We start from the raw sequence: 105271 nt of genomic DNA, 5'->3' as shown, positions 1-105271 counted from the left end.
GGCTTTCGTCCGGAATGCCGTAGGTCGCGGCGGTCGATGAGAAGATGAAATGCTTCACCCCGCCGGCCACCGCGCTGCCGATCAGGCTGCGGCTCTTGGCGGTGTTGTTGTGATAATATTTGAGCGGATCGCTCACCGATTCGGGCACCACCACCGATCCGGCGAAGTGCATGATCGCGCCGACATTCTGTTCGGCGATGATCTTCGCCAGCAGCGCCTCGTCGGCGATATCGCCTTCGTAGAACGTCGCACCCTCGGCCACCGCCCAGCGGAAGCCAGTGACGAGATTGTCGATCACCGCGACCTTCCACCCCGCATCGAGCAGGGCCAGAACCGCGTGGCTCCCGATATAGCCGGCCCCGCCGGTGACGAGGACGGTGCAGGGCTTTTCGGTCGCCATCTGAATCCTTTTACTTCTGAGCCTACACCGATCACCGGCTTATTCTTCGGCAGGAGAATGGAATTTAGCGATTAAGGATTGCACCGATCAACGCAAGCACGGATTTGAACATGCAGTTAGCTAGGCTCAGAACCTTTTAAATTGCTTGCGGGGAGCGTGATTGGTTGAACCAATGGCGGCGTAAGGAGGCGTTGCCGTGAGTGATCTGATCTGACTTTCGGAAGCGCAGATGCGCCGGATCGAGCTCATTTTCCGCTTTCGCATGGTGTTCCGAGGGTCGATGATCGGCGGATCGTCAGCGGCATTATCTTTCTTTATCAGGAACGGTCTGCGGTGGCGCAACGCGCCTGCAGAGTATGGACCGCCCAAGGCGATCTACAATCGCTTCATCCGCTGCAGCAGGCTCGGCGTGTTCAGCAAGATCTTCGCGGCGCTCGCGGCGGCAGGCGGGAAACCGGATCAGTTGATGATCGATGCGACGCACCTGAAGGCGCACCGGACGGCCGCAAGTCCGCTCAAAAAGGGGCTGTTCCCCGACGTATCGGACGCACCAAAGGCGGCCTGAATTCCAAGCTCAATGCGATTGTGACGGCAGGGGGCGACCGCTGGTCATGCTGCTTAGCGAGGGGCAGATGAGCGACTACAGAGGTGCCGCTCTTATGCTCGACGCCTTGCCCAAGGCCAAAACTTCGCTCGGCGACCGGGGTTACGAGGATAAGCGCCCCCCGGTCGGACCAAGTCGATGCACGATCGGCGATCGCGGTGGCGCCGACCTGATAGGCGGCATAGGGGCCTTCATACCGTTAAAGACCGCGTAAGCGGCCCGCTGTTCGTCTTCGAAGAGAGGATCAAGCAGCGACTGGGATTGACCGTCGCACCGTCATTCTTCGCCAAATTTGGCCAGTCGCCTGAGTTGCACGAATCCCGCATTGAGCGAGCCGTGCCCGGCGTTATCCGGTGACCGAACCCAAATCTTCCCCGCGATCGCCATGCGCCCGATTCCGCCTTTATTCGGCCGTCAGCGCGCGCACGGTCGCCATTGGCAGGAACATTCGAAGCGGTGCCGTCGACATCGGCGCGAAACGATAGCTCGCATAGAGGCGTTGGCGGCGCTCGGCCAAACCCGGCACGCCGCATCGAGGATATCGAGCAAGACGACGGCGATGCCCAGCGCCTGCGACGCCCGCTTGGCTTTCACCCAGCAGTCGACTAGCAAAGCCCCACCCCCTTTTCTTGAAAGCGCTGATCGATTCCGATCATGGCGATGAAGGCAACCGGGATCTGGCCGTGGCCCGGCCGGATCGGGGCAAAAGACGAAGGCAGATCGCAATAGTCGATAGAATGCGCGTTTGAGCGCCTGAAATCCGATAATTTCACAGCGGGTGCCGACCAGCACGGTGGTTCGCCGATTATCGGCGTTTGTCAGCTTGCTAGCGGTGCGGGTGAAGACATTATCGACGGCCGCCACCCCGGGGCTGAAGCCGGCGCGATCGTGGCGGTCAGGGTCGAAGACTTCGATCCGGCAGCTCGCCCTGTTGGCGTCGGTCACCGCAGGGAGATTGTCTCATGATAGTGCTCGGCCGCGTTGCGCAGGCGATCGTTCGGCTCCGGTGGATTGTCGAGCGCAGCGAGAAAGGCGTCATAGTCTGCCGCCTGCAGTTCGGTGCGCTTGCGCCGCGATTGTCTCGATCGCGGACTGTAGGCCGCGCTGATCGTGAAGACCGTGCCATCGACAACCGCGAGGCGCGCGGCGCGCTGGATCGACCGTTCGATATGCGGCTTAGTACGAAAGTTCATACGCTCGGTGCCGCGCTCGGGCACCTGACCCGCATAGTCGTCGAATGTCAGCATAAGCGCGTCCTTTCGACAGCAACCGCCTCGATCATGTACGTCAGACTGACGTACCTTCACGGAGGTTCAGCCTTGCAATCTGGTGGGGCCGCACCGTCTTCGTGACGCTGATCGGGTTAAGCAATCCGGCTTTTGCTTCGAAATGCGAGGCGGGTTGCGTCTTCAATCTCATCACGAAGGTGCGCAGAACCTGCATCATTCCGATCACAATCGGCGGCGTGAAGTTCGGTAGCGCCAACGCGCTCTGAGACTCGTGAGCAAATCGTTGCGAAGCATAGTAGACGCATTCGGGCTCGAACCAAGGGTTCGCTGATTAAGGGCTCAGAGGCGGACTTCGAGCCCGTCATAGGCGCACAGCACCTCGAGCGGATTGTCCTCGCGCGTCAGCTCCTCATACCGGATGCTTTCGCGGTGCATCCGCTGCAGATCGTCGTCGCTGTAGGTCGGTTCGTGGTGGAACAGGGCCAGCCGCTTCGCCGCCGCCTCATGGCACAGGTCGATCGCGACGATGTTGCTCGAATGGCCCCAATCTTCCTTCATCGATACGCTGTCGGCCAACGAATACATCGTGTCGCACACCACCAGATCGGCATCGCGGAAGAAGAAGGCGACGTCGGCCTCGCCGTCCATCCGCTCGATCTTATGCTCGCTGTCGGTGCTGAACACCGCGACCTTGCCGGCGCTGTCGGTGAAGCGATAGCCGTAGCTGACGTGCGAATGATGCTGCTGCATCAGCTCGACGGTGAAGTCCTCGACCGCATAGGGCACGCCGGGCTCCAGCGTGCTGAACTCGATCTTCGCGCGCAGCCAGTCGAACGGCACAGGGAAGCTGATCTCCTCCTGTTGCCGGCGCAGCGCCTGTTCGGCATCAGGGTGGCCCGAATGGATGATGATCCGCGACGCGGGGTCAAAGGCCGGCCCGAAAAAGGGGAAGCCCATGATATGATCCCAGTGCAGGTGGGACATGAAGAAGTGGAAGACGCGCGGATGCCCCTCCGCCATGCGCCGGAAGGCGTCGATCCCGAACTCGCGCAGCCCCGATCCCATGTCGCAGACGATGAAGGCGCTTTCCTCACCCGCCGGCTCGATCTCGACGCAGGTGGTGGCGCCGCCATAGGTGCCCGATGTCGCGAAATCGAGCTCGGTGTCGATGAAGGCCTTGGCCGCCGCATCGTCGGCGAAGCTGCGCCCGTTAGCGGCAACCAGCGCGCGCGCCATCTTGTCGCGCACCGTCTTCGCGGTCTGCGCCACCGCCAGCGATCCGCGTGTCCCCCAGAATCGCACGATCATCGCAATTCCTCAAATATTTCGGCCTAGTATGAACTTGCCGCGTTACAAAGGCCCATCCTGAGCGATCGCATACCGACGGTCAGGCGAACCAATGGAAGATTGCGCTTGATATCAAGCTGGGCCAAAAAAGAAAAAGTCTCCAACTGGAACCGACATGGCCGATAGCGATCTCATCGATATCACGGCGAGGATTGTCATCGCACACCTCGAACATAATGCCGTACCATCCAGCGCTATTCCTTCATTCATCGAGGACGTGCACCAGTCTGTGATTTCCATGACGGATTCGCATGCCGGTGCGGTCCGCCCAGAGCCCGCTATATCGATCAAGAAGTCTGCGCAGCCTGACCACATCGTCTGCCTCGAATGCGGCGGCAAGCAGAAGGTGCTGAAGACACATCTCATGATGGCGCACAATATGACCGCAGACGAATATCGCGCACGTTGGAACCTGCCAGCGCACTATAAAATGACAGCTGCCGACTACGGAAAGATGCGTCAAGCGATAGCCAAAAAGCATGGTCTGGGAAAACGCAAATGAGGCAATCCAGAGCCTATCAGACTCGATGCATTTGAACCAAGCTAAATCGCTTAAATTATACCTGGACCACTCATCGACCGTTTTGTGTGTGTGATCCGTTCAGCGTCACCAGACGACGTCGGGGAAGGCCGCCCGGCATATGGTCAATGATGAATGCCAACAGCGCCTCACGAACATCGCATCGCAATCGAAAGCAGGCTTGCGTCAGTCGCGGTCATCAGCGCCCACACTTCGATGCTGTCCTCCTTCGCGTCAGTGACCTGCACATTCCAGAGGCGACGATCTCAACGAGGATTGGCTGAAATGATCTCACCGGCCTTCTGGCCAATACGGGCCACGTCGGCCGACCAGTCAAGGCGACTGTGAACAGATCCCATCAGATGCGACGTCGACCGCGTCCAGTTCTGGAAACTCTCTTCCAGAAGGCGCGCGACCGATACGATGAGGCGCCGATCGTCCCAGATTCCCAAGACAATGTAGGTTAGTATGGTTTCTTCGATCCGCCCCCGCTTATCATCCATGATGATGACATCATCAATCCGGATGGGCTCGGTAAATGCCAGCTGTATCACTGCAATCAGGCTCTTAAGCGCCGCGGCGCCGTCCGCCAGGCCAGCAAGCCCGGCCGAACCCATCAAAGTCACGCCGACGTCTCGACTCGGAATCGACGACAGCATCATCGCTAAGGTCGGAAACATGACGGCGAAGATCAGAATGCGGTTCAGGATAGCCACCCGCGTCCGCCTCCGACGCGCCCGCAAATTGTCAGCGACGGAAATGCCGTAGCGGGCCTCGGTAATATCGAACTGGGCTGGATGATTGCGATCGCGATTCAACCGATCAGTCCGGGGGCGAGAAATCCCGCAAGTTGCTGCCAGAGCTTTTCCACCCACAGGTCCAGATCAAGGCCGCGGACTGCAAGCGCTAGAGCGATGCCGGCAACTGTCCAGCGAGATGGCTATGGATCGGCGCGGCTGCGCGGTTCATCCTACGCGGCCTGCGACAAATGGCCTAGTCCCTGCCCGGCTGCGGATATATCCGAAAATCAAAACCGCCGCGATCGATCGTCCTCACATATCCTTGAAAGTTGACGAAAGGACCGCGATCACAAAGCGCACGAACGCCTTATTTAGAGGCCGATCGCGCTGCTGTAGATCTGAAGGCGCATCGCAATTCAGGGATTGAAGCCGCCGGTGCAGGCCTTGAACAATGTCTGCATCAGTTCGATCTGCCCGCGCCACGGCGAAATCTTGGTCGGCACCTTCTCGTTTGCCGGATAGCGGCGCGCGGTCGGCAGCTCGATGCAGCGATAGCCGAGTTTGGGCGCGCGATAATTGAGGTAGGCGAGCAGTTCGTAGGTGCCGAACACATCGCGGAAGATCGAAACGCGCGGATCGAGCAGCATCTTCGCGCTATAGGCGCGGAAACCCTGGGTCGTGTCGGTCCAGTGGAAGCCCGACGCGATGCTGAGCGCGGGCGCGTGGATCAGCTTGATCGCGAGGCGGCGGCTCTTGGGCGTATTCTCCTCGACCCCACCGGGGATGAAGCGCGATGCCTGCGCGAAGTCGTATCCGTCGTCGAGCGCCTTCACGAAGGCGGGGATCGCGTCGGGATCGTCCTTGTCATTGCCGTCGATCGTGACGATGCCCTCATAACCTTCGTCGAGCGCGAAGGCGTAGGCGCAGCGCAACTGTGCGGAAAGCTTGCCCGGCGCGGTCTTGGTGACGAGCGCGCGGACTTCGCCCGCATCGAGCTTGTCGGGATCGAGCGATCCGTCCTTCGATCCGCCGTCGACGATGATGATGTCGGTGATCTTCGAAATGCCCAGCGCGCGCATCTTGGCGAGCTGGCGCGTGATTTGTTCGCCTTCGTTGATGACGGGGATGACGCAGCAGTAGCGCGTCGTCTTGCCCAGCCAGCGGTCGACACGGAAGGAGGGGACGTCGCCGTTCATGCAGGAACACCTTTGGAAAGCCCGATGCAGGCGATGCCGATGAAGAGGAAGCAATAGCCCGCGATGCGCAGCGGGCTCATCTGTTCGTTGAACAGCAGGGTCGCCGACACGCCGACGACCAGGATCGCGCCCGCCGTCGTCACCGGATGCGCGATCGTCAGCGGCATCCGCGACACCGCCGCAGCATAGAGCACGAAGGCCGCCATATAGAGGCCGATCGCGCTGCCGTAGATCAGATTGCCGATCGCGAAGGGTTGCTGGAGGCTGATCGGCTTGCCGACCGCCGCCTTGACCAGCAGGCTGGCCGACGCATTGCTGGCGATGCCGGCGATCAGCAGCAGCCACTGGATCATGCGGCGTCTCCATAAGCGGCGATGGTGCGCCCGATCGAGCGGTCGACGCGGTCGCGCTGCGGCCCGGCGATGGCGGCCATCTCGATCGTGACGATCTTGTCGGGGCGGTGCGCGCGCAAAGCTGAGGCGGCGCGATCATGTTCGGAGCCGCCTTCGCCGATCGCGACGAGCTGCGGCTCGCTGGCGTGGACATGGCCGATAATGTCGGCATTGGCGGCGATCAGATCCTCGGGCGCCTCGCCATTGAGTGCGAGCGCGCCGACGTCGAGCTGCATGCGTACCGCCGGATGATCGATGAGGCGCACCATCGCCGCAGTCTCCGATGTCGTCGTCATGAAGTTGCAGGCGTAGGCGACGGGATTAGGCTCGAGGCATAGCACGACGCCGCTGTCGGCATAGCTGTCGCCCAACGCCCGGAAGAAGGTGGTCGCCTGCGCCTCGACCTCGGCGTCGGAAAGGTCGCCACGGTCGCGATTCTTCGGGCTGCCGAAGGTCAGGAAGCTGATCCCCAGCCGCCCGGCCAGATCGCCGATCCGCTTGAGGCGATCGAGCATCCGCCCGTCGTCGCCGAACAGGTTGAAGCCCTGCGTCCCGAACAGCAGCGACTGCATGCCGTAGAGCGTGACGCCGCGATCGGCCCACGCGCCCCGCACCTCGGCCACCGCCGTGTCGCTCGCCTGCGTCGGATCGGGGAAATATTTGCCCGGCGCGACGTCGATATGCGCAACTCCGTGGGCGCGCAGCACTTCGGCGACGGCCTCGTCCTCCGGCGGATCCCAGGCGATGTTGGAGATCGAGATGCGCATCAGGCGATCGCCGCCGACGTCGGTTCGGACTGCGCATAGGCACGGACCGCCAGCAGCGATTCACGCTTGCTGTAAAGATAGGGGCCGGTGCCGCCGAATGCCGCCGCATGATCGCTGCGCATGTCGTAATTGGCCGGCGTCTTGCCCTCGACCTGATTGTCGAAATCGCGCCCGCACGCCTTGGCCACTTCGGCAAGCGACACCGGTTCGACCGCGAAATTGACGAGCTTGAGCCCGGCGGCCTGCGCGGTTGCAAGATCGGCGCTGAGATTGACCATCGGATAGAATTGCAGGACCGCGCGCGCATCGATCAGGTGCAGCGCATTGTCGTTGCGGAAATCGAAGATCGCATTCTTGCGCAGTCCCGGCCCGACAAGCCCCGGCAGCCGTACGATCAGCGCATCCGGGAAATGCGCGCGCACGCGGTTTTCGAGGTGGAGGCGGTTACGGCCATAGGCGCTGCTGGGCGCCGGCTCGTCGGCCTCGCTCATGCTGGCACTGACGCCGTACACGTCAACCGTGCTGATCAGAATGAAGCGATCGGCCTCGATGCTGGTCACCGCATCGGCGATCCGATCGATATTGGCGAGATCGGCCTCCGGATCGCGCTCGGCGATCCAGCGCTGCGCGGGAGCGGCGGTGCAGATGGCCAGCTCATAGGAGCCGCCCGCCAGATCGGCGATGTTTGTCGACCGGAACAAGGCGTCGAACGGCTGCTGGCCCAGCAATGTGGTGCCGACATAGCCCGAATGACCGATCAGTGCCTTCATGGATGTACATTCTCTGCTGCTTGAAGCGGCTCGTCGTCGAGCCGTTCGAGGATGTCGTAGATATTGTCGACCTTCCCGCCCAGGATCGAGAATATCCGGCCGTGGTTGGGATCGCGTGACAGCAGGATCGGTCGGCCGTCATTGCCCTCGGTGTAGATCGGCACCGTCTTCACCTCGAACAGCGAATCCTTCGCCTGCCTGCCGGCGAGCGCGGGCATATAGCGCGCAGCGTCGCGCACCATACGGTCGCTGCGGCTTTCGCGCCGATAGCGATCGAGCACGTCGTAGGGCAGTTCGGTCCCGTCCTCGCGCCACGACATGTGCGGCGTGTAGCGGACGTGCGATAGCGTGTGCAGCCCTCGATCGGGAAAGGGCATGATCGAAAAGAAGGGGCCGTCCATCACCGTCACGGCGATGCCCTTCAGCGCCGCCGGCGGCTCGATCAGCGCCATTTCGGTGATCTCGTGCTTCAGCCCAAAGGCGTTGCCGGTGCCGAGGCCCGCGCCGTGCTGCAACCCGCTATAGGTGCAGTTGAACAGGAAGGCACCGCTCGCCTCGAACGGCTCGCGATCTGGCCCGCGATAGCCGCGCACGCGCACGCCATCCGGGCCGTTCGTCACCTCGGAAACGTGCGCCGATAGCCGGACGTCGACGGCGGCTTGCGTCAACCCTTCCTCGAGCTGACGCGCGACGACGGCGGTGTTGAACCCATATTCCTGCGTCACATAGACGCTGGCGATCAGCCTGGGATTGAACAGGGCCGCATGGGCCGGCTCGGCGGGTTCGAGGAAGGCGCCGATTTCGTGGCAGAAGCGCTCGAACTGGCGCGATGTGACCTTCGAATTGAGCCGCGCGATCGCGTAGAGCTTCACGAAATCCTTGACGATCGCCGCGCCAAAATCGGTGACGAAGCGCGGCAGATTGATCCGGCTGCGATAGGCGGTCGTGAAGCTGCGCGGATAATGATAGCCGTTATGGACGCGCGCCTGATTGACGTAGGAACTGCGCTGGAGAAGCCTGTCTTCGCGCTCGAACAGGATGACACTAGAAAAGCCGCGCTGCGTCTTCAGATAGGTCGCGATCGAGGCGCCATATATGCCGCCCCCAATGATGAGCGCGGTGCCACCGTCGGTCACTGGTCGTCGGCTCGAGGGGCTTCGACGTTGAGCTTCTGGTGCCGGGTCAGCGTGCTGCTCACGGCCTCGCCGACAATGAAATAGGGCGGCTCGCCCATGCTCCATTGCACCATGCGGACCATATATTCTGTCAGCACGAACAACACGACCGAGATCAGGAAGAACATGCCCGATTGCTGAAGCGACAAGGTGGTCCATCCCTTCGCAACCGAGTCCAGCGAGAAGGCGATGATCACGACGTAGATCGAATAGAGAATGTTCGCGACCGAACCGAGGAGCGCCAACAGCGACACGAAGCGCAACGGCGCGAGCGTGCTGGAAAAGAGCAGATTGATAGCCCGGCGCGCGCGGGTCGCCAGATTATGGTCGATCTTCAATTTGCGACGCGGCGCTCGATAGGTGAGCGTGACCGTCGCGAACCCGGCCCTCGCGGGCAGGACACGATACCAGATTGCTGGTCGTGGCAGCTGGAGCAGGAAGCTGATGACCTTCTTGCTCATCAAACGGTGCTGCGCCGCGCGCTCGGTGAGGCTGACACCGTAGATCGAGCGATAGAGGCCGCGGAAGGCGTGCTCGGCCAAGGCCTCGATACCCTTGACCCGTTCGGGCTCCTGATTTTCGATTAATATAAGGTCGGTCCCGGCCAGGCAGAGCTCGATAGCCTTGGGCAGGCAGGTCAGTTCCTCATTATAGGGATCGAAGGCCAGCACATAATCGCCGATGCTGTTTTCAATCCCCGCCCAATAGGCGGTCTCGGCATCGACCCGGCGCAGCAGATGATAGACCTGCAGATTGGGAATGCCTTCCACCCGAGCCAGCGCGTCATAGGCGGCGCGCGCCTGCGGGTCTGAACCATTGTCGATCAGGACGATTTCAAAATCCTCGACCAGATCACCGAGTGTTTCCACTATCTGGGTCAGAAATTCACGCTGGGTTTCTGGCTGATTGCGGTCGACGATCACCATCGACAGAAAAATGGGGAAACGGGTCGGCGTAACCAGCTGCATATTTTCTGTAGATGCGTTTGCTGGCCCGTCGATCACGTATCGATCCTTTCTCTCACGCGAAACTGCGCATCGCTGCTCTTCTCGCTTTCCAACCATTGCGAGCTAAACCGCGAATTCTCAAACTGACTAGAGGGAAGTTGGTGGGGGCCAAGCCTTCTCTTGGCTTACTAACCCTCATTCGCATCGCGCGCGCGCTCACTCTTCGTGGCAGGAAGGCCGTGTATGCCTTTTGATTCATTGGTAAGCTCGATGCGTAGCGACAAGATCAGTTGCCGCGCCGAAGTCCGAACAGCAGCCCAGTATGCGCCTGCGTGACGGCCCGGCTAGCCCCGATACGGGCATGGTTCGGGCCCCATGATCCACTCGCCGTCGAGGCCCACCACCTGAGATGGAAGCTGATCGTGCTATCTGGGCGTCTGACAGAGACTGACGTCCGCCTGCGGAACCCATCGATACGGGTCACGTTACCGCGACCATGTCCAACCTTGCCAAATTGCCCGGAATCCCGCCCGAAATGTTGGATTGGGTGACGGCAGGCGTCGCGCTTATCCTTGCTCTCGCCGTCGCGGCTGTCACGCATCGCATCGCCTTTTCCTTGCTGCAGCGCGTTGCGCGACATGCGCCTGGCCAAGCTGACGAAATTGTCGTCGCGAGAGTGCGAACGCCATCGCGGTGGATCTTTGTTGGTATTGCAATGGCGTTTGCGATCCGCGGCCTCGACCTCGCGCCTTGGGCCGAAAAGCTATGGCAGCAGATCGCCGGTTTCCTGGTTCCCGGGTTGATCGGATGGTTTGCGATCGCGATCATTCAAGCCTATGCGGACATCGCTGAGGTTCGCTACGACATCAGCGTCGCTGACAATTTGCAGGCACGACGCCGGCGGACTCGCATTGGCATTCTCACTCGTATCCTGATCTTTGCCGTGCTGTTCCTTACAGTGGCGATGATGTTGCTCTCCATCCCCAGCATCCGCAACGTCGGCTTCACGTTGATGGCATCTGCCGGCCTGGCTGGTTTGGCGGTAGGCGCCGCAGCTCAGCCCGCGCTGAAGAACTTTATCGCGGGAGCACAACTCGCTTTCACAGAGCCAATCCGGCTCGATGACGTCATCATCATGGACAACGAATGGGGACGCATCGAAGAAATCAAGCTGACCTACGTTGTCGTCCGGATCTGGGATGATCGCCGGCTTGTCGTGCCGGTCGCGCGTTTCCTCGAGGAAAGCTTCCAGAACTGGACCCGATCGACCTCGCAGTTGATGGGCTCGGTCTTCATCCGTCTCGATTGGTCGGCCGATGTGCCGCGCATTCGTCAGAAAGCCGGCGAGCTGATAGCGGCCAATCCTCGCTGGGACCGGCGCTTCTGGAATGTCCAGGTGACGGACGCGACTGCAGAGGCGATGGAGCTTCGTGTCCTTATGACCGCGGCCGATGCCAGTCTGGCCTTCGACCTGCGCTGCGACATTCGCGAAGGCCTGATATCATTCATCGCCACCGATATGCCTGAAGCGCTCCCCCGCCACCGTCAGCACCTCGGCAAGCTTGACGACATCAGGATGCCATTTGTGGTTGGCGACGAGAGCTGAGCTGGAAGAGGTACGGTCCTGCCCCGATGCTCGCGATGCAGCGGAACCGAAACGTCTTTCTTGCGTCCTTCCCTCATTGGCTCGACCGACGGTCGAGGGGGTATTCCGCCGAATTTGCGATGAGGGAGTAATATGTTGACCCGGCCAGATACGGTGGTGCTGCCATTGCCGCCCGCCGTCTCTCCCGATCGCCACGCTTTGTTTCTCGACTTCGACGGCACTCTCGTTTCGTTGGTGGACGACCCCGCGTCTGTGCACGCTGATCCCGAACTGTGCGATCTGCTGGCCGCTCTGCATGCCCGCTTTGCCGGAAGGCTGGCGGTGGTCAGCGGTCGATCGATCGAGCAACTCGACGCGATGATCGGGCCCCTCGCGCGGGTCATCACGCTGGCGGGAAGCCACGGCGCGGAGATCCGACAGGATGGCCATCTACAGGAGCCGCTGAGGCCGGCGGGGCTCGATGCGGCCATCGCCGAAGCACATGCTCTGGCGGCGCTGCACCCCGGGCTAATCGTCGAGATCAAGACACAGGGCGTGGGTCTGCACTATCGGATGCAGCCCGAACTGGAGGGTCCGGTGCGCGCCCGCGCGCGGGAAATTGGCGCGACGCACAATCTCTATGTCCAGCCCGGCAAGATGATGGTCGAACTGCGCGGCCCCGGTTGCGACAAGGGCGATGCGGTGCGGACCCTGACCGGACGGACGCCGATGGAAGGTAGCCTGCCGGTCGTCCTCGGTGACGATCTTACCGACGAAGCGGCGCTCGCCTGCGCGCAGGCGATGGGCGGCTTCGGTGTGCTCGTCGGCGCGCCGCGCGCGACGGCCGCTGACTATGGGCTGGCGGATGTCGCCGACGTTCGGGCGTGGCTTTGGGACATGGCGAAAGGATAAAAGATGGCCGCCAATCTCGATCTCTGGCCTATCGGCAATTGCCAGGTCTCCGCGCTCGTCGATCGGGCCGGCCGCTTCGTGTGGGCCTGCGTGCCCCGCGTCGACGGCGATCCGGCCTTCTGCTCATTGCTCGACAATGCGCCGCGTGCGGGGGAGGGGGCACGTGGCTTCTGGGAAATCGACCTGGAAGACTGCGTCGAAACCACCCAATGCTACCTGCGCAACACGCCGATCCTGGTCACCAAGCATGTCGACGGCGCCGGCAATGCGATCGAAGTGCTCGATTTCTGCCCACGCCATTTCCGTTCCGGGCGCATGTACCGGCCGGTGGCGTTCGTGCGGATCGTGCGCCCGGTGGCGGGTAGTCCGCGCATCCGCATCCGCCTGCGTCCCGCGCATCGGTGGGGTTCGGCCGATCCGGTGCGGACGCGCGGATCGAACCATATTCGCTATGAACTCGATGAGATGACGTTGCGCCTGTCGACGACGGCGCCTGTCGGCTGGATCGAGGACGAACGGCTGTTCCGCGTCGAACGGACGCTGCATTTCTTCCTGGGCCCGGACGAGAGCTTTTCCACCGACATCGCCGACACGCTCGACGTGATGCTCGAACATACTGCGCATGAATGGCGCAAATGGGTACGCGCGCTCGCGACCCCGGTGGAATGGCAGGAGGCGGTGATCCGCGCCGCCATCACATTGAAGCTTTGCCAGCATGAGGAAACCGGCGCGATCGTCGCCGCGCTCACCACCTCGATCCCCGAACATGCCACCGGCGAGAACGAACTCGGGCGTAACTGGGACTATCGTTACTGCTGGATCCGCGACGCTTATTATACGGTGCAGGCGCTCAACCGGCTCGGCGCGCTCGACGTGCTGGAATCCTATCTCGAATATCTGCGCAACATCGTCGACAATGCGAAGGGCGGGCATATCCAGCCTCTCTACGGCGTCGGCGGCGAGGCGCGGCTGGAGGAGCGGATCGAGAAGGGGCTCAACGGCTATCGCGGCATGGGGCCGGTGCGCGTCGGCAACCAGGCCTACGAGCAGATCCAGCATGACGCCTACGGCCAGATCGTCCTGTCCAACGCGCAGGCCTTTTTCGACAAGCGGCTCTATCGCATGGCGGGCGAGGATGATTTCCGCGCGCTCGAAAAGGTCGGCGAACATGCCTGGGCTGTCCACGACAAGCCCGATGCCGGACTGTGGGAGCTTCGTACCAAAAGCCATATCCACACCTATTCGGTCGCGATGTGTTGGGCCGCGTGCGACCGGCTCTCCAATGCCGCCGAGGAACTGGGGCTCGCCGACCGCGCCGCCTTCTGGCGCGAGCGGGCCGAGGCGATCCGCGCGAAGATCGAGCAGAGCGCCTGGCGCGAAGATACGGGGCGCATCTCGGCGACCTTCGGCGGCGACGATCTCGACGCCAGCCTGATCCAGCTGCTCGATCTGCGTTTCGTCGAGCCGGGCGATGAGAAATTTCAAGGAACGTTGCGCGCGGTGGAGGAAGGATTACGGCGCGGATCGCACATGCTGCGCTATGCGACCGAAGATGATTTCGGTCTGCCGCATACCGCTTTCAATGTGTGCACCTTCTGGCTGATCGAGGCTTTGTGGTTGACGGGGCGTAACGATGATGCGCGCGCCCTGTTCGAGGAGATGTTGTCGAGGCGTACCCGTGCGGGGCTGCTTTCGGAGGATATCGACCCGAATACGGGCGAGCTCTGGGGCAATTATCCGCAGACCTATTCGCTGGTCGGCACCATCAATTGCGCGGTGCTGCTCAGCAAGCCCTGGAGCAGTGTCCGATGAGCCGCCTGATAATCATTTCCAACCGCGTTCAGCCCCCGACGGGCGAAGGCGGCGGGAACCAGGGGGGGCTGGCCGTCGCGCTTTCGGCGGCGCTGCGCGAATCTTCGGGCATCTGGTTCGGTTGGTCGGGCGAGACGGTCGACGAGTTTACCGGCAAGATCGATTTCCAGCGCAATTTCGGCGTCACCACCGCGACGATCGACCTCGAGCCGCAGGACCTCGACGAATATTATAACGGCTATGCGAACCGCACCTTGTGGCCCTTATTCCACTACCGGATCGACCTGGCCGAATTCGAGAGCGGGTTTGCCGAAGGCTATGAGCGCGTCAATCAGCGCTTCGCCGATACGCTGGAGCCGCTGATCGAGGGCGACGACCTCGTCTGGGTCCATGACTATCACCTGTTCCCGCTGGGCGCGCGGTTGCGCGAAAAGGGGATCCGGAACCGCATCGGCTTCTTCCTCCACATTCCCTGGCCGCCTTATCGGCTGCTGCTCTCGCTCCCCAATCATCGTGAACTGGTTGAGACCCTGCTCGCTTATGACGTGGTCGGTTTCCAGACCCGCGATGCGCTCGAATGTTTCCACGATTATGTGCGTAACGAACTGGGCGGCACCATCGACGGCAATCGCGTCACCGTCGGCGATCACAGCGTCACGGCGATCGCGTGCCCGATCGGGATCGATGCGGACAATTTCGTCGAGGCCTCGCAGTCGGCCGCGGCGCGCTACGCCCACTATCGCATGCGTCAGAGCACCAACGGCCGCGACATGATCATCGGTGTCGACCGGCTCGATTACTCGAAGGGGCTCGAGGAGCGGTTCCTGGGTTATGAGCGCTATCTGTCCTCCAATGCGGGGCAGCATGGCGAGGTGTTCCTGCTCCAGATCGCGCCGCCGTCGCGCGGCGATGTCCAGAGCTATCAGGAGATACGCAGCTCGCTCGATGCGCTGTCGGGCCGGATCAACGGGGCCTTCGCCGATGTCGAATGGGTGCCGATCCGTTATGTGAACCGCGGCTATCCGCGCGACAAGCTGGCGGGCATCTATCGTGCGGCGAAGGTCGGGCTGGTGACGCCGCTGCGCGACGGGATGAACCTGGTCGCAAAAGAATATGTGGCGGCGCAGGATCCCGAGGATCCTGGCGTCCTCATCCTCTCGCGGTTCGCGGGCGCGGCCGAGCAACTGACCGACGCGCTGCTGATCAATCCGCATAGCCCGGAGGACATCTGCGATGCCATCGCGCAGGCGCTGGCGATGCCGCTTGAGGAAAGGCAGGCCCGCTGGCGTGCGTGCATGGACAATGTGATGTCGCAAGATGTCGTCTGGTGGCGCAAAAGGTTCACTGATGCGCTGGAAGGGGCGGCGGCAGCGGCCGCGGCCTGAAGATCGTCGTTCACAGCATTCTAAGCGCGCTGCGCTGCGGCCATCCATTGGTGGACGTCGGTCATGACGTCATAGGTCAGTACGGGGCTTTCGGTCAGCCCCGCGGCCGCAAGCGAGGTGAAATGGGCGAGCAGGGGGAGGCCTGGATCGGCGCCGAAGTCGTACGCGCGGCCGCTTAATCGCGCCATCGCATCGTAAATCCTGCGGACCAGCGGATTTTGTTCGCCGAGGGCTGGACTCGCAGTGCTTTCCGCGAGCCTGCGCGCCGACAACAAAGGGGCGGGGATCGTGAGATACCCGTCTGCATTTCCGACAGTGAGCCGATTGGACAGTCGGCGAACAAAGGATGCCTCTAGAACCGAGCGTGACCCATTGTCGTGTCGGATTTCGATCCTGGCTTCGATCGCGACACCGTTGTCGCGAACCAGATCGACATCGCCTACGACCCCGGGGCCGCAGGCCAGGCGGGCAAGCGTTAAAGGGTAAATGGCCCGGTCGAGGACAATTCCAGCATCGGGTGCCATGACCATCTGGCGATCGGCAGCGCGGACCGGATAACCGAAAGATGCTTCCAAGGTCAGCGATCCGCGAGATCGCGTCGATCTCAACATAGCGGCCGCTGCGGGCAGAAACGGCGTTGAGATGGCTTCCACCAGCAGGGTTCGGGATTCTCGCGCGCGCTGGATCATGGCGAGGCTGGTGTCGAGGTCTGGCGTGACGGGCTTTTCGCAGAGGATCGGCTTTTGCGAGGCGAAGGAATCGCTCAGGGCATTGGCATGGTCGCGATTGGCATTGGCGATGTAGATGGCCTCCACGTCCGGATCGCGCAGCAGATCGGACAGCGAGCCGCTCTTGCAGCTGAAATGCTTCGCAAACGCATCGGCGCGCTCGGGTGAGGTGGACGCCACACGAGCAAGGCGCGCGGGGACAGAGCGGGAAATGGTGCCCGCCATTCGGTGCGCCATCTTCCCCGTGCCGATTATCCCGATTCCCAGGCGCGCAGGCCTCATCTTGGCGTCCTCTTATTGCGCCGGCAGCGCGGTTGAGGTTGGCTTGGCACTTGGCGAAACAGGTGACATATCATCTCTTATTGACGTTTAAAGAGTGATATGTCACTTAAAAATGATGCCCCGCGCGTCACGAGCCGCCAGCGGTCTGCCGCCCCAGAGTCTCCGCGCCATTACCCAGCTTGGCGCGGATATCGCGCTTGCGCGCCGTCGCCGCAAGATCCCGCAAAGCCTGATGGCTGAGCGTATGCTTGTCTCCGTCCAGACGCTCCGGCGGCTCGAGGCCGGCGATCCGACTGTAGGTCTGGCTGTACTGGCCAGCGCCCTGCTCGTATTCGGGATGACCAACCGCCTTGCCGACCTCGTCGCTTCGGACAGCGACCGTGCGGGCATGAGCGAGGATCTCGCCCGTCTGCCTAAGCGGACCCGGGTACCCGCCGGCGAAGACCTCGACTTCTGATGACGAGTGTGCGCAGCTACGTCTTCGTCCATCTGGCGGAACGACCGGTGCCGGCGGGCCTGCTCGTCATGACGGACGAGCCGCGTAACCGCTTCGCCACCTTCGCCTATGGACGGCGCTATCTTGAACGGTCCGACCGCGTGCCCGTCGACCCATTCAGCCTCCCGCTACCCGATGTCGGCGTCGAGCGGACCTTTCGGACCGAGGAGGGCTTCGCGGTGTTCGGCGGGATTCGGGACGCGGCCCCGGATGGCTGGGGCCAATATCTGATGTACAAGGCGATGGGCGACCGGCTGCCGACCGACATGGACCTGATCCTGGCTTCTGGCGATAATCGGGTCGGTGCGCTTGCCTTCGGTCCCACCCCTCAAAAGCCCGAACGGATCACCCCTTGGGCCGATGGCGACGCGCCCGGCGAGCATTTCACCTTGGCCGAACTCGCAGAGGCGGCTGAGCGTGCGCAGCAGGTTGACGAACTCGACGACAATCTACGTGCTCTCCTCAATGCCGGTTCTTCACTTGGTGGTGCGCGCCCGAAGGCTGCGACCGAAAAGGGCGATCAGCCCTGGATCGCGAAGTTCCCGGCGAAAAACGACACCTTCCCCGAGTGCCGGGTCGAACTCGCGACGATGCGGCTCGCCGCCGAATGCGGACTCGATGTCCCCGCGCTCGACTTCGAAAGGGTGCTCGGTCGCGACATCTACATGATCGAGCGGTTTGACCGCACGCCCGGTGCCGGTGGCATCATCCGGCGGCCGTTTGCCTCAGGCCTGACCATGCTCGGCGCGCACGAAAGCGAGGTGAGTCGCTATGGCTATGCCGATCTTGCCGCCGCGATCCGCCAGCATGGCGTCAAGGTGCGCACCGACCTCCACGAATTGTTTGCTCGCATGGTCTTCAACATCCTCGTCACGAATGATGACGATCACCTGCGTAATCACGGCTTCCTGATGGAAGGCAGGGGCTGGCGGCTTTCCCCACTCTATGACGTCGTTCCCAAGCCTCAGGTGGGGCTAGAACGCCGACTGGTGCTCGGTGTCGGACCGCAGGGGCGCGCAGCCACCATCGACAATGCGCTGGCAGGTGCCGCCGCTTTCGATCTCTCGGCCGAGGATGCGAACGCGATTGTCGAGCGCATGCGTGCGATCGTTGCCAAACGATGGGCACCGCTCTTTGCCGAGGCTGGACTAAGCAAGGCGGACCAAGCGCGCTTTGCGACCTGCTTCCGGCTCGCGATCGATCAGGACGCATCGTGAAGATGCGATCCGATATGCCGCAGGCCTGTTAGGCTGCCGGATAATCTGGCCGTAGCAATCACGATCGACAGCTAGCTTGTCTGTTGCCCCGCACCATCGGGACGTCCGAACGGATCACAGCGCCGCTCGAGGAAGCAGGTCTCAACGCGGCCCAAGAGAGTAGCTGCGACGGATTGGGCTCGGCACCGATCGGCTCGGCCGGGGTCGACGGTGTACGGGGTCTGGCAAGTCGACGCTGGCTGCGCACGAAGCTTGAACGCGCCACCCGTGGGCGCGCCATCAAGGTTCGGACTGCTCGTCCTCATTGTCATGGCCGTGAGGCTGCGCGTGACCGCCCGCCCGCACAAAGCGACGATCAATATCGGCGATCAGTGCATCGGCCTTTTCACCGCCGCCGAGCCGGATCAGTTCGTCGATCTTGGCTTCGAGCCGGTCATCGTTCTCCTTCGACGAGGGCGAACCCACGTAAAGGAAGTACGCCAGCCCCACGACCTGCCACAGCAGCTGGAGGAACTCCGACTGCCAGTTCTCAAACGTGTCGCGCCCCATCTCGACGAGATAGTCGGCAAAGATCGCCGGTTGGCCATGGTCGGCCGCCTCGTTGACGAAGGCATACCACCCGAAAATCCAATGCCCCGCGATGGAAATGAGAAAGAAGCCGATCGTGATCCAGGCATAAGCATATTTCTTCGCGTTGCTCACCAGTCGTCTCCTTTCCGAAGATCATCGAGCGAAGATAAAGACGCGATCCAATCAGCCAAGTTCCGATTGCAGATCAATGGTTTAACATAGATTAGAAAGTCGACGATCTTCGCGTCCGAGTGCGGTTTGCGGGGGAACCCCCCGGGCGTGCAATGCTTTTTCGGTGCTCCAGGACCGGAGCTAGGAAATGTCTGAACGATCCCGGCTGTGCGAAACGAAAGCGTGGAGGGGCACGTGACGCTCGCCCCGACGCCGTCGATCAGCGAGGCCGAGCGCGAGGCGGGCCTTCGCCGGCTTATATACGAAGCCGGCTTTTCGAGCGCGACCGCCGCGCTGACCAGCGGGGTTATCCTCACCGCTTTCGCAATCTATCTTGGCGCTTCGAACCTCATGGTCGGCATTCTTGCGAGCGCGCCCTTCCTGTCGCAACTTCTCCAGGCGCCGGCAGTGCTGCTGGTCGAACGACTACGTCGGCGCAAAACAATCGCGGTGATCACCAGCATCATCGGCCGATCCATGCTCGCTGTGATGGCCATTGCGGTCTTTCTGCCGCCGGCGCTGGCGATCACCTCGGTCACGCTCGGCCAGTTCATTTTGTGTGCGCTCGGCGCGATCGGCGGCTGCGCGTGGAATGCCTGGCTTCGCGATCTGGCTCCGCAGGATCGGCTTGGTGCCGTCATGGCGAAGCGAGCCGTCTATACGACTTCGGTCAGCCTGGCCGCCGGTCTTGCCGCCGCACTCTTGCTCGATCAGACCCAAGCGGGATCAGCATTGCGCGCCTGGGCCTTTGCGAGCCTCTATCTGGTCGGTTGCGCGACCGGGTTGGTCTCTGCCCTGGTCGTCGCCCGATTGCCCGAACCGCAGATGCCGCCGGCTTCGGGCGAACCGCTCGGCCTGTTTAGCCTGCTGCGTGCGCCGCTCGCCGACGCCAATTTCCGCCGGCTCGTTCACTTCCTCGCCGCCTGGCAATTCGCGATCAACCTCGCGACGCCCTTTTTCACGGTGTTCATCGTCCGCCAGCTCGGCTTCGACATGACGTTTGTGATGGTGCTGAGCGTTGCCAGCCAGATCGCCAATCTGGTTGCGATCCGTAGCTGGGGCGCGCTCAGCGATCGCTTCGCACACAAGTCCGTCCTGCTGGTCGCGGCCCCCCTCTATATCCTCGCCATCGTCGGAATGGTCGTCGCATCGCAGCTCGGCAAGAGCGATGCCGGCATGGCCTATCTTGTGGGTCTGCATTTGCTGATGGGCGCTGCCGTGGCCGGAGTTACGCTCGCCACGGCCAACATCGCGCTCAAACTCAGTCCCAAGGGCGAGGCGACCGCTTATGTCGCCACGAGCGCGCTGGTGAGCTCGCTCGCTGCTGGCGTCGCGCCTATCCTGGGCGGCATTTTCGCCGACTTTTTTGCCGCCCGACGCTTCGAGCTTGTCCTACGCTGGACAAGTCCGAATGGCGTTGCGGTCTTCTCGCCGCTCGGTCTTTCGCAGTGGGATTTCTACTTCCTGATCGCCGGCGCGCTTGGTCTCTACGCGCTGCACCGGCTCTCGCTGGTCCAGGAAGAAGGCCAGATCGACCGGCGTGCGATGATCGAACAGGTTTGGGGCGAAGCCGGCCGGGTTGCGCGCAATCTCGGTACGGTCGCGGGCCTGCGCGCCGTCACCGAATTCAGCGGTTCGCTCCTGCATGATGCCCGCCTGCGCGCACGCTGGCTTCGCCGACACCGTATAATAGCGGCGGAGCGATGATGAAGGCGCATCCCAAGCGTGCCGCCAGGCCGAAGATAGGGTCGACGCGCCCCGTCAGCGCCTATGTCCTCACCCTGCGCGACGAGCTTGCCGGCGGCATGCGCCGGATCGCCGCGTTCGACCACGGGGGTCTCGCGATCGAGATTGCCGAAGGCTGCGACGCCGTCTGGGCGCTCGTTCGACGGCCGGATCGCGGTGGGCTGGCGCTCCGGGTCGCGCAGGCGCAGGGCGGCTGCCGGCACATACGGCGCGTCCGGCGCGGGGCAGGCGAAAAACTGCGCATCGAGCTCGACACCAGCGCCGGACACCAGCTGCTTGTCATGCGGATCGCGGATGGCGAGGTTCCGGTGCTTCGCATCACGACGAGCCTGACGCCCGCGGTCGGCCTGCTTGTTCCCTTCTACCCTCGCGATCTTTATCCGCTGGATGCCAATGACGACCCGACCCGCGCGCAGGGCAAGGTCGAGGCGGCGCAGCGGGGTCTGAACAGCGGCGTGTGTTACCTGCGTCTCGAGAAACCCGCGTTCGGCAGCATCCTCTATTTCCAGAATTTCACGTCGCTCAACGCGCGGTTTCGCGCCACCAATACCAAACCCGATGGTGCGGTGGGCGGCGAATGGCCCGAGCTCGGCTATCTGCCGCCAACCCCGCCGCAGAGCCCGCAGCCGCCGCTCGACCCATTGAGGGCGGGCGAGACCGTGGTCGTCTATGACACCTTCGTCGCTATTCACGACGAGACCGACGCCGACGAGACGGCGATGGCGCAGCGCTATCTGACATTGCTCGGCGCCATATATCGCCAGATCGAATTGCCCGAGGCGGAATGGCACGACTGGCCTGAGCGCGCGCGGCGGACGCTGCGCGATCTCGATCGGGCGCCCGAAGCGACCATCCGCCATTACGGCCATCTTTATCTCCACCCCTATACCGCCGCCGAATATCCCGACTCGATGGTGCAGCTGTCGGTGCTGGCGGCGTTGCGGGACTATGAGGCGTGGCTTGGCGAGGGGGTGCCGCTCAAGGCGGCGCTCGAAGCGGGCCTGCGCAAATTCTACGATCCAAGGCTCAGGACGCTGCGCCGCTATCTCCCCAATGTTGGGGCGGACAAGGACGCGGACGCGGTCGACAGCTGGTATCTCTATCATCCCTTGATGAACCTCGGGCGCCTCGCGCTCGACGGCGACAAGCGCGCCGAACGGCTGTTCCGTCAGTCGATGGAATTTGCGATCAAAGCGGCGCACCACTTCGATTATATCTGGCCGATCCAGTTCAAGGTCACCGACTTCTCGATCATCACCGCGTCGCGTGACGAACAGCATCTGGGACAAACCGACGTCGGTGGTCTTTATGCCTATGTGATGCTGCAGGCGTTTCAGCTCACTGACGAGAAGCGCTTCCTCGACGAAGCCCGCGCCGCGATCCGCAAGGCGCAGGGCATGCGGTTCAAGCTCAACTATCAGGCGAACCTCACCGCCTGGGGCGCCGCTGCGTGCATGCGGCTGTGGCGGATCGACGACGACCCGACATTCCTCGCCCAATCCTACGTCTATCTGGCCAGCTTCTTCCACAACGCAGCGATGTGGGAATCCGAGATCGGCCATGCTCGCCATTACCGGACTTTCCTTGGTGTCACCGCGCTCCACGATGCGCCCTATATGGCGCTCTACGAATGCTTCGACAGTTTTGCAGCCTTCGAGCGCTATCTGAAGGACGGCGGCCCCGATCTCGATGCCAATGTTCGCATGCTGGTCAGCCAATATTGTCGCTATGCGCTCGACCGCGCCTGGTATTATTATCCCGACGCTTTGCCGCCCGACGCCATCGCGCCACAGCAACGCGAGCATAACGGCCATGTCGACCGTTCGCTCTCGCTACCGGTCGAGGATCTGTATGTGGACGGGCAGCCCGCCGGCCAGGTCGGCCAGGAGGTTTACGGCTCTGGCTCGGCCTTCGTCTTTGCCACCCGCGCCTTTCACAATTTCGCCGGCGTGCCATTCACTCTGTATTGCGATCATTTCCTGCTGAGCGCTGATCAACCAGCCGAAAGGACGCTGAGTTTTCAACTGGGCGGTGGGGAAGGCTGCCCGGCCATCTTGCGGATAACCCGCAAGCCTCGCACGACCTTGCCGGAGCTGACCGTCCAGACCGCCGCAGGCGATCGGCTGCGATCGGTGTCAGCGGACGCGGAAGCTGTCCTTTTCCACGTTCCTGCCGATGGGCGGGTGTCGGTACGCTGGACGCCCCGGCCGCGATAATGAGACGCCACGGCGCCATTCCCAGGAGAGGTTCATGTCACAGGCACACCAGGGAGGCGACGGTCGCCGCAGAGTCGTGATCGTCGGCGGCGGTTTCGGCGGCCTGGCTTGTGCCCGGGCGCTGGCGGGTGCGGATGTCGACGTCACCCTGATCGACAAGCGCAATCATCATCTGTTCCAGCCATTGCTCTATCAGGTTGCGACCGCAGCCCTGTCGCCTGCCGACATCGCCGTGCCGCTCCGCGGGGTTCTGGCCAAAGCGAAGAACGTCCGTGTGTTGCTCGGCGAAGTCTGTGGGATAGACCCCGATCGGCGGCAGGTGTCCCTGACTGACGGCACGACCGTGCCGTACGAGCAGCTCGTCCTTGCGACCGGATCGGCGTACAACTACTTTGCGCATCCGGAATGGGCGCAACAGGCGCCCGCGCCGAAGTCGATCGCAGATGCACGCCATATCCGGGCCTCGCTGCTCAAGGCGTTCGAGGATGCGGAGCGTGCGGACGATGCCGCCCACAGGGAGGCGCTGCTCACATTCGTGGTGGTAGGCGGTGGCCCCACCGGCGTTGAAATGGCCGGAACCATCGCCGAACTCGCGCGGCACACGCTCAAAGGGAACTTCCGCAACATCGATCCTGCCTGCGCCAAGATCATTCTGGTGGAGGCTGGTCCGCGTATCCTGTCAGCCTTTCCGGAAGAACTGAGCACCTATGCTGTCGATGCGCTGCGCCGGATGGGAGTCGATGTCCGACTGGGTTGCGCGGTGGAGGGCCTTGACGATCATGGCCTCGATACAAAAGCGGGGCGCATCAACGCCCGGACCATCATCTGGGGCGCAGGCATCAAGGCCGCTCAGGGCGCTGCCTGGCTGGGTGGCACGCACGACCGGAACGGCCGCATACCGGTTGCCGATAATATGGCGGTGGTCGGTCATGAACGCATCTTTGCGATCGGAGACGTCGCGCTTCTCGAGCAGGATGGCGCTGCGTTGCCGGCGCTGGCGCAGGTCGCTCAGCAGCAGGGTACGCATCTGGGGCGTGAGCTGCGGGTGCTCGCGATACCGCGCCCATTTCGCTATCGCAGTCGGGGCGATACGGCGGTCATCGGTCGCCACTCCGCCGTCTACAGCCTCGGCAAATATCAACTGAAGGGTCGCTTCGCCTGGTTTCTCTGGGGGCTCGCTCATGTCTATTTGCTGATCGGTTTCGACCGACGCGCTCTGGTCATGTTCCAGTGGATCTGGCGCTATCTCACTTTCGAGCGCGGTGCGCGGCTCATCGACTAACCACTTGCTGCAGACCGGTCCGCTCCGAACGGCCTCAGGGATGTGCGCGATGAAATAGCGGCGGATTACAGTAAAAATCACCCATCGTTACGATAGCAAAACGCGATGGTACTATATCGCCGAGGACAATAATTGATCCATTTCCGTACGCATTCTTCTCCAGCCGCGATTTCAGAACAATCCACCTTAATGTCACCGGTATCTAATTTAGATTAGGCTCATCTGTTACCCGGGTGCGTTAGGGTCTCGCATCATCGGCAGAATGCGCCAGGCGCTGATGACTGGGAGACAGCATGCTCCCGCCTGGCTGCAGGAGGACATCATGTCGCTCGCCACGCCATCTATCGACCTCTACGTGGCGCGCCTGGCCTCGCGCTCGAACCTGAGCGACGAGGAATTGGACGCTTTGCAAAAATTGCCGACCCGCGCTGTTAGAAAAAAAGCAGGAACAAGCTTCACAATCTGCGGCGAAAAAGTTTCAGGGGTCTGGATCGTAAGTTCGGGTCTCGTATCTGGCTTTCAGCAGCTCAGATCTGGCCTGCGCCAGATAACGGCTTTGCATATCGAAGGCGATATGGCTGATCAGCCGTCTGCTAAGCTCGGCCTTGCAACAACAGGCCTTGAAGCCCTCACAGACGTGACGCTTCTTCATATCTCAAGAACGGCTTTGCAGTCCGTTCAATCATCCTTTCCCGCGGTCGCAGGGGCCATGGCAGTCGATGCTGCAGTGGATGCGGCGATACAGATTCAATGGTCTACCAATGCCGGCCGGAAATGCTCGCGCTCACGCCTGGCTCATTTTTTTTGCGAGATGGCGGCACGCTACGAATATATCGGGCAGGGGGTGGGATTCAGCTTCGATCTTCCCATGACCCAATTCCATCTTGCCGATGCAATGGCGATTACCCCAGTCCATGTAAACCGGGTGCTTATGGCGCTGCGAGCCGAAGGTATCGTCGAGATGCGCCATCGCCGCGTCTTTGTTCTCGACTGGGAAGCCCTCATCCGGCTGGGCGAGTTTAGCCCATTCTATCTTCATCATCGAAAATCCCATCAGGCTCTCAATGCTTGATCCAGTACATCGCCTCGGGGCGTCAAGAGAGCGGCATCGAGATCGCCGATCGGGAGGGCGAACGTCCTCAAGGGGTGCGGTCCGTGCTCCATAATATGAGAGGTAGGCGGCGACATGTGTAAACTGAGCCTGAAAGATCGCATCATAATCGTTGTGGAGGACGAATATTACCTTGCCCAGGACTTGACGTTTGAACTCGTCGGGGAAGGCGCGACGGTCATCGGCCCCGCGGCATCGGTCGAGCAGGCCCTCCATCTGATCGAAGCGACACCGCATATCGATGGAGCGGTCGTCGATATTCGCCTGGGACAGGAGACGGTGTTCGCGGCCGTCGATCAACTTCGCACGCGGGGCGTACCTATCCTCTTCGCGACCGGGTACGAGCGCGTGGCGATCCCCGAAAAATACTGGGATATCCTGCGCTGTCAAAAGCCGGTGGGCTCCAGCGTCGTCGGGCGGATCCTGGCGACCAGGATCGAAGCGGGCCAAACGTCACAGCACTAGCCGGCATGATGATTCGCTACGCGGAGAGGACAGCCGTCTTGCCGCCTGCGCGGGGCGTGACCGAAGGTTCACCCCACGCGGCCAGTCCGATCACGCTGCCATCGTCTCCAACAAGAGGCCAGGCGCGCGCGCTCCACCAACCATTGATTGCGTTTCCAGCTGCATCCAGCACGCAATATGGCATGTCGACAAGCTGAGCGGTGCCCCCGCACTGCGGCAGTGTCCAGAACTTCGCCAATATAGTCTTGAGCGGACCGGCGAGATCGAAAGCATCCAGAACATAAACGTCTCGGACGGCTTCGAGGTCGGTATGACTGTGTAATCTGCCATACTCGTTGATGTCTTTCACGACCAGTTCGGGCGTCAGCAGGATGCAACCTGCATTGGCGCGGGCAAAGATCTGGCGGAAACTGATCAGTGCGGCCTCATCGCGCGCCGGCTCGCGTTGATGGGTCGGTCGCGTCCCACCCGCCCCGCGGCTCACACGTATCTCGGCCGTCGACAGAACGTCCGCGAAAGGAACCTCCATCAGCTGCCGTCCCTTATCGTCGCAGATCAGATAGGCGCACACCATCGGATCCGCGCCGTCGATCAGCAGATCGCGAGCAGTTTCGGGTATTGATCTGCAGGTTTCGATATAGGCTCTGTGCAGGTCGGGGAACACGATACCGATCATATCGGGCTCAACAGAATTTCGGCGACGGAGGTGGATTCTATAGGTCGGCATCAAGCTATCTGAACCCGCTTCCCTCCATATGGCAACGCAGCCGTGCACTTGCACCGGTAATGACCTTTTCGCCGGACGGTCCTCATAATGGCCCGAACTCGCTCATCCATTGCATCAAATATGTATGGAGCGCGTCATCGGGCCCTGTTTGGTTCCAGTCACTGATGTGGTTTGCACCCAGGGTTTGCGAAGTCCCACTCAAACTGCGCGGTCCGCCCGCTTGAGATGCAGATAGCTGGGGTCGAAGGCTGCCACCCGCCGCAGTCCTTGCACGTTGAGGATGTGCAGGTCGCTTCCTCGATCCACCAAGCCCTGTTTGCGCAGTCCCTGGACCGTGCGGTTGACGTGAACCGGCGTAAGGCCGCACGCGTCAGCAATATCTTCTTGTGTGAGTGGCAAGTGCATATTGCCGTCATCGGTCAGGCCCACCAAACGCAATCGAAGGTGAAGCTCACACAACATGTGGGCAATGCGTTGCTTGGCATCCCGCCGACCAAGGCTGACGATCCACTGACGCAAGATGGCCTCATCCACGAGCGTGGCTCGCCAGAACGCGCGTGTCAGAGCCGGCGTGGAGCGAGTCACCTCTTCGATCGCGCTCTTACCAATGAATGCAACTCGGCAATTCGTCAGCGCGATGATTCCATGATCCATCGCAGCCAGAGTTGTCACATGGATGTCGCAAAAATCTCCGGGGATGAGGAAGGCGGTAATCTGACGAGAGCCATCAGGAAGATCGAAGTAGCGTGCTCCCCATCCCTCGAGCATGAGATGAACATAATCGGCATCATCGCCTCGCGAGACAATGTCCGCTCGCCGTGAAATCTCGCGAACGTCGACGCACATCCGCTGCAGGCAGTCGACCTCTGAACTGCTGAGCGTCTCGACGGCTTCGAGCTTCCGAAGAAGAGGGCTTTGGTGCATTTGCACAGCCTTTAGCATAAATAAAAGGATCGGCCCGGACAATCGGATTACCCTATTGTCGACGAGCACTCTCTGATAGCGCAGACCGACGGGATTTGCCCTCGGCAGCGAGACGAAAACTCGCCTCGAGGGTGCCACGCACCCTGTGCTATCTGTCAGGAACACCCATCGCGGGCGACCACAGCGGCGCAATCTGACGCGTCCAGAACGGATGCAGCCATGGCTGCGGTGACGCTGGGCTTCGTCTAACAGCGCCTTGACGGCCATGTTGTGCAGCTAGATGTCATGACCAGTCTGCACGGGGAAATCGACCAGTATGCGCGAGCTTATCGACCCCGCCGTCGGACCACCCCTGCCGTGATGTTGTTCCGCGTCAGATAGCTGCCACCCTTGCCATCGATCTCCCTGGCCTGGATCGATCGCGGCACCGTCGAGGTCGGCTTGGCGACGAGCCGGTAGGAGCTGCGGCGTCGGTATCGGGTCGTCGACGATGACGCGCCGCGTATCGCGCAGTTTGTGGTCGCGTCAATAAGACCGCATCACACTGGTCCATTTCTTATAATCCTTGCAGGGACTTGGCGTCGATGAGCTTGGTCCGGAACCAACCGCCGCGCCGACCGTCTCCCTGTCGGGGACGCTGATGGATCGCCGGAGGCGGATATATGACGGGCAAACCAATCGTCCTGATCACGGGCGCGTCGGGCAATATAGGGCGCTCGCTCGCTAGGGCTTTGGGCGACCGCTACCAGATCGTCGGTCTGGACATGGAAGCCAAGGATGTCGGCTTCCCGATCATCGAAGTCGACCTCACGGATGACAAGAGCATGGCCCAAGCCATGCTCGAGGTACGCGAACGGTATGGCGAGCGGATCGCCACCGTCATCCATCTTGCGGCTTTTTTCGACTTTTCGGGCGACGAAAAACCGCAATATCGCGCCGTCAACGTTGAGGGCAGCCGACGGCTGCTTCGCGAATTACGCGCATTCAAGGTCGAGCAGTTTCTCTATTCGGGGACGATGCTGGTCCATGCTCCGGGGCGGCCGGGTGAACGCATCGATGAGAGCCGGCCGATCGCCCCGGACTGGGCCTATCCCAAATCCAAGGCTGAGACCGAAGATGCGATCCGCGATGAACGCGGCGACATGCCGGTCGTCTTCCTGCACCTTGCCGGGGTCTATGATGAGCGAACGTCGGTGCCGACGTTTGCCAATCAGATCGCCCGCATCTACGAGCGCGATTTCCAGAGCTATCTCTATTCGGGCGATACCGATGCCGGTCAGGCGATGCTTCATCGTGAGGACATGATCGACGCCTTCGTGCGCACCGTCGACCGACGGCGAGACCTGCCGGGCGAGACAGTGATCCTGGTGGGGGAAGAACACACGCTCGGCTATGCCGATCTTCAGGATCGCCTGGGCCGCCTGATCCACGGTGAGGGGGCGTGGCCGACCATCCGGGTGCCGGCGCCGATCGCCGGCGTTGGCGCCTGGGCTCAAGACAAGGCCGAGCCGGTCGTTCCCGACGCCCTCGACCAGGGCGAACGGCCCTTCATCCAGCCGTTCATGACCCGCATGGCGAGCGACCATTATGCAATCGACATCAGCCGGGCGCGCAAGCTGCTGGGCTGGGAGCCGCGCCACCGATTGGCCGACAAACTTCCGGCAATCGTCAAGGCGCTCAAGAAGGATCCGGCCGGCTGGTACGAAATGAACCGCCTGACGGCGCCGGCCTTCGTCGTCGAGGCCGAGGATGCAGGCCACGATGCCGAGGCTTTGCGGCTTGGCTATGAACGCCGCCGCCGCGCTGAGCATCGCGAGACGCGGTGGGCGCATTTTACCAATATCGCGCTTGGGCTCTGGATCCTCGTCCAGCCGGTGATCGTGCAGGTTGAAGAGCCGCTGCTCTTCTGGTCGGAGATCCTGCTCGGCGCCGCGCTGATGCTGTTCGCCGCCTTGTCATTGTCCTGGCAGGCGACCTGGGCGCGCTGGGCTTCGGCCGGTGTGGCGGCCCTGATCATGGCGGTACCCTTCCTGTTCTGGACCGAAAACCCGGCGGCTTTCCTTTCGGATACGCTGGTGGGCGCGTTCGCCTTCGGGCTGGCGGTCGGCGCCAAGCCCGAACCCGGTCCATCGGTTGTCGCCACGATGACGGGCCCGGCTATCCCGCCGGGCTGGTCCTACAATCCCTCGGCTTGGACCCAGCGGCTCCCCATCATTCTCCTCGCGCTGGTCGGCCTGCTTGTCGCCCGCTATCTGACCGCATATCAGCTCGAACAGATCGACGGGGTCTGGGATCCCTTCTTTTCCGGTCTGCCCGATGAGCCGCAGAAGAATGGCACCGAGGCTGTCATCACCTCTTCGGTGTCACGCGCCTTCCCGATCCCCGATGCGGCACTCGGCGGCTATACTTATGCGCTCGAGATCGTGACGGGGATCGTCGGATCGCGAGCGCGCTGGCGGTCGATGCCGTGGCTCGTGTTTTTGTTCGGACTGATGATCGCGCCGCTCGGCGTGGTCTCGATCCTGTTCGTGATCATTCAACCGATCGTTATCGGCACATGGGCGACACTGACGCTCGTTGGCGCCGCGGCGATGCTGATCCAGATTCCCTACTCGCTCGACGAACTGCTCGCGACGCTTCAGTTTATGCGTCGCCGCGCGCAGGCGGGACGGCCGTGGCTTCGTGTCTTCCTGTTCGGTGACACCGACGAGGGCCAGCGCGAAAAGCCCGGCGACGAGTTCGACCGTCGCCCCGGTACGGTTCTGGCGGACATGTGGGGTGGCGGGGTAAGTCTTCCCTGGTCCTTGGGTATCGCGGCGCTGTTGGCAGGCTCGCTGCTGTTCACGAGGCTGAGCTTTGGGGCACAGGGTGCGATGGCCGATGCCGATCATGTGATCGGCTTCCTGGCGCTCACCGCGATCTCACTCGCTGCGGCCGAAGTGGCTCGCCCGCTACGCTATCTGCTCATACCGCTGGGTGCGGCGCTGGTCGTGACCCCGTTCCTGTTTGAAGGTGGTAGCGCACACAGGATCGCCAACATTCTCATAGGGCTGGCGCTCATCGGACTGAGCCTCCCGCGGGGTAATATCCGCGAGCATTATGGCCGTTGGGATCGATTAATCAGATAGAATGATACGCCCCCGCCTGGGCAGGGGCGCCGGCACATACGGCAAGCGATCAGCCGCCGCCTTTGGAGCCGGGCTTTGCCGGCTCGGTCGCGGGTCGGGGCGGCTCGCCCTCCTGTCGCGGTTTCTTGATCATCTCGTCCTCGACCTCGCGATTGTGGGGCCGGTCGTCGGGGTGCGATCGGTCGCGGTTCTGGCGCATCATCGTCTCCTGCTAAAGATTATATCTTCTGCTCATCCTCACGCGCTATGTCGCGAAGGCCGGGCACATGGGGAAGATCGCGCGGCAGGCGTGCCCGCAGATCGCGCAGCACGTCACCGGCTGTTGCCTCGAGTTCCGGATCCGCGAGCTGGTCCTCGATCATAGACGCCAGGTCAGCGTCAGCACGCTCGACATTCTCGCAAGCCGCCCGATCATCACCCTCGATTACCCGATCCACCGTAAGACGGAGCTTGTCGAAAATCGACAATGCGGAGCCGTCCAGTTCTTCGCCATCGAGGAATGCTGAGAACGCGTTGCTCATCTCGCGACGCTGACGGGCGCGCTCGAAAAGATGCTCTCGCAGATCTGCCTTATCTGCGATTTGCGCCGCATTTTCGTACAGTTTGCTCACATCGGTAAGCCGGGAACCAATCGCGCGGAGGGCGTCGTGGTCATTGATAGGCGGTGGCATAAGGCTCTCCTGTCGAGGTCTCTCGCGCCGAACCGCCGGGTACGGATTTCGGGCAGAGCTTCAGGTCAACCGCACCCGCAGGCGAACGTTCCTCCTCATTCAAGCCTTTGGTACGTGAGCAATAATTTGAAACGGACCTGCATCTGCCATGTGACGTTTGACCGTATCTGGCGTGCATCCTTGCCGGACCAGGGAGAGAGCCAATGCCCCTTGCCGATGCCGTGAGCTACCCGCTCTGGATGAATATTGCGATCTTCCTGGTCGGCGCCGCGGTGGTTTGGTGGGGCGGTGGCAATCTGGCGCGCAGCCTCGACGAAATCGCCTCGCGGACCGGCATGAGCCATGCTCTCGTCGGTATGCTCTTTCTCGGCGGCATCACCTCATTGCCCGAAGTCGCCAATGTCGTGACAGCGTCGGCAATGGGCAATCCGCCGCTGGCGATCAATAATCTGCTCGGTAGCGCCGCCATCAACATCGTTCTGTTGGCAGTGGCGGACGCCTTTGTGGGCCGCGACGCCGTCACGTCTGTGGTCGCCAAGCCATCGACGATGATGATGGGCACTTTGTGCATGCTCGTCCTGATCGCTGTCGCACTCGCCGTCATCGTCGGCGATATTCCCGTGGCGGGAACGATCGGGCTGGGCAGCATCCTCATTTGTACGCTCAGCATCGCCTTCTTTGTGCTGGCCGCAGGCCATGATGCCCGCTCCCCCTGGGTTCTGGCAAATGCGGGCGAGAGGCACGATCCGGAGCCCGAGCCAACTGGCTCCGCATCCTTGCTCGGGCTTTCGATGCAGGCGGCGCTGGCGGCGCTAGCCATTTTTGTTGCGGGTTATGCACTGTCGCAGACCGGCGATGCCCTGGCGCAGCAGACTGGTCTCGGCAGCGGGCTGGTCGGCTTTCTGCTGATCGGCTTTGCCACATCGATGCCGGAGCTCAGCTCGATCATCGCATCGCTGAAGTTACGCCGCTACGAGATGGCTTTCGGCCAGGTGCTGGGCACCAATTTCGTCAATCTGTCGCTGCTGCTGCTGGCAGACATCGTCTATAAAGAGGGGGCCGTGATAGCCGAACTCGGCCGTTTCGAAATGATATCGGCTCTCCTGGGCGCCATTCTGACAGGCATCTTCCTGGTGGGCCTGCTCGAGCATCGCAACAGGACAATCTTGCGTATGGGCTATGATTCGGCTGCGGTGCTTCTCGTATTCTGCGGCGGCGTCACACTCCTGTGGCAGACCATGTGACTTCAGTCAGGGGCGAAATTGCGCTTCGACCCACCCGCTTACAGCCATGCCGCTCTCCTTTCGGAACTGTCGTTCAGGCGGCGCAAAGCTGCCACTCGATATTTCGCGGCTGACCGTTTAACATCAGGGCGCAACCTCGCTGCTGCCCGATCGCACGCGATGGCCCGGCTGCGAGCCAAAGCCCAGCGCCTTCGCCACCGCATCGTCCCAACCATAAGGATCGGCTCGGACAATCGGATTACCCCGCTTGTCGACAAGCACCGTCTGGTAGAGCAGTCGGACGGGGATTTGCCGAGGCAACGAGACGAAACTCTCCTTGCCGGTAGCCCGCGCCTTGTTCCACGCGTCGAGAACATTCTCATCGCGGGCGATCATCGCAGCAAATCCCAACGCGTCGAAAACACGGATGCAGCCGTGGCTGCGCTGGCGCTGGGCTTCGTTGAACAGCGCCTTTGCGGGTGTGTCATGCAGGTAGATTGCGTGATCATTCTGCATGTCGAACTTGACCAGGCCGAGCGAGTTTTTCGGCCCCGGCTGCTGGACGACCCAGCCATCCTTCCAGACCATGTTGTTGCGCTTCAGATAGTTGCTGCCCTTGCCCTCGATCTCCTTCGCCTGGATCGATCGCGGCACCGTCCAGGTCGGGTTGGCAACGAGCCGGTAGACCGGCGACTGAAGTTGCGGCGTCTCGGTATCGGGTTCGCCGACGACCACGCGCCGCGTGTCGACCAGCTTGCCGTCGCGCCAATAGGACAGCATCGCCGCGGCAACATTCACATCGATGCGGGTCGCGGGCGGTTGCTGCGCCAGCCAGCGCATCCGCTCCATCGCGACAGCGATCGCACGGGCGCGGTCGGCATCGCTCAGGTTCAGGATCGCAAGCGCCTCGCCACCGATGATGCCATCGGGCCTGATCCCGTAATCGGCCTGCACGCGGCGGACCGCAGCGACGACCCTCGGCGCATAGACATTTTCGCTCGCGCCGCCTTCGGGCAGGTAGCCCGTCGTGCCAAGCTGGCGGACGATTGCCGGAATACGCGTATCAGTCGCACCCGGCTCGATCGCCTTGCCCTGATCGGGAATTGCGGCGGTGACCTTCTGCCCGGTCTGCACGAGCGCGACATAGGCCTTGGACAATTGCGCATAATGCGCATCCTCGGGCGCGAGACTGTCGAGCCATTCGCCAAGCTTGCCATCGTTCAGCGCCTTGGCGAGCCCGGCGCGCAGGTCGACTTCGGGCCGTGCCAGCGTAAAGACTTTGTGCAGCTTCTTGGGATCGCTCGCGCCGGTGGCGAGCATGCCCGCGTAGCGCAGCGCGATCTTGGTCAGGGCGGCGTCGCGGCTCGCACCGTCTGCCGTCGTCTCGACCGACAGTACCATGCGATCGAGGCCATGTTCGGCGCGTCGACCGATACGGTCCTGTAGGTCGCGAACGGCGGTGTCGCTCCAGTGCGCGCTTTCGAGCGATGCTGCGGTCAGGTTGTTCGATGGTTGTGACGAATTGCAGGCGGGAAGAAAGGTCAGAACGGAAACGGACAGAACCAAGGCAACCGAACGCACATTCTTCTCCTCGCAATTCGATCAGGTTAACGCGAGCGTTCGAGAATGGGTCCGCTGAACAACAGCCGGTTCGGCGCCTCGGCAGCGCCGCTTCAGCCGAACGCGCTGGTGGAATGTCGGTTGGCGGTGATCCGAGGGTTTCGGCCGAGCCTTGGCCTTGAACGGAGACGCAAAGCCGACGCTATAGCGAAATATCAGGTTGGTCCCGCCTGCCGCTGGTTGCCCAGTTCGCTGTCATAGGTGATCGTTGTTCGGACGACCTTGCGCATCAAGTCCATGCGTTCGGGCAATGGGCGGCTGGTGCGGCCGATCATGACGGCGATGGCATAGGATCGGCCCTCGGGCGAGGTGAGGATGCCGACGTCGTTATAGCCCGCCTGTTCGCCTTGGAGGATCTGGCCGGTACCGGTCTTGTGCGACAGCGTCCAGCCGGGGCGCAGGCCGCTCTTGAGGCGGAGGGCGCCGGTGCGCGTCTGGCCCATGATGTCGAGCATCTGTGCGGTCGACGCGTCCGACAATAATTGACCGTTCTTCAGCCGGGCGAGGGCGTCGACCATCGCCAGGGGGCGGGCGCCGTCGATCGGATCGGCGACATAGGCTTCGAACGCGGCGCGGCGGCGCGCGATCGGCACCGCCTCACGCGCTGCATAGAAGCCGTCGCCCTTCGAAAAGGCGGGCTGCCAGTCGAGCCCGGCGATCCGGCTCTGCAATCCCTTTTCGCCGGGGCCGAAGCGGATGCCGGAGATCGATTTGGCGGCAAGCGTCGCGCGCACGGCATCGGGCCCGCCGACCTCGCGCAGCATCTTGTCATTGGCGCTGTTGTCGCTCTGGGTGAGCGCACGAGTCAGCAGATCTTCGCGATCGGTCTGGAAGCCGCCGGGGCGCGTCGCGAGCGACTTGATCGGCTGGTGGAACAGGGTGAGGTCGTCCGCGCGGATGCTCAGCTTGCCGTGAAGGTCGATCTTGCCGCGATCGGCCATGTCGAACGCGCTGATCGCGACCCAGAGTTTGCTGACGCTCTGCTGCGGGAAATAATCGAGCCCGCGATAATGCGAGGTCCAGCCGGTCTGGATATCGCGGACGGCAAGCCCGACATCGCCCCGGAAGGCAGCGCCCAAAGCCTCGATACGGCGGTCGAGTGCGGCAGCGGCGCTGGGAATAGCAGGCGGTGCGATAGCGACCGACTTAGGCTTGGGAGCCTGCGTCGAAGGCGCGCGAACCGGCTTCGGCGATGCGAGTTGCGGCGTGGTCCGGGGCGCTTGCGGATCGGGGGCGGCGGGCTGGCAGGCGGCGAGCAGGAGGAGGGGCGCCAGCAGGAGCGCGCCAGACGCAAGACGAATCGGGAAACCCACCGCGTTCAGCAATCGACCTTCACTCCTCCATCAATCGGATAGGGCATCCATAGCATCCCAACACTTGCCATATACTGAACCCGCATCGGACGTGGATGGGTTCACAGCAGCGAGAGATAGCCATCGGCCACGGCGTCGAGGCAATGGTCCCAACGGAACATCTCGGCCCGCGCGGCCGCCGCCTGCGCCAGATCGCGCCGGACCGACGGGCGATCGAGCAGATGATCGAGCATGTTCGCAAAGGCCCGGGGATCGCCCGGCGGCACGAGCATCCCGTCGCGTCCGTGGGTGATGAGTGCCTGCGCGCTGGGAACGTCGGAGCTGATGACGGGCACGCCCGCGGCCATCGCTTCCAGCACGACATTGCCGAAGGCCTCGGTCGTGCTCGCGCTCAGCATCACGTCGGCGCTGGCGATCGCGCGGCCCAGATCGCGCCCGGCAAGGTGGCCTACGAAGCGCGCATTGGGGAGCCGTGCGCCGAGCCAGCCGCGCGCCGGGCCGTTGCCGACGATCAGCGGCTGCAGCACGCGGCCCCGCTTGCGAACGGCCTCGATCGTCTCGACGAAGGTCGCCAGACCCTTTTCGCGCACGATCCGCCCGAACAGCAGGACGACGGGATCGTCCGGTCGATAGCCCTGCGCCTGGCGCCATGCCTCGTCGCGATGGCCGGGCGCGAAGATGGCGGGATCGACCCCGCGCGACCATATCCGCACCTCGGGGACATCCAGCCCGGCGATGTCGTCCGCAATGGCACGATTGGGCGCCAGCACGAGATCGCAGCGACGGTAGAAACCGTCGAGATAGCGTTCGATCCGGCTGCGCAGCCATCCCAGCCGATAGAAATCGAGATAGGTCTCGAAACGAGTGTGAAGGCTCGCGACCAGCGGGATGCCGCGGCTCCTCGCATGATCCTGCGCCTTGCGGCCTAGCAGGTCGGGGGCCGAGACATGGATAATGTCGGGCACGAAGGCATCGAGATCGCGCCGGATCGACGCGGGCAGGCCCATCGCCAGCCGGTATTCGGCCCGCCCCGGAATGGCGAGCGAAGGCACCGAGACCAGCTGTCCGGCGGGTTCGAAGGCGGCGACCTTCGCGGTCGGCGAATAGACGCGCACGTCGGCGCCGCGATCGATCAGATGGCCGACAAGGCGGTTGAGCGCCTGGTTCGCGCCGTCGCGCACGCAATTATAGTTGCCCGAGAAAAGGGCGACGCGCAGCGCGCGGCCGCGATGGAGCAGCGCGGGCCGCGCATTAGCGAAGCGATCGTGGCGCAGCGCAGCCGTCATCGCGCCGCCCGTTCGCGCTTGCGGCGTCGCCGCTGGCGCAGCGCGGTAAAGCCCACCACGGCGGGTATGGCCATGCCGACGATCGCGACCCCGCCGACCATGACCATCAGTTCGGCAATCGCGCGATCGTCGACATCGCGCTGCCCGCCCGACGACAGGATGCCGGGCGCGAGCATCAGCGAGACCCAGAGCAGCGCCGAGATCAGGTTCGCCGCCTGAAAGGCGCGGGCGGACATCGACATCGCGCCGGCAACGATCGGAATGGTCGCGCGGATCGGGCCGAAGAAGCGGCCGAGGATGATCGCCCAGAAGCCATAATGGCGGAAGAAGATTCGCGCCCGCGCCATCGCCGCCCGTTCGCGGTTGAGCGGCCAGCGCCGGAAGGCCGATCGGCCGACCAGTTGCCCAAGCCAGTAGGAGATCGCATCGCCCGCGACCGATCCGACGATCGACCAGAAGAAGATCGACCAGAAGGGCAGCACGCCCAGCCCGATCAGCCCGCCGACCATCAGCATGATCGCGATCGCCGGTACGAACATGCCGACGAGCGCGAGCGATTCGACCAAGCAGAGCAGCCCTGCGATCGGGCCGGCCCAATCGGCATGGGCGCGCAGCAGATCGATCGTGGCGCCGACGAAATCAGCCATCGCAGCACAGATCGACGGGGGCGAGGTGGGGATTGTCGGCAAATCGCGACACGGCCAGCGCGTGCGCCGCCTTCACCGCCGCGGCGTGGAAGGTCTTGCGGACCTCGGTATCCGCACTTTCGGCATCGAGGCGATCGAAAAGTTCGCCAAGCTGCCGGTCGATCAGGGCCTCGATCACCCCGGATAGGCTGTAGGCCACCGTCATGCCGCGCCGGTTAGGGGCGAGGGCCGATCCTATCCATGCATATAAAAACTATAATGATCGGGCCGGTGATCTGATTGACGGTCGCTGTCAGCGGGGTGCGACGAGGCGGTATCCGACACCCGGTTCGGTCAGCAGCAGGCGGGGTTCGGACGGATCCGCCTCGATCTTCTGGCGCAGCAGGCCGATATAGACGCGCAGATATTGGGTGTCGGTCGCCTCCGGCCCCCAGCCGACGCCCAGCAGCCTTTTGTGCGTCACCACCTGCCCGGCATTGGAGGCGAGCAGCTGGAGCAGATCATATTCCTTGGGCGACATCCGCACCGCTTCGCCGCCCAGCATCACCCGGCGCGCGACGAAGTCGATCTCCAGCTCGCCCGCCATATAGCTGGTCGGGTTGGCGAAGGCGCGGTTGCGGCGGCGTTCGGCCGCGCGGATCCGGGCGAGCAGTTCGCCGATCTCGAACGGTTTGTTGACATAGTCGTCGGCGCCCTCGTCGAGCGCGGCGATCTTCTCGCCTTCCTGATGGCGCGCGGAAATGACGATGATCGGCACGTCGCTGCGGGCGCGGATCTGCTGGATGACGTCCTTGCCGTCGAGATCGGGTAGGCCGAGATCGAGCAGGACGACATCGGGTTCGATATCGCGCGCCAGCCGCAGTGCGCCGCGCCCGTCTGCCGCTGCCGTCACGCGATAGCCTGCGGCCGTCAGCACCGGCTGAAGCGCCGCGCTCAATGCCGGCTCGTCATCGACCAGCAGCACATGGATCGTCATTCGATCTCCTTCATCGTCGCCGGCGGCAGCCAGATGCGGATGCGCGTGCCGATCCCGTTCGGGCCGGGGCTTTCGGCGCGGATCGTCCCGCCGAAGGCCTCGACGAAGCCGCGCGCGATCGCGAGGCCAAGCCCGCTGCCCTTGGGCGCGCCTGATCGCGTGACGCGGTAGAAGCGGTCGAACACGCGCTCCAGATCGTCGGGCGGGATGCCGCATCCCTGATCGGCCACCACGATCTCGCATCCCCCGTCGCACATCTGCGCGCCGACGCTGATCTCCCCGTCGTCGGGGCTGTAGGCCACCGCATTTTCGAGGATGTTGACCAGCACCAGTTCGAACAGTGCCGGATCGCATCGGATCACAGGCAGGCTGTCGACCGGCTCGCGCTTCAGCCGTCGTGCGCCGGCGCGCGGGCGCGCTCGATCGATCGCGCCCTGCACGACCTCGATCGCGTCGAGCGTCTGGCTGCGATCGGTCACCGATCCCGCCTCGATCCGGCTCATTTCCAGCAGGTTGGCGGTGTAGCGGTTGAGCCGGTCGCACTCGTCGACGATACCCTGCAGCAGGTTACGCGACGTATCGGCGTCGAGCTTGTCCTGATAGCTGATCAGACCCGAAGCCGAGGCCGCGATCGTGGTCAGCGGCGTGCGGAAATCGTGGCTCACGGAGGACAGGAGCGCCGTCTTCAATTCCTCGGTGCGGGCCAGCGCGCTCGTTTCGGCGATCTTCGCCGACAATATCGCGCGCTCGAGCGCGAGCGCGATCGATCCCGCCAGCCCGATGACGAACGCGCCGCCATCCCTCGGCGCCGCGGCTCCTTCGTGGACTAGCACGCCCAGCATGGTCGAACTGCCCATGATCGGATAGGCGGTGAAGCCGCCGTCCGCCATCGGGCCGTCATCGCCGTCCCCATCGCGCAGCCGCTCGGCGATCCGGCGCCAGGCGTCGCCGGGATCGGCGGGATAGATCGGATCGAGCGCGCCGTCTTTCAGCCCGAACAGCGCGATCCGTCCCGCCAGCGTCGGGCGGATGCCGCGATCGAGCGCCTCGGCGATATCCTCGACCCGCACCGCCGACTGGAGCGCGCGGCTGGCGTCGAGCAGCGCGGTCAATTGCTCCGCGCTGCGCGCCGCGATCTGCTGGCGGTCCTTGAGCAGGCCGGCGAGGATGCCGGCCACCAGCGCGCACAGATTGAACACGACCAGCGGCGCCACATCGCTGCCGGTCGCCAAGCGGAAGGTCAGCACCGGTTCGGTCAGGTAGAAATTGTAGAGCAGGAAGGCGACGATTGCCGCGACCAGCGCCGCCGCAAGCCCGCTAAGCGCGCCCGCAATGGTGATGCCCAGCACGAAGAGCAGCGCCGAGGCGACCTCGCCGAATTCGGGCTTGGCCTCGAATGCCGCGAAGGCGGTGACGCCGATGATCAGCGCAGTCGCCGTCAGATCGCGCCAATCGAGGTGAAGCCGCAGCGCCTGTCCGATCGCAAGTCCGCTGCTCTTGTCCGCGGTCTGCATCCAGTCGCCCCGTCCGTTGGCGGCGTCGGCTAAGCGCGTGCTGTTCGTCGGTCCATACATATAAATCCTATAGTAACACGGGCGCGCGCCGCCCGCGTAAGACCCCGATTATCGTTGGGGGGATTATCATGCGACATCAGGCCATCATCCTGTTGCTGGCGGCATCGGCGCTGGCCGGCTGCACCAAGAAGACACCGCCTCCGCCCCCGTCGGCCAGCATGCCGACGAGCGAGGCCGTCGATACGCCGTCGTCGAACGCGGGCGCCGTGGGGGCGCTGGGCCAGGCCGATCTGATCGCGGCGGCGGGGGCGGATCGCGTCCTCTTCGCGCTGGATTCGTACAGCCTGTCGGGCGAGGCGCAGGCCATATTGGCGCGCCAGGCCGAATGGCTGCGCCAGCATCCGCAGGTGACGCTGACGATCGAAGGCCATTGCGACGAGCGCGGCACACGCGAGTATAACCTTGCGCTGGGCGATCGGCGTGCGGCTTCGGTCGTCACCTATCTGACGGGTCAGGGCATCGCTGCGGCGCGCCTGAATCCGATTTCCTATGGCAAGGAACGGCCCGAAGCGACCGGATCCGACGACACTGCCTATTCCCGCAACCGCCGAGCCGTGTCCGTCGTCATCGACGGCGGCCGATAAGGCGGGGAGGGCGGGCCCGTCGATGTATCCGTAGCGGCGCCGGTTCGCCCTCCATCCTTGTTCGATCGCGTTCGATGACCATGCCGACACCGTCCGTCCGACGGCCCGAACTCGATTGGATTCGGATCGCGGCCTTCGCGCTGCTGATCATCTACCATATCGCCTTGTTCTTCGGCCCGTGGGACTGGCACGTGAACAGCCGCAATCCGCAGCGCTGGATCGCCAGCGCGCTGGTCGCGACCAATCCGTGGCGGCTGGGCCTCCTGTTCTTCGTATCGGGCGCGGCGATGGGATTGCTTGGGCGGCGGTTGCCGCCGGGTCGCCTGATCGTGGACAGGACGCGCCGCCTGCTGATTCCGATGATCTTCGGCGCGATCGTGCTGGTTCCGCCGCAGGCCTGGGTCGAGGCGATCACCAAGTTCGGCGAGACGCGCGACTTCGCCGCCTATCTGCGCGATTATTTCGTCGAGGATGGGCGCCCGTGGGCCGGGCTGCCGCTCAACCATCTCTGGTTCATCGGCTACATCTGGGCCTACACCTTCGCGGTCGTCGCGATCGCGCCGTTCGCACCCTGGCTGCGCTGGGCGACGGAGCGGCGGCTGCGCGGCGTGGCGCTCCTGTTGCTGCCCGCTCTCTATCTCGTCACCGTGCGGATCGCCTTGTTCCCGGTCTTCGGGATCACCAACCGCCTGTCGTGGGACTGGTATAATCACGCCAGTTCGCTCGCGCTGTTCCTGCTCGGCTATCTGATCGTCGACAGCGAGCCCGTCTGGCGCGAACTGGCGCGTCGCCGCTGGCAGGCGCTGCTGATCGCGATCGTCAGCGTGGTGCCGCTGATGATCGATGCCGCCGCTCCGTTGCCGCAGCATCCGCGATCGATCGGGATGATGACCTGCTTCGGGATCAACCAGTGGGTGTCGATCGCGGCGATACTGGGTTTCGGCTACCAGCATCTGCGTGCCAGCGACGGGCCGTTGCTCGCTTATCTGCGCAACGGCATCTTCCCATTCTACCTGGTTCATCAGACCGCGATCGTCCTGATCGCATGGCGGATTGATCCGCTGAAACTGCCGCCGTTGGTCGAGGCCGAATTGCTGACCGCCGCGACGCTTGCGAGCTGCTTTCTCGTCTATGAAATCGCCCGTCGCCTCGGGCCGTTCGGCGAGCTGGTGGGTTTGCGTTATCGTCGGCGCGCGGCGGAGCAGCGCCGCCCCGCCTTGTCGTCATAGTCCGGAGACGAGTTTTGGAGACAGTTTCGATCGTGCTCTTCCTGCTGCTGGCGGTCGTCGTCAGCGGCGCATTGTCACGGATGTTGCCGATCCCGGCGCCGGTGCCGCTGGTGCAGATCGGGCTGGGCGCGATCATCGGCCTGTCGACCTCGCACCGGGTCGAACTCGATCCCGAACTGTTCCTGCTCCTCTTCCTGCCACCGCTCCTGTTTCTCGATGGCTGGCGCATTCCCAAGGATGAACTGTTCAAGGATTTGTCGACGATCTTCGAACTCGCGCTCGGCCTCGTCCTCATCACGGTGGTGGGGATGGGTCTGTTCATCCACTGGATGATCCCGGCGATGCCGCTGGCCGTCGCCTTCGCGCTCGCCGCCGTCGTCTCCCCCACCGATCCGATCGCGGTGTCGGCGATCGCGGCGCGCGTGCCGATCCCGAAGCGGATGATGCACATCCTCGAAGGCGAATCACTGCTCAATGATGCGTCGGGCCTCGTCTGCCTGCGCTTCGCGATTGCGGCGGCGATGACCGGGGTCTTCTCGGCCGGGGAAGCTGCGCTCAACTTCCTATGGGTCGCGGGCGCGGGCCTCGTCATCGGCGTGCTGGTGACGCTGGCCGTCACGCGCGCCAAGGCGTGGGTTACGAGCCGCTGGGGCGAGGATACCGGTTCGCAGATCCTGGTGAGCCTGCTCATCCCCTTCGGTTCCTATCTGGCGGCCGAACATGTCCACGCCTCGGGCATCCTTGCCGCGGTCGGCGCGGGCGTGACGATGACCTTCGCCGAGATCTCGCGTCAGGCGCTGGCGGTCACGCGGATGCGCCGCAATTCGGTGTGGGACACTATCCAGTTCTCGCTCAACGGCATCATCTTCGTGCTCCTGGGCGAACAGCTTCCTGCGATCCTGTCCAGCGCGAAGCGGACGGTGGCGATGACCGGGCATGGCGAGCCGTGGTGGCTAGCCATCTACATCGTCGCGATCGTCGCGGGCCTCGCCGCGCTTCGCTTCCTGTGGGTGTGGGCGTCGCTGCGCCTCACAATCCTGCGCAACCGGAACAAGAACGGGGTCGAGGTGCGCAGCCCCGAATGGCGGCTGGTCGCGGCGATGTCGCTCGCGGGTGTGCGCGGGGCGATCACGCTGGCGGGCGTGCTGACCCTGCCGCTGGCGCTCAGCGACGGCACGCCCTTCCCCGCGCGCGATCTGGCGATCTTCCTCGCGGCGGGGGTGATCATCGCCTCGCTGCTGATCGCCAGTGTCGGTCTCCCCGTGCTGCTGCGCGGCCTCACCATGCCGGCGGAGCCGTCAAAGCAGGCCGATGAGGATGCCGCGCGCGTCGCTGCCGCCGAAGCTGCTATCCAGGCGATCGAGCGCCACCAGCACGAATTGTCCGAAAAGCTCGGCGACGCCGACCGCTACGCCGCCGCCGGTGCGCGCGTGATGGACCTCTATCGCGAACGCATCGAAGGGTTGGGTACCGATCGTGGCGAGGATATCCGGCTGCAGGAGCGGCGCTTCAAGGAATTCCGCCTCGTCGGCCTCAAGGCCGAACGCGCCGCTCTGACCGAACTTATCCGCACCCGCCGCCTGGGCAGCGCGACCATGCAGAAGCTGACCCGCGAACTCGATCTGTCGGAAGCGAGATATCGATTCTAAAAGTCATCTCGCGCATGCGCGGCACCTATGTGAATATCTTTCAGCTATGATCCTCTTTCAAGTATCAGCCGTTGTGACGACACAGGTCGCTGCAACTGGGGAGATCCGTTGGATTTCAGGAGTCGTACATTCATCGACGATGTCGTCTACCTCGATGGCAACACTTTCACGAACTGCACTTTTGATGGGTGCGTTATTCGCTACGACGGCGGAGCCGTCGCCTTCAGCGGCACCACAACTTTTAACGTCGAAAACATCTTTGAGTGGGGGCCTGGTGTGAATATGGGCCACCCTTTCTCCCGTTGGATGTATGCATGCCTGAAAAGGGCTACCGAACATCAAACCCAGCAATTAGCGCCGGATTCTGGCGCTCACGATTCTGGATCTCGCCCCAATTAAGCGAACGCTCCGCTTCGGAAGCCGCGAACGGCGCAACCCATTCCCTCATGCTTCGAGGAGGCGACACTTCGTTTTGCGCAAACTTCCCCCACGTGCCGCTCGTCTTGAGTGGCTTGCGGGCGTCGGCTGCAACCGCAATGCAGGTCCGACTTTCGCCTCCGGCGGCAGTCGCGACCTGCTCAATTGACGGTTCTGACGGTTTTGCAGCTTCGAGGGAATGCTTTCCAGCGGCGAGGTGATGCGCGATTTCTGGTGACAATCGGACGCGCGGTTACGTTAGGTCGGCTCACCATTCCATTGGCCGCCAGTCTAGCGAGACTGCGGCACGTCCGGGGATTATCCCTGACACGCTCGCGCCATTTGATCGAGAGAATGTTTATCTTTGCCGCGGCAGTGATTGCTGGCAGACGCCCAGCACGAAGCGAAGAGATTGGGCGAAATATCATCGATCCGCGCTGACCGGGGAGTGAAGCACCGATGATCCTGCCGTTCGATACCACCCCGACCTTGTCGTCGGCCTCGAAATCCTCGTGATGATCGTGAGCGCATTGAGCTTCGCCGCCATATTGATGAGTGACGACGAGTGGTGGCCGACCGGGCGCAACTAGGATCGCCGTGCCGGCTCAACACCCATCTTATCTTCAAGGCAACTCGCCGACAGGGGCAGGAACGGCGAAAGATCGCTGCGGTTCAAGCGGCATGCTGATGAAAGTCGCCTTGTTCTTCGTACCCGTCGTTTTCGCGATCATCTTGCTCCTGCCGGCTATGGTTCGCCAGAAGGTGGTCGACAGCATCAATGAGCGGCCCCGCCTCCCGCTTCGGCATCGTCGACCGCGCCGCGAGAAACCGACGCGCGCTGCCAAGCCTGACTAAAGGAGCGTGGCTGGTGCCAGGGCGCCGGCAATCTGCTGAAGGGGTGAGACGCATTCGACGGCGAACTCGCAACGCCTCGCGAACTCACCGTCGTGGAAATCGCTAGGCGTGCGCGAAGTGATCACGGTGCGTGTTCGCGGTCGACGCTGGGCGTGGCCGTACGCCGTCGAACGTGAATCTGGCCAAGCCGGAAAGCTGCACGTGCCAGAGCGTGATTGACACAATGCCCCTCCTATCGATCACAAAAAGCGGGTTCCATGATTGATAGAGGCGTGCGCCATCGATCATAGTCGCCGCAGGAAGACAGCGAACGGGCTGCACGTTGAAATTGCGGATGGCCAACGCTGCCCTTCTGGCACCAGAGTTGGGACTATGGTCGCCCAATCGCGCTCGCCATAACAAGCACCTGGCGCGGAGCCCGCCCCATGCCGCTGGACCGGTCCTGCGTGGGCATCCGGCGCATTCTCTCAAATCGGACGGCAAGACTAGCGTTGCCTCGGGAGCCCGGCCTGCCTCGTCGTTGTAGCGCGCTCGCGGCACCGCCGACTGGACGTGCTCCCACATTCCGCAAGAAGCTTACGTCCTCGGCTCATCAGGCTCGGAGGCATCAAAGATGATGGCAGACGCCATTGAGCGACCTGAATGAGGAGGTTGCTGCCGTCCGATCTTTCAGGCCCAGAAGCGCTTTGTGTCGACAACGTCTTCGTAGGCATCGGCAGCTGCGAGGATCAGGTCCGATCGGATAGGCGGGTTCTTATCGACGCCGGCCGCCCCCGAAAGGCCCAGCCGGTCTAACACGACAGGAATGGTGGCGGCGTCATTCAGCGCACCCAGCTGATCCTGCAGCGTTTCAAGTGCAGCCACAAATTTCTTGTAACGACGACGCTCGCGCTCGCCATCGAACAGACCGACAAAGAACTCACAGGCATAGCGGAGCTTCTTGGCATCCTTGCGCACGTCGTGACGCGTCTCGTCGTCGACCCGCACGAGATCGCGACCGCCTTTCTTCACTTTACGCCGAAATCGCGCCAGCGCGCGCTCCGCAAAGAGACGCGCCGGTATGCTGCGAGCCTCGCGGTTCTTTTTGCGATCGAGCCAGGCGCCGTCGTCGATCCACTGGACGAGATCGAGCAACAGGCGACGCGCGCGGGCCGAAGCGAGCACCGCCTCGACCCTGTCATATTGCGCCTCGCGTGCTCGAGCGACATCGTCGCGCATCGGGCCTGCATCGATCGCGGCCAATAGCACATCGAGATTGCGCGCCTCACCAAGCTCGTAGGCCAGCCAGCGCAACTCCTCACGCAGTCGGTCGCTTTGGTCCCCGACGGCCAGCGCTTTGAAAATAGCGAAGGCCGATCGCAGCCGCCGTAGCGCCACCCGCGCCTGATGGAGCGCGTCTGCGTGCCGGTTCGCTTTGAGCAGATCCTCATTCAAGCGGAAATGGCGCACGCAAGCCTTGACGATAGCGCGGAATGCGTCGGCTGCGGTCATATCGGCGGTCAGCGTAATGCTTTGGGCCTTTACCGCATTCGGCGCGGCATCCGACAGGCGATAACCGCGTTCGGCCTTGCTCGCGATCCCAGGCCGGACAGGGCCGATCTCGTGCAGGCGGCGGGCAAAGTCGAACAATGCCGCGCGGCTGCCGGTCTGGAGTTCCAGTTCCAGTTCGCTGATCCGTGCCGAACGTTCCCCCGCCACAACTTCGCCACGGTCGATGGCAACCTCGATCGAAGCCCCCTTCCAATCGACCAGCCAGAGACGGCGCTCTACCTGTATCTCGAACTGCTTCGCCACCTGGTCGACCTTGTCGCCGATGAGGCCGACGATAGGGGTGGCGTCGTCCAGAACGGGTCGACCGTCAGGCACCTCGCGCTCCCATTCCGGTCGGGCAAACAATCCGGCGGCGCGATCATCGTCGGCTTTAATCGTCTGCGTCCAGACGCCATCGGCCTCGCGCACGCGCAATGAAAGACCTGCCGCCTTCAGCGCGCGATCGGGGGTGTCAAAATAGGTCGATCGCTGGTTGATCGACCTTGGAGCACCGCCCAACCAGGGCGACTGCTCGATCGCATTTGCTGCGTCGGCATCGACATCAAGCTTGAGTTCGACTTCGCTGACCATGCAATCCTCGACGTTTCGTTCAACATACTTGTTCCAACGTGATGACATCGCGACGACACAGCGCGCGGTGCGAAGGCGCCGCGGCGGCCTTGCCCCCGCGCAGATGCGCGTGCGAACGCACGGTACGCCGCGGGCGCATTATAATCTGGATCAGTGCGTGGCGGGTCGCCCCTGCTATCCTGTCCGTGAGGCTTCGCGCTCCCCGATTCCCCAATCGTCCGTGTGGATTGCGCCCACGGTGTACGAAGTCTCAACCGGACTTCGCGCCCTGCTTCTCAAGCTGCGGAGCGCTGTGGTCGAAGGTGGCCAGCCAGCATCAGCCGATTATCGCCGTCACAGCTCGCGCGACCGGCAGGAACGCAAACCGGGCGAGCGTTGTTTCTTCATGCGAGGAGATCGCATGTCGAAACATATCCTGATCACCGGCGCGAGCATTGCTGGGAACGCCGCCGCTGCCGCGCTGCTGCATGAAGGTTTCGACGTCACGGTGGTCGAACGCGAGCCTGCGTTTCGCGATGGTGGCCAGAATATCGATGTGCGCGGGGTTGGTCGCGAGGTGCTGCGACTAATGGGGCTGGACGCCATCGCGCTGGCGCAGGGCACAGGCGAAGAGGGCACTGTGTGGGTCAATGCCGATGGAAGCGAGGCGGCGCGCTTCCTCGCGAGCGAGATCGAAGGCGACGGCCCGACCGCGGAAATGGAAATCCTCCGCGGCGACCTGGCGCGGCTGCTCTATGATGCCGTGAGCGACGAGAAACGGTTCCGCTTCGGCGATCATATTGTCGGTGTCGAGGAGAAGCGCGACGCGGTAGCCGTGACCTTCGCGAGCGGCGTGACGGCGGATTATGATGCGCTGATCGTCGCCGAGGGCGTCGGCTCGAGCACCCGCGAACTCGTGTTCGCGGGCGAGAATGACCCGCGCTGGATGGATCTCACCATCGCCTACTTCACTATCCCGACGACCCCCAACGATGATCGGATGTGGCGGTGGTACAATGCGCCCGGCAAGCGCAGCGTGTCGTTGCGACCTGATCGGCATGGTACGGCGCGAGCGATGCTGTCGATTGCCAGGGAGGCGGGCGGCGCCGAGCACTGGGATGTCGATCAACAAAAGGCGTTCCTGCGCGCATGTTTCGCCGACGCGGGATGGGAAACCCCGCGCATTCTCGCGGCTATGGACGATGCCGACGATTTCTATTTCGATGCGCTGCGACAGGTGCGGATGCCGCGCTGGTCGCACGGAAGGGTCGTGCTCACAGGGGACGCGGCATGGTGCGCCACGCCCCTGGCCGGGATCGGCGCCACGCTCGCAGTCACGGGCGCTTATGTGCTCGCGCAGGAACTGGCCGGGACCCACGACGTCGAAGACGCTTTCAAAGCCTATGAAGATCAGATGCGTCCCATGGTGGAAGACGGGCAGGGCGTTCCCAAGATTGCGCCACGGCTGATGCATCCCAAAAGCCGGCTGGGCATTCGCCTGCTTCACGGTGTGCTCGGCCTGGCCAGCCTCGAACCCGTTCGCGACCTTACCGCCAGGCTGGTCGGAGCGCCCGACAAGGAGGTCGATCTGTCCCGGTACGACCGCGCACCTTATGCTGTGCACGGTGATCGCTCGAACGCTCAAGGCCGGTCAAGTCAGCGAAGGCGCGGGGCAACCGGACCACGTTGACAACAGGCGCAGCAACTGATTGCGCGAGCGGCAGGGTCGCGCCGGGATGGTGGCGGATTGCAGCGGTTTTCAAACACATCGCGATACCCTCGGCACCGTCGGGCCATCGCTTCCAGTCCCGCTGGCGGGATCTACAGTTGAAGGCGCACGGGGCAGGGAGGGGCTTGCCAGACGCGCCGTGGCAACAAATGCTGTCGTCAGTCGGGCGGTCGTGAAGCACTGCCCCATATGCGTGGACGGAGATCGGTTCTCGCCCGCTGCGCCTCGTCTTGCGCAATCCTCTGCTTTCTCTCAAGGTGAAGCGGGCTTTGGGAAAAGGACTTGGCTATGCAGAATGTCACCTTTCAGTTCACTCTCCCCGACCATCGAAGTCTTTCAGCCCAGATTAGAGAGCGTGAGCTGGTGAAGGTCTTCGGAAGCCGCGGCGACCTGTCCCCCGACGACTTTTTCAATGTGCATCGCAGGACGGTTGAGGCAGCGGCCCGCCGGAAAGCCACCCACATGACCAAGCGACCGCGCGAAACGGTTTCGCTGACGGCGGTCGACTTTCGACACTGCGCTCGGCTTTAGCTGCTGGTCGTCGGGGGTAAAGCTGCGAGCCCGAAACCCTCTGTGACTCCCGAGGTTGAAAAGCCTCAGCCGGTCAGGCCGCCACTGGACCAGCGCAGCCCCGCTTCTATGTCGATCATCGTTGAATGAGCTTCAGTCGTTCTGGCCTGCCGCGCGGAAGAGGTCCAATATCTTGCAAACGACCAAGAGCGACGAAGCTATGCCTTGGCACCGTCGAGACCAGAGGGGTGCGCGCCGTTTTTGCGGGCGCGACGTAGACGCCTCACCTAAAAGCCGCGCTGCCCATCGCTCAAATCGCTCTGCGGTCGCCATATGGAGCGGTGCCATCCACTTGCCGCGCGCGTGGCCAGATCGCGCTCACGTTGCGCTCGAGCGCGGTAATATTCGGCGCTGATTTTGCGCATCGACACCTCCTGTTGCCCGCGGTCAGAACGGCGGTCCGCGCGCGTTGATCCCAAAGCGTATCATTTTGAGTTCGATTGCGGCGCACGCCGCTTTCCCCCGTCAAGCCAGACTGCAATCACCATGACGTCCGGGCGGCGCTCGCGCCGCGCGCGAAAGCCGCGCAATCAGCCGGACAAAGCTACGCTCGACGTGCGATCAGCAACTGGCAGAAGGCTGTGTCCGGGCCAGCCGGACACCGGCGCAATACGCGCGGTCCGTCGACCTATGAGCGTTTCAGCCACGGTGACTGGCAGCGAGTGCTGCCCACGAGCGCGAGACTTGGTCGGGTCGTCGACGGTTTCAGCTCGGGAGAAGCAAAGTCGTGCGCATGGTCGGCCGGCGGCACGAACCTGGACATGCCCAACTTGACTGGACCCCTATGCCGGCCCTGTCCGTTATTCCGCCGCGGTTATGTTGGCGCAGCCGATGATCAGGAAGTCAGGTTAGCATATGGACATCGTTCTTCGCTCTGCTTGCGCGTTGTTGGTGTTGGCGGTCTGCGGATGCGGCGGTGCTAAGAATGACGATCCAGACAACACGCGAACATCGCGGAGCGTTGTGAGCGCGAGCGACGTGGAAGACGCGCGCGCCTATATCGCCCAGTTCATCTCTGACAATCCTGATCGCTGCTTCGCCGAAGTCGGGCTGGATCGGCCCGAACTGCAACGTCAGGGCGGCGATGATATCGGCCCTCATGTCCAGCCGGCGCGCGTCGTGATAGCGATTGACGGCTCTGGCTCGATGGCGGGCCGGATCGGCGGACAGACCAAGGTTGAGCTCGCGCGCAAAGCCGCCGCCCGGTTTGTCGACGGATTGCCATCGACGGTCGAAACCTCGTTGCTGGTGTTCGGACAGCAAGGTGACAATAAGGCGGCGAATAAGGCCAGATCCTGCGCGGGGGTCGACCTGCTTGCCCCGATGTCGAGCGATCGGGGGCGCCTCGTTGCCGCGATATCCCAGGTCCAGGCGGTGGGCTGGACGCCGCTCGCGCTCGGCCTGACGAAGGCACGGGCGCTGCTCGCCCCCTCGTCCACGCCGGGCGAGCAGATCATCTACGTGGTCTCGGATGGCGAAGAGACATGCGGAGGCGATCCAGTGGCAGTCGCGCGGCAGATCAACGGCGGCACGACCCGCGCGATCGTCAACATCATCGGCTTTGGCCTGCCCCCGGGCGAAATCGCCGCGCTAAAGGCTGTGTCCGACGCGGGCGGCGGCCATTTCGTCAACCTCAACAGCCGCTCCGATTATGAACGAACATTCGACCGGATCCGCGAGTCAAACCGCCAGGCGTCGAACGCCATCCGTCAGAGTAACGCCGTCGCAGGCAACGCCGTGCAGACGTCAAACGCCATCAGCAGCGCCTCGGTCTGCGTCAGCAACATCATCAGCAGCGAGAATGTCCGACTGAGCAATGACCTGTCCGCCCGGGCGGTTCGGGGCGAGCCGGTGTCCTTCGCCCGGACCTCGCAGGCGATATTGAAGCGGCGGCATGATCAGATGGAGGCGCGGCTGAAGGACTATCGCGCGCAATTGCAAGATGGAGAGATTCGAGCGCGCAGAACGATCGATGCCGCGGCGGCCGCAGCCCGTTAGGCCGATCCTGGAAAAGAGCGGGCGCGCCTCAGCGCTGCGGACCTGTTTCGCCGACTGGTCGATGCGATCCTTCGGCCGACGGTCATGGGAACCCGTATCTCGGTGAAAGTTCGCTTCCATAAGGACGCCGATAAGCTTCCATGACCGGTGCGGCCGAAACATGCCGCCGTTGCCTGCCGTCATCATTTCGGTTTCAGGTCACCGCCATGGCGGGCGTCGGACGCGGATCGATGCGATCCGCAATCGCGCGCCAGTCCAAACACCATCCGCCTGGGGCTTGCCGCTTCGCCACGAGCGACCACGACAGCCAAGGGGGCAGGCGAGGCGGTCAGGCACCACCCGAACCGCCTGCAGTCGACGTTTTTCAATAGGTAAGACGACTTGCGCGAACCATTTCCTCGATCCACCCGGTCAGCAGCGTTGAATATGTCCGCTGATGCTGCGGGTCGCGCATTGCGTGGGTTGCCCCGTGAATGATCCGGTGGCTCAGCGAATTCGCCTTACCGAACGCCGCCTGGATCGCGACGATCGTCTGATGCGGAATACGATCATCATTTTCGGATTCAACGATGAGCGCATCGCCCTTAAACCGCGCGCAGGCCGCGAGAGCGCGATCCTCCTCGATCGGGCAGGGCTGCTCGCGGTACGCGCGAACCTTGTCCTTATCGAGCCTGGCCTTGGGGATGTCCCACTGCGCGTCAGGATAGAGCGCTGGAACCCGCATCGCCAGCCAGCGCACGGGACGATGTGCGGTCAGAAGCATGGCGAGATATCCGCCATAGCTCGTGCCCACAACGCCGATCGCGTCGCGATCGATGAGCGGCTGCAAGGCTAAATAGTCATAGGCCGCCAGAACATCTTCCAAGCCGTCCTTGCGGGTCACCGCATCTTGCCGGGCGTCGCTCCCCGCATGGCCGCGCAAGTCGAAGGTGAAGCAGATGCACCCCAGACGGGCGAGCTCTTCGGCATGACCAAGATCCTCCGCCTGATCGCCGCCCCAACCGTGGATGAACAGGAAACCCGGCACAGGAGCTTCAGGCTTGAGCAGCGTTCCCACGATCTTGTCATCGCCGACCGAAAGCCTGACCCGATTTTCGTCTAATGCGCTCAGATCATTCACATGAGCCTCATCGTATATTTGGTCATGGCGCCGACCTGCGGGTCGACACTCTGATAATATAGGGTCGCGCCCAGCGGCGGCTCAACAACATCATAGATCTCGACCGTAGAGCAACGGACCGCCTCGGTGGCGGGCTCGGCGGCCAGAGCCTTGAACGCGGCGATCTCGGCGCCGCTGGCGCCGCCAATCCGCCACGACTGCTCCAATATTGCTATGCGGCGCAGACCTTGGCTATCGGTGCCTTCGATGACGTCATAATTTCGTCGGCTAAAGCGAATGTCGGGGTAGGCCGCTTGAGCGGCCTCATCAAATAAGGTCGCGCATGCAACGGCCTTCGCCAGAGACACGGGAAGTTGCAGTCCCGCCAGAACGTCGAAGCCGCCTCTGACCGCGTAGAGGTCTGACCCACCATAGACCTCGCGGCCCTGGTGATCCGTAGTGAGGTTCTGGCTGCCCCAGTAGCTGATCTGATGCGCGCCGAGCGATACGCTTCCCACACTATAGGTCACGACGTCGCTTAAATTGGCTTCGAGGACGATCCCGCAATTCGCGATCATTCTCGCATCCTCCTGCGCCAGACAGCGATCAAGATCCGTTTCAGTCCGGACGACATACTGGCCCAACCCGGCTTTTCCACATACATCCTTGACGCGCACCGGCCCCCTTTCAAGCAAAAGCCGCCCCGCACGCCGCGCGTCCTCGATCGAAAACGCTGTGAACCCCTCCAGCGCAGCATCGCCGAGCCGCCTGGCCATCTCCGTCGACCATTCGAGAGGCCGGGTCGCCTCCTCGTCGACCAGGCCATGCGTGATAGCCTTGGTCGCGACAAAGGCTGCCGGGACCATGCCGCCAAGGATCATCAGCTCGCTGTGCGCGGCCGTGCTGGCCGACGCAACGATCGTATCGCCGGGCACAAGCAGGATCCGGCCTTCCAAGGCTTCGGCACGTTGCGCCGGACCGCGGACCGGTATGCCCAGAAACTGCGCGATTTCGCTGAGCAGTTTGCTGCGTGATGCCTGGTCATGGACGTTGCCGGTCCGTCCCTCGTCGGCCAACGCCGCCACGGCGCTGGGAAGGGGAGGATGGCACCGGGCATGCGATGCGTCGGATATATGCCACCTCAAGTCGATCATGCTGAGAGACCTTTCGACCACGTCGTCTTACAACGTGGCGGCTCTCGGGTAGTTCAGCGGTCCTTAACCCATAGCAGGTCGATTTCCGGCCTCGCGTTGAACGGCTCTAGACCGCATCACCGACGCACGGCGGCCGTGGCGTGATCTGGCGATCATGCCAGCTGCCATCTGCTATCGGCGCAATTCAGGGCGTTGCGGGTGCCGCAGCCTTCAACTGTTGTGTCGCGGAGCCGGTGGGCCGAACACCGACCAGCCGGTGTGATGCACCAGCATCTCCAGAGCACGCACGCCCAATATTGAATTGCCATGCTGGTCGAGATTGGGCGACCATACGGCGATCGAAGCGACTTCAGGCACCACCGCCAGAATCCCACCGCCGACACCGCTCTTGGCCGGCAATCCCACACGTAACGCAAAATCGCCCGATCCGTCATAATGACCACATGTCATCATCAGCGCGAGGAGCTTGCGCATTCGCATCGCCCTTTGGCAATCTTCAGTCCCGCCATCCCTTCGCGTCCTGGCGAGGAACAGGCTTGCCTGCGACAGCTCGGCAACGTCGAGCGATATCGCGCATTGCCGCACATAGGCCGACATCACGTCGTCCGGCTTCGACCGCAGATTGTCGTGGTGCCTCATGAAGCTCAGCATCGCGCGGTTGAGGTCGCCGCCTTCGTCCTCACTCGCCAGTACCGCACGATCCAGCGACACGTTGCGCCCCAGCTCGCGTTTCACGAGATCTGTGACCGCACCGCGCGCGCAACCCGCCTCGATCATCGCGTCAACCGTCACCAGCGCCCCGGCATTCACGAACGGATTGCGGGGAATGCCCCGCGTGCGCTCGAGATCGATGATCGAGTTGAACGGGTCGCCCGACGGCTCGCGACCGACCCGCTTGAAGATCTGCTCGCCCATCGCGCAGAGCACGATCTCGAGCGTAAACACCTTGGCGATGCTCTGCAGGGGGAAGGGTGTGTCCGCCCTACCGCCACAAAAGGTCTCACCGTCGATCGTCGTGACCGCTATGCCAAAGGGGCCGGGCTCCAATCCGCTCTCTTTGGCATCGGCGCTCGCTTCGATCTCCGCCGCATGCGCCGAGATCTCTGCTGCGATTTCCTCGAGGATCGAGCCAAGATCGCTCGTGCCACTGCTGCTCATGCCACCCCGACCTGGACCCGATCGGGGAAATTTCTCGCCTCACTCATGCAATGTCCTTCCGATCTCGATGCCAGCTGAACGAATGACAGCTTGGATGGCTCATAGTCGGCTATTGGAAATCGCCGCCGACATGCTTTGAGCAAGTCGCTCGCAAACCTTGTGTCTTGCTTGTCGGGTGTCAAAGGCGCTCGACCTTCTCCCGACGCTCGAGCGCGCGACCGCGGTGTCGGGGTCTGCTGAAGAGCCTGATCGCAACGGCCCCGGCCGCCACGGGAAGCAGCAGCAGCGCCATCGCAAGCGGCACGATCGTTTCGATGCTGGCTCCCCAGGTTGCAACCCTCGACCCGGCAAAATAACCGGGCGCCATGAGCGCCGGCACCCACAACAAGGCGGACAGGATGTTGGCGGCCTGAAACCTGCTCTGCGGCATAAGCAGGACGCCTGCCACGACCGGGACCGTCGAGCGGACCGGGCCCAGAAAACGCCCTAAGAGCACCGAGGCGAAGCCATAGCGACGGAAGAATAGCCGAGCGCGGGCAAAGGCAATGCGGTGGTTTCTCAGCCAGCGTTGACGGTAGATGGCCGGTCCCATGCGGCGACCCACGGCATAGGACACCCAGTCACCCAGGATGGCGCCCATGATGGCGAATGCGATGATGGGGGCCGGATCGAGTATCCCAGCGCCCATCAAGCCACCGACCGCCACCATCAAAGCGATCGCCGGTACGAAAAGCCCCACGATCAGCAGCGATTCCAGAAAGGCAAGCAGGCCGATGATCGGACCACTCCAGCCCGCGTGGCGCGCGATGACATCGAGAAGCCATGACGAGAGATCTGCCATTATGCGTTATCTTAGCCTTCAATTGCGCATGGCTCGAACCCTGGCGGGCCGATTGGGAGACCGAGGGAGCCACAGGGCCGATTGACCTCGCTGGGGGGTCCTGCGCCCGACGTCTTCGCCCGCTGCTGGCTTGCAGCCGCCCGCGTTCAGCTCCTGGGGTCCCGAGACCGTGTGGCCGTAGCGACCAGCACTGCGCTCGCAAGAAGGATCGCGGCAACGAGGCCGCCGATCGCCAGCAAGCCGCCGCTGGTGATTTCCGTCATCACGCGCAGCGAGCTCTTACCTATTTGAAGGTCGATGCCGGCACGTTGTACCGGTACCTCTATATTGGAGTTCATCGTGTCCCAACGCGCATGACGTAAGCGAGTTCAGTCGGCCTGGCGCGCGGCTGAAGATCCAGCCGATCCGCTCCGTCGCTATCGAGAGCGGGGGCGCTCGCCGCGTTGCGATGTACCCGGCACATCAAGGTGAGAGACCCTTACGAAACGCTGTCCTGGTGGCTATTCGTTTCCGAATTGTCTCGTCAGAGCCGGGTAAAGAAGGGCTTGTTCGAGGCTGATACGCTCCTTCATCCACGCCCTCATCGATTGCGATGCCGCGCAATAGGCGGCCCAGTTGGCTTCGATCTCGCGCGTGGTCCAGTGACTGATATGATCGGAAGAAACCGCCTGACGACCACGGCCCGTCTGACGCAATTCGACGATCGCGGGGTCGGGCTCTACGGCAAGCAAAGCGGGATATACCTTACCTTCCAGATGCGCCGTCCTCGCGCTGCTGGCGCGCGTCAACGCCAGTCGAGCGGCATTGACCATCGGCATGTCAGGACGCGGTCGACGCGTCTCCACTCCAAGCGCCTCGATGCGAAGGAGCAATTCCGCGTGGAGCTGTTGGAGGACGACAAGCATTTGACGCGCTTAACGGGCGAATTTTATCTCTGTTCAATGACCGGCGCCTTTTTCCGGCTCGGTTAAGGCGGCCAGACCAGCCTTCGTCTGCTTTTCAGATGCGCTCGGCGTTTGAGGGCGTGACGACCGGCTTGTCGTCTTTGATCAGGCCATCCCCGCCCAGCGGTCGCCCCTTGTCGTCGACCACCGGCTCGCCATCGCCCTCTGGCGCGGGTGCAGTGCGACCGTTCTGGCCCTCATCGCGCTCCAGCGTATCCTTCGGCCGCGCATCGCTGCCTTCAACATGATCGCCGGTCGATTTTTCGGTCTCGGAGCGGTCCATAGCTACCTCGCAGATTGGCACAGCGTCAGAACAGGCGAAGGCTGGCTTGCGTTCCCCGGCCGGCGCGCGACGCCCGATGCCGTAAAGCTATGGTCGGCTGTTCCGGCAGGCATTGGACCCCACCGAGTACATGGCCCCCGCGCGAGGCGACTCAGCGGTGCGTCTCGCATCGGACGCTCGGCCAGGGCGACGCGCCGTCGGCTGGCGCGAATGACCGCAAGTGCAGAGCGCTGTAATCCGCCTGATCGGTCTTCACAGTTCGGCCAGCGCCCGCGGCTCGTGGATAGGGCATCCATTGAATCGCGAACGATAGGCGGTCGAGAACTGATAGGGCCGCCTGCGCGCGCGATTTACTCCACCCAGTGGCTGATGGGCGGCCAGGCCGTGCCACGGACTAAAGGACAATTTGTCTTCGAGCGCTTCGCTTTCGCCGGGAATCCACGCCTGCTGCGGGTCGACTATGAGCGTCGCGACGGAGCGATAGGGGCTCGCCTCCTCGTCCCATATGATCGAAGGGTCCTCGATCGGCATCGTCTCGAGATCGGTGCACAATTGAACGCGCAACTCCCAGCGCGCCCCCTGCGCGATCAGTTCGCGGTTCATATCTTGACGGATCGCGTCCGGACGATCGGTCGCGTCGATCACGACATCGGCGAGATCGGAAAGGGGGGCGAGCGGCGCCAGCTGGAATTTCGCTATATAGTCGCCGTACCGATAAGGCGTCTGGCTGAAGTATGTGGCGCCCAGCGGATGGACCGGCTTGGCACCGCCCAGACTGTTGAGCAGCGTCGAGCTCCCACCCAATGCTTCCGCCCCCGCCTCAAAGGCGCGCAATATCGATGACAGCGCCTTCTTGGCGCCTTCGGCCTTGTCGGTCGTAGCCGCCAGCATCTTGAGGTTGCCGAGAAACTGTTTTGGATCGGACGCTGCGAAAGCCGGTCCGTTCACCATGATGAAGTCCTGGGTCGCATCACCTTCGGACCCGGCAAGCCGGTCACCCTCAACGTTGAGGATTTTCACCGCGACGCCGCGCGGGAGGCGGACGGCGTCATCGAGAATGTCGCCTGCATTGGTCGAAAAGCGCAGGATCGCGTCATAGCGTCCAGCGCGTGCAAATAGGCCCTGCGCCAGCTCGGGTGGGAGCCCATCGGCAATCTCCAGCGTGCCACGCGCAAGGCCATGACCCTTGGCGTGAACCGATCGAACAGCATGGCCATAATCGGCGGAGGTCGTATCGAGTATCTTGCCGAACTGCTCTTCGAGCGACGCGATCGTCTGCGCCTCGTCAGGCTCGATCTGCTCGACGTCGGATGTGAAGCGCACGGGCTCGCTCATGCTCGGTCTCGCCTGAAGTGTTGAGATCGCTGAACCAATCGATCGTCGAACCGTTCCGCTTGGGCCACTTAACCACAGTGTGGCAGCCAGATCGCGGGGGCAAATGAGCAAGCAATCTCCGGACAAGCCGCGGATCAGCCCTTTCAAAGGCCCTGCAGGCGGATGGGGCTCGGTCCGTTCGCTTGCCGAGATCCTGCCCCGCGAGCGCGTCGCCCCCGAGACATTTGTCGAACTCGCGCGGCAGAACAAGCCGGATGGTTTCGCGTGCGTCAGCTGCGCCTGGCCAAAACCCGCCGATCATCATCCGGCCGAGTTCTGCGAAGAAGGGGCGAAGGCGACGGCGTGGGAATTGACCACGCTGCGCACCACGCCGGACTTCTTTCAGAAGCACACGCTGACCGCGCTGCGCGGCTGGCGCGACTATGATCTCGAGCAGCATGGCCGGCTCACCCACCCGCTGCGCTACGACGCGGCCACCGACAAATATGTCGCCTGCGACTGGGCCGAGGCGTTCGACGCGATCGGTGCGGCCCTTCGGCCGCTCGACCCGAAGTCGGTCGTCTTTTATTCGTCGGGACGGACCAGCCTGGAGGCCTCGTACATGTACGGGCTGATGGCCCGGATGTATGGCAACCAGAACCTCCCCGACAGTTCCAACATGTGCCACGAGTCGACCTCGGTCGGCCTGAAGGCGGCAATCGGGGTTCCCGTGGGCACCACCCGGCAGGAGGATTTCGCCATATGTGACGCGATCCTCTTCTTCGGGCAGAATGTCGGATCGAATGCGCCGCGGATGCTCCATGATCTGCGTAAGGCGCGCAAGCGCGGGGTGGAGATCATCACCTTCAATCCGCTCCGGGAGCGGGGGCTTGAGCGCTTCACCGATCCGCAAAACCCGATCGAGATGGCGACGCTGGATGAGACGATCATCTCGACCCAATATCATCAGGTTAAGGCCGGTGGTGACATTGCGGTGATGACCGGCATCGCCAAATATCTGATCGCATGGGACGATGCGAAGGCGCCGGGCGAGGCCGGTGTGCTCGATCACGACTTCATATCCGAACACACGAACGACTTTAGCGCGTTCGCCGCCAGGGTCCGCGCGACCGAATGGAGCGATATCGAGCGCGAATCCGGTCTTGATCTGGCCGCAATCGAAAATGCCGCGCGCGTCTACGCCCGGTCGAAGGCGGTTCTCGCTATTTACGGCATGGGGCTTACGCAGCATGTCAAAGGCGTTGAAAACGTCCGCATGGTCGTCAACCTGCTGCTGATGCGCGGTAATATCGGCAAGCCGGGTGCGGGGCCTATGCCCGTGCGGGGTCATTCCAACGTCCAGGGCCAGCGCACCGTCGGCATCACCGAAAAGACCGAGCTGGCGCCGGTCGACAAGCTCAGGGAACTGTACGGCTTCGATCCGCCTGCCGAAAAGGGCCTCGATACGGTGGCGACCTGTCGCGGTGTCATCGACGGAAGCGTGAAGGCGGTCGTTGGGCTCGGAGGGAACTTCCTGCGCGCCGTGCCCGAGACGGTGGCCATGGAAAACGCATGGCCTCGCCTGGAGCTGTCGGTCCAGATCGCAACAAAGCTCAACCGCAACCACCTCTTTGCCGGTCGTCAGACCTATCTTCTGCCCTGTCTCGGACGGATCGAAGAAGATGTTCAGGCGACCGGTCCGCAAGCCGTGTCGGTCGAGGACTCCACCAGCTGCATCCACGGCTCGCGCGGCAAGGTGAAGCCCGCCAGTCCGCACCTCCTGTCGGAACCTCGGATCGTCGCCGAAATCGCAAAGCGGATCGTGCCGTCCAATCCGCGCGTCGACTGGGATATCTGGGTCGCGGACTATGCGCGCATCCGGGACGCAATCGAAGCGACCTATCCCGAGATCTTCGAGGATTTTAATGCGCGCCTGTTCACCCCCGGTGGATTCTGGAAGGGTAATAAGGCGGCCGACCGCATCTGGCTGACGCCCAGCGGCAAGGCCGAGTTTTTCGTACCCACCGGATTAAGCGCCACGGGATTCGCAGATGCCGAGGGGCGTTACCGGCTTATCACGCTACGATCGAACGACCAGTTCAACACGACAATCTACGGCTATTACGATCGCTTTCGTGGAGTGAAAGGAACGCGCGATGCTCTGTTCATCAACGTCGAGGACATGGCGGCCGCGAACCTGTGCGAGGGGCAGATCGTCGCGCTCGAATCCGATGCCGGCGATGGGATGCGTCGACGGCGCGACGGGCTCATTGTGACGCCGTACGACATTCCGCGCGGCTGTCTGGGCGCTTATTATCCCGAGGCCAATATCCTTTTGCCCTTGGAGCATCACGCCGCAGAGAGCCATGTTCCGGCGGCGAAGTCGGTGCCCGTTCGCATCGTTATCTGAGAGGATTACGCGCGTCCCGGTCAAAGCGGGTCGGATCGAGACTGCGTGCCCTACGGCGATTTTGTATGGGCTCGCCGAAATGCTGGGCCCGAATATCTTTCCAGTCCGTTGGGAGGATAAGGAGAACAGCTATGGCATCACAGCCTCCCTCACCCGTTGAGTTTCCCGCCGATACGCCGATCGATGATCCCATCCCGTCGCCCGTCGATCCGGACCCCGGCGCACCGGCCGATCCTACGCTGCCCGAAATCCCGGCACAGGTCACCGCTTCATGAGATTAGAGCAAGAGAAACAGGTGCACTTGTCGACCGAGGAAGCCCGGGCCGGTGCATCAACCCACACGACCCGCTATGTCCTCACATGGGGGCTAGCGCTGGTGATCCTGGCTTTCATTGCAATCGTCGGGTTTTACGCACTGAGAACATAGCACCACCTTGGGCGGGTCTCGGCGAAGGCCACTCGCGCAAGGGGACGCCCGGACTATCGGGAGAGCAACTTTAACCCGATGTGCCACGTCCCGATGAAAAGCGTCCAGCGCATGTCACGGTGATGACATCAGAGCGGCGTTCGATCGACGTGAAATGCAGGCTCACGCTCGCATTGCATCGCAATGGTCGCAGGCGGCGAGGGCGGCGGGGACATCCCGGCGCGACCACGCCGCACGCCTTCAAAGATCACACAAAACAGCGCGCGGCGCAGCTCAGGCGAAGTTGCCGCCAAACGGCTCGCCGGTTTCCTTGATCTCTTCGACCGCATCATCGACGTCGGGGAGTTCGTCGCCGACCGTGTCCGTCAGCGGCGTCTCCGAAGCGTCATCTTCTGTGGTTTTGATCATCATGCCGGGCTCCGATGCTTTAGTCAGGGTGTCACGGCGCTCGTGGCGGAAACCGATGCGCCCGCCGGGCCGGTTCCGCAGCCGTGAAGGCCGTACATTGTCTCGATCACCTTCTGCGCCTGCCGATAGCTCAGCCGGTGCGACGCCAGCCGGCGGCCGATGTCGTCCATCGCGGTCTTCCTTGCAGCATCATTGCTTATCGTCTCGGGACAAACAAAGGATGCGTTGATCGCCTGCAGGTCGGCGGCGAGGTCGGCCTGCGCAGAGGCAGGACCAGGCAGGGCGATCAATGTCAGGCCGAGCAACGGGATAGTCAACGCACACTTCGTCATAGTCGCACCGTTTGCTTGTGAGGGTAGGACCGTCTGCGCGGAAAATTGTTCCCTGGCCTAAAGAGTAGGGCCCTAGCCTGGCTATGATCGGCGCGCTGCAGTGGCGCACCTACCCGCCCAAGACGCGCTCAGGTCTACCCGGACCGTCTGAGGCATAAAAATCGCTGCGGGTCAGCTATAAGGCTGCAACGACTTTGCTGATCCCTGCGGATGGCGGGACGCTAGCCGCCCATGGCTTTGCGTTTTGTGATCTCTACAGGAGCTGAGCCCGCCAGCCGGGCTGCATCGGCCTCGCGCTGCCGCACCGCCTTGCGATTACGGATCATCGTGAGCAACATCCACGCGCCGAACAGAAACGGACCCAGGCTGGCGGCGACCTCTGAAGCAAAAGTTGCGCTCATATGATGTGTCATCCTCGCCCCTTTTGAACAACGAACATCACGGCGGTCTTCGGGTTCCCGACGCTCAACAAAGTGATAGCCAGTGCTCGGATCCGGATGGGAGCAGCCATCTCGCATTCTGAGCGCCTATGGGGGGGGCGCGGCGAAAGGGGTCCATCGAACCTACGTGATTGCGCTGGGCCACCCGTCGTCATCGCTCGCCAAGATGGCGGCAGCCAAGCCCGCGCCGCCCTCGGTTCCCCTCCCGACGTCACCGTCTCGGCAGGTCAAGGCTGACGCTCAAGACGTTCGGCCGCGCCATCGGCACCCTCGGCCCGGGCAGATTCAATTTTCATTTCGCGGGTCGCGCGTTCGGAAAGTTCTTCCTGCGCACGGGTCATCCGACGGTTGCGGATGAGCGCGAAAGCTAGCGCCGCGCCGAGCACCAGCGGGCCCAGAATGGTAATGACGCTCCACAGCGCGCCACCATCGCCGAAAAGGTTCATGATACTCTCCTATTTTCCTGCCCAACGGAGGCGTGTTGGCCGAGTTCCCCTCGTTACGGCCCCATTGCCGACAAGTTGACATCTGATTTTGCCCATTAGTCTCGCGGAGATTGATGGTTTGCGTTTGCGTCATGCCGCAATCGCGATGGCCCGCTCGGGGTCACCGTCACAGCTATTGGCCTACAGACTGGCACAGTGTGATTGGCGGCTCACGCTTCGCCAAGCTATCCCGAGATCGTCCAACCCTTGCGACCGTGATGCGCGGATAGGCTGATCACGCAGTAGTCGGCGCCACTTGCCGACCGCCCGAGCTTTCTGATTGATCCGCCTGAATAGCCGCCGTGGCCGCGCCCCGGACATTTTCACGAAACGGCATGGAGCCGCTTGACCAATCCCGCGCGTTCGAGCGTCATGCGCCTCACTGTCACCCATCGCACCGTCTACCGCTATCATCGTCCGGTGCGGCTCCAACCCCATCGCCTGCTTGTCACGCCCCGTTCCGGGGCGGAACTTCGTCTGTTGGACCTCTCGATCGATACGGGCGGGACCGCGACTGTAAACTGGACCGACGACGTGTTCGCCAACCGCATTGCCACCCTCAGTTTCACCTCTCCAACCGACATGCTTGCCATTGTCGTCGCCGCTACGATCGAACACGACGCGCCGCCTTATCCGGTTTTCCCCATCGCCGTCGGTGCGCATCATTATCCGTTCGCTTATTCGCCCGACGATCAGGCGGATCTCGGAGCGCTTACCATGCCACAGAGTGGTGACGGCGCCGCGAAGGTTCTGGCCTGGGCGCGCGGTTTCATCGCTGGCGAGCCCACGGATACGCTTGCCCTTCTCAAGGATCTCAACGCGGGGCTACGTTCTGCGATCACCTATCGGGTCCGTGAAGAGGAAGGTACCCAGGCGCCAGCTCAGACCCTCGCGCTCGCAAGCGGCTCGTGCCGCGACATCGCAGCGCTTTTCATCGACGCCGCGCGGCACCTGGGGTTCGGGGCCCGTGCGGTTTCGGGTTATTTCTACGATCCGGACCAGGCCGCTGCCGATCCCGGCTCTACCCACGCCTGGGCCGAGATTTACCTGCCTGGCGCTGGCTGGATCACGTTTGATCCGACCCACAATCGCGTGGGAGATGCGCAGCTGATTCCGGTCGCGGTTGCCCGGCATAATCGCCAGATCCTGCCTGTCACCGGCGGTTATACCGGGTCGCCCGAGGACGCCGCGGGCATTGCGGTATCGGTTCGCGTGTCTCGCGGCTGATCGAGTTCGCTCGCGCCATCGTCGTCCGACGCACGTTCGCATTTCTCCGGCGCCGCTGCCCATCGCACGGGCGCGAGCGCCACCTACATGCGCCATTCCATCGGGCGCCCAACCGCCGGAATCGGCTGGTCGTCGATGCGAGTCCAAAACGCCCTCGCTACGAACCATGGCAGGTAGACCGGGTCGGACCGCCAGATATCCACATCTCTGGAAAAATGATCGGCGCGACGCCACGCCGGACACAATCTGCCCCAGCATTCCTCTACGCAAGGAGTCAAAAACTGATGGGTGTATTACTGGAGGGTCGGTTTGCGCTGGTGACAGGGGGTGGCCAGGGCGTCGGGCAGGGCGTGGTGCGCGCCTTTGCCGATGCGGGCGTGAGCGGCGTCGTCATAGCGCAGCGCAACCGCGATCAGGGCGAAGCGGAAGCGCAGCATCTGCGCGACAGCTTCGGCATCGACGCGCACTATATCGCCACCGACGTCACCCGGCGCGCCGATGTCGAGGCGATGATCGCCGCGACGATCGATCGGTTCGGTCGGCTCGACATCCTCGTCAACAATGCCGGCGGCAGCTTCGCCAAGCGGATCGAACAGCATAGCGACGAGGACATGGCCGCCGCGCTCGACCTCAATTACTGGTCGACCTTCTGGGCGATGCGCGCCGCCTTTCCGGCGATGAAGGCGCAGGGCTATGGCCGGATCATCAACATGGGCTCGCTCAACGGCGTCAACGCGCACATGTTCACCGTCGCCTATAATGTCAGCAAGGAGGCGGTGCGGGCGCTCAGCCGCACCGCGGCGGTCGAGTGGGGCGGGCACGGCATCACCGTCAACGTGATCTGTCCATCGTCGATGAGCCCCGCCGCGATCGCCTATTTCGATGCCAATCCCGAAATGAAGACGCGCCTGCTCGAACAGGTGCCGATCGGCCGCTTCGGCGATGCCGAACAGGATATTGGCCCGGCCGCCGTCTTCCTCGCCAGCGAAGGCGGGCGGTTCACCAACGGCAACACATTGTTCCTGGGTGGCGGCACCCATATCAACGGTGTGTCGTGGCGCCCGCAGGTCGACGACTGATGACCTAGACCATTTGGATGATGAATTGGCGCTTTCATACGGGCAGGCCGATGCGGGGCAGCGTATGAAGGTGGGAGAGAATATGGGCTCGTCCAGGCCAGATCGTGCATCGGGAACGCAGAAGGCGCGCGCGGGCGTGAAATCCTGCCTGCGCACCGTGGAGGTCATCAACTTCTTCATGGGGGTTTCGGCCCCGGTGCGCACCACCAAGGTCAGCGAGGCGCTGGGCATTCCCAATTCGAGCGCGGACGAGATTTTGCGGACGCTCTCGGTCAGCGGCTTCCTGAGCTACAATGCGGTCTCGAAGCTCTATTCGCCGTCGTACAAGCTGGTCGCGAACGTGCGGACGATCGAGCGCAACTTCTTCGGCGAGGATGCGATTGCCGGGCTGATGGCCGATCTGCGCGCCGAGACCGGCGCCACCGTGATCGTCACCCAGCAGAATGATTGCTGGGTCGATCCGGTCGCGCTCGTCACCGGCGATTGGGTCGAGCAGGACGAGCGCTATCCGGCCGAGATGGTCTGCCATGTCGGCAATATGTGGCGCCCGAGCACCAATTTCGCCGCCGCGATGCTGACGCGGCACAGCAATGTCCAGCTTGCTGACCTGACGATGCGGACCCAGCAGATGGGCATCGGCCCCGACGGCCCGTCGATGTTCGAAGCATTGGTCGACAAGGTCGAGCGCACCCGCGCGCGCGGCTATGCGGTCCATCGCCGCAATGGCGCCAGCCCGGTGGATTCGATCGCGATCCCGCTGATCGTCACCCACGCGGCCTCCCCGCACGCGATCGGCGTGGTCGGTCCGCGGTTGTTTTCTTGCGAAGCCGATGAAAAGCGGATCGCTCGCACGGTGCAGCAAGTGACGAGCCGCCATCTCGATCGCCTCAACGGCGTGAGCGCGACGGCGCACTAATCGGCATCAAGGCCGGCGATGCTCGACCTGAGCAGATAGACGAGCTGCGACTGGCGGCGGGTGCCGGTCTTTTCGAAGATCGCGCGCAGATGCGATCGCGCGGTGTTGTAGGCGATGCCGAGCTGCTGTGCGGACTCGGCAAGGCTGCTTCCGGCCGCAAGCGCGGTGGCGAGCAAAGCTTCGGCCGGCGTCAGGCGGAACAGGTCGCGCAGCACGCCGGGGCTCAATTGCCCGGCGAGCGACGGATCGGCGATGAACAAGGCGAGCGCCGCCCCGCTTGCCGCGAGATAGTCAGGCGCGGGCACCGCACGCGCAATCGCGCCCAATTCGGGCGCCCCGGACGGGCGCGATATGCGGATGCGCGCGGCGCGATCGAGCGGAGGCGGCGCGGCGAGCAGCCGATCGAGCTGCGTTGCCGCTACGCGATCGGCGATGCGCAGCCGCCCCTGGAAGGTGGAGAGCCCGTCACCCTGCGCCAGCAGAGCCTCCGCGCCGCGATTGGCGCGGACGACATGGCCGTGGCGATCGAGGATGAACATGGCGAGCGCGAGTTGCTCGATCGCGTCGCGATACAACCCTTCCTCAGCCGCCTTCGCCTGGCTCTGCGCGAACAGGCGGATCGCGATCCGCAAATGAGGTACAAGGCCCTGCAAGAGTGTGCGCCGATCGGGTTCGAAGGCGGGTCGCGGATCGTCGCGCGTGATCCGCAGGCGCGCCTCGAACCCCGCGCCCTCGCGCAGATCGACGCCCAATATGCTGCCGCTGTGACCCCGATCGAGATAGGCGCGGAACTCGGCATTGATCGTGCCGGCGGTGACGAAGTCCGAAAAGGCGGTCACTTCGCCTTCGGGCAGGCCGACGAACGGATCGCTGCGAAACATCTGCTCGGCATAGAGTTGCGCCGATTCCGGCAGCGTCGGGGGGCTGGCGATCAGACCCGGCCCGCGATAGCCGGGCGCGGTCAGGATCAGCGCGGCGAAATCGGCGCCGGTCGCCGAAGCGAGCGCGCGTAGAAAAGCCTCCCACGGCTGCTTGTCGGCAAGGCTAGCGTAAAGCGCCTCGACGAGCGCGAGAAGGCGATCGGCGTCGGGCATCGCCGCGCGATCATGCCTCCATCGGGGGATAATCGGTATAGCCGACCCGATCGTCGCCCATGCCGGTGTAGAATGTCTTGCGGTTTGCGCGCGCCAGCGGTGCCCCGGCTTTAAAACGCGCCACGAGATCGGGATTGCCGATGAAGGCATAGCCGAACGACGTGGCATCAACCGTGCCCGCCGCGATCAGATCGCGCGCCTTGTCCAGCGTCAGCCCGTTATTCTCGATGACGGGGCCGGACCAGTTCGCCTTGACCAGATCGAGCGCGTCGAAGCCTTCGTTCGGCAGATGGATCAGGTGGCAATAAGCCAGCCCGATGTCGTCGATCGCGCGGAGCAACGTCGCATAAGTGTCTGCCGGATCGGCGTCGGCCATGCCGTTGAGGGTGATGCCGGGGCAGATGCGGAAGCCCACCCGGCCCGGCCCGATCGCGTCGGCCAGCGCGCGCAAAGTCTCGACCACGAAGCGCACCCTTTTAGCGGCGTTGCCGCCATATTCGTCGGTGCGCTGGTTGCTGTTGGACGACAGGAACTGCATCGGCAGATAGCCGCTCGCGCAGTGCAGCTCGACCCCGTCGATCCCCGCCGCGCGGGCATTGCGCGCGGCCGCGACATAATCGGCGATCACGCCTGCGATCTCGTGAGTCTCCAGCGCATCGGGCACCTCGGTCGGCTGCGGCGTGCCGTCGGGGCCGGGGATTGGATCGGGGCAGGGGATCGCCGACGGTGCGACGGTGCGTGCTTCGGGGGCCTTGTTCGCGCGCACGCTGGCCCGGCCGCAATGCATGAGCTGGATGACGATCCGCCCGCCTGCGCCATGCACGGCATCCGCCACGCGACGCCAGCCTTCGACCTGTTCGGGCGAATGAATGCCGGGCGTGCGCCAATAGCCCTTGCCGTCGGGTGAAGGCTGGGTGCCTTCGCTGACGATCAGCCCCGCGGTCGCGCGCTGGCGATAATAGTCGACCATGATCTCGGTCGGCTCGTCAGCCGGGCCGGCACGGTCGCGCGTCATCGGCGCCATCACGATCCGATTGGCGAGTTCCAGATCCCCCAGCCGGACGGGCGAAAAGATGTCGGTCATGCGATCCTCCTGCGCCGATACCAAGACCGTATGGCCAGCGCGTGCCAGCGACGGGCGGCAGCTTTCCACATCCTTGCAAAAGCTTTCGTGCTCTCAGCGTCGGACGTCATCTGATCCAAATGGATGATGTGCGGAAACACCCCGTTACGCATTTTCCGAAGCATCGAAGAACATAGGCCGGGAGAGAAAGTTCGTGGTTTCAGAAACGTCGATCGGCGGAGGCGAGCCGATCCAGACCGAAGTGCTGGTGATCGGTGCGGGCATCGGCGGCATCTATGCCGTCCACCGCTGCCTGGAGGAAGGGCTGGGTGTGGTCTGCCTCGAGGCCGCGTCGCATGTCGGGGGCGTGTGGCATCACAACCGCTATCCAGGCGCGCGGGTGGATATCGAGAGCTTCGATTATTGCTTCCACTTCTCGCCCGAAATCTATCGCGACTGGCAATGGTCCGAACGCTATGCCGCGCAGCCCGAACTGTTCCGCTACCTCGAATATGTCGCCGATCGCACCGGTGCGATCGATCATATCCGCTTCAATGCGCGCGTCGTCGCGGCGAATTGGAAGCCGGCCGATGCCGAATGGCATGTGCGCACCGATACGGGGACCAGTTATCGCGCCCGCTTCGTCCTGATGGCGACGGGCAACCTTTCCGCGCCGCGCCCGCCTGCCTTCGAGGGTATGGAGAGCTTCCGCGGACAGATCATCGAAACCTCGTCCTGGCCCGGAGCGGGCGTCGACTGGCGCGGCAAAAGGGTCGGCATCATCGGCACCGGATCGTCGGGCGTACAGGCGATCCCGGTGATCGCAAAGGATGCGGCGAAGCTTACCGTCTTCCAGCGGACCGCCAATTATTCGGTCCCGGCACAGAACGGCCCGATGCAGGCCGACCGGCATCAGGCCGTGATCGACGACGTCTTGGCCGAACGCGCGCGGATGATGGACAGCTATGCCGGCATCAATGCCCTGATCCGCGAGGTGCGCCCGTCGACCGACTATTCGCCCGAAGAACAGCAGGCGGCGCTCGAACGCCAGTGGCAGGAAGGCGGGCAGGGCATGATGGCGGTCTTCGCCGACCAGCAGACCAATCCCGTTGCGGCCGAGTTGGTGTCGGAGTTCGTCCGTTCCAAGATCCGCCAGATCGTGCGCGATCCGATCACCGCCGAGACGTTGTGCCCCAAGGGTTTTCCGATCGGCGTGCGCCGGCTGGGCGTCGACACCGACTATTACGACACGTTCAACCGCGACAATGTCGAACTGGTGGATGTGAAGGCGGATCCGATCGTCCGCATCACCCCCAACGGGGTCGAAACCGCATCGGGCGAACATCCGGTCGACATCCTCATCTTCGCGCTCGGCTTCGACGCCTTCACCGGCGCGATCGATCGGGCGGGCATCCGCAACGAGAAGGGCGAGGCGCCGACCGATCGATGGAGACGCGGCCCGCGAACCCTGCTGGGCCTGATGATCGCCGGTTTCCCCAATCTGTTCATGGTGTCGGGGCCGGGCAGTCCTTCGGTGCTGGTGAACCTGATGCTGATGAACGAATATTCGATCGACTGGATCGTCGACTGCATCAAGTGGCTCGATGCGAAGGGTGCCCGCACGATCGAAGCGACGGTCGAGGCTGAGGATGCTTGGGTCGAGGAGGTCGCCAAGACCGCCAGCCATCGTCTCGCCGCGCGCATCCCCAACTGGATGACCCACCAAGGCGAGGACGGCAGCCGCGCCTTCATCCCCTATGCCGCCGGCCTCAAAGCCTACCGCGTCCACGCGGAAGGCTGCGTGAACGCTGGTTATGCGGGATTCCGAACGTCCCGCTGAACAGACCGTTGGCATGGGCTCGTCGCATGTTTCGCGTGGTCCTGATGCACCATAGCCTCGCCCTTAGGCTTGGGGGCCGGCACGAGGAGAGCTGTCACATGACCACCTTCGAGGGGCCTGCCCGGTCATCGGTGAAACAGCGATGATTTGTGGGACATTGTCGCGCGTCCGGCACCAGCTGCTGTGCTGACGCGTTTGGTTGCACAGCATGAGGAGATAAGAATGTCGCTGCTGTCGCCCGCTGAGGACGCTGTGGATATGAACGGCAAGCTGATCGTGCCCGACGATGTCCAGGACGCGATCCGCACGCTGATCCGGTGGTCGGGCGATGATCCCTCCCGCGAAGGCCTGGTCGACACACCTGCCCGCGTCGCGCGCGCCTGGCGGGAATATTGCCAGGGGACAAAGGAAGATCCGTCCCGCCACCTCAGCCGCACCTTCGAGGAGGTGGGCGGCTATGATGACATCATCCTTTTGAGGGCGATCCCGTTCCAGTCGCACTGCGAGCATCACATGGCTCCGATCATCGGCCACGCGCACATCGCTTACCTGCCTCGCAATCGCGTGGTTGGCATATCGAAGCTGGCCCGCGTCCTGCAGGGTTATGCCCGCAGACTGCAGATCCAGGAACGCCTGACGGCCGAGATTGCCGATTGCATCTGGAATCATCTCGAGCCGGTCGGCGTTGCCGTCGTGATCGAGGCCAGCCACGCCTGCATGACCGCGCGAGGCGTCCGCACGCCCGGGGTGTCGATGACCACCAGCCGAATGATGGGGGTGTTTCGCGACGACGAGCGCAGCCGCAAGGAAGTGCTTAGTCTGATGGGATTTGAATAAGGCTGACCCGAACAATAACCGGATCAGCCTTATTCTTTCACCGATCCCGCGCCCCCGCCACCGGCGATGGCGTTGTAGCGCCTTGAAGGAGAATGATGATGGCCAGCACGCCCCCCGATGACCCGGGACTGTCTCAATTGGACGTCGACGGCCTGCCCGAGGAGTCGCAGCCTCTACCGGAGGAGAATGAGGAGAATCCGCTCCGCGAGAACGAGAACCCCGATGATCTCGGCGAAGCGGAGGAACAGGCCGCCGAAGAACGCAAGGACGGCGGTTATCACTGAGCAGAGGCCGGGTGAGTCTCACCCATCGGCTATGTTGCGCACTCCCTTTAGGAGATTTGCCCTGCAGCACGCCCACCGTCGCGCCGCGCGCCGGTACACACGGTGGCTTTACCTGGCCCAAGAGTGACCCTCAGGACCGTGACCCACGCGCCCATCATTGTGTCAGCCCTGTTTGACGCAGAAGATTTCCAGTGGCTGGACGGTCTGCGCCGAGCGCATTTTCCGGCCGAGAGAAACCATATCGGCGCTCATCTCACCCTCTTTCATCATCTCCCGCCCTCGGTCGAAGGTGAGTTGAAGCAGCGACTGGCTGCATTAACCCGGCGTGGCCGGCCGCGCGCCACGGCGACCGGCCTGCTTAATCTGGGGAAGGGGGTGGCCGTGCGGATCGAGTCCCCGGACCTCAGCGAGATCCGCGATGAACTCGCCGATGCCTTCTCGTTCTTGCTCACTCCGCAGGACGCTGTCCGATGGCGACCGCATGTCACGATCCAGAACAAGGTCCAGCCGTTGGTCGCGAGAAGACTTTATGAAGGGCTTGGCGCGACCTTTACGTCCAGAGCGGTCAAAATCAGCGGACTTGCCGCATGGTGGTATCGCGACGGGCCCTGGGAGGTCTTGGCAAGCTATTCATTCCGCTGATGGTATCCAATCGCTGTAAGGTCGCCGCGACGAGCCAAGCCGGGTGACGGCCCCATATGCTTGTTGGGAAGCTGGGGCCGTCTGGGGGATGCGAACGTCCGCCCTCTGTCGGGTCGGCAGGCTCGCAGGGCGCATGTACAGCATCAGGCAGATCGCGCAGTGCATTTGGTCACATTGGGTGGCGGACCAACGCCGCCCGTGCCGATCTCCATATCGTCGCCAGCGCGCGCTTAATGGCGCACCACGGGGGCCGGCTCCGTGGGCGTCGCAGCGGCGCCTGCCGCCGACATAGCGACCGCCGTGCCCGATGCTGGCCGGACATGAAAGCCATCGACGCGGTTGACGATCATGATCGCCACCAGGACGAAAATCGCGAAGGTAGCGAGAAAAAGCGTGTGTTTGACCGAGGACATTGAAGCTCCGTTCTCAAACCGCAAGCGCGGCGGCGAGGATGACGCGCAAGCGGCGCGCCGGTTCCTGGAGCAGAATTATGTCAGCCTGCGGAAACGCATGAGCAATGTCCTCCACGTGGGGCGCCATGACTAGGATTATCGGCGCGCAAGATCACCCTGTTCGTGATCGCGACGGTCAGGAGCGGTGCCCGCTTTGTCTGAAAAGCGGCTGGCGAGCGGGCGGCAGAAATATGATGAGGCCGACTTTAGCGGGCGCGAGGTCGGGCTTGCCCGCCGCGATAGTCTCTCAATCTTCCCTCGACACCTGCCTGCGCCGGCATCGCGAACCGCTGGTGATGCAGGGAGCAGGCGCGAAGGCTGAAGGCCCGCTCCGCCACAGGATCGCGAAGGAGTACGGAGCGGGCCAGAGGTCGTCGGATGCGCTACGACCTCCGCGGATCAACTGTCATCTGTCTCCCCGGTTACGAGCGTGACAGCGAAACTGATCTGCATCAGCGCATTAGCGCTGCGGGCGGCTTGCTATTGCGATAGGATGGCTCCGAGGCTCTCCCCACCACACCCCGGTGGTTTTCCCCAATCTAGGAGAGCCTCAACTCGCCCTCTCCAACCTCGTGACGAGGGAAATACCCTCTGATAGTCTTAAGGAAACGCCGTCGATGGACACGACGACGGATCAGAACAGGCGACGAGCCAGCTCGGCCAGCGCGCCGACCAGGCCGGCCGCCATTACGCACCCAATGATCGCGACCTCGATGGTTGACGTCCAACCCGGTTTGTCTGGCTCAGGCATGCTGATCAGCTAGCGCGCGAGCTTGATGGCGTGAACAGCCTTGTTTTATGGCATCGATAAAGATCGTCGCACTTTCCACGCAAGGAAAATGACGAACAGCGACAAACTGGTCCTGATGTGTGCCCAGGGCACCCCGATAAATGTAACCGGCCGCCCAGCAGCCCCGCCTGTTTAGCGCTGGCTCGATCTTCCAGTCCTGATCAGCTTCGGATTGAACCAGCACGACGCCGATCGCCTACACGCTCGCGGCGACGGACCGGCACTCGTCCAGTTGGGCGCTGCGCGACGTGCGAGGAACGCCATTATCCCGCTCGCCCTGGCGTACCGTTTGAGCATTCTGCATTTTAGGGCGCGGCGCAGCATTACCCGATTTTTCAAGATCTGCGATCGACGCAGCCCCATCATCGAGCGCGAAGCGGCCAAGACACGCCCCGATCCTTTCTGCGAAGGCTGTCGCTGTCGTCCTATCTCGCAGTGGGTGAAGCTCATTCATCGTCGCTGGAATCCTCACGCGTTGTCGATGCATCCCAGGCTTCAGCTGTCATCCCCATCATGACTTCGAACAGCGATGGGCTTTCGCATGGCTGCATGACGGCTAAAGCAGCAGACCGAGCATCCGGAACATGCAGGAAGATCGCCTCGCCCTGCTCATAGGTTACAGGCACAAACTCGGTGGGATGAAAGTCGGGCAGCGGATCAAGACCGCCACCCCGCATATCGTGCCAGACATCGTCGACAGCCACCCCGAAGATCCAGCGCAAGGGAGAGCGGACGAGGGCGGGAGATCCGCCATCCCAAGCTGTGATCGGACGCCAGCCATGCGCCTCGATGAAGGGCTGCCAGGTCGACAAATCATGCCGATAGGCGTCAACGACGCTCCAGGGAATGCCGGCCGCGCTGGTCGGGTTATGGCCAGGGCAAAGAGGATCGTGGCGCATTTTCGCCTCCATTCTTGATGAGAACAAAAATGGAACAATACTTGCGAGTCGGTCAAGCGAAGATCTGGCCCATGCCGCGCTGAACTTGGGGCCGGATGCGATAAGCCCCGCCAGCACGTTGGGGCAGCTGGCGGGGCGGTATCGCAGAGACCGGAGCGGGGGGGGGGCAAGCAAACGGTCTCTGTGGGCTGAACATTTGTGGACCCGCCCGGTTCCGGCCACCGTGTTTTAATGCCTCGGCCAGTCTCACAGTCACCGCGTCGCCCGTGTGATCTAATTCTGACGATATTTGTCAGGATTTCAGTTTTGCCAGCTGCCTCGCCTCTTGGGGGTTAAGTCTCGCTTTCGTCACGGTCACGCCGGACCCATTCTTCTTCCGGCATGCGACGCATCTGCAGAGCGGCAGCCCCGAAAATGAAGGCACCGATCGCGAGAGGGGCAAACATGGCGGCGACGCCCCACATCGTGCCCCCGGTGGCGATGAGAGCGGCCATCTATCGCGCCGATGGGACGGCGTGCACCGTTCGCGACGCCGAAGCCCGGTCCTTATGCGCGCTCCATTCGCGTCTTTTCTGACGGGCGCGCACAAATCGGTAATTACGGAGCAGAGCCCACACCACCGCAATGCTGAGCATCATCAACGTGACCATAATAATGCCCCAGATATTCATGGCATGATCAACTTGCGACATCTGTCTCTCCTGTTGATTTGCTCAACGGAGCCGTGACTGATGTGTTCCTGTCGTTAAGGGTGCGGCACCAAATGCGGGGCGGGAGTTCGACGTCTGATGCCGATTATCGGCTCGACCGATGAGACCGGTTGAGGCGGTCTCGCCCGGACAATTGCCCTGGTCGAAGTGCTCGTCCTCGCCATTGCGCTTTTGTGACCGTTATGAGGAGCGTAGCCTGTTCATTAGCGTCTGGAGCGGCTTCTGCAGGTCGGCAATATTCTAGGTTCGCGCTGCCGCCGCGATCAGTTCGACCGAATGTTTGCGCGCATCATGATGATATATATCCGTTACGATCATAAGTTCGTCAGCGCCCGTCTCGGCGATGAGTGCCGCAATCCCGTCGCGAACCTTTTGCGGCCCGCCGACGATCGAGCGCGCCAGCATCTGCATCGTCTCTGCCTTTTCGGTCGGGGTCCAATAGGTCTCGATATCATCGATCGGCGGCTTACCCAGCGAGCGCGTTCCACGGAAAATATCGGCGAATGACATGCGTTGGGTGGTCGCAAGCCGAAGCGCCTCGGCGTCGCAATCCGCCGCTATGATATTGACCCCCACCATCGCGTGCGAGGTCGCGAGTTGCTCCGAAGGCCGGAAATGTTCGCGATAGACCCGAAGCGCCGGCAGCAGCAGGTCCGGCGCGAAATGGGATGCGAACGCATAAGGTAATCCGAGCTGCGCTGCGAGTTGGGCTCCAAACAGGCTCGAACCGAGGATCCAGATCGGAACGTTCGTCCCGGCGGCGGGGACGGCTTCGACCCGTTGATCGGGCAGGGTGTCGCGAAAATAGGCCTGGAGCTCGAGGACGTCCTGCGGAAAATGGTGGGCTCCCTCGGGGGCCCGGCGCAGTGCGCGCACGGTGATCTGATCGGTGCCAGGCGCTCGCCCCAACCCCAGATCGATCCGTCCGGGAAAAAGACTGGCCAGCGTGCCGAATTGCTCGGCGATCACAAGCGGGGAATGGTTGGGCAACATGATGCCGCCAGCTCCCACGCGGATCCGGCTGGTGCCAGCCGCAATGTGCTGGACGACCAGCGATGTCGCCGCGCTCGCTATGCCTCGCATATTGTGATGCTCGGCCACCCAGTAACGCTCGTAACCGAGTGTCTCGGCCAACGCCGCCATGTCCCGGGCATTGTCCAGGGCTGCTCGAGCGTCGGTCGCCTGGGTAACTCGGACCGGATCGAGGATGGATAGAGACGTCATCTGGGCTCTCGGATATTTACAGATCGGCTCTCACTAGATCGGATGCGCCGAAGTCGATTGCTAGAGCCTATACCAAACAGGTCCGTCGATCCCTGCGATCGACCTTTGCGGGCCGCATCGCTTCCGTATCGGGGGAGATGCGCACCGATTTGCTGACCCTTTGCGTCATCGATGCCAGAACAGGACTTTCAGGGGGCCGGGCAAGCGCGGCTGTGGCGCGGTTTCAGATCGAGAGGCTGTGATGAAGTTCTCCACGACCTTGCCCTTTCTCAGAGACCTGTCCTCCCCGGACCCCTATCGTGACACCTTCGAACTGGCCCAGGTCGCCGAAGACGCCGGCTTCGATACGATCACGATCGGACAGCACCATTTCCGCCAGGGCGACCCGTCCGATCCGCTGACAGTGCTCGGCAGCGTTGCCACGCGGACAAGTCGCATCAGGGTGGCAACCGGTATCCTCATCCTCCCGATGCACAATCCGTTGCTGATCGCAGAGCAGGTCGCGACCATTGACCAGCTGTCCGGCGGGCGCATCTCGCTGGGCGTGGGAACAGGCTGGAACCCATTCGAATATGAAGTGCTGGGCGTCCCCTTCAAGGAACGCGGCGCGAGAATGGAGGAGGCGCTCAGGGTACTTCGCCTCCTGTGGGAAAAGGAAAAGGTGAGCTTCGACGGCGCGTTCTACCAATTCCCCGAACTGACCATGTTCCCCCGGCCGATCCAGCGGCCTGGACCTCCGCTCATCGTAGCCGGCGACGTTCCGGTGGCGGTCGACCGCGCCGCGCGCCTGGGCGATATCTGGATGTGCGGCCCGGTCGTCGACCTATCCTATGCCAAGGTGCTGGCGGCGCAATATCGCCAGACGTGCGCGACCCTCAATCGCAAACCGGACTGGATCCTGCGGCGTTATGGGTGGATCAAACCGACCCGAAAGGCGGTCGAGGACGGCGCGCTCCAGCACTATGTCGACGGCGTTCTTGTCCATTGGCGGGAATCATCGAAGGACAAGGATTTTCGTAAGCTTCTCGATCGCCTCGACCAGGGCGAGACCGTTTCTGCAACCGAGATTGCGCATAACCGTCTGGTCTGGGGGTCGCCCGACGATGCGATCGCGCAGATCGAAGGCTTTCGCGATGAGCTGGGGGCAGACCATATCCATATTTCGTTCGGCGCCGGGCTCCATTCTGTTGGACAGGCGAACACGCAATTCGGGAGCGCTGCAGAACTGGCGGAGATGTTTCGCCTGTTCGGGCGAGAGGTTATCTCGGCTTTTCAATAGCGCTTCAGGCGCTGTTCGTCGGCCGGGGTGACGACAGTCCAGCAAGGCCAAAGCGCAGAAAGGAACGGCTTTGCCAATAGGTTTCGCGCATCCGCACATTCGTATCGCCGACATCGCGCGGTCGCTCGACTTCTATTGCAAGCGGCTCGGTCTGGTCGAGATAGCCCGCCTCGTGGAGGCGCATTACACGCTCATCTATCTCGCAGCGCCAGGGGACATCGCCAAGGCGCCGAACGCGCCTGCTCCCATGCTTGAGCTCTCTTATGTGCACGATGGCCCACCGATCACCGATGGAACACGTTTCGGACACATCGCCTTTCATGTCGACGACCTGGGTGAAACGTGCGCGCAACTCGCAAAGGATGGCGTGACGGTGAGCGTTGCGCCGCAACCACAAGGGTTCGCTTATATCGTAACTCCCGACGGCATGACGATCGAGTTGCTGCAGCGCCGACCCGACGCGACTGGCGATCCTTCGCCATCGGTCTTGGGGTAGCGGGCAGGCCCGGGATATCGACCTCAGGCGCTACGAAACGGCTGCCCCAAGGCGCCGGGGATATGCCGCGGCGTTCGACATACTCGCGAGACAGGGCTGTCGAGGCTGCGCAATCACGCTCGGCTTCGCGGCAGTCCGAGCCGGCGTTCGCTCACCATGCTGCGAAGCACTTCGCTCGTTCCGGCATAGATCGTCGTCGCCGTCGAATGCCGGTAGCCTTCCTCGATCACGCCAAGACCGGCGCGACCGCGCACCAGCGAGGCGGGCGCAGTGAGGTCCATGAGGTCGGCGGCGTCGGTGATGTAGGTCTCGGTGATGAAGATCTTGGCCGCCGGGCCATAGGCCAGGTCCGGAAGCTTCTGCGCCGCAACCCAGGCGGTGCGTGCGCCGAGCGCCTCGCCAATGCGCGCATGGGCGTGGGTGCGCGCGATCCGGGCGAGAAGCCGGTCGTCGTCCAGCGCCGGCTTGCCGCCCCGCGTCGCGCTACGCGCCCAGGCGATCGCCTTGCGCGCCATGTCGCGTTGATTGTGATAATAGGACGTCCCGCCCTGTTCCATTTGCAACGCAGCCGCGAGCACCTTCACCCCGCCATTGACCTCGCCCAGCCGATAATGGTCGGGGATGCGAACCTCGCTGTAGAAGGTGGCATTGGTCCGCTCGTCCATGAAGGTGAAGATCGGATGGATTTCAACCCCCGGGGCGTCGAGCGGAACAAGGAACAGCGTCGTGCCCTTATGCTTGGGCAGATCGGGATCGGTGCGCGTGATCAGCAGCGCATAGGATGCCCATTCGGCGCCGCTTGTGAACATCTTCTGCCCGTTGATGATCCAGCCGTCGCCATCGCGCTCGGCCCTGGTCCTGGCCCCGAACACGTCGGAGCCGCCTGATGGTTCGGTATAGCCGAGCGCCGCGGTAATCTCGCCGCGCCCAAGGCGGGGCAGAACCTCATTCTTGAGCTGATCGGTGCCGAACGCCTGGATGATCTGGCCGACCAGATTGCTCGTCCCTTGCGGATTGATCGTCCACGGCATGGTTTCCCACACGTCGAGCGCTGCGCGCGCCGCTTCCGCCGAGGCGTCGCGACCGCCCCAGCGTCTCGGCCAGGCGGGAAACAGCAACCCCGCTTCGCCCATCGCCCTGCTGACACCCCAGTCATGTCCTTCAAAACTGTGATGCGCTTTAGAGCGTAGCTCCGGCGTCAATATATCCTCGAACTTGGCGCGTGTTTCATCGGCAAGCGCCTGCGCATCCGCGGACGGCGCGAAATCCAGGGTCACCGCACCCGGCTCTGGCAGGTGGGCCGGTTCGCCGAGATACAGGCGACGCCCCGCGCGCTCGAGCGCCAGTTCGGGATCGCCCAGCATCAGACCCAGCAACTTGGCGCGGCGATGATAGAGCTGGATGTCATATTCGTTCGACAGGCCGTAGCCCCCGAACACGTGGAGCGAATGCGCGACCGTGCGCGTCGCCGCCTTGTTCACGAACCACCAGAGCTGATCGATGCTCGCGCCCGCCTCGGCGGGATCACCGCCACGAAGGGCGGTCAGGATCCAGCGCAGGAACATGCGCGCTCCGTCTATCTCGACGACGCAGTCGGCCAGTGGATGCGACAGCCCCTGGAAGGTTCCGATGATCTGGCCGAACTGCGTGCGCTCCGACGCATATTCGGCCGCCATCGTCAGCGCCTGGTCCGACAGGCCGATCAGAGCGGCGGACGACAGAAGCTTCCATTCCTCGACCGCGGCGTGAAATGCCGCGACCGCGTCATCGCCTTCGAGCAGGATCACGCGCTCACCATCCGGCTCGAACCAGCCCACAGCACCTGGAGCGATCATCGCAAGCGGCTGCCGCCTGCCCGATTGCACGAACAGGGTGAGGCGCTCATCCTCAAGCGCCACAATCGCGTCGGCGACCGATGCCGCCATGACCATCTGTTCCGTACCGCGTTCAACTGGGGTCAATGCGATTGAGACGAGCTTTTCGCCACGGCCGATGGCCTCGAGCCACCCGGCGGCTTCGGGCGCGCCGCTCCGGGCGATCAGCGCGGTTGCAACGATGATCTCCGCGAGCGGCACAGGCGCCAGACGCCGTCCAGCCTCTTCCAGCAGGATCGTCGCATCGAGCAGGCTCAGTCCGCTGCCGCCGTCCGGCGCACAGACCCGCATCAGCGGGACGCCCAGCTCCGCCAGCATGCGCCACAGATTGGCATCGAAACCATCATGATCCGCCTCGGCCGCGCGCACCCGCGCCGCCGACGACTCGGTTTCGAAGAGCCGCCTGAACATGTCACCAAGCGCGACGCTCTCTTCTGGCAAGCCTAAGTCCATGGCGGGTCCTGTCTCCACTGCGCCGCGCGCGACGGGCGCGCGGCATGAACCAGTCGAGGAGACTGGGCCATTAATCCAGCGGGGTCTCGCTGCACTTCTGCGTGGATGGAGATGCGCGCGAGCGGTGACGGATGCTGCCCGACCGTGCGGCGTTCGTCGATCGCCCCTTCCGGTGAGGGCCGCCTTCGACCAATGATATGGGCGCCGATTACAAGGCTCATCGCTGCCATCGGACGGGACCAAAGCGCGCTGAAATCTTCAGGCGAACAGATCGGTGACCTCGGCTTCGGGGAGGGCCGCTTCGACGAGAAGCGAGCGGTGACAGCCGGCGGGATTTCGCTCGAAGCACAACAGGGCGACAACGCGCTCCGATGCCAGCGAGCGAAGCTGCGCGATCTGCGCCAGCGCCTCGGGTAGCGCAAGCTGTCCCGCATAGATGGTGGCAAGCCGGGCGTGATCATGTTTGCGCGCAGCCTCGCGGCCTTCGGGAGGTGTTCCCAAGGCCTTGAGCCCGAGATAGTCAATTCCCGCTTCCCGTAATCCGGACGCCAGCACATTTTTGGAAAAGCCGGGGCGGCGCGAGAGTGGCACGGCGCGCACGTCCACCAGAAGCTCAACATCTGCCGACCGCAGCGCAGCGATCAGATCTGCCTGGCTCACGCCCTCATAACCGATCGTGAATATGCGCATGGGCATCATATAGGGACAGTTCAGCGCATTGACATGGGGCCGACGAAACCAAGGTTCTGCATCGCAGGGCTGGCTCGGAAACGCCCCGCCTTTCGCTGTTGGGTGTCGATCTTCAAGACAAAGGCATCCTGATCGTAATGCCGCCTGGTTCGCGCCGCCTGATTGGTAGCGGATAAAGACGCGCGGGCTTGTCGATAAGGCGACCTTCGGCGAGCGGCGCGCGACCGGGACAGGCATCCCACCTGCTCTCCTGGCCGAAGTCGACGCCGACGGCGGAGCTCTAATAGGCTTCTTACCCCTGAAGATCCGGGCGAGGCTGGCGCAAGCCAAACCGTCGCAACGTGCGGCCAGGCGATGCGCGATGTCCATTTCGGCGATCCGCGCGTTGGGCGGGCAAAGGAGATGGATCTTGCCCGACTGGTCCGCGATGTTTGTCCCTCAACGCGGGGTTGCGGAGGTCATTTTACGCGGCACCATCATGTATCTGATCTTGTTTCTGGTGATGCGCTTCCTGCTCAAGCGGCAGGGGGCGAGGTGATATCGCCGATCTGATCGTCGTGGTGGCGATCGTTGATGGGGCGCAGCCAGCCTTTAGTGGCGATGCGAAGTCGATCACCGAGAGTACGATCTTTGTGCTGACGATCTTGTTCTGGTCGTGGTTCCTCAACTGGGTGAGCTTCAGATTTGAAAGCCTTAAATGGCTCACCGCCAGCCCGCCGATGACGCTGGTGGAAGACGGCAGACTGTGCAGGGCCAATCTGCGCAAGGCGCTCATGACACGCGAAGAGCTCACGCAGCAGCTGCGCGAGGAGGGGATCGAGAGCCTCGATCGGGTCCATCATGTGATCATGGAAGGCGATGGTCGGATCAGCGTGATCAAGAAAGAGGATGCCTAGCGGGATCGCCTGGCCAGCCGATCCCGCAAGAATGCGCCGGCAATGCCTTCGAAAGCATAGCTCGCGTCGGCCTGCCTCAATCACCTGGCAGCATCCGGGTGTCAGATGGTGCCTGTCGGCCACCGCTCGAACGTCTGGAAAATGGCTGACGTCCGGGATCGTTGGCGCATGATCGCAAGGTCGGGTCCGGTCAGCCAGATCGAACCCAACATGTGGCGCCGCCCCGACACGGATCGGTATGGAGTTGCCAAAGCGTGCGCCCAGACCACCTCGCCCGTGGCGCCGACATAGCGCTTAACGATAGCAAAGCTCACATCCCCTTTCGATCGTACAAAATCTGCAGCGGTGTCGGCTTTGTCGTCCGGGTGGGTGATGGCAAGGATAGACTTGCTGATGAGGCTTTCCCGAGACCTGCCCAGCAAGCCGCAGAAGGCCGGGTCAATGTCGGCGAAGCGTCCATCAAGATCGACCAGTGTCCAGAAAGGCTGTGGCACCGCTCACCTCCTGACACAATCGATCCCAATTTGCCTGTGCGGTCAATATCTATTGGGCGCAGGCGCGCGACCCGCTGGTAGCAAAAAGGGGGTGGCGTCGGCGTGCAGCCTCGCGCCGTGTCGCCGACAGGGCATAGTCGCGGGTGAGCGGATCGACACAATGAAGTGACAGCCCAGGCTTGGCCTTCTCACGAAGCGACCGTCCACGCGCGCGCCCATCGGGGCCGATTTTCGATCGGCAAGCTCGATCTAATGCGGCAGGCCAGGACGCAAAATCTGACCCGGCAGACCGCAATCGGCGACAAGTTCGCCGTCGAGCACGATCGGCACGCCGTTGACGATGGTCGCCTTGATACCCTTCGGTCGGCTCGACCAGCGGGGATCGCCGCCTGGAAAATCATCGGTTATCGCCTTGCGATCGGGGCCGATCGTCTCGGGATCGAAGATCATCAGGTCGGCGGCATATCCTTCCGCGATCAGGCCGCGATCGCGAAAGCCGAGCAGCCTTGCCGGAAACATGGTCAGCTCGCGGATCGCTTCCTCCAGCGTCCACTTGCCCCATTCGCGCACCCACTTCTGGAAGAAATAGGATGAAAACTCGGCATTGTCGTCGCGACCGAGATGCGCGCCCCCGTCGGACGTGCCGATGATCATCTGCGGGTGGCGCGACGCCAGCAATGTTCCGTCGCGCCATTCGTCGGTTTCAGTGTTCCAGACGAACTCGGTCGCGAGATGGTCTGAAAGGGCAAGATCAACCATCACGTCCATTGGCGCACGACCGCGCTCCACCGCGAGGTCGTCGAGCCTGCGGCCCATCGCCCGTGCATCTGCGCTTTGGCTGACGGATACGAGCGAAAAAGCGGGCGGCGGTGTGTTCGATCCCATCGCGGGATCGCGGTTCGGATTTTCCACCGCGTAGCGGATCTCGTCGCGATAGGCGGGGTCGCGCAGCATCGCGATCCGGTCGGCGATGTCGGCGGTCCTGAACAGCCGGTGAAAGGCCGGCACCCCTTCGTACAAGCTCGTCGTGCCGGAAAGGGTGAAGGGTCGATTGAACGGGCGCGAGATCAGCAGCGAGTAGACCGCGGCGCCGCGGTCGCGGCAATGGTCAAGATATTTTCGCGATTCCGGCCAGGTCGCCGTCGGCGCCTCGATCTTGCTGCGCGCGCCAAGCCCCTGGATGATGATCGGCCGCCGGCTTTCCAGCGACAGATCGATCAGCAGTTCGCCATCCGCCTTGGTAAGCCCGCCGATTGCGCTCAAGGGAAGATAGGCAAAGGTGCCTCTGTTCGCCCGGCCAAGCTCGCCGGCCAGCGCGAGCAGTTCGGCGCGCGAGGAAAGGCGGCTGGGAACGGGCCTGTCCTCCATGTCGAGATCGGTTGGCGAGTGCGATGACGATATACCCGCCGCCCCCGCCGCCATCGCGTCGCGCACGAGAGCGCACATCGCCTCGATTTCCGCTTCGGTCGCCTCGCGCTCGGTGCACGCCGACCCCATCACCCAGCGGCGAATGTTGGAATGGCCGATGTAAAAACCTGCATTGACCCCGAGCCTGTTCGTTCGCGCGGCCAGAAAATCGGGGAAGGTCTCGAAATCCCAGTCGATCGCCGCGATCGTCTTTGCGCCAATCTCCTCAACGCGCGTGAAGATCGATCCGATATATGCGCGATCGGAGGCTCTTGTGGGCGCCATCGCAAAGCCGCAATTGCCAGCAACCACGCTCGTCACCCCGTGGAAACAGGATGAGGTCGCGTAGGGCTCGAAGGTGAGCTGGGGATCATAATGGGTGTGTGGATCGACGATGCCCGGGGCGACGACATGCCCGTCGGCATCGATCACGCGCCGCCCTTCGCTCGTGCCGAAGCGCCCGATGCCGACGATACGACCATCATGAATGGCGAGGTCTGCGCGCTGCCGCGACAGGCCCGATCCGTCGATCACCGTGCCGTTCAGGATGACGAGATCGTACATATCCACTCCACCACATCAGCTGCGGCGCGATCGGGGCCCTCAAGGTTGATGCGGTCAAGAGAGCGGCCACTTTTTCCGTTGCGCCGGATCGAAAGCAGCATTGCCCGTGAGGACGAAGACCGGCGTGCCGACGCGATCTTGCGCCCGCGCGCCCTGGCGACGACCAGATACGGTCGTCCTCGACATCAAGCGCCGCATGCCGCCTAGTTCGCTGGCGGGCGGTCCGTCGGGCTGCCAAGCGTGTCGCGGATCTTCTCAGCCAGCGCCTCGACCGCGAATGGCTTGGTCATCATGTCCATGCCCTCGTCGAGAAATCCGGTCCGGACGGTCGCATTTTCGGCGTAGCCCGTAACGAAAAGCACCTTGAGTTCAGGTCTGGTCTGCCGTGCAATCTCGGCCAACTGCCGACCGTTCAGTCCGGGCAGACCGACATCGGTGACGAGCAAATCGATCTGGCGACCGGACTCGAGGATGGGAATAGCGCTCGCAGCATCGACCGCCTCGATCACGCCATAGCCGATCTCGGTGAGGACTTCGGTCACGATCAGCCGAACTGACGGATCGTCCTCCACCACCATGACAAATTCGCCAGCGCCAAGCGGGGTTTGCGATAGCCTGTCGGACCCGACCGGCCTTTCGCCGTGGAAGCGCTGGACAAATAGCTTCACCGTCGTGCCCCGCCCGAGCTCGCTGTCGATCTGCACATGACCGCCGGATTGTTGCGCGAAGCCGTAGATCATCGAAAGGCCCAGGCCCGTGCCCTGGCCGACCGGCTTTGTGGTAAAGAAAGGCTCGAAGACCTTTTCGAGCGTGGATGGCGACATGCCGGATCCGGAATCGGTAACGCTCAGGACAACATAGTCGCCGGCGTCGAGCCCGCCGTGGTCGCGCCCGTCATCGCGTTCGAAATTGGCCGTCTCGACGATCAGCTTGCCGCCTTGTGGCATCGCATCCCGGGCGTTGATGCACAGATTGAGAAGCGCGCTTTCCAGTTGATGCGCGTCGGTCGAAGCCGTCCAGAGATCCGACGCAAGCCGGGTCTCGAACTCGACCTGCTCGCCGAGCGTACGGCGAAGCAGTTCCTCGAGGCCTTCGACCAGCGCGTTGACGTCGATGGCCGTGAGATCAAGCGATTGACGACGGCCGAAAGCAAGGAGCCGCGAGGTGAGCGCAGCGGCCCGCTGCGCCGATGTCATGGCGGCCTCGATATAGCGATCGACCCGATCCATCCTCCCTGTCGCGATGTTTCGCTGTATGAGGTCGAGGCTGCCGATAATCCCGGTCAGCATATTATTGAAGTCGTGCGCGATTCCGCCCGTCAGTTGTCCAACGGCATCCATCTTCTGGCTTTGCCGAAGCGCTTCGTGTGCCGCTTCGAGCTCGGCCTGTCGGGCCTTGGCGTCACTCAGGTCGCGCCCGACCGCCACAAAGTTTGCGCCGTCGGGTTCGGGAGCAACGGTCCATTCAACGCTTTTCCAGCCGCCATCCCTGGTCGCGATGCGGTTCTCAAACCGTGCGGGTTGGCGCGTTTCGGCCATGCGCGCGATCGCGGACAGGGTAGGGGCCTCGTCCTCGGGATGCATGAAGCTGGCATAACCGCGGGTGAGAAGTTCGTTTTCGCTCCAGCCGAGAACCCGCGTCCAGGCAGGGCTGACCGCCGACATCATCCCGCGATAATCGGCCCGCGCCAGCATGTCCTGGGTGAGATCCCAGAGGCGATCGCGCTCGGCACGAGCGCGCTCGACGGCGCCCCTGACCCGCTCCCCGACGTCATGGATCAGCGTCTCTTCGGCTTTGGACCAGATGCGGGGCGTGTCGTTCTGCACCGCCAGCAGACCGACCCATTGCGTTTCTTCGAACAGCACCACGTCCACGAAAGCGCCGACCTCGCGGGAAGCCAGCCCCGCCTTGGCGTCCAGGCTCAGCCGGGCATCCAACTGGACGTCCTGAACGGTTACGGGTGTGCCAATTCTGTAGGCTGCAAGCAGATCGGGCCCGAACGCCTCGAGAGAATGTTCGCCAACGATCGAGCCCACGCGACGCGCATAGTCGCGCTCGACGGTCATGCGCCCGCTGGCGATCTCGGCATAAAAGACGCGGCTGGCATCGAGCCAGTTTCCCAGGCGTTCCGCAGCCAGGCTCATGATCTCGGCCGGGGTGGACAGCGCCCGGAGATCTTCCGACAGCGTGAACAGGAAATCCGATTTCCGCTCGGCCGCGACACGCTCGGTGGTTTCCGCAAGAAAGCATATGACCCCGGCGGGTATGCCCGTCTCGGCGAGCACCGGCGAATAATCGAGGTCCATCCAGACCTGTTCGGGGGCTCCGTTTCGCAACAGGGTCAGTTCCTGGTCGCGATAGTGCAACGTTCCGCCGGCCAGGACGACGTTCATCACATTGTCGTTGAAATCGGCGACCTCGCCCCAGCCTTCGCGGACGTTCGAGCCGAGCAGGTCGGGATGACGTGCGCCTGCAAAACCCGAATAAGCGTCATTGTACAGCATGACGCCCTCACGCCCCCACAACATCACGATGGGAATACGCGAACGCAGCATGAGCGAGGTCGCGTTGGTGAGGCAGGTCGACCACGCTGCTATCGGTCCAAGCGGCGTATTGGCCCAGTTCTTCGCGGCGATCAGGTCGGCACACCGTCCGCCACCTGCGAGAAACATCGGCCGATCTGAACGGGATGGGGCTGAAGCGGCGAGCGCCGTGGACATCGTGGGCGATCCATCGGGAAATCTGAGCCGACCGCCACCATGGCCTCGTTCGCTCATCGTGATGACACCGTAGCGCAAGAGGGGCGCCCCCGAAACCGACAAACGATTGCATCGCGAACGGCCTGCAACGTCTCGTCGCTAGCATCGCGTGGGGAGCGTCGTGCAAAGCAGGTCGGGCTTGAACCCTGTCGCGATCAAAGCCGCTTTTGCGCGAAGCCGGATATATTGCCCTCAGACGATCGCTGCGCGCTTAGGACGCCCGCGGATCCGGGTGGAGTTCTCGGTGGTGGTCCTGAATCAGGCGCTCTCGCCAGAGAAAACGCACCCCCTAGAGCGACGCGAGCACGACCCACGCGCGAGGCAACCTCCCGCCAAAAACACGCCGCCAGGACCAGACTAGCGGATGGCCGCGCACCGACCACCGGCCTGCTTCGTCCTTGCGCATCGGAGCTCCGCAATCGGCGCAGCGGCTCAGTGCTGGTCCTGCGACGGCGGCGGAAAAGGCGGCCTTCGGCCAATGCCGCCCACCAAGACACGAAAGGGATGTCTTCACCACGATCGCTCAAGCTCAGGCGAGCTTGAAGCCTTCCTTATTGGCAAGAGCGGTGATCGTCTTGTTCTTCTCTTCTCCGAAAGCGGCATGAAGCGGCGGGAAGATCGACTCTTCCTCCTCGCGAATATGCGCCTCCAGGTCAGCGCGGAATGCAGCAATTTTACCAAGGAACCGGCTCGACTTCGGATCGATCGCGTCGAGCTCGTAGAGATGCTGCTTCACATAACCATGATCATGGTTGAGCTTGTCGGCATCAGCCTTATCACCCCACTCGCGCAAGGCGGGGTAAATGACATTTTCCTCGGTGAATGCGTGTTTGGCGAGCGCGTGCTGGAGCTGTGTCAGAAGCATGTTGCGCTTTGCGGGCTCGTTGACCTCGGTCGCCTCGATCGCATCAAAAAGCGATAGCGCCGCCTGATGCTCCAGCTTCACCGCCTCGAACCAGTCGCCCGCCATCACGCTTGGCGCCTGCACCGCGACTTTGCGCCCGAGATTTACCACCAGCCCCGTCACAAGGCCCGCAGCGGCAGCGCCTACCACCACGGCCGTTCGCCCCGTAGCGGCCTTTTTTGTCGCGTCATAGGCTTGGTTCGCCCGGCGTCCGGCCTTGGCAGGGGCCTCAGCAATCCGGCGAAGCGTGGGTGCGGTTCGACGGCTTACATCTTCGCCCAGGGACTTCGCGCTCTCGCTCACAGTCCGAGCGGCCCTCCGCGTCGTCTTCGACGCACGAGCCACGCCCTTTACGACCTTATTGTTCGCGCTCGCCGGCTCAGTCTTCGTAACCGACGAAGTGTCCGCCTTCCGCCGTGTCGCGGCACGTGGCCGCTTTTGCACAGCTGCGTTCGTAGCGGCACCCGTGTGCTGAACATCGTCGGCCATTGTGGATACTCCTCGGTGCGACCTGAATGCGATGATGTCCCGAAACTCGTCGGCCTGCGTGCCGTTCCGGAGGGTAATGCCGCCAGAGGCTATAATCGCCCTAATTTGGATCAAGCGAGCGTAGCCGGGGCGCCGGCGATGCGATCACGTCTAGGCGGCACAACGTCCGCCCCAGTTCCTCTAAGCCCATCGTTATTGAGGGCCCACACGGCCGCGTTCGAAACTGGAACCGCTTATTTGCAAAAGTTCCGGAACCAATTCCACGACAAAGCATTTCGCGCGAGGTGTTCCCTAAAACACGCCAGAACTCGGACCCCGCCGCACCCCAGGCGGGGTCTTTTTCGGGCAGACGGGGAAGGTGCCCAGATCGCCTCGTTTGTCAGCGGCCTGCGGTTACTCGGTTATGCCGTTGCGGGTCGCGGGCGGGCTCGACGGAAGCTTTCGCCGCCAGGGCAATGGAGCGATCAGTCTTCATGTCAGCCAGCGCACTGGGCGCGTCGCGGTCAGACGCGTCGTGCTGATATTCATCATCGGCCAGATCGGCAGCCGTGATCTTGAGAGGTTCGTCCGGTCGCACACGCATCTTGCCCGCAATCCGCCGTACACAGCGTTCGATTGCGGTGCGATGCTCCATGAACAGGCCTGCTGAGTTTTTCTGCTCAGGATTGGGAAAGGCGGCTTCGAGATCGTGGATCGAGATCGTTGCAGATAGCGGCTCGATCCACATCCACAGCGGCACGCGACCCATATCGTCGGTTGCGACAACCCGAAAAACCACTGAGCCCAATCTGCGCGCCTGTCATCGATCGTCGCGACGCCTGCCGCCGCCTCGGCTTAACCGACAGACTGTGAAACCCGATCCATCGCAACGGCGAAAATGTCGAATTTTTCCCAGATAGCGATCCGAACCTGATCACGAACATCGATCCGCCGGGACAGCTATGCTCCGACACACGTAGCCGGCCGAGCATGTATCGGGCGCTATGCCGGTGCGCCGCCAATCGATCGTCTCATCCAGATGAGACTATGATCGCCCGCTCTCATCTCGCGCTACTGCGCCACAATGCTAACAGGGGTGGCAATGGACGCTCAATTCGGCGCGGTCACTTCATCGATGATCAGCGGGCCGAGCGATACCACAAGAGATCGGGTTCCTCGTTTGGTTTGCCAGCGGCCATGCCTAGCCAAGGCTTCGAGAGCTCTCACGGCGCCGAGAATATCGGGGTGACGATCGCGCAGAACCGTCCATGCGACCAGGTCAATGTCAACGAGCAGCGACCCTAGAGCATTCACGGCCTCAAAGCGCATAACATCCCCCACGACCATCCTTATCTGACCGCTGTCGCTGATCTGTACCGGCTCGACCATGTCCGGCATGTGGCTCGGGAGTCGCGCGCCGCACATCCATATAGATCAGTTCCGTGGTGCCGCCGGGACAACACGACGCCAAGGAGCGGCGGAAGGCGCGAACCATGCGAGGCGCCATGATTTGAGGGTGCCAGCCCGGCGATGCTCTGGGCTGCCAGCCTTGCGGCCGCATAGGGTCGTTCTGGACGCGGCTATCAGGTGGTCGAGAGCCCCGAGGACGCTGCGGGCCGGGCTCGCTGGCTGCGATTTTCCTTAGCCGTGAGCCTGGAGATCGTTGCGGTGATGACCACGCGGTGCGCTCGCCAGAGCTAAGCGCAGTCCCTTTCGCGACCGAGTGTCCGACAAAATCTTTGCTCCTGATTTGCGATCGCAGACATTCACTGCGTCGTTCTTTAGATCAAAGCGGCGAGGTCGGTTGTATCGATGGCATCGTCCCGCGCGATAGGCCCATTGCAGAATAGAGCTGGTATGCCGAGACGAAAATCAGAACGGCTTGACCGATTGAGGCGGAAGCTGGGTTTGCCTAGCCCTGGGGCCGCCGACACGGTGCGACCGGAGCTCGCCACCTCCTGGCAAGATCGGCGCGCGTCGGGGGACGACACCCCGGTCCATGTCTTGTCGCCCAATTCCACCGGGCGAATGCGGCGCTTGCGGGCTCAGTCCCGGTCGAAAGGATTTCCTAGGTAGAAGCGAAAGGTCGGCGCCGCGGTCCCGCCGGCCGAGCTGGCACCCGCGTCAAACCGCTGGCATCAAAATGCTTAGCTGCGCGATTCTTCTGATCGCCTCGAACGTGCGACCGAACCTGCATCGCGGCGGCCTTCATCCTGCCGGCGATAACGAGCCGGCAATCCCTAGGTCAACTAACCCAGGTGGCGGCGAATGCGGGTGAGGCGATGAAGCTCGCCGGTTGTGGCGATACGGGCGGCGGATCGCAGACCCCCTCCTCGATATATCGCATAGCGGACATGAGCCCGTTGCGAGAGAAGGGCTTCGGTATCACGCCGTGCGCACCGCAATAGTCCTCGGGGATCTTCTTGGGATTGGCGGTGACGAAAACAATGAATGTGCCGGGCCAGCTGGCCTGGATATGGCGACAGACATCGAGCCCGTTCGTGCCGTGGGCCAGCTGGATGTCAACGAAAGCAAGATCCGGCGCCAGATCGCGCGGCAATTCCTCGACATCAAACAGGGATGCCGCCTCGGCCACAACGCGGTGGCCGCTATCTTCGATCATCGCCTCGATGTCCATCGCAAGGAGCGCTTCATCCTCGACGATCAAAACGTGAAGCGGTGCGAGCGGGCGCTTCATGCGTCTGCCATGGGAAAAGTGACGGTTACAACGGTGCCCGCGCCGCTTGACGCCCATGCGACCTCGGCGGTGGCCTGCTTTGCCAGCCGTTTGACCAGGAGGGTACCCAGCCCTTGAACAGGCGGCATGTCCGCATCAAATCCCGGCCCGTCATCGGCAATGGTGATCCGAGCCCTGTCGTTATCCCGCTTTGCCGACACGGTCAGCGTTCCACCTTGATGCGCATAGGCATGCTTGAGTGCGTTTGTCAGGATTTCGTTGATCATCAGGCCCAATGCCGCAGCGATCGACGACGGCACATTGATCCGGTCGACATCGACGCGCGCTTCAATTTCGACGCGCCCGGCCGCACCCACCACGTCGGCGACAAGATTTTCGGTGAAGGCCCCAATATCGAAAAGATTGACGTCATCGGATTCGTAAAGGCGCCTGTGCACAGTGGCCAGGGCATCGATACGCTCCAGCATTGCCTCGAGCTTGGCGCTGATCTCGGCATTTCCGATCGTGCGGGCCTGAAGCCTGAGCAGCGATCCGATCATCGTCAGATTGTTTTTTACCCGGTGATCGACTTCGTGGAGAAGAACGGTCTTGGCCTCCAGCGCGGCGCTCAGCTGCGCCGTGCGCCGCTCGACCTCCTCTTCCACGATCATCTTCTGCTCGGCGATCACACGTTGCGCTTCGACGCGATCCGTGACGTCGAGCTGCGAGGCGAAAAAGAACTGGATATCATTTGCCTCGCCGCGCACGGGACTGAGGTAAAGAGCGTTCCAGAAGGTCGACCCGTCCTTGCGATAATTGAGCAAGTCGACATCGACATCCCGGCCCGCCTCGATCGCCTCACGCACCTTGCGAACGTCGTTCCGGTCGGTGTCCGGCCCCTGTAGGAAACGACAGTTTCGCCCGATGATCTCGCTGCGCTCATATCCCGTCAGCTGCTGAAAAGCCTTGTTGCAGAAGACGATCGGATTGTCGGGCCGATTTGGATCGGTGATCACCATAGGCATACGCGTCGCGCGAACGGCTGCAGCGAAGGGATCTCCGCGTCCGCGTTCATGCTCGATGTCGTCGGTGAGATGCCAGTCTTTACGCTCGTCCATCCGCATCCCTTTGCCGGTGGCGGAGAAAGCCCTGGCTTGGCTCTATAATGCTAAAGACCGCGGGTCGTTCCGCCGACCCTAATAAAGCCGTGGCGCGCTGCGGCTCTCCGCGCGATCGCGCTGTACATGCCGTCCGGGACCGGGGCGTCGCGGCCTGAAACGGGCGTTGCCCGGACGATATGGGGACAAAAGACGCGTCGTTAAGGCAGGTCCGCCGGCGAGTCCTCAGATGGCCGCCGATCCGATGGCGCGGACCGCTCGCTTTACAGCCTGCTCCCCTTTGGGCGTGATCGCGACACATCGGGACCGACCATCGTGCGGGTCGCGTGCCCGACAAATAAGGCCATCATTTTCAAACTGCTCGAGGCGCCGGAGCATCGCGGTTGCCGACGCCCGGGCACCGTGGGTGAGTTCGCGAACATGAATTTTGCGCCCTGCTTCATGCGCGGTCACGAGACGCGAGATGATCACCGCGCCCAAAGGGTCCGCGATAAATGTCAGCGCATCTGCGTTAAGGAGCCGGGCGAAGGCGTGGAGCGGATCGCTCGCTTGAGTGACGCCAATATCGCCCACGCTGTTCTGCTCAATTTTCATCACACCCGGCCCCCCCCTGCGGCGGGTCTGTCATAACACTGCCATCAAGCGGCACCAGTCCCGGAACCATCCCCAAGCAGTTTGCGCGTCACGACCCTGATTGACATTTCAGTGCGGCAGCGGGCGGGTCTTTGGCAGCCGCGGAAAAAGCGCGCCGGTACGGCGATCAACGTGATACTGGACGATCGTTGACAGCAAAGAGTGACCGATGAGCGCTATACCGTGGCATATTCCCGCAAGACTGCTCGTTGCGGGGCAGGCCCGTTCCGGTCTGACGTTTCTCGATGCGGTCCTCGCCTTTTCAGCCCTCGCACAGGATGATCGCGCGCGCGCCGAACTTCGCTTCGAGGATGAACGTCTGACGGGATCGCTCCGCCATGCCGCGATCGAGGGTTATATCAAACATCTTCCACGATGATGCGGCAGTCCTTCGTCCTGGAGGCGACAAGGGAGCCGGCCGGCATGAACACGGTAGCCCTGACGCCGTGTTTGCTGTAACATCGGGCTTTCGCAGGAACATATGACGTCCCCGATATTGTCTGGCTGCGCGATTGCGCTCGTTACCGTCCTTTTCATGGAGGCGGTGGCCTATGGAGTGCATCGCTATGTCATGCACGGGATCGGCTGGCCGCTTCATCGCTCGCATCATGTCCCCCGTACCGGATTGTTTGAAGCCAATGACCTCTATGGTCTGCTCTTCGCAGGCATGAGCCTTGTTCTGATCCTTGGATCGTCCTGGAGGGAGATGGCATACTGGATCGGGATTGGCATGGCGCTTTACGGTCTGCTCTATGCTCTGCTCCACGATGGACTTGTCCATCGCCGCATCCCCTTTATACGCGCGCCACGGCGCGGCTATCTGCTCCGCCTGATCAAAGCCCACCATATCCATCACGCGGTAAAGACGCGTAAGGGTGCCGTTTCTTTTGGCTTCCTGTACGCCCCGCCTGTCGAGACGCTTGCAAGGCGGGTCCGCAAGCTCCCGCAAAACTAACATGGCCGGGCGCCAGACCCTGACCGGCCTCCTTCTCGCCAGCGCGATCTTCGCGTCCTGGCTGGCGTTGACGCTTTACGGCTTTTACGGGGTCGAGCCTGATGCACTTGATCCCCTGTTGGCGCTTGGCCTTGTCGCCAGCTTATGCTGGCTTGACGTTGGCCTGTTCATCGTGGCGCATGACGCCATGCACGGTTCGCTGGCGCCGCAGCGTCCCCGCCTCAACCGCTTGATCGGCACGATCACGCTCATGGCCTATGCCGGTTTCTCGTTCGATCGGCTCACGCCAAAGCATATGCAACACCACCGGACGCCGGGCACCGCCACCGACCCCGACTTTCACGCGCCCGCGCCTGCGAAAGCCCTTGCCTGGTATGTCGCCTTCTTTCGTCAATATTTCGGTGTGCGTGAGCTCGGCGTACTCGCTCTGGTGGTCATGATCCTCACATTTGTTCTGCGCGTTCCGTACGCCAACCTGCTGATGTTCTGGGCGCTGCCGGCGATACTGTCTTCGATCCAGCTGTTCTGGTTCGGCACCTATTTGCCGCATTCGCATCAGGATGATCGCTTCACCGATGATCATCGTGCGCGCAGTTCAGGCTATCCGTGGCTCCTGTCGCTGCTCACCTGCTATCATTTCGGCTATCACCACGAACATCACCGCCATCCGCACATCCCCTGGTGGCAGTTGCCCGCGACGCGCGAGGCCGCCCGCTAGCGCGGCCGCGTCCATAGTCCCGTCCGGAGGCGGGGCGGGGGGCTTGCAAAGGTGCTGGTGCAAAGCGCCCTGAGCGCGAGGATCGCCTTTTGGCCGCCGGGAACGCGCACCCGCTTATCCCACGCGTGACATCCCAGACGAACCACCGCGCGGCCGATCGCGCCATAGATGCCGGCTGCAGCCAGGACCGCCCATCGGCTTCGGAAGCGCAGTCGCATCGCCCCGATCGTGGCCGCATCCTCATGGGCGCTGGCAATGTCCACCAGCCGGGCCGCGAGAGCCGCGCGCTGCGACGCAGACTCCGTGCTACCAATTTTATCGTCGGTCAGACCCGTCGCGGCGAGCCAGTCGGCCGGGATATAGCAGCGGCCATTCTCGGCGTCCTCGACGATATCGCGGGCAATGTTCGCCAGCTGGAAGGCGATGCCAAGATCGCACGCCCGGTCGAGCGTGTCTTCATCGCGCGGATCGACTCCCATCACGACCGCCATCATACAGCCCACGACGCCGGCGACCTGGTAGCAATAGTATAGAAGGTCATCGACATTTTGCGGCCGCCATCCCCGTGAATCAGCCTCGAAGCCAGCAAGATGATCAAGGATGAGGCGGCGTGGCATGGCGACCTCATCGACAAGAAGCGCCAGGCCTCGAAACGCTGGTTCCTCGCCAGGGCGGCCGTCGAGCGCTGCGATAGTCTGACGGTACGCGCTTTCGAACCGACCTCGGGGGTCGGTCGTCGTTGACATGCGACCGCCCATTTCCTGGCCATCGACGATATCGTCGCAGCGTCGGCACCAGGCGTAGAGCAACCAGGCCCGCTCCCGCGTTACCCGATCGAACAGCCGGCTCGCCATCGCGAAAGATTGCGAACCTTGCGCGATCGCTGCTTGCGCCTGGGCGACGAGGGTGGCGCGATCAGCTCGCGAGATCATCGATCATCAGACCAGCGGTAGCCTGCGCGCTGCCGACGACGCCGGGAATCCCCGCGCCGGGGTGGGTACCGGCCCCCACAAAATAGAGATTCGACAGCACATCGTCGCGATTATGGACGCGGAACCACGCGCTTTGCGTGAGGCGAGGCTCGAGACTGAAGGCTGATCCGAGATGCGCACCCAGGTCGGACGCGAAATCGACAGGCGTATAGTGAAAGCTCGTGACCAGTCTTTGGCGCAAATCCGGAATCAGCCGGGCTTGGACGATGTCGATGATGCGCTCCTGATAGTGCGGACCCTGCTCGGTCCAGTCGGGGCTATGCTGGCCCAGATGCGGCACGGGCGCGAGCGCATAGAAGGTCGAACAGCCCTTTGGCGCCATCGTGCGATCGGTCGCGCTGGGATGGTGCAGATAGAGCGCCGGGTCGGGCGCGAGCCGATCGGCGCCATAGATGTCGTCGAGCAGTCCTTTATAGCGCGGACCGAACAGGATGTTGTGGTGCGGGATATCCGCGAAGGTGCCGCGCAGGCCAAAGTGTACGACGAACAGCGAAGGCGAAAAGCGTTTACGCTTCAGGCGGCGCGCTGCGGTTTGTCCGCGTTTGTGATCGCGCACCATCTCGTAGCTGCGGACAATGTCAGCATTTGAGGCGACCGCGTCGAAGGTTTGCGACCCGCCCCGGGCTGTCGTCACCGCTGTCACCCGATCGCCGGCGGTGCTGATCGATGTGACGGGATCCCCCAGAATGATCCGCCCGCCGATCCGCTCGAAATGCCGCGCCAGCCCGGCAACGAGCGCATTCGTCCCGCCCCTTGCAAACCATACTCCGCCGTCGCGCTCGAGCTTGTGAATGAGCGCATAGATCGAACTTGTGGTCATCGGATTACCGCCGACCAGCAACGTGTGAAACGACAGCGCCTGGCGCAATTTCTCCGAGCGCACGAAGCCCGACACGATCGAATAGACCGATCGCCATGCCTGATAACGCGCGAGTGCCGGCGCCGCCCGCAGCATCGAACGAAAGTCGAGGAACGGCACTGCCCCGAGCTTCTCATAGCCTTCGACATAGACCCCCGCCGAATAAGCGAGAAAGCGACGGTAGCCATCGACGTCGCGTGGATCGAGACGTGCGATCTGCCGGGTCAGAAGCGCGTCATCATTGGTGTAATCGAACGTATCGCCGTCAGGCCAGGAGAGCCGGTAAAACGGTGATACCGGCACCAGGTCAACGTCTGCTCTTATGTCATGACCGCTCAACGACCACAGCGCCGACAGGCATGCCGGATCGGTGATGACGGTCGGTCCCGCGTCGAAGGTGAACCCGTCGCGTTTCCACACATAGGCGCGCCCCCCCACCTTGTCGCGCGCCTCGATGATGGTCGTGTCGATGCCGGCCGCCTGAAGCCGGATTGCCAGCGCCAGTCCACCAAATCCGGCCCCGATCACCGCCGCTCGCTTCATGCCGCACGCCCTTCTGTTCGATAAAACATTGCCGCCGCGGCACGCCCCAGCGGCACCGGCGGACGACCGCTCAGAATCCGCGCCTTGTCGAGTAAGGTCGAGCGGCCGGCGTAGAAGCGACCGATCAGCGCCTCGTCGAGCCGATAGAAATGTTCGAGCACGCGATATCGCCCCTCGGGCTCCGCAGCGCGAAACAGCATGCGATTGAGCAGGCGGTAAAAGGCGCGGTCCCGCCAGCGTTGTTCTGCTTCCTTGCGGAAAAGAGCGCGCAGGCTCGCGCTCGTCATGTCCGTCTGTTGGGTGAGCAGCACGGCGTTACGCGCTGCGTCGGGTAATGAATAGCCGGTGGTTGGATGGAAGAACCCCCCCCGCAACCCCAAAAGTGCGACCTCGGCCCCTTTCCACAGGCAACCGACATCTCCACCCATGGCAACCGGCAAAATCCCGCGCTCTTCGGCGATTGCCGCATGCTCGGGCCAGTTTTGGGCCGCCATATAGGCGCTGATCCTCGCACCGATCCCACCCTCGTCGAGCTCCGGGTCATCGGCATAATAGGTATCCTCCACCAGCATCTCGGTGGCCGAGAAGGGCAGGCAATATACGAAGCGATAGCCATCCCGCTGATCCACCGTGGCATCCATGATCATTGGGAGAGGCACCCCATGCGGGTGGGCGAAGCGATAGGTGCGCCCGACGAACTTTTGCCAGCCCAGATCCAGACCTGCCATGTCGGCGGCTCCGCGCGCATCGATCACGCCTGGGGCGTGGAATGACGTTCCATCCGCGAGAGAAACGGTGTTCGCGCCGACGCTGGTGACGGGCACGCCGAGCCGCAGCGACGAGCGCGGTAGGATCTGGCGTACAAGGTCATCGAGGCGCGCCGAGCGCACACTATTGTAGCCGCAGGCCAATGTGCGTCGTCGCTTCGGGAATGCCACACGGTGACCACGCCACGAGGCCACGACGAGCTCGGCGACAAGCGCGTGCTCCTCGGGACCAAGATCGCTGTCGAAGAACGACCAGACATGATCGCCGCCCAGGCGGATATCCGCTTCGATCAGCAGGAGGTCGACATCCGGGCGCGCCCGGCGCAGCGCCAGAGCGGCCAGGCAGCCCGCCAGGCCGCCGCCCACGATGATCACTGAGGATTTGGTCATGCGGCACTATGGCAGGAGCATCGCCTCACGCCAATTGATGCTATATGCCCAGACTTGTGGAAAATGCGCACGCCATCCTGGTAACAATCCTGTCGATGACCGCGATCATCGCGGGGCGCTATGTCGTGACGAGCGGGGGCTTTGCGTGGCTGTCGGCGCGACGGCATCCGGGAATCCTTGTCGGGCGTGGCGATCAGATCCGCCGCGAGATTGGCTGGTCGCTCGCCAGTGCGGCGATATACGGCCTGCCCGCTGGGCTCATCGCCTGGGGCTGGCAGGCGCACGGGTGGACGCGCATCTACGATGACATCGAGGCTTATCCGTTGTGGTGGATTCCTGTCTCGATATTCGCCTTCCTGATTGTGCACGACGCCTGGTTCTACTGGACCCACCGCTGGATGCACCGGCCTGGGCCGTTCCGGATCGCCCATGCCGTCCATCATGCGAGCCGTCCGCCCACGGCGTGGGCGGCGATGAGCTTCCACCCGGTCGAGGCGTGGACGGGTGCTATCGTCATCCCTGCGCTCGTTTTTGCGATTCCGATCCACTGGGGGGCGCTGCTTGTGGTTCTCGCCGTGATGACCCTCATGGGTGTGACGAACCACATGGGGTGGGAGATGTTCCCGGATCGGCTCGTGCGCGGCCCGATCGGACGTTGGCTGATCACGGCGAGTCATCATCAGCAGCATCACCGTCAGTACAGGTGCAATTATGGCCTTTATTTCCGTTTGTGGGACCGGATCTGCCGGACCGATCAGGGTCTTGGCCGTTTTAATCATGATGACCGCCCTGGCATTGGCAAGATCTCGCCCCTCAGCCGCAGCCGAGATGAGCGATGCGCAGCTCGAAGTCGCGCCGACAGGTCTGCGCAACGGCAAGGGCCTGATCCGGCTTTGCCTGACGCAGGACAGCCGTCACTTTCCCAACTGCGCGGGGGACCCGAAGGCGATCAGGCGATCAGCGCCGGTCGGTAACGCGCCGCTTATCCTGGCGGGCCTCGTGCCGGGGCGGTACGCGATGTCGCTGATCCATGACGAAAATGGCAATGGCAAGCTCGACACGGTGCTTGGCATGCCTCGCGAAGGGTTTGGCTTCTCGCGCGACCCTGCCATTGGCTTTGCCCCCCCGAAGTTCGACGCCGTATTGTTCGACGTCTCGCCCGGACACAGCCGAAGACAGGTCCGAATCCGATATCTTTTTTGACAGGGAGTGGACGGCAGCGCGCCTCATCGTTAGCCTCTGATCCGGTGGGGGCCAAAAGCAGGTTGTGATTATGCCATCCCCCTCCGCATCCGCTATCGCCAATGCCGCCCCGGCTCACTCGTCCAGGCTCCGAGCAGTGCGCATTGTGCTCGCGGCGCCGCGCGGCTTTTGTGCGGGTGTCACGCGGGCCATCGATGCGGTTGAGGGCGCTCTTCGCCGCTTTGGCGCCCCCGTCTATGTTCGCCGGCCAATCGTCCACAACCGCGTCGTCATGCGCCGCCTCGAGGCGCTCGGCGCTGTCTTTGTCGAAGAGGTCGACGACGTCCCGGAAGGGGCGGTGCTCATCCTGTCGGCACATGGCGTGTCGCGCGACGTCGCTTTTGCGGCACATGAGCGCAAGCTGCGCGTTTTCGACGCCATCTGCCCCCTGGTCGACAAGGTCCATCGCGAGGTGAACCGCCATCACAAAGAGGGCCGGCATATCATCCTGATCGGGCATAGCGGGCATCCCGAAATCGACGGCACGCTGGGACAGCTCCCATCGGGGGCAGCGGAGGTGATCGCAACGGCGAACGAGGTCGATCATCTTTGCGATCGGGTGATCCGCCCGCTTGCCTACGCCGTTCAGACCACGTTCGCTGTGGAGGAGGCGCGGCAGATCGTCGATGCCCTCAAAGCGCGCTTCCCGCACATCGTCGGCCCCCAGGGCAGCGACATCTGTTACGCGACCACCAATCGCCAGTCCGCGGTTCGCGCGATCGCGCGCGACGTCGACGCTTTCATCATCGTGGGGGAAAGCTTCTCGTCGAACGCGCGGCGTCTCGCCGAAGTCGCCGAAGCCGAAGGCTGCACCAACATCCAGCTCATCGCCGGCCTGTCGGACCTTGATTTTGCGCGCCTTGATGCGAGCGAAGCGATCGGAATTACGGCAGCGGCCTCCACCCCGGCCCAATCGGTCAGCGAGGTGATCGAAGGGCTGGGCCGCGTGTTCGACATCTCGATGCAACAGGTCGGCGATCAGGAAGAAGGTGTCTCATTTCGACAGGTGGCACTATGTTGATCGAGATGCCATCGCACGCCGATATCGGACTGCTTCCCGGGGCACTGGCGGCGATAGCGCGCACGGTCGATGCCGGCCTCGATCACATCCTCCAGCCGCCCGGCGACGCCCGCGATCAGCTTTACGCCGCGATGCGACACGCAGCGATCGGGGGTGGCAAGAGGCTGCGTCCGCTGCTGGTCAAGACGACGGCCGATCTGTTCAATGTGCCCGAGGATCATTCACGGCGTGCCGGCCTTGCGATCGAATGCCTCCACGTCCATTCGCTGATCCACGATGATCTGCCGTGCATGGACGACGATGACACGCGCCGCGGCAAGCCGACCGTGCACCGGGCTTTTGACGAGGCAACCGCCGTACTTGCGGGCGACGCGCTTCACGCACTTGCCTTCGAACTGCTTGCGCAGCCCGCCACGCACCCAAGATCGGATGTTCGCGCGAACCTAGTGATGGAACTTGCGCGTTGCGCGGGCGCCGCCGGCATGGCGGGAGGCCAGATGCTCGACCTGCTGCCCAGCCATGACACGGGCAACCTCGAGGGCATCACCCGCCTTCAGGAGTGGAAGACGGGCGCATTGATTGAGTGGAGCGTCGATGCGGGCGCTCTGCTGGGGGAGGCATCGAACGTCGAGCGACTGGCGCTACGCGGCTATGCGCGCAGGCTCGGCCTCGCTTTCCAGATTGCCGATGATCTGCTCGACGTCGAGGGCAGCGAGGCGGTGGTGGGCAAGCGGCTCAAGAAGGATCAGGCACAGGGCAAAAGCAACTTCGTGAGCGTGCTTGGCATCCGTCAGGCCAAGGAGATGGCGCGACGGCTCGTCGATGAGGCCGTTGATGCGCTGGCCCCCATTGCGGCGCCTACTGAGCTGCTCATTGAGCTTGCGGTCTTTGCGATCGAGCGCGACCGATAACTGGCTTCGGACATTCCTCTTATCCTGGAGACCAGGGCGCCTGCCAAAGAGAGCCCAGAATAGCATCCGGACTGGCGGGTTACGTTACGCCGCTAGCGTGAGATCATCATCTCGAGCATCTGGCGTGCAGACCGCCCGGCGTGCAGCTCGGTCCTCGAACATAAGCGCTTCCCGGAGCAGGTGCTGACCGATCCACGGCGGGAGCGTCACCGCGAGCTCACGGGCCCGTTCGGCGCGTTTGCGATAATATTCCTCAGTCGGCTTGAACATCACCAGCATCCCCTTTGATCTCGCCAAAATGCATTATCTGTCAGAGTGTTCCATCCTAGCCGAAAGGGCTCAAATCCATCGACAAATATACCCGTGCACCGGACGTTGCCAAAGCAATCGTCGCGGATCCATGGTTCAGCAACGGGTTTCCGCAGCACCCATCGCTGCAACCAGCTCTTCAAAGCCCGTGTTAGCGCCCATGGGGATCGAAGAGCGCAGAAGGATGCCAAGTCTGTCCAGCTCGCGTTGCATTCGAGAGTCAAAAGCCGCAACATTTCGACGCCAGGCAACACGACGTTTTCGGTACTCGCTCAAAGTGGATTCTCCGCGTCCCGCGCCGTTCAAGTCTGACGAGGATTTCGTCGGCACAGTCAGGACCGGTCTGGCTGAATGAATGAGGATCGTGAGACTGGCGCGGATCTGCGATCTTGATGTCGCCTCACGGTAGAGACGGTGGGTCGCCACAGCGGCTCGCGTCGGGAGCCGGCGCACGCGCCGGCTCCGTCTGAGCGATCGCTTAGTGCGCGGCCCCCGCGAGGCCGGCGGGCAACAGCTGCTTGGCGTGGGTCAGATGCCGCTCGATGACAGGGACTGCGGTCGAAGCGACCTGCTTGAGCGCAGGGTCGGTCCCGTCGGTCGCATAGCCTTTGTGAAGAGCCCAAGCCTCCTGATGCGCTTCCGCCTGCTGCTGGAGATAAAGATTGTCGAACTGGTCGCGCGGTGCCTTGCGCAGGAGTGTCAGCTTGGCGGCCTTGTCGGCCGACAAGGAGGTCGAAGGCCGGGTGATGCTGCGATCATCGTTACGCAGCGCGGCCATGAGCGATTTGCTCGTCGCGCTGTGGTCGGAAATCACTTCCTTCGCGAAGTCCTTGACGTCCTTGCGTTGCGCCTTGGTCGCCGCCAAACGACTGGACTGGATTTCGTACAGATCGGAATCGGCTGCAAGCTTGACATAGTCGGTGGCCGAAACACCCGCACGCGGCGCCACGCCAGCATCGGCCGCAGTGAGCGATCCGGTGGTCGCGGTGCTGACCTGAGCGAAAGCGGGAACCGTCGCCAGGCCCAACAGCGAGGCTGCAACAAGAAGCTTCATCGATGATCCTTTCTGCGAAAATCTGTGAGAATTCGCGATAACGGCGACCATCCCCGCCGGTTCCACCAACAAACAAGGACGGCTCCCGCGCGTCTCCTTGGGCGCAAGAACGTCTGCGCCGATCAATGTGACGTCCGCCAGCTGGTCCGGATCGGCGCGTCCGACCCGGTGGTTTTTACAAAGGCAGCGACCGGCCTCTGCGTTCGTCGCGAGCCCGTGTGACTGCTGCGGGAGAATATCGCCACCCGCGAAAGCGAGCGCGACTTAAATGGCTGCGACGCGTTCTACTCCCGACCTTTGCATCCGCAGGCGGTCGTCCAGTGAGGAGCCTAGCATGCCAGACGCCAGCCATGACATCGCCGTGTTGAACAGCCTTATCGCGACCACGATCGACAGCGTTAACGGCTATACCGAAGCGGCTGAAAATAGCGAAAGCCGCTTCAGCGCTCTCTTCACAAGTCGCGCAGGGGAACGACAGCAGGTTGCCGCGCGATTGCAGCAGCAGGTCGCAGCCCTGGGGGGCGCGCCAGAGGATGGTGGCACCCTGCTGGCCGGAGCGCATCGCGCCTTCCTCAAACTCAAGGCGGCTGTCACCGGCCAGAATGAAAAGGCTATCATCGACGAGGTCGAAGCCGGCGAGGATCACATCAAGGCAAAGTTCGAGGACGCTGTTCGCGATAGCGGTCTGTCGCCTTCGGTCCGTACCGCCATTGAGGAAGCCTACAGCTCGGTGAAGGAAGGTCACGACGAGATGCGTGACCTCAAGCATTCGCTCGAACGTTGATGCCTGCGCGGGGGCATGACCCCCGCGCCCTTTCGAAGGATTTCCGATGCGGACAAACCCCATCTGTCGATTGATGCTCGTCCCGGTAGCGCTGGCCGGCCTGGCAAGCTGTGATGGGCCCAACGAAAAGGCCGGGAGAAAGGCCGATCAGGCCGCCGCCGCGCAATCGGGGTCCAACTACACCGGAGAGGGCGTTAACGAACGTCTCGGCGAGGCGAAAGACAAGGTCGAGCGTGCAAACGCCGACGCGGCGGATGCCGCCGCCGACGCCCTGGAGAAACGCGCGGACGAGATCCGTGCGCAGGCCGATCTCGCAGCAGACAGGCTCGAGGAACAGGCGAAAGCGGTGCGCAAGAACCAGGCTCAGCCCTGATCAACCCGGCGATCTGCGGCCTGCGCGGCATATCTCAATTGCGGTGCGCGCCCGCGAGAAGGGGGACACGTCGTCCCTTAAAGCGGGCCCATCGCCCCTGCGGTCACAAGGCCGCTTCAGCGCCCGCGCGTGCCACCTCGGCAGGCCGCTCGAAGCCTAAAGCCGTCAGGATTGTCGTTGCCTGTTCGAAGTCTCGCGCGCAGTAGACGGGCAAGCCAATGCTCCTGATAGCGGTCAGCTGCTCGGCAACCGCCCCCTTATCGCATACTCCGAAAACATCCCGGATCAGAACCGCCCCGATACGCTCAGGATAATCGCGGACCACCTGCGCGTAAATCTCGACATCTTTTTGTCCATTGTCTCCCATCAACAAGAAGCGATGATCGGGATAGAACGCTAGGATCTTGCGGATAGCGCCGAGCTTGTGTGCGACATGTCCGGTGGTGATGAATTTGGATGTGTCGACCCCGATATCCTTCAGGAACATGGGGCCGTGAGGAATCGCGTTCCGCATCATGAAGTCGGCGAGGAAACCGTACAAGTTCCAGGGGCTCGACGACACGTAGAAAAAGGGGCGGGTAGGTGACCGATGCTGACCGGCGATCAGCCCGTACAGGCTAGCGGCCCCCGGTACCGCCAGCCGATCTTGCGGGCGGTCGACGAGCACACGTCGCCAGTTCCTGAAGAAATTGGTCGCGCCGGTTTCGATGATGGTATCGTCAATATCCGAGATTACGCCCCAATGGTCGTCCGTCCCTGGCGCCAGGACCGGGACATCTACGCTCGGCGCCTGCATCACATGGTCCGGCGTTGTCAGCGTCACCGCCTCCCATCGCGTCACGGCGGGCAGGGCCTCGTTGATCGGGATCGAGAAATGGAAATAGCCCTCATCGTCGGATAAGGTGTCGTATCGACCAGCAGAATGGTCGAGACGCACCGGCACGTCGGCGAGCTCGTGACTGATATAAATAGCGAGCATCGCGCGAAGACGCGCGAGGAAACCCTCGTCGGGGTCGAGCGGTTCGGCGAAGCGGACAATCCGCCCGGAAACGCTCAGCTCGCGCGCATTCCTGAACCCGGCATAAGCCAGCATCCGTACTCTTGGCTCGGCGCGAACCGGAAGCCGCCTGGTCACCCCGTCGATAATCCCTTCAAGCGAGAGCGCGGCGGCGTGGAGGAGGCCCGAAACGATCGACATAGGCGTCAGACGCGTGAGCAGGCCGGTTGTTGCCGACCCCAATGATCTTGGTGGACGTAACGCCTTTGATTGTTTCTCCCGCCCGCTGCGCGACAGGTCGATCACCACGCTCGCCGATCCGGTCAGCTCATGACCCTGTCCTGAGCGGCGAAAGCCGGTGCCGCAGGCCCCCCACGGCCTGTCGAGGAATATGATCTGCACCGGCTCACAAACACGCAACTTCTTTGCGGCTGCCGAGTTCTGCCGGCCAGATCGAGGGGCCTATGAAACACGTTAAAGTCGAGCGTCCGGCGTCGCCGCGGCGGTTGCCGCCACGCTGGTTGATATCGCCACATTATTGGCCGGTTATCGAACTTGAGGAACGTCAGGCTGCCTATCAGGTCACCCGGAAGGTGAGCGACATGACTGGTCCTGCTACAGTGCCCGACGTCGCAGGCTCGCGACCGTCCACTGATGCCGAAAATAGCTGACGGATCGCGCGCCTGGATGGGGTTCGAAAGTCCCGCCGGCAGAGGGGGGAAGGCCGGCGGGACCGATCATGCGAGCCGCTGAGCGGGGGGGGGGGCACAGTATAGCGGTCTCGACAATCTGAACCGCTGGAGCTTTAAGAGGTTCCAAACCCTTCCGGTTCTGAATTTCCTCGAGCAAATCCCCGGCTCACTACCGTGTTGTCCGATCGGGGGCGATCGTCCGCGGGTGCAGCTCAGGTCGGACGGCTCAGCAGATCCCTTGCCTCCAGTTGCACGAGCGGCACGGGGCCTTTCTGCCGCACCTTAGCGCATACGGCGTCGTTGAGGCGGGGTCGA

Annotated in this window: 101 protein-coding genes and 2 pseudogenes; 43 read left to right on the top strand and 60 right to left on the bottom strand. The window is 62.9% G+C overall.

The window, feature by feature from the left end; translation table 11 throughout:
- Window positions 1-400 (bottom strand): NAD-dependent epimerase/dehydratase family protein (locus tag EOD43_RS20025; RefSeq protein ID WP_164857372.1); only part of this gene is annotated, 400 nt, incomplete at its 3' end.
- A gap of 229 nt (window positions 401-629) precedes the next feature.
- Here EOD43_RS20025 and EOD43_RS20020 point away from each other — a divergent pair.
- Window positions 630-1113, top strand: a pseudogene (locus EOD43_RS20020) (IS5 family transposase); the annotation flags it as partial.
- Between the two features lie 305 nt (window positions 1114-1418).
- On the opposite strand, the gene EOD43_RS20015 reads toward EOD43_RS20020, so the two are convergent.
- The 3 genes from EOD43_RS20015 to EOD43_RS20005 all read right to left on the bottom strand — a co-directional run bounded on the left by EOD43_RS20015 (window position 1419) and on the right by EOD43_RS20005 (window position 3541).
- The gene (locus EOD43_RS20015) at window positions 1419-1949 is read right to left on the bottom strand and encodes a hypothetical protein (protein WP_240653399.1); all 531 of its coding nucleotides are present in this window, start codon (window positions 1947-1949) and stop codon (window positions 1419-1421) included.
- Complete coding sequence (locus tag EOD43_RS20010) at window positions 1946-2251, bottom strand: type II toxin-antitoxin system TacA family antitoxin (protein ID WP_127745783.1); 306 nt, start codon at window positions 2249-2251, stop codon at window positions 1946-1948. Before EOD43_RS20010 ends, EOD43_RS20015 begins: the two co-directional genes overlap by 4 nt.
- A 321-nt stretch (window positions 2252-2572) precedes the next feature.
- Entirely contained in the window at window positions 2573-3541 is a 969-nt protein-coding gene (locus EOD43_RS20005; protein WP_127745782.1) for an MBL fold metallo-hydrolase, read from the bottom strand.
- 154 nt (window positions 3542-3695) lie between these two features.
- On the opposite strand from EOD43_RS20005, the gene EOD43_RS20000 reads away from it, so the two are divergent.
- Window positions 3696-4082, top strand: coding sequence for a Ros/MucR family transcriptional regulator (locus EOD43_RS20000; protein WP_127745781.1), 387 nt, complete (start codon window positions 3696-3698; stop codon window positions 4080-4082).
- 284 nt (window positions 4083-4366) lie between these two features.
- Here EOD43_RS20000 and EOD43_RS19995 read toward each other — a convergent pair whose 3' ends face one another.
- The 7 genes from EOD43_RS19995 to EOD43_RS19965 form a co-directional block, all read right to left on the bottom strand.
- Window positions 4367-4918 (bottom strand): mechanosensitive ion channel domain-containing protein, encoded by a 552-nt coding sequence (locus EOD43_RS19995; protein WP_127745780.1) that lies wholly within the window; start codon window positions 4916-4918, stop codon window positions 4367-4369.
- Window positions 4919-5256: 338 nt separating this feature from the next.
- A complete protein-coding gene (locus EOD43_RS19990) occupies window positions 5257-6036 on the bottom strand; it encodes a glycosyltransferase family 2 protein (protein WP_127745779.1) in 780 nt (259 codons plus the stop codon).
- Window positions 6033-6389 (bottom strand): DMT family transporter, encoded by a 357-nt coding sequence (locus tag EOD43_RS19985; RefSeq protein WP_127745778.1) that lies wholly within the window; start codon window positions 6387-6389, stop codon window positions 6033-6035. Before EOD43_RS19985 ends, EOD43_RS19990 begins: the two co-directional genes overlap by 4 nt.
- Entirely contained in the window at window positions 6386-7195 is an 810-nt protein-coding gene (locus EOD43_RS19980) for a sugar phosphate isomerase/epimerase family protein (protein ID WP_127745777.1), read from the bottom strand. Before EOD43_RS19980 ends, EOD43_RS19985 begins: the two co-directional genes overlap by 4 nt.
- On the bottom strand, window positions 7195-7965 hold the full coding sequence (locus tag EOD43_RS19975; protein ID WP_127745776.1) for an NAD-dependent epimerase/dehydratase family protein: 771 nt from the start codon (window positions 7963-7965) through the stop codon (window positions 7195-7197). Before EOD43_RS19975 ends, EOD43_RS19980 begins: the two co-directional genes overlap by 1 nt.
- Window positions 7962-9101, bottom strand: coding sequence for an FAD-dependent oxidoreductase (locus tag EOD43_RS19970; protein WP_206363604.1), 1140 nt, complete (start codon window positions 9099-9101; stop codon window positions 7962-7964). Before EOD43_RS19970 ends, EOD43_RS19975 begins: the two co-directional genes overlap by 4 nt.
- On the bottom strand, window positions 9098-10108 hold the full coding sequence (locus tag EOD43_RS19965) for a glycosyltransferase (protein WP_164857371.1): 1011 nt from the start codon (window positions 10106-10108) through the stop codon (window positions 9098-9100). The genes EOD43_RS19970 and EOD43_RS19965 overlap by 4 nt, the downstream gene beginning before the upstream one ends.
- Before the next feature lie 475 nt (window positions 10109-10583).
- On the opposite strand from EOD43_RS19965, the gene EOD43_RS19960 reads away from it, so the two are divergent.
- From EOD43_RS19960 to EOD43_RS19945, 4 genes are all read left to right on the top strand, one after another.
- Window positions 10584-11693, top strand: coding sequence for a mechanosensitive ion channel family protein (locus EOD43_RS19960; RefSeq protein WP_240653397.1), 1110 nt, complete (start codon window positions 10584-10586; stop codon window positions 11691-11693).
- Window positions 11694-11825: 132 nt separating this feature from the next.
- A complete protein-coding gene (gene otsB / locus EOD43_RS19955; protein ID WP_127745773.1) occupies window positions 11826-12584 on the top strand; it encodes a trehalose-phosphatase in 759 nt (252 codons plus the stop codon).
- Between the two features lie 3 nt (window positions 12585-12587).
- The gene (locus EOD43_RS19950; protein ID WP_127745772.1) at window positions 12588-14396 is read left to right on the top strand and encodes a glycoside hydrolase family 15 protein; all 1809 of its coding nucleotides are present in this window, start codon (window positions 12588-12590) and stop codon (window positions 14394-14396) included.
- Window positions 14393-15781 carry an alpha,alpha-trehalose-phosphate synthase (UDP-forming) gene (locus tag EOD43_RS19945; protein WP_206363603.1) on the top strand — a complete coding sequence of 463 codons (1389 nt, stop codon included), beginning with the start codon at window positions 14393-14395 and terminating at the stop codon, window positions 15779-15781. The genes EOD43_RS19950 and EOD43_RS19945 overlap by 4 nt, the downstream gene beginning before the upstream one ends.
- Before the next feature lie 20 nt (window positions 15782-15801).
- Here EOD43_RS19945 and EOD43_RS19940 read toward each other — a convergent pair whose 3' ends face one another.
- Entirely contained in the window at window positions 15802-16791 is a 990-nt protein-coding gene (locus EOD43_RS19940; protein ID WP_127745771.1) for a Gfo/Idh/MocA family protein, read from the bottom strand.
- 112 nt (window positions 16792-16903) lie between these two features.
- On the opposite strand from EOD43_RS19940, the gene EOD43_RS19935 reads away from it, so the two are divergent.
- The gene (locus tag EOD43_RS19935) at window positions 16904-17248 is read left to right on the top strand and encodes a helix-turn-helix domain-containing protein (RefSeq protein ID WP_240653396.1); all 345 of its coding nucleotides are present in this window, start codon (window positions 16904-16906) and stop codon (window positions 17246-17248) included.
- Window positions 17248-18504 carry a type II toxin-antitoxin system HipA family toxin gene (locus EOD43_RS19930; RefSeq protein ID WP_127745769.1) on the top strand — a complete coding sequence of 419 codons (1257 nt, stop codon included), beginning with the start codon at window positions 17248-17250 and terminating at the stop codon, window positions 18502-18504. The genes EOD43_RS19935 and EOD43_RS19930 overlap by 1 nt, the downstream gene beginning before the upstream one ends.
- A gap of 279 nt (window positions 18505-18783) precedes the next feature.
- Here the strand turns inward: EOD43_RS19930 and EOD43_RS19925 are convergent, their stop codons facing one another.
- The gene (locus EOD43_RS19925) at window positions 18784-19206 is read right to left on the bottom strand and encodes a DUF6766 family protein (protein ID WP_127745768.1); all 423 of its coding nucleotides are present in this window, start codon (window positions 19204-19206) and stop codon (window positions 18784-18786) included.
- A gap of 234 nt (window positions 19207-19440) precedes the next feature.
- Between EOD43_RS19925 and EOD43_RS19920 the strand changes: the two genes are divergently transcribed.
- The 5 genes from EOD43_RS19920 (at window position 19441) to EOD43_RS19900 (ending at window position 26065) form a co-directional block, all read left to right on the top strand.
- Window positions 19441-20952 carry an MFS transporter gene (locus EOD43_RS19920; RefSeq protein WP_164857369.1) on the top strand — a complete coding sequence of 504 codons (1512 nt, stop codon included), beginning with the start codon at window positions 19441-19443 and terminating at the stop codon, window positions 20950-20952.
- The gene (locus tag EOD43_RS19915; RefSeq protein WP_240653395.1) at window positions 20949-23207 is read left to right on the top strand and encodes a hypothetical protein; all 2259 of its coding nucleotides are present in this window, start codon (window positions 20949-20951) and stop codon (window positions 23205-23207) included. The genes EOD43_RS19920 and EOD43_RS19915 overlap by 4 nt, the downstream gene beginning before the upstream one ends.
- A gap of 34 nt (window positions 23208-23241) precedes the next feature.
- Entirely contained in the window at window positions 23242-24489 is a 1248-nt protein-coding gene (locus tag EOD43_RS19910) for an NAD(P)/FAD-dependent oxidoreductase (protein ID WP_127745766.1), read from the top strand.
- Window positions 24490-24811: 322 nt separating this feature from the next.
- Window positions 24812-25561 (top strand): Crp/Fnr family transcriptional regulator, encoded by a 750-nt coding sequence (locus EOD43_RS19905; RefSeq protein WP_164857368.1) that lies wholly within the window; start codon window positions 24812-24814, stop codon window positions 25559-25561.
- 114 nt (window positions 25562-25675) lie between these two features.
- Window positions 25676-26065 (top strand): response regulator, encoded by a 390-nt coding sequence (locus EOD43_RS19900; RefSeq protein ID WP_127745764.1) that lies wholly within the window; start codon window positions 25676-25678, stop codon window positions 26063-26065.
- Between the two features lie 16 nt (window positions 26066-26081).
- Here the strand turns inward: EOD43_RS19900 and EOD43_RS19895 are convergent, their stop codons facing one another.
- Window positions 26082-26792 (bottom strand): DUF6894 family protein, encoded by a 711-nt coding sequence (locus EOD43_RS19895; RefSeq protein WP_420822465.1) that lies wholly within the window; start codon window positions 26790-26792, stop codon window positions 26082-26084.
- A gap of 198 nt (window positions 26793-26990) precedes the next feature.
- Window positions 26991-27716, bottom strand: coding sequence for a Crp/Fnr family transcriptional regulator (locus EOD43_RS19890; protein ID WP_164857367.1), 726 nt, complete (start codon window positions 27714-27716; stop codon window positions 26991-26993).
- 662 nt (window positions 27717-28378) lie between these two features.
- On the opposite strand from EOD43_RS19890, the gene EOD43_RS19885 reads away from it, so the two are divergent.
- Complete coding sequence (locus EOD43_RS19885) at window positions 28379-30844, top strand: NAD-dependent epimerase/dehydratase family protein (RefSeq protein WP_127745761.1); 2466 nt, start codon at window positions 28379-28381, stop codon at window positions 30842-30844.
- A 49-nt stretch (window positions 30845-30893) separates the two neighbouring features.
- Here EOD43_RS19885 and EOD43_RS23830 read toward each other — a convergent pair whose 3' ends face one another.
- Window positions 30894-31046 (bottom strand): hypothetical protein, encoded by a 153-nt coding sequence (locus EOD43_RS23830; protein WP_164857299.1) that lies wholly within the window; start codon window positions 31044-31046, stop codon window positions 30894-30896.
- A 16-nt stretch (window positions 31047-31062) separates the two neighbouring features.
- The gene (locus EOD43_RS19880) at window positions 31063-31515 is read right to left on the bottom strand and encodes a hypothetical protein (RefSeq protein WP_127745760.1); all 453 of its coding nucleotides are present in this window, start codon (window positions 31513-31515) and stop codon (window positions 31063-31065) included.
- Window positions 31516-31718: 203 nt separating this feature from the next.
- Between EOD43_RS19880 and EOD43_RS19875 the strand changes: the two genes are divergently transcribed.
- Window positions 31719-32759, top strand: a complete 1041-nt coding sequence (locus tag EOD43_RS19875) for a sodium:calcium antiporter (RefSeq protein ID WP_127745759.1) — start codon at window positions 31719-31721, stop codon at window positions 32757-32759.
- A 123-nt stretch (window positions 32760-32882) separates the two neighbouring features.
- Here the strand turns inward: EOD43_RS19875 and EOD43_RS19870 are convergent, their stop codons facing one another.
- From EOD43_RS19870 to EOD43_RS19840, 7 genes are all read right to left on the bottom strand, one after another.
- Window positions 32883-34319 (bottom strand): L,D-transpeptidase family protein, encoded by a 1437-nt coding sequence (locus EOD43_RS19870; protein ID WP_240653393.1) that lies wholly within the window; start codon window positions 34317-34319, stop codon window positions 32883-32885.
- A gap of 194 nt (window positions 34320-34513) precedes the next feature.
- Window positions 34514-35683 (bottom strand): serine hydrolase, encoded by a 1170-nt coding sequence (locus EOD43_RS19865; protein WP_127745758.1) that lies wholly within the window; start codon window positions 35681-35683, stop codon window positions 34514-34516.
- An 89-nt stretch (window positions 35684-35772) separates the two neighbouring features.
- A complete protein-coding gene (locus EOD43_RS19860) occupies window positions 35773-36957 on the bottom strand; it encodes a glycosyltransferase family 4 protein (RefSeq protein WP_127745757.1) in 1185 nt (394 codons plus the stop codon).
- Complete coding sequence (locus EOD43_RS19855; RefSeq protein ID WP_127745756.1) at window positions 36954-37604, bottom strand: DedA family protein; 651 nt, start codon at window positions 37602-37604, stop codon at window positions 36954-36956. Before EOD43_RS19855 ends, EOD43_RS19860 begins: the two co-directional genes overlap by 4 nt.
- On the bottom strand, window positions 37597-37809 hold the full coding sequence (locus tag EOD43_RS19850; protein ID WP_127745755.1) for a hypothetical protein: 213 nt from the start codon (window positions 37807-37809) through the stop codon (window positions 37597-37599). Before EOD43_RS19850 ends, EOD43_RS19855 begins: the two co-directional genes overlap by 8 nt.
- Before the next feature lie 87 nt (window positions 37810-37896).
- Complete coding sequence (locus EOD43_RS19845) at window positions 37897-38580, bottom strand: response regulator (protein WP_127745754.1); 684 nt, start codon at window positions 38578-38580, stop codon at window positions 37897-37899.
- Window positions 38577-40154 carry a sensor histidine kinase gene (locus EOD43_RS19840; protein ID WP_127745753.1) on the bottom strand — a complete coding sequence of 526 codons (1578 nt, stop codon included), beginning with the start codon at window positions 40152-40154 and terminating at the stop codon, window positions 38577-38579. The genes EOD43_RS19845 and EOD43_RS19840 overlap by 4 nt, the downstream gene beginning before the upstream one ends.
- A gap of 68 nt (window positions 40155-40222) precedes the next feature.
- Between EOD43_RS19840 and pal the strand changes: the two genes are divergently transcribed.
- From pal to EOD43_RS19825, 3 genes are all read left to right on the top strand, one after another.
- Complete coding sequence (gene pal, locus EOD43_RS19835) at window positions 40223-40738, top strand: peptidoglycan-associated lipoprotein Pal (RefSeq protein ID WP_127745752.1); 516 nt, start codon at window positions 40223-40225, stop codon at window positions 40736-40738.
- Between the two features lie 74 nt (window positions 40739-40812).
- A complete protein-coding gene (locus EOD43_RS19830; protein WP_127745751.1) occupies window positions 40813-41967 on the top strand; it encodes an acyltransferase family protein in 1155 nt (384 codons plus the stop codon).
- A 14-nt stretch (window positions 41968-41981) separates the two neighbouring features.
- Window positions 41982-43616 carry a Na+/H+ antiporter gene (locus EOD43_RS19825; protein ID WP_127745750.1) on the top strand — a complete coding sequence of 545 codons (1635 nt, stop codon included), beginning with the start codon at window positions 41982-41984 and terminating at the stop codon, window positions 43614-43616.
- 1040 nt (window positions 43617-44656) lie between these two features.
- On the opposite strand, the gene EOD43_RS23825 is transcribed toward EOD43_RS19825, so the two are convergent.
- Window positions 44657-44809 (bottom strand): hypothetical protein, encoded by a 153-nt coding sequence (locus tag EOD43_RS23825; RefSeq protein ID WP_164857366.1) that lies wholly within the window; start codon window positions 44807-44809, stop codon window positions 44657-44659.
- Between the two features lie 748 nt (window positions 44810-45557).
- Window positions 45558-47009, bottom strand: a complete 1452-nt coding sequence (locus EOD43_RS19820; RefSeq protein WP_127745749.1) for a CYTH and CHAD domain-containing protein — start codon at window positions 47007-47009, stop codon at window positions 45558-45560.
- A gap of 400 nt (window positions 47010-47409) precedes the next feature.
- Here EOD43_RS19820 and EOD43_RS19815 point away from each other — a divergent pair, with 400 nt between their 5' ends.
- The 3 genes from EOD43_RS19815 (at window position 47410) to EOD43_RS19805 (ending at window position 51285) form a co-directional block, all read left to right on the top strand.
- On the top strand, window positions 47410-48678 hold the full coding sequence (locus EOD43_RS19815) for an FAD-dependent monooxygenase (RefSeq protein WP_127745827.1): 1269 nt from the start codon (window positions 47410-47412) through the stop codon (window positions 48676-48678).
- A gap of 327 nt (window positions 48679-49005) precedes the next feature.
- The gene (locus tag EOD43_RS19810; RefSeq protein ID WP_127745748.1) at window positions 49006-49248 is read left to right on the top strand and encodes a hypothetical protein; all 243 of its coding nucleotides are present in this window, start codon (window positions 49006-49008) and stop codon (window positions 49246-49248) included.
- Window positions 49249-50142: 894 nt separating this feature from the next.
- On the top strand, window positions 50143-51285 hold the full coding sequence (locus EOD43_RS19805) for a vWA domain-containing protein (RefSeq protein WP_127745747.1): 1143 nt from the start codon (window positions 50143-50145) through the stop codon (window positions 51283-51285).
- A gap of 364 nt (window positions 51286-51649) precedes the next feature.
- Here the strand turns inward: EOD43_RS19805 and EOD43_RS19800 are convergent, their stop codons facing one another.
- The 7 genes from EOD43_RS19800 to EOD43_RS19770 form a co-directional block, all read right to left on the bottom strand.
- Window positions 51650-52405, bottom strand: coding sequence for an alpha/beta hydrolase family protein (locus tag EOD43_RS19800; protein ID WP_240653391.1), 756 nt, complete (start codon window positions 52403-52405; stop codon window positions 51650-51652).
- Complete coding sequence (locus EOD43_RS19795) at window positions 52402-53460, bottom strand: DUF3182 family protein (protein ID WP_164857365.1); 1059 nt, start codon at window positions 53458-53460, stop codon at window positions 52402-52404. Before EOD43_RS19795 ends, EOD43_RS19800 begins: the two co-directional genes overlap by 4 nt.
- A gap of 288 nt (window positions 53461-53748) precedes the next feature.
- Complete coding sequence (glsA, locus tag EOD43_RS19790; RefSeq protein ID WP_127745745.1) at window positions 53749-54696, bottom strand: glutaminase A; 948 nt, start codon at window positions 54694-54696, stop codon at window positions 53749-53751.
- A 178-nt stretch (window positions 54697-54874) separates the two neighbouring features.
- Complete coding sequence (locus EOD43_RS19785; protein WP_127745744.1) at window positions 54875-55537, bottom strand: DedA family protein; 663 nt, start codon at window positions 55535-55537, stop codon at window positions 54875-54877.
- A 500-nt stretch (window positions 55538-56037) separates the two neighbouring features.
- A complete protein-coding gene (locus EOD43_RS19780; protein WP_127745743.1) occupies window positions 56038-56442 on the bottom strand; it encodes a hypothetical protein in 405 nt (134 codons plus the stop codon).
- 94 nt (window positions 56443-56536) lie between these two features.
- Window positions 56537-56764, bottom strand: coding sequence for a hypothetical protein (locus EOD43_RS19775; RefSeq protein ID WP_127745742.1), 228 nt, complete (start codon window positions 56762-56764; stop codon window positions 56537-56539).
- Window positions 56765-57016: 252 nt separating this feature from the next.
- On the bottom strand, window positions 57017-58099 hold the full coding sequence (locus tag EOD43_RS19770; RefSeq protein WP_127745741.1) for a catalase family protein: 1083 nt from the start codon (window positions 58097-58099) through the stop codon (window positions 57017-57019).
- Window positions 58100-58202: 103 nt separating this feature from the next.
- Between EOD43_RS19770 and EOD43_RS19765 the strand changes: the two genes are divergently transcribed.
- Together EOD43_RS19765 and EOD43_RS23820 are read left to right on the top strand one after the other, a co-directional pair.
- Window positions 58203-60488 carry an FdhF/YdeP family oxidoreductase gene (locus tag EOD43_RS19765; RefSeq protein ID WP_127745740.1) on the top strand — a complete coding sequence of 762 codons (2286 nt, stop codon included), beginning with the start codon at window positions 58203-58205 and terminating at the stop codon, window positions 60486-60488.
- Window positions 60489-60619: 131 nt separating this feature from the next.
- Window positions 60620-60763 (top strand): hypothetical protein, encoded by a 144-nt coding sequence (locus EOD43_RS23820; protein WP_164857364.1) that lies wholly within the window; start codon window positions 60620-60622, stop codon window positions 60761-60763.
- A 425-nt stretch (window positions 60764-61188) separates the two neighbouring features.
- Here the strand turns inward: EOD43_RS23820 and EOD43_RS23815 are convergent, their stop codons facing one another.
- From EOD43_RS23815 to EOD43_RS19750, 4 genes are all read right to left on the bottom strand, one after another.
- On the bottom strand, window positions 61189-61326 hold the full coding sequence (locus tag EOD43_RS23815; protein ID WP_164857363.1) for a hypothetical protein: 138 nt from the start codon (window positions 61324-61326) through the stop codon (window positions 61189-61191).
- A gap of 20 nt (window positions 61327-61346) precedes the next feature.
- Window positions 61347-61640, bottom strand: a complete 294-nt coding sequence (locus tag EOD43_RS19760) for a hypothetical protein (protein ID WP_164857362.1) — start codon at window positions 61638-61640, stop codon at window positions 61347-61349.
- A gap of 236 nt (window positions 61641-61876) precedes the next feature.
- Complete coding sequence (locus EOD43_RS19755) at window positions 61877-62056, bottom strand: hypothetical protein (protein ID WP_127745738.1); 180 nt, start codon at window positions 62054-62056, stop codon at window positions 61877-61879.
- 266 nt (window positions 62057-62322) lie between these two features.
- Window positions 62323-62541 (bottom strand): hypothetical protein, encoded by a 219-nt coding sequence (locus EOD43_RS19750; protein WP_127745737.1) that lies wholly within the window; start codon window positions 62539-62541, stop codon window positions 62323-62325.
- A 384-nt stretch (window positions 62542-62925) separates the two neighbouring features.
- On the opposite strand from EOD43_RS19750, the gene EOD43_RS19745 reads away from it, so the two are divergent.
- The 3 genes from EOD43_RS19745 to EOD43_RS19735 all read left to right on the top strand — a co-directional run bounded on the left by EOD43_RS19745 (window position 62926) and on the right by EOD43_RS19735 (window position 65802).
- The gene (locus EOD43_RS19745; protein ID WP_240653389.1) at window positions 62926-63807 is read left to right on the top strand and encodes a transglutaminase family protein; all 882 of its coding nucleotides are present in this window, start codon (window positions 62926-62928) and stop codon (window positions 63805-63807) included.
- A gap of 284 nt (window positions 63808-64091) precedes the next feature.
- Complete coding sequence (locus EOD43_RS19740) at window positions 64092-64886, top strand: SDR family NAD(P)-dependent oxidoreductase (protein ID WP_127745736.1); 795 nt, start codon at window positions 64092-64094, stop codon at window positions 64884-64886.
- A 25-nt stretch (window positions 64887-64911) separates the two neighbouring features.
- Window positions 64912-65802 carry a helix-turn-helix domain-containing protein gene (locus EOD43_RS19735; RefSeq protein WP_127745735.1) on the top strand — a complete coding sequence of 297 codons (891 nt, stop codon included), beginning with the start codon at window positions 64912-64914 and terminating at the stop codon, window positions 65800-65802.
- Here EOD43_RS19735 and EOD43_RS19730 read toward each other — a convergent pair.
- Both EOD43_RS19730 and EOD43_RS19725 read right to left on the bottom strand, forming a co-directional pair.
- Window positions 65799-66896 carry a helix-turn-helix transcriptional regulator gene (locus EOD43_RS19730; protein WP_127745734.1) on the bottom strand — a complete coding sequence of 366 codons (1098 nt, stop codon included), beginning with the start codon at window positions 66894-66896 and terminating at the stop codon, window positions 65799-65801. The genes EOD43_RS19735 and EOD43_RS19730 overlap by 4 nt on opposite strands.
- A gap of 10 nt (window positions 66897-66906) precedes the next feature.
- Window positions 66907-67980 (bottom strand): alkene reductase, encoded by a 1074-nt coding sequence (locus tag EOD43_RS19725; protein ID WP_127745733.1) that lies wholly within the window; start codon window positions 67978-67980, stop codon window positions 66907-66909.
- 193 nt (window positions 67981-68173) lie between these two features.
- Here EOD43_RS19725 and EOD43_RS19720 point away from each other — a divergent pair, with 193 nt between their 5' ends.
- From EOD43_RS19720 to EOD43_RS19705, 4 genes are all read left to right on the top strand, one after another.
- Window positions 68174-69799 carry a flavin-containing monooxygenase gene (locus tag EOD43_RS19720; RefSeq protein WP_164857361.1) on the top strand — a complete coding sequence of 542 codons (1626 nt, stop codon included), beginning with the start codon at window positions 68174-68176 and terminating at the stop codon, window positions 69797-69799.
- Window positions 69800-70021: 222 nt separating this feature from the next.
- Window positions 70022-70636 carry a GTP cyclohydrolase I FolE gene (gene folE, locus EOD43_RS19715; protein ID WP_127745731.1) on the top strand — a complete coding sequence of 205 codons (615 nt, stop codon included), beginning with the start codon at window positions 70022-70024 and terminating at the stop codon, window positions 70634-70636.
- A gap of 98 nt (window positions 70637-70734) precedes the next feature.
- Entirely contained in the window at window positions 70735-70920 is a 186-nt protein-coding gene (locus tag EOD43_RS19710) for a hypothetical protein (RefSeq protein ID WP_127745730.1), read from the top strand.
- Between the two features lie 138 nt (window positions 70921-71058).
- Window positions 71059-71562, top strand: a complete 504-nt coding sequence (locus tag EOD43_RS19705; RefSeq protein WP_240653388.1) for a 2'-5' RNA ligase family protein — start codon at window positions 71059-71061, stop codon at window positions 71560-71562.
- Window positions 71563-71792: 230 nt separating this feature from the next.
- Here EOD43_RS19705 and EOD43_RS23810 read toward each other — a convergent pair whose 3' ends face one another.
- The 4 genes from EOD43_RS23810 to EOD43_RS19690 all read right to left on the bottom strand — a co-directional run bounded on the left by EOD43_RS23810 (window position 71793) and on the right by EOD43_RS19690 (window position 75637).
- A complete protein-coding gene (locus tag EOD43_RS23810) occupies window positions 71793-71975 on the bottom strand; it encodes a hypothetical protein (protein WP_164857360.1) in 183 nt (60 codons plus the stop codon).
- Between the two features lie 1275 nt (window positions 71976-73250).
- Entirely contained in the window at window positions 73251-73703 is a 453-nt protein-coding gene (locus tag EOD43_RS19695) for a hypothetical protein (RefSeq protein WP_127745727.1), read from the bottom strand.
- A 332-nt stretch (window positions 73704-74035) separates the two neighbouring features.
- Window positions 74036-74197, bottom strand: a complete 162-nt coding sequence (locus EOD43_RS23805; protein WP_164857359.1) for a hypothetical protein — start codon at window positions 74195-74197, stop codon at window positions 74036-74038.
- A gap of 456 nt (window positions 74198-74653) precedes the next feature.
- A complete protein-coding gene (locus tag EOD43_RS19690) occupies window positions 74654-75637 on the bottom strand; it encodes an LLM class flavin-dependent oxidoreductase (RefSeq protein ID WP_127745726.1) in 984 nt (327 codons plus the stop codon).
- A gap of 241 nt (window positions 75638-75878) precedes the next feature.
- Here EOD43_RS19690 and EOD43_RS19685 point away from each other — a divergent pair, with 241 nt between their 5' ends.
- Both EOD43_RS19685 and EOD43_RS19680 read left to right on the top strand, forming a co-directional pair.
- On the top strand, window positions 75879-76916 hold the full coding sequence (locus EOD43_RS19685) for an LLM class flavin-dependent oxidoreductase (RefSeq protein ID WP_127745725.1): 1038 nt from the start codon (window positions 75879-75881) through the stop codon (window positions 76914-76916).
- A 70-nt stretch (window positions 76917-76986) separates the two neighbouring features.
- Entirely contained in the window at window positions 76987-77412 is a 426-nt protein-coding gene (locus EOD43_RS19680) for a VOC family protein (protein WP_127745724.1), read from the top strand.
- Window positions 77413-77525: 113 nt separating this feature from the next.
- Here EOD43_RS19680 and EOD43_RS19675 read toward each other — a convergent pair whose 3' ends face one another.
- Both EOD43_RS19675 and EOD43_RS19670 read right to left on the bottom strand, forming a co-directional pair.
- Window positions 77526-79727: an acyl-CoA dehydrogenase family protein gene (locus tag EOD43_RS19675; protein WP_164857358.1), complete on the bottom strand. Its 2202-nt coding sequence runs from the start codon at window positions 79725-79727 to the stop codon at window positions 77526-77528.
- A gap of 270 nt (window positions 79728-79997) precedes the next feature.
- Window positions 79998-80429, bottom strand: coding sequence for a DUF488 domain-containing protein (locus EOD43_RS19670; protein ID WP_127745824.1), 432 nt, complete (start codon window positions 80427-80429; stop codon window positions 79998-80000).
- A gap of 409 nt (window positions 80430-80838) precedes the next feature.
- On the opposite strand from EOD43_RS19670, the gene EOD43_RS24085 reads away from it, so the two are divergent.
- Together EOD43_RS24085 and EOD43_RS19665 are read left to right on the top strand one after the other, a co-directional pair.
- Complete coding sequence (locus tag EOD43_RS24085; protein ID WP_276318211.1) at window positions 80839-80967, top strand: hypothetical protein; 129 nt, start codon at window positions 80839-80841, stop codon at window positions 80965-80967.
- Between the two features lie 22 nt (window positions 80968-80989).
- Entirely contained in the window at window positions 80990-81325 is a 336-nt protein-coding gene (locus EOD43_RS19665) for a DUF421 domain-containing protein (RefSeq protein ID WP_127745722.1), read from the top strand.
- Between the two features lie 101 nt (window positions 81326-81426).
- Here the strand turns inward: EOD43_RS19665 and EOD43_RS19660 are convergent, their stop codons facing one another.
- From EOD43_RS19660 to EOD43_RS19620, 9 genes are all read right to left on the bottom strand, one after another.
- Entirely contained in the window at window positions 81427-81819 is a 393-nt protein-coding gene (locus EOD43_RS19660; protein ID WP_127745721.1) for a PAS domain-containing protein, read from the bottom strand.
- Between the two features lie 249 nt (window positions 81820-82068).
- Complete coding sequence (locus EOD43_RS19655) at window positions 82069-83790, bottom strand: N-acyl-D-amino-acid deacylase family protein (protein WP_127745720.1); 1722 nt, start codon at window positions 83788-83790, stop codon at window positions 82069-82071.
- Between the two features lie 203 nt (window positions 83791-83993).
- Complete coding sequence (locus EOD43_RS19650; protein ID WP_240653387.1) at window positions 83994-86510, bottom strand: ATP-binding protein; 2517 nt, start codon at window positions 86508-86510, stop codon at window positions 83994-83996.
- 568 nt (window positions 86511-87078) lie between these two features.
- On the bottom strand, window positions 87079-87942 hold the full coding sequence (locus EOD43_RS19645; RefSeq protein ID WP_127745719.1) for a hemerythrin domain-containing protein: 864 nt from the start codon (window positions 87940-87942) through the stop codon (window positions 87079-87081).
- Window positions 87943-88321: 379 nt separating this feature from the next.
- Window positions 88322-88681: a hypothetical protein gene (locus tag EOD43_RS19640; protein WP_164857357.1), complete on the bottom strand. Its 360-nt coding sequence runs from the start codon at window positions 88679-88681 to the stop codon at window positions 88322-88324.
- Between the two features lie 350 nt (window positions 88682-89031).
- A complete protein-coding gene (locus EOD43_RS19635; protein WP_127745717.1) occupies window positions 89032-89319 on the bottom strand; it encodes a hypothetical protein in 288 nt (95 codons plus the stop codon).
- Between the two features lie 847 nt (window positions 89320-90166).
- Window positions 90167-90619, bottom strand: coding sequence for a response regulator (locus tag EOD43_RS19630; protein ID WP_127745716.1), 453 nt, complete (start codon window positions 90617-90619; stop codon window positions 90167-90169).
- Window positions 90616-91716, bottom strand: a complete 1101-nt coding sequence (locus EOD43_RS19625; RefSeq protein WP_127745715.1) for a PAS domain-containing protein — start codon at window positions 91714-91716, stop codon at window positions 90616-90618. The genes EOD43_RS19630 and EOD43_RS19625 overlap by 4 nt, the downstream gene beginning before the upstream one ends.
- A gap of 225 nt (window positions 91717-91941) precedes the next feature.
- Window positions 91942-92310: a helix-turn-helix domain-containing protein gene (locus EOD43_RS19620; RefSeq protein WP_127745714.1), complete on the bottom strand. Its 369-nt coding sequence runs from the start codon at window positions 92308-92310 to the stop codon at window positions 91942-91944.
- Between the two features lie 208 nt (window positions 92311-92518).
- Between EOD43_RS19620 and EOD43_RS19615 the strand changes: the two genes are divergently transcribed.
- From EOD43_RS19615 to EOD43_RS19605, 3 genes are all read left to right on the top strand, one after another.
- Entirely contained in the window at window positions 92519-92728 is a 210-nt protein-coding gene (locus EOD43_RS19615; protein ID WP_127745713.1) for a hypothetical protein, read from the top strand.
- Between the two features lie 102 nt (window positions 92729-92830).
- Window positions 92831-93304 (top strand): sterol desaturase family protein, encoded by a 474-nt coding sequence (locus EOD43_RS19610; protein ID WP_127745712.1) that lies wholly within the window; start codon window positions 92831-92833, stop codon window positions 93302-93304.
- A gap of 67 nt (window positions 93305-93371) precedes the next feature.
- Entirely contained in the window at window positions 93372-94022 is a 651-nt protein-coding gene (locus EOD43_RS19605; RefSeq protein ID WP_240653379.1) for a fatty acid desaturase, read from the top strand.
- Here EOD43_RS19605 and EOD43_RS19600 read toward each other — a convergent pair.
- From EOD43_RS19600 to crtY, 3 genes are read right to left on the bottom strand one after another with little or no spacing between them, the layout of a single operon-like run.
- Window positions 94019-94954, bottom strand: a complete 936-nt coding sequence (locus EOD43_RS19600) for a phytoene/squalene synthase family protein (RefSeq protein WP_127745710.1) — start codon at window positions 94952-94954, stop codon at window positions 94019-94021. The genes EOD43_RS19605 and EOD43_RS19600 overlap by 4 nt on opposite strands.
- A complete protein-coding gene (locus EOD43_RS19595) occupies window positions 94938-96416 on the bottom strand; it encodes a phytoene desaturase (RefSeq protein WP_127745709.1) in 1479 nt (492 codons plus the stop codon). Before EOD43_RS19595 ends, EOD43_RS19600 begins: the two co-directional genes overlap by 17 nt.
- Window positions 96413-97573, bottom strand: a complete 1161-nt coding sequence (crtY, locus tag EOD43_RS19590) for a lycopene beta-cyclase CrtY (RefSeq protein WP_127745708.1) — start codon at window positions 97571-97573, stop codon at window positions 96413-96415. The genes EOD43_RS19595 and crtY overlap by 4 nt, the downstream gene beginning before the upstream one ends.
- Window positions 97574-97617: 44 nt before the next feature.
- Here crtY and EOD43_RS19585 point away from each other — a divergent pair.
- The 4 genes and pseudogenes from EOD43_RS19585 to EOD43_RS19570 form a co-directional block, all read left to right on the top strand.
- Window positions 97618-98355 (top strand): annotated as a pseudogene (locus tag EOD43_RS19585) (sterol desaturase family protein); the annotation flags it as partial.
- Window positions 98285-98776, top strand: a complete 492-nt coding sequence (locus EOD43_RS19580) for a DUF2141 domain-containing protein (protein ID WP_338069017.1) — start codon at window positions 98285-98287, stop codon at window positions 98774-98776. The pseudogene EOD43_RS19585 and the gene EOD43_RS19580, both read left to right, overlap by 71 nt.
- A 136-nt stretch (window positions 98777-98912) precedes the next feature.
- Window positions 98913-99836, top strand: a complete 924-nt coding sequence (gene ispH, locus EOD43_RS19575; RefSeq protein WP_206363602.1) for a 4-hydroxy-3-methylbut-2-enyl diphosphate reductase — start codon at window positions 98913-98915, stop codon at window positions 99834-99836.
- Complete coding sequence (locus EOD43_RS19570; RefSeq protein WP_127745705.1) at window positions 99830-100747, top strand: polyprenyl synthetase family protein; 918 nt, start codon at window positions 99830-99832, stop codon at window positions 100745-100747. The genes ispH and EOD43_RS19570 overlap by 7 nt, the downstream gene beginning before the upstream one ends.
- 84 nt (window positions 100748-100831) lie before the next feature.
- Here EOD43_RS19570 and EOD43_RS19565 read toward each other — a convergent pair whose 3' ends face one another.
- Together EOD43_RS19565 and EOD43_RS19560 are read right to left on the bottom strand one after the other, a co-directional pair.
- Window positions 100832-101020, bottom strand: a complete 189-nt coding sequence (locus tag EOD43_RS19565) for a hypothetical protein (protein WP_164857356.1) — start codon at window positions 101018-101020, stop codon at window positions 100832-100834.
- A 514-nt stretch (window positions 101021-101534) separates the two neighbouring features.
- Complete coding sequence (locus EOD43_RS19560) at window positions 101535-102236, bottom strand: DUF4142 domain-containing protein (protein WP_240653377.1); 702 nt, start codon at window positions 102234-102236, stop codon at window positions 101535-101537.
- 208 nt (window positions 102237-102444) lie between these two features.
- On the opposite strand from EOD43_RS19560, the gene EOD43_RS19555 reads away from it, so the two are divergent.
- Together EOD43_RS19555 and EOD43_RS19550 are read left to right on the top strand one after the other, a co-directional pair.
- Window positions 102445-102894 (top strand): PA2169 family four-helix-bundle protein, encoded by a 450-nt coding sequence (locus EOD43_RS19555; RefSeq protein ID WP_127745703.1) that lies wholly within the window; start codon window positions 102445-102447, stop codon window positions 102892-102894.
- 46 nt (window positions 102895-102940) lie between these two features.
- The gene (locus EOD43_RS19550) at window positions 102941-103267 is read left to right on the top strand and encodes a hypothetical protein (protein ID WP_127745702.1); all 327 of its coding nucleotides are present in this window, start codon (window positions 102941-102943) and stop codon (window positions 103265-103267) included.
- Window positions 103268-103370: 103 nt separating this feature from the next.
- On the opposite strand, the gene EOD43_RS19545 is transcribed toward EOD43_RS19550, so the two are convergent.
- Complete coding sequence (locus EOD43_RS19545; protein ID WP_127745701.1) at window positions 103371-104666, bottom strand: App1 family protein; 1296 nt, start codon at window positions 104664-104666, stop codon at window positions 103371-103373.
- Window positions 104667-105271: the final 605 nt, after the last annotated feature.

Origin of the sequence: Sphingomonas crocodyli, from assembly GCF_004005865.1 — a bacterium.
Classification (GTDB): domain Bacteria; phylum Pseudomonadota; class Alphaproteobacteria; order Sphingomonadales; family Sphingomonadaceae; genus Rhizorhabdus; species Rhizorhabdus crocodyli.
Note: the sequence above shows the minus strand (reverse complement) of the source record. Positions and strands in the feature narration are given on the sequence as shown.

Excerpts from the sequence above, each read along its gene's own strand:
- EOD43_RS20010 (WP_127745783.1), bottom strand. The coding sequence starts at position 2,251 with ATGCTGACATTCGACGACTATGCGGGTCAGGTGCCCGAGCGCGGCACC.
- EOD43_RS20005 (WP_127745782.1), bottom strand. The coding sequence starts at position 3,541 with ATGATCGTGCGATTCTGGGGGACACGCGGATCGCTGGCGGTGGCGCAG.
- EOD43_RS20000 (WP_127745781.1), top strand. The coding sequence starts at position 3,696 with ATGGCCGATAGCGATCTCATCGATATCACGGCGAGGATTGTCATCGCA.
- EOD43_RS19990 (WP_127745779.1), bottom strand. The coding sequence starts at position 6,036 with ATGAACGGCGACGTCCCCTCCTTCCGTGTCGACCGCTGGCTGGGCAAG.
- EOD43_RS19985 (WP_127745778.1), bottom strand. The coding sequence starts at position 6,389 with ATGATCCAGTGGCTGCTGCTGATCGCCGGCATCGCCAGCAATGCGTCG.
- EOD43_RS19980 (WP_127745777.1), bottom strand. The coding sequence starts at position 7,195 with ATGCGCATCTCGATCTCCAACATCGCCTGGGATCCGCCGGAGGACGAG.
- EOD43_RS19975 (WP_127745776.1), bottom strand. The coding sequence starts at position 7,965 with ATGAAGGCACTGATCGGTCATTCGGGCTATGTCGGCACCACATTGCTG.
- EOD43_RS19965 (WP_164857371.1), bottom strand. The coding sequence starts at position 10,108 with ATGCAGCTGGTTACGCCGACCCGTTTCCCCATTTTTCTGTCGATGGTG.
- EOD43_RS19960 (WP_240653397.1), top strand. The coding sequence starts at position 10,584 with ATGTCCAACCTTGCCAAATTGCCCGGAATCCCGCCCGAAATGTTGGAT.
- otsB (WP_127745773.1), top strand. The coding sequence starts at position 11,826 with ATGTTGACCCGGCCAGATACGGTGGTGCTGCCATTGCCGCCCGCCGTC.
- EOD43_RS19950 (WP_127745772.1), top strand. The coding sequence starts at position 12,588 with ATGGCCGCCAATCTCGATCTCTGGCCTATCGGCAATTGCCAGGTCTCC.
- EOD43_RS19945 (WP_206363603.1), top strand. The coding sequence starts at position 14,393 with ATGAGCCGCCTGATAATCATTTCCAACCGCGTTCAGCCCCCGACGGGC.
- EOD43_RS19940 (WP_127745771.1), bottom strand. The coding sequence starts at position 16,791 with ATGAGGCCTGCGCGCCTGGGAATCGGGATAATCGGCACGGGGAAGATG.
- EOD43_RS19935 (WP_240653396.1), top strand. The coding sequence starts at position 16,904 with ATGATGCCCCGCGCGTCACGAGCCGCCAGCGGTCTGCCGCCCCAGAGT.
- EOD43_RS19930 (WP_127745769.1), top strand. The coding sequence starts at position 17,248 with ATGACGAGTGTGCGCAGCTACGTCTTCGTCCATCTGGCGGAACGACCG.
- EOD43_RS19915 (WP_240653395.1), top strand. The coding sequence starts at position 20,949 with ATGATGAAGGCGCATCCCAAGCGTGCCGCCAGGCCGAAGATAGGGTCG.
- EOD43_RS19910 (WP_127745766.1), top strand. The coding sequence starts at position 23,242 with ATGTCACAGGCACACCAGGGAGGCGACGGTCGCCGCAGAGTCGTGATC.
- EOD43_RS19905 (WP_164857368.1), top strand. The coding sequence starts at position 24,812 with ATGTCGCTCGCCACGCCATCTATCGACCTCTACGTGGCGCGCCTGGCC.
- EOD43_RS19900 (WP_127745764.1), top strand. The coding sequence starts at position 25,676 with ATGTGTAAACTGAGCCTGAAAGATCGCATCATAATCGTTGTGGAGGAC.
- EOD43_RS19895 (WP_420822465.1), bottom strand. The coding sequence starts at position 26,792 with ATGCCGACCTATAGAATCCACCTCCGTCGCCGAAATTCTGTTGAGCCC.
- EOD43_RS19890 (WP_164857367.1), bottom strand. The coding sequence starts at position 27,716 with ATGCACCAAAGCCCTCTTCTTCGGAAGCTCGAAGCCGTCGAGACGCTC.
- EOD43_RS19885 (WP_127745761.1), top strand. The coding sequence starts at position 28,379 with ATGACGGGCAAACCAATCGTCCTGATCACGGGCGCGTCGGGCAATATA.
- EOD43_RS23830 (WP_164857299.1), bottom strand. The coding sequence starts at position 31,046 with ATGATGCGCCAGAACCGCGACCGATCGCACCCCGACGACCGGCCCCAC.
- EOD43_RS19880 (WP_127745760.1), bottom strand. The coding sequence starts at position 31,515 with ATGCCACCGCCTATCAATGACCACGACGCCCTCCGCGCGATTGGTTCC.
- EOD43_RS19875 (WP_127745759.1), top strand. The coding sequence starts at position 31,719 with ATGCCCCTTGCCGATGCCGTGAGCTACCCGCTCTGGATGAATATTGCG.
- EOD43_RS19860 (WP_127745757.1), bottom strand. The coding sequence starts at position 36,957 with ATGACGGCTGCGCTGCGCCACGATCGCTTCGCTAATGCGCGGCCCGCG.
- EOD43_RS19855 (WP_127745756.1), bottom strand. The coding sequence starts at position 37,604 with ATGGCTGATTTCGTCGGCGCCACGATCGATCTGCTGCGCGCCCATGCC.
- EOD43_RS19850 (WP_127745755.1), bottom strand. The coding sequence starts at position 37,809 with ATGACGGTGGCCTACAGCCTATCCGGGGTGATCGAGGCCCTGATCGAC.
- EOD43_RS19845 (WP_127745754.1), bottom strand. The coding sequence starts at position 38,580 with ATGACGATCCATGTGCTGCTGGTCGATGACGAGCCGGCATTGAGCGCG.
- EOD43_RS19840 (WP_127745753.1), bottom strand. The coding sequence starts at position 40,154 with ATGTATGGACCGACGAACAGCACGCGCTTAGCCGACGCCGCCAACGGA.
- pal (WP_127745752.1), top strand. The coding sequence starts at position 40,223 with ATGCGACATCAGGCCATCATCCTGTTGCTGGCGGCATCGGCGCTGGCC.
- EOD43_RS19830 (WP_127745751.1), top strand. The coding sequence starts at position 40,813 with ATGACCATGCCGACACCGTCCGTCCGACGGCCCGAACTCGATTGGATT.
- EOD43_RS23825 (WP_164857366.1), bottom strand. The coding sequence starts at position 44,809 with ATGCTGTCGACCACCTTCTGGCGAACCATAGCCGGCAGGAGCAAGATG.
- EOD43_RS19820 (WP_127745749.1), bottom strand. The coding sequence starts at position 47,009 with ATGGTCAGCGAAGTCGAACTCAAGCTTGATGTCGATGCCGACGCAGCA.
- EOD43_RS19815 (WP_127745827.1), top strand. The coding sequence starts at position 47,410 with ATGTCGAAACATATCCTGATCACCGGCGCGAGCATTGCTGGGAACGCC.
- EOD43_RS19810 (WP_127745748.1), top strand. The coding sequence starts at position 49,006 with ATGCAGAATGTCACCTTTCAGTTCACTCTCCCCGACCATCGAAGTCTT.
- EOD43_RS19805 (WP_127745747.1), top strand. The coding sequence starts at position 50,143 with ATGGACATCGTTCTTCGCTCTGCTTGCGCGTTGTTGGTGTTGGCGGTC.
- glsA (WP_127745745.1), bottom strand. The coding sequence starts at position 54,696 with ATGAGCAGCAGTGGCACGAGCGATCTTGGCTCGATCCTCGAGGAAATC.
- EOD43_RS19785 (WP_127745744.1), bottom strand. The coding sequence starts at position 55,537 with ATGGCAGATCTCTCGTCATGGCTTCTCGATGTCATCGCGCGCCACGCG.
- EOD43_RS19780 (WP_127745743.1), bottom strand. The coding sequence starts at position 56,442 with ATGCTTGTCGTCCTCCAACAGCTCCACGCGGAATTGCTCCTTCGCATC.
- EOD43_RS19775 (WP_127745742.1), bottom strand. The coding sequence starts at position 56,764 with ATGGACCGCTCCGAGACCGAAAAATCGACCGGCGATCATGTTGAAGGC.
- EOD43_RS19770 (WP_127745741.1), bottom strand. The coding sequence starts at position 58,099 with ATGAGCGAGCCCGTGCGCTTCACATCCGACGTCGAGCAGATCGAGCCT.
- EOD43_RS19765 (WP_127745740.1), top strand. The coding sequence starts at position 58,203 with ATGAGCAAGCAATCTCCGGACAAGCCGCGGATCAGCCCTTTCAAAGGC.
- EOD43_RS23820 (WP_164857364.1), top strand. The coding sequence starts at position 60,620 with ATGGCATCACAGCCTCCCTCACCCGTTGAGTTTCCCGCCGATACGCCG.
- EOD43_RS23815 (WP_164857363.1), bottom strand. The coding sequence starts at position 61,326 with ATGATGATCAAAACCACAGAAGATGACGCTTCGGAGACGCCGCTGACG.
- EOD43_RS19755 (WP_127745738.1), bottom strand. The coding sequence starts at position 62,056 with ATGAGCGCAACTTTTGCTTCAGAGGTCGCCGCCAGCCTGGGTCCGTTT.
- EOD43_RS19750 (WP_127745737.1), bottom strand. The coding sequence starts at position 62,541 with ATGAACCTTTTCGGCGATGGTGGCGCGCTGTGGAGCGTCATTACCATT.
- EOD43_RS19740 (WP_127745736.1), top strand. The coding sequence starts at position 64,092 with ATGGGTGTATTACTGGAGGGTCGGTTTGCGCTGGTGACAGGGGGTGGC.
- EOD43_RS19730 (WP_127745734.1), bottom strand. The coding sequence starts at position 66,896 with ATGCCCGACGCCGATCGCCTTCTCGCGCTCGTCGAGGCGCTTTACGCT.
- EOD43_RS19725 (WP_127745733.1), bottom strand. The coding sequence starts at position 67,980 with ATGACCGACATCTTTTCGCCCGTCCGGCTGGGGGATCTGGAACTCGCC.
- folE (WP_127745731.1), top strand. The coding sequence starts at position 70,022 with ATGTCGCTGCTGTCGCCCGCTGAGGACGCTGTGGATATGAACGGCAAG.
- EOD43_RS19710 (WP_127745730.1), top strand. The coding sequence starts at position 70,735 with ATGGCCAGCACGCCCCCCGATGACCCGGGACTGTCTCAATTGGACGTC.
- EOD43_RS23810 (WP_164857360.1), bottom strand. The coding sequence starts at position 71,975 with ATGTCCTCGGTCAAACACACGCTTTTTCTCGCTACCTTCGCGATTTTC.
- EOD43_RS19695 (WP_127745727.1), bottom strand. The coding sequence starts at position 73,703 with ATGCGCCACGATCCTCTTTGCCCTGGCCATAACCCGACCAGCGCGGCC.
- EOD43_RS23805 (WP_164857359.1), bottom strand. The coding sequence starts at position 74,197 with ATGGCCGCTCTCATCGCCACCGGGGGCACGATGTGGGGCGTCGCCGCC.
- EOD43_RS19690 (WP_127745726.1), bottom strand. The coding sequence starts at position 75,637 with ATGACGTCTCTATCCATCCTCGATCCGGTCCGAGTTACCCAGGCGACC.
- EOD43_RS19685 (WP_127745725.1), top strand. The coding sequence starts at position 75,879 with ATGAAGTTCTCCACGACCTTGCCCTTTCTCAGAGACCTGTCCTCCCCG.
- EOD43_RS19670 (WP_127745824.1), bottom strand. The coding sequence starts at position 80,429 with ATGCGCATATTCACGATCGGTTATGAGGGCGTGAGCCAGGCAGATCTG.
- EOD43_RS19655 (WP_127745720.1), bottom strand. The coding sequence starts at position 83,790 with ATGTACGATCTCGTCATCCTGAACGGCACGGTGATCGACGGATCGGGC.
- EOD43_RS19650 (WP_240653387.1), bottom strand. The coding sequence starts at position 86,510 with ATGTCCACGGCGCTCGCCGCTTCAGCCCCATCCCGTTCAGATCGGCCG.
- EOD43_RS19645 (WP_127745719.1), bottom strand. The coding sequence starts at position 87,942 with ATGGCCGACGATGTTCAGCACACGGGTGCCGCTACGAACGCAGCTGTG.
- EOD43_RS19635 (WP_127745717.1), bottom strand. The coding sequence starts at position 89,319 with ATGCCGGACATGGTCGAGCCGGTACAGATCAGCGACAGCGGTCAGATA.
- EOD43_RS19630 (WP_127745716.1), bottom strand. The coding sequence starts at position 90,619 with ATGAAGCGCCCGCTCGCACCGCTTCACGTTTTGATCGTCGAGGATGAA.
- EOD43_RS19625 (WP_127745715.1), bottom strand. The coding sequence starts at position 91,716 with ATGGACGAGCGTAAAGACTGGCATCTCACCGACGACATCGAGCATGAA.
- EOD43_RS19620 (WP_127745714.1), bottom strand. The coding sequence starts at position 92,310 with ATGAAAATTGAGCAGAACAGCGTGGGCGATATTGGCGTCACTCAAGCG.
- EOD43_RS19615 (WP_127745713.1), top strand. The coding sequence starts at position 92,519 with ATGAGCGCTATACCGTGGCATATTCCCGCAAGACTGCTCGTTGCGGGG.
- EOD43_RS19610 (WP_127745712.1), top strand. The coding sequence starts at position 92,831 with ATGACGTCCCCGATATTGTCTGGCTGCGCGATTGCGCTCGTTACCGTC.
- EOD43_RS19600 (WP_127745710.1), bottom strand. The coding sequence starts at position 94,954 with ATGATCTCGCGAGCTGATCGCGCCACCCTCGTCGCCCAGGCGCAAGCA.
- EOD43_RS19595 (WP_127745709.1), bottom strand. The coding sequence starts at position 96,416 with ATGAAGCGAGCGGCGGTGATCGGGGCCGGATTTGGTGGACTGGCGCTG.
- crtY (WP_127745708.1), bottom strand. The coding sequence starts at position 97,573 with ATGACCAAATCCTCAGTGATCATCGTGGGCGGCGGCCTGGCGGGCTGC.
- EOD43_RS19580 (WP_338069017.1), top strand. The coding sequence starts at position 98,285 with ATGGCCTTTATTTCCGTTTGTGGGACCGGATCTGCCGGACCGATCAGG.
- EOD43_RS19570 (WP_127745705.1), top strand. The coding sequence starts at position 99,830 with ATGTTGATCGAGATGCCATCGCACGCCGATATCGGACTGCTTCCCGGG.
- EOD43_RS19555 (WP_127745703.1), top strand. The coding sequence starts at position 102,445 with ATGCCAGACGCCAGCCATGACATCGCCGTGTTGAACAGCCTTATCGCG.
- EOD43_RS19550 (WP_127745702.1), top strand. The coding sequence starts at position 102,941 with ATGCGGACAAACCCCATCTGTCGATTGATGCTCGTCCCGGTAGCGCTG.